Raw genomic sequence first — 115,343 nt, 5'->3', positions numbered from 1 at the left:
GGTATTAGCAGAGGATTGGAAGTAATATGAATACAAAAGGAATAAATTTTAAAGATATAGCTAAATATGCAATATGTTTTGTAACGATGTTTGCATTGAGCTGGCTGTTCCCCTATACAGGTGATGACTGGGCATGGGGAAGTCAGATTGGACTGGATAGACTGCATACATGGTTTGATAATTACAGTGGAAGATATGTTGGAAATTTGATTGTTCTGGCATTGACTCGTTCTAATCTGTTGAAATCACTAGCAATGGCTGTTGCTATAACTGGAATTATACTTTTACTGGAAAGACTAATTAAAGAAAGATGGTCTTTTTATGTAAGTATTGTTTTATTAATATGTTTACCCAAGGCAGTTTTGAGACAGGCAGTGGTATGGACAGCAGGATTTTCTAATTATGTGACCTCGATCTTTTTTACGCTGATTTATATTGTTTATATTTATTGGATATTTGATGAAAAACCAAATCGAAATAAGCTGCGCCAAAGAATATTACCGTGTATTCCGCTGGTTGCGTTGGGAATGATTAATACATTAATTGTGGAAAATGTCACTCTTTATAACGTAGTGCTGGGGATAGCCATAATTATATATGTGCTATTCCGATATCATAAAGTATTGATTCAGCATGTATGTTACTTTGCAGGCACTATTTGTGGAACAGCATATATGTTCTCTAATTCAGTATATCATTCGATTTCTAGCAATGCAGATGGTTATCGTAGTGTGGCAAAAGGCGGAATTATATCACAGGCATTAAAGAATTATTTTGATGTTATTTATAAAGAATATTTTATGAATAATATTGTTTTAAACTTATTTATTCTGTGTGTATGCTATGTTATCTATGTGAATTATAAAAAGCAGAGTGTAGAAAGTAAAAATAAATTAGGTAAAGTGTTAGCAGTTTGCTTAGGAATAATGACTTGTTATAATGCATGGAGCCTTTTTTCTTATATTGGTCTTGGTACAGTGACAAAACAAACTTTATTAATTGTTATTGAGGGAAGCGCAACAGTGGCAGCGGGTATATCATTAATTATTTTTGCTTTAATTATGGCAATTCATTATACAAATTTTTGGAGAATTTTATTTGTTGCATGTAGTGTACTTTGTATGGCAGCTCCATTATTTGCTGTAAATCCAATTGGAAGCCGCTGTTTCTTTCCATCCTACGTATTATTTGTTCTGTTTGCAGAAGAATTATGTAGAATTGTGGCAGATAATTTTATAATAGTAATAAATGAGAAGATTCTTAAGCGTGTAGCAGTAACGATTGTTGGGGTAGGAATGGTATTTTATTTGTGTATCTTTGCATCAGTATATCGAGCAGACCACCAAAGAATCTCTTACATAAGGGATAAAGTGTCAGCCGGTGAAAAAAAGATTGAAATATTACATCTTCCATATGAATCTTATATATGGACTCCCACACCAAATAAAGGGGAAATATGGGAGAAAAGATATAAATTGTTTTATGACATTCCACAGAATGTTACGCTGAACTCTGTTTGGGTATATAGTAAATAAAAATAAGGTCACCGCATTGATCTTCGTGTGGTGACCTTATTTTTATTTAAATAGTTTTGATAATTTACAAAAAGATTTTGTAGAAGATTTTTTTTGATTTTCCGCAGTAAAGCGATTTTTAGCTTTGTGTGTTGTAAAGGTAGTTAAATAAGCATATCGCTCTTCAGAATTAGAAGCATCTGTAAGTTTTTGATCGATTTGTGAAAATGCAATAAATTCTTTAGGATCATAGTGATATGTATAGGCATCGGTTTTGCAGACATTATTTTCAGCGGTCTGATTATCAATCCAAGAATGGACACATTTATCAGTCCAAAAGATATTCTCGGCAATTTTTCTAGATGGATTACCAGCCCATGAAGTGTTAGAGGGTATTTCTTTTCCACTGACAACACTTAATGCACCAATAATACTTCCAGAATGTATTTGTGTTCCTTTTAAAATCATGGCAGATTGCCCTATCCAGACATGATCACCAAGATAAATGCTTTTTGTAGGATTTATACGTTTTTTGCTATCTGTATGATAAATTAAATGAGGATCAGCAATACGCATCCAAATACCAAAGGAGAATAATCCATCATCTCCAATGAAGATATGTTTCTGTTCCGAGAGAATGGCAGAAAGTTTTCCATTAAAATAATTATTTTGACCTACATAAAAAGCAGAATTATTATAAGTAACAACATCTAATTTGTATAAATGCTTATTTCGGCATAGATAGATAACAGAATTATTTCCATTAAATGTCAAAATAGAATTTGTGAGATGTACATGCTCATCACAGTACAGAATATTATTTTTTCCATTAAAAATAATAGAAGAGTTATCTAGTGTAGGTAATGTGCCAATGAAGCGGTTATTTTGAGGAAGATCATTTAGTAAGCTTGGGTCAGTAATTTTTAACATAATTCCTCCTGTTTATATGGTAGTTTCTTGAGAAAATAAATTTTTCAATGAAGAGAAAGGATTTTGTGTAGTATTGTAGGCAAACTCCTGACAAAAGCGACTTTCTTCTTCGGATAATTCCGTCTGGTCATAGTCAAGTGTCATTAATTCTCCTGCTGTTTCTAGATATAGATCTGGATAATATTGTTTCATGTATCTTCCAAAATGCTTTTTTCCGTAATTTAGATAATACACTGGTTTGTTTTCAGAGGCAAAGGTACAAGCATGTTTACTGCTGTTTGTGACCAACATATCTGAGAAATAAAGCAGATTATCAAAACCGAATACACCCTTCATATATCCAAAACATTTTGCATACGAAAAAGGAAGTTTGCCAGACATTTCAAGAAGATTGATATTATTGGTAAGTAAAAACCAGTTATCTCCGATTTCATTCAGAAATTTTTTTAAGTCTAAATCGGAAAAGAGTTCTGTCATTTCCTCTGGAGCAGTTTGATTTACTGTAAGAATAGTCAGTATTTTTTTCCCCTTTGCTTCTGGATAAAGGTATTCTAAGTTGTTTCGTACATTTGCTTTTGTTTCTTTGGATGTGATATCCCAGGCAAGAGGGAGACACATACCGTCTAGAAAAGTAGCATTTTCAAATTCATAAAAGTTTTTAAGAAAATTACTGAAAAAAGGAGAACCCGGGAGTACATGAGTACAGCGAAAGAAGGTCTTCTTATGTGCTAATTCAGGGTCTTCTGTAAACTTTAAGTATTCATTAAAAAGATAATCATAAGGGACTAAAGTTAAAAGTCGTCGTTCTTCCGGTAAAGCAGGAGAAAGTTTCACTGGAATAGAAGGATCCATACAGATAATATTTCTGGTGTTATCACAGAAGGAGAGACGGGCCCTTTCTAACTGTTTGTTGGCGGCAGGAACTTTCGTAGCGGTGTTTTTCAGATAGTATTCAAAAGTTATGTCAGAAAGGTTCAATGCCAGATAGTCCTGTATTAATTTTAAATCGATATTCATTGCCCTGCCACGTGTGCTAAGAAATGAAATGGTAGCTCTACTCATACTAGTTCTCCTCCATATAAGAATTAATTAATGCTGCAATTCGTTTGCAACTGTGACCATCACAGGCAGACATATATTTTTGCATAAAAGCAGTATATTTGTCTGTCAGAACTTGCTTTTCAGGACTTCTGAGATATTCTGTAAGCTCTTCCTGTGTTTTGAATATATCTCCTGGCAAATCATCTGGATACTTCAGATAAAAATCTCTGTCATATCTTAAAAGGTCATAGCAGAAGAATGCGATTGGTTTGCCTAGTAAAGCATACTCAAAAATGACAGAAGAATAGTCTGTAATCAGCATATCAGAAATCAACATATAATCATTTGTAGAAAAATCTCTTACTTCCAATATATTATGATATTTGTGTGGCAAAATAGGAGCATCCATTACCGGGTGAGGGCAAATTAATAAAACTTGATTTGGAAGCAGAGACTTTGAAAGTAAGTCAAAATCAATTTCCGGATGAAATTCATTTCGATTACCGTCGGTGTCCCTAAATGTAGGGGCATAGACGAGTACAGATTTAAAAAGCAACTTTGGATGCTTTAAATAAATCTGTCGTTTTTTCTTCGAAATCAGTTTTTTATTAAAATAATAATCTGTTCTTGGTACACCTAGAGCCTGTACTTTCTGATAATTAACATCAAAGGCATCCGCATAAATGGAACGTATTTGTTCACCACTGACAGATACAAGATTATACTGTGCATGGGTAGCAATATCTGTAGGAACAGGGATATTAGTTCCACGCTGACCAAACTTCTTAAATGCACCGCAGGCATGCCAGAGCTGAATGACACGTTGTTCTGGACGAAGAGGAAAATATCTTAGATACTTGACATAATCATCAGTTACAATTACTTTGCTTGTAAGAATTGCTTCGGACATTGCAAGAGCAGCGTCATTATCGTGTGGTAACTTGTGTGCACAGATTTCTTTTTCACCTTTGATATAAGGGTAAAGAGCAAGTGCATTTCCCTCAAGTTCGCCATCGGAGCGAACAGAAACAAAGGCAACTTTATTTTGTAGTTTTTTCTTTTTTAGCTTTTCCACTTCTTTTGCCCATGGCTGTTCCGCTTCCGTTTCTGGAATTGGACGAAACTTTTCTCCGGACTCTAAAGGATTATAAAGTAATTCAGGGCTATTTAAAGTCACAGATTTTGCTTTAAAATATTCTTTTAACAGAGAAAGAGATTTTTCTGTTTCTGTATATTTCAGGAAAGATTCCTCTGTGCCATTGTAAATGACAAGTTCATCAAAATTATAAAGGTAATATCCAGTATGGTAACATTTGTCCAGAAAGTCTATAATATCAAGGTTGAAATTGATATTCTGATTTCTTAAAAATGAAACAGAGAAGAACTTATTAGCTAAAGTTGCTTCCATTCCAAGACATAACGTATCATATTGATTAGAAGCCAAGAAGTCTGCGGTAATATGACTGTAGATTAATGGCTGCAAACTGCCATAATTTTTGTGATAGATAGCTTCTGTAACAAAGTCCATATATAATCTGCTGAATAATTTGTTCACACGGCGGAACGCACCTGTAGAATATACGATTTTCTCATCACAAAAAACAATGTGAGAAGTTGTTGCTTCATCTAACGCTTTATTAAAAAGGTTCTTTTTGGAATTACAATCTGTGAAAATAATATTTTTCTGTAATAATTTCTTAGTCTGAATAACAACTTTCATAGAAGAAGGAACAATAATCTTGATAAATACCATATTCTGTTCCGTTAAAGATTTCAGACAGGATAGGAAGTTCTCCTTCGTGCTGTCATCACCATAGAGAACGGCTGTCAGGCTGGCGAATTTTAATACTTCTTCAGAATCGGCACTTAAAGCAGTTAATGGCAATTCTGGAAGAGCGGCTCTTAGTTCACAGAAACTCTTCATATCTAATAAGTTTAATTTATCATTAATCTGGGCAAGAAGGAACTGGGCAGTAGAAGAATCTAAAGTCCAGAACTTGGCATAAAAACGATTTAATAAAATAAGCAGTTCTTTATGAATGATTGTGTTTAAATAATCACTGATTTCCTCATTATCTGCCATAGCATCCTCGATTGTTGTATACACAGGGAAGTCTCGCAAAAAACTTTCCTTTGCACAATCAAGAATCATTTCATGTGCAGTAAGATAGTCCCTGATTTTTGATTTAGAAACGGAAGCTGTAATGGACTGTGCGTCTTCTTCATTATATCTTCTGTAATGGAAGATTACCTGATTAAGACCGGTAATCTTAGAAGAGAGATACAAAAACTGAACAAGAAAAGCTCCATCCTCTGAATAAGAAATATCCGGAAAACGTAACGTATATTTCTCAATTAATTCCCGTTTGAATAACTTGTTTGATAAAGAAAAGGTCCATAGAATGTCGGTATTATATTTATCAATATCATCAAGAGTAACTAGATTATCAAGTGTGTGAACGGCAGAAAGCTTATAAGTGTTCAACACATCATAGGTTCCGATAACTAAGTCTGCGCTTTTAGTCACTGCTTTGGTAAACATAGCCTCAAGAGCATTATTGATAAGAAGATCATCTGCGTCAAAAAAATAAATATATTCGCCTTTTGCAACAGTAAGTCCGGCATTACGGGCAGAAGCAGGTCCACCATTCTCTTGGTTGATAACAGTTATATTTGAATGTGATTTTTTGTATTTCTGTAAAATGTCTGCTGTGTGATCGGAAGAACCATCATTAACGATAATAATATCATAATCAGAGTCGGGCATGGTTTGTGAAACTACGCTGTCTAATGTTTCTGTAAGATACTTTTCCGCGTTATATGCAGGTATGATTACAGATATTTTTAAATCTTTTTTCATAGTATACTTCCTTTTAAATAAATTGTTGTAGAGTCTGATTTGAATATAACATAGTTTGATTGTGGTGACAAGAAAGGATAAGAAAGGATATAGTATGGAAAACTAATGAATAGACAGAGTATTACAGATGTAGATTTATATAAGAATTGACAGGAGAATATTATAGATGTAGAATTTAAAAAATGAAAAAATGATAACAGAGGAGAAAATATGAAAAATAAAGTAAAGAAGATATTTTTAATGATTTTGTTATGTAAAGGTGTAGTTTTTTAGAAAAAAGGAAGGAAAAAATGAAAAAATACGACTATTTAATTGTTGGAGCAGGTCTTTTTGGAGCTGTTTTTGCATGCGAAATGACGAAAACAGGGAAAAAATGTCTTGTAATTGATAAAAGAGACCATATAGCAGGTAATATTTACTGTGAGAATATAGAAGGAATTAATGTACATAAATATGGTGCACATATTTTTCATACGTCAAATAAAGAAGTATGGGATTATGTGAATCAGTTTGCAGAGTTTAATAATTATATTAATTCTCCGGTAGCAAGATATAAAGATGAATTGTATAACTTGCCATTTAATATGAACACATTCAGTAAGATGTTTCATATTGTAACTCCGGCTGAAGCAAGAGCAAAGATTCAGGCAGAGATTGAGGAGTTAGGTATTACAGAGCCTAAGAACTTAGAAGAACAGGCTCTTTCTCTGGTTGGACGTTCTGTATATGAAAAGCTGATAAAGGGGTATACCGAGAAACAGTGGGGAAGAGACTGTAAGGAACTTCCTGCATTTATTATTAAGCGTCTTCCTCTTCGTTTTATATATGATAATAATTATTTTAATGACCGTTTTCAGGGAATTCCTATGGGTGGATATACGGCTATTGTAGAGAAAATGTTAGAAGGTTCTGATATTTTGCTGAATACAGATTATTATGAGTTTAGAAAAGAGAATCCAGATATTGCTGCTAAAACAGTATACACGGGAATGCTTGACCAGTATTTTGATTACAAATATGGCGTATTAGAATATAGAAGTGTTCGCTTTGAAACAGAGAAGCTGGATATGGAGAACTATCAGGGTAATGCAGTAGTAAATTATACTGAGCGTGAAGTTCCATATACCCGTATTATTGAACATAAACATTTTGAATATGGAACACAGCCAGTTACGGTAATTTCCAGAGAATATCCAAGCGAATGGAAACTGGGAGAGGAGCCTTATTATCCAGTGAATAATGATAAAAATGAAGAAGTGGCCCAAAAATATCGTGAGTTAGCAGATAAAGAGGAAACGGTGATTTTTGGAGGTCGTCTCGGAGAATACAGATATTATGATATGGATAAAGTAATTGAAGTAGCATTAAAGGTAGTAGAACGGGAAAAAGGCAATTTAAAATAATCTTTTCCTCTTGATTTCCTAACCATTTTAAGTATAATAAGTAGTATAAAGAAGTAATTAATATCACAGGGGTTATCAAAGAAGGTATATTTGTTTGTAACAAGTATGCCTTCTTTTTTCTTTTTTGGAATTAGAATATAATCAGAAGGGGTAATTAAAGGGGTAATTTTTACTTTTTATATGCGATTTATATATGATGAAGTGGTATGAGGGATTAGTACATAGAGAGGTGAGATGTATGAATACTTTACAGACAAATGACTGGCTGATTTTGAATTCTATTATTTATGAGATTTATACAACGGCGGATTTCGATCAGATGAGAAGGAAGTTTTTAGAGCAGATGAAGATGCTTGTGGATTTTGACAGTGCAGATTTTTATCTGGCAGCTTCTGGGGAGGAATACCATCTTAAAGCTCCGGTTACATATCATTGTGATGAGGATTTATCGGAGGTTTATGACAGTATTGACTACAGTAGAGGGATTATGTACAGTGGGAAGAGTATCGTATATCGTGAGACAGATATTATTTCTGATGATATGAGAGTGAAAACGGAGTATTATCAGAAGGTATATAAGCCGAATAACTGGCATTATTCTTTGCAGATGATCATGGCAAAAGAGAAGAAGTTTCTTGGAGTGGTAACGATGTACCGCAATATTGGGAAGAATGATTTTAGTCATGATGAAGTATTTTTGGTGGACACGTTGAAGGATCATATGGCGTACAGATTATGGCAGCAGAAACAAAGTCGTATGCAGTTTGGGGAGAAGCTTACGGTGTCGGCAGCGACGGAGAAGTTTGGGCTTACAAAGCAGGAACATAATATTTTGCATCTGTTAATGGAAGGAAAGGATAACAGTTTTATCTGCGATTATTTATCTATTAGTATCAATACGTTAAAGAAGCATATTTTAAATATCTATCGGAAGCTGGGAATCCGTAACAGGGTACAGCTGTTTAAGAAGATAAGGGAAAAGGAATAAAAGTAAATTTATTACGTTATTTGTGAGTACATATTTAAAAAAATAATTAAAAAGTAGTAAGAAAATGGTTAAATGGGTGACTTGTATTAAATATCTTAATGGAGTATAGTCACAAGTATCAAAAGCAAGGGAGCTGTATGTGATAGATACAGCTTCCTTTTTTTATTTATTTTTTTATTATGGTATGAATAAAGGAGGATATAGCATATGAAGGAATTAGTTATGATTATTCGACCGGAGAAGTTAGAAGATATTAAGCATATTTTAGATGATGTGAATTGTGGAGGTATGACGTTATCAACGGTTATGGGATGTGGAACCCAGAAAGGTGTGGCAGATAGTGAGGGCGCTGTGAATGAGATTAAGGGATTTAAGACGACGATTAATCTGCTGCCAAAGATTCGTATAGAAGTTGTTGTGGAAGATAAGGCAGTGGAACCGATTATTATGGCGGTTAGGGAAAAATGTGCAACCGATCATGTTGGTGATGGTAAGATTTTTATTCGCAATATTGAAGAGGCGGTGCGACTTCGAACAGGTGAGAGAGGTCTGAAGGCTTTATAGTTTGAAATTTAGATAGATTTAGAAGAGGTGAGTACAGTGGGTGCTATCGTAGAAATTGAAGGTGTTAATAAGATATATGGAACAAATCATGTAGTGAAGGATTTAAATTTGACGGTGGAAGAGGGAGAATTCCTTACACTGTTAGGCTCTTCTGGATGTGGAAAGACAACAACGCTTCGAATGATTGCAGGTTTTGAGGAACCGACAAGCGGAAGTATTAAAGTGGAGGGAGAGGCAATTGGTGATAAGGAGCCGTTTGAAAGGAATGTAAATACAGTTTTTCAGAGTTATGCGTTGTTCCCTCATAAAACGATCTATGATAATGTTGCGTATGGTTTAAAGATGAAAAAGGTGCCGAAAGCAGAGATTAAAAAGCGGGTGACAGAGATGTTAGCTCTTGTGCAGCTGGAAGGATTTGAAAAAAGATATCCAAGCCAGTTGTCAGGTGGTCAGAAGCAGAGGGTCGCGATTGCAAGGGCTTTGATTAACCGGCCGAGGGTTCTTCTTTTGGATGAACCGCTTGGAGCGCTTGATCTTAAGTTAAGGAAGCAGATGCAGCTTGAGTTGAAGAGATTGCAGCGAAAGTTAAATATTACATTTATTTATGTTACGCATGATCAGGAAGAGGCTCTTACGATGAGTGATCGTATTGCAATCATGCATGATGGGGTGCTTGATCAGCTTGGTACGCCTTCTGAAATCTATGAGAATCCGAAAACAAGATTTGTTGCTACCTTTATCGGAGAGACTAATACGTTTGATGGATGTATCCGCAGTATAGATGGGGAGCATGTATCTGTTATGATTGAAAATGGTAATATCTGTGGATGTGGAAAAGGCTTTGCGTTAAATGAATATATTACGGTATCGGTACGACCGGAAAAGATGAAATATTCAGAGACACCGATTGATGGATTTACGATTAAGGCAATTGTGAAAGATTATGTTTATGTTGGTTCTGTTATTAAATGTATTGTTTCTCTTCCAAATGGAAATGAAATAAAAATAGAGAGGCTTTCTGGAGAAGAACTTCCGAAACCGGGAAGTAGGGTTTACATTTACTGGGAAGAAAAAGATGCCGTTTTGATTCATAATCAGGATCAGTTGATTTTCCAGGCAGTAGATAGTATCCCGTTAGGTTAGGAGGCATGTTTTATGGCAAAAAAGAAATCAAAACATGAATGGCGGGCTAATAGTTTTCCTGCAGCGATCATGGTTGGACCGGTTAGTTTATGGATGGTGCTATTGGTTGCGATTCCGTTAATTTATGTTGGAGTGATGAGCTTTTGTTCGATTGATCAGTATTATAATGTAACTTTTCAGTTTACTCTGGAAAATTATACAAGGCTGATGAATGCGGATTACATAAAAATATATGTGCAGTCTCTTGTCATTGCATTTTTTACGACATTACTTTGTGTGCTTGTTGCCTATCCGTTTTCCTGGCTTATTGCAAGAACAAAGAGTAAGAAGAAAAAGCTTTTGTATATGCTTGTTATTATTCCATTTTGGACGAATTCTCTGATTCGTATTTATGGATGGAGAACATTTCTTGGAACAAATGGCTGGTTAAATACCGCCTTACAGACAATGCATTTTACAGATGGACCGGTTGATTTTCTTTTTAAACAGGGAACAACGGTGTTAGGTATGGTATATTGTCTGTTTCCATTTATGGTTCTTCCGCTGTATACAGCAATTGAAAAATTAGACGGAAATCTTCTGGAAGCATCAGCAGATCTGGGTGCGAAACGAATAGCCACTTTTTTTGAAGTAGTGTTGCCGCTTACTTCAAGTGGAATCTTTTCCGGATGTATCATGGTATTTATCCCATGTCTTGGATTCTTCTTTGTATCTGATATTCTCGGTGGAGGAAATGCGGATGTAATCGGTAACCTGATAGAGAGACAGTTCCAGAGTGGAAATAACTGGCCGCTTGGTTCAGCGCTCTCGATTATATTAATTTTAATTACGCTCCTGCTCGTAAAGATTTACCAGAAAATGGGCGGAGATATGGAAAGTCTGGGGGGTTGATGAATGAAGAAAAGACAGAAAGCAAAAATGAGAAAAGCAGGAAGTATTGTCTTTTGTGCAGCGGTATATATTTTCCTGTTCCTTCCGATTTCCGTTATCGTAGTCAACTCTATGAATGCGACAACAACAAAGCCGTATCTTTCATGGAAAGGTTTTACCTTTGACTGGTACATTAAATTATTTGATAACGATGCTTTATTAAGTTCCTTTGGAAATACGATGATAATCGCACTGACAAGTACAATTCTTGCAACGATTGTCGGAACGCTTGGGGCAATCGGAATGTACAAATATAAGTTTAAAGGGAAAAGCCTGATTGACGGATTGCTATATATTCCGGTAGTTATTCCGGAAATCGTAATGGGTATTTCGCTGCTGACAATATTTTCAAAAACAAATGTACCAAGAGGAATGCTTACGCTGATACTGGCGCATGTAACATTTTCCATACCATATGTTATTTTCAACGTCCGGGCGAGACTTTCCGGCTATGACAGTTCGATTGAAGAGGCGAGTCTTGATCTTGGAGCGAATCGAATCCGGACATTTTTTGAAATTACCTTACCTGTACTGGCTCCGGGAATTGCCGGTGGAGCGTTACTTGCATTTACCCTTTCTATTGATGATGTTATCATCAGCTATTTTGTAAATGGGCAGACAAAGACGTATCCACTAAAAGTAATGGAGAGTATCAAGAGTGGTGTATCGCCGGATGTCAATGCATTATCTACTTTGATTTTAATCGGTACAATCGTTCTTGTAGTATTGACACAGACAGACATATTGAAGCGCAAAAAAGTGTAAAGCAGTATGGGATATCATAGTAACTGTAATAAATGTATTAAATTAAAAACCTAAAAAGAAAAGAGGAAAGCTTATGAAGAAAAAAATGTTAGGTCTTATAGTGATTACAGCGATGTTAGTGACGATGCTTGCCGGATGTGGTTCGAAATCTTCCGAAGGGAAAAATGGAGAATTAAATATTTTTATCTGGACAGAATATGTGCCAGATTCTGTAATCGAAAAGTTTGAAAAAGAAACGGGAATCAAGGTAAATGTTTCTACCTATTCTTCAAATGAAGATATGCTTGCAAAAGTAAAGTCAGAGTCAGAAGGAACGTATGATATTGTGCAGCCTAGTGATTACATGGTAGAGCAGATGGCTTCTCAGGGAATGTTAGAGGAACTGAAGACAGATGAGCTTAAAAATCTTTCGAATATTGGAGAGTCTTATTTAAATCCTTCTTATGATCCTGGTAATAAATATTCTGTTCCTTATCAGGGTGGTGTTGCAGGAATTGCAGTGAATACAAGTAAAGTGAAAAAAGATATTACAAGTTATGATGACTTATTTGATTCTTCTTTGAAAAATTCTATTGTGGCATTGGATGATTATCGTGCTGTAATCGGTATGACTGCAAGAAGTATGGGATATGGCATGAATGAAACAGATCCTGCCGTATTATCTAAAATTCAGGATAAGTTATTAACATTGAAAAATAACGTGAAATTATATGATTCAGATAGTCCAAAGTCCGCATTGATTTCCGGAGATTGTACGGTTGGTTATGTATGGAGTGCAGAAATTGCACTGGCAATGGAAGAAAATCCGGATATCAAAGTAGTATATCCGACAGAAGGAGCTTATCTCTTTATGGATAACTGGGCAATTCCAAAAGGAGCTAAAAATTATGATAATGCAGTGAAGTTTATTGATTTTATGTTAGATGCAGAAAATGCCCAGATGGTATTAGAAGAGTTCCCATACCTTTCCCCAAATACAAAAGCAGTGGAGGCAATGGGTGAAGATTACTCAAAGAACGAAGCAAAGAATCCGCCTGCAGAAGTTATTAAGAAAGGTGAATATGTCAAGAATCTTGATGCAGATACATTAAAGATTTATGATGAAATGTGGACAAAACTGAAACAGTAAAAGAACAATAATAAAGCAATAACAAAACAAGAAGCGAAACGTAACAAGAAACGTAATCGGTATAATGACGATGTGATATCAAGATATAACACTAAGACGTAATACCAATATGTAATACCAAATAGAAGGGCAGGTAAGGCGTATGAGTATAGATTTTCTGTATCTGAACGAAAAAGATATGATAGCGGCAGGAGTAATGGATGTAGCCGGATGCGTAGAAGCCATGAGAGAGACTATGTCTCTCTTTGGAAAAAAAGATTTTCTTTTAGGAGGGCCGAAAGCGGATGAGCATGGTCTCCAGATTAACTTTCCGGCAACATCAGATATAGAAGGCTTTCCGTTAGATGACGGACCAGACAGAAGATTTAATGCAATGCCTGCCTACCTTGGAGGAAAATACCATATTGCCGGACAGAAATTTTATGGGTCCAATAATCATAATCTGCAAAAAGGCCTGCCTCGTTCTATTTTGATGGTAACCTTAAATGATGTCGATACCGGTGCTCCGCTTGCGTATATGAGTGCCAATCTGTTAAGTGCGATGCGTACCGGAGCGATGCCTGCGATGGCAGCATCTTATCTGGCAAGAAAAGATTCAAAAGTGCTTTCTTTGATTGGTCCCGGTGTGATTAATAAATGTGCTTTTCAATGTTATATGGAGGTTCTCCCGGAAATTGATACTTTGAAAATCAGGGGAAGTTCTGTGCATTCAAAATCTGCATTACATATGAAAAAGTTTGCGGAAGAGAACTATCCTCAGATTAAAAATATCATTATCTGTGATTCTTTAGAAGAAGCCTGCCGCGACAGTGATGTAGTGAGTGAGGCAATGTCTGTTACAAAGCAGGATATGGAAGAATTTAAACTAGAATGGTTTAAAAAAGGTGCTGCTGTTTTTTCTATGGGAAGTTTTCTCGTTCGTGACCATGAAAGCTATCTTGGGACTACAATGGTAGCAGATAACTATGGTATGTATGAAAAATATTTAAAGAACTTTATTGCAAGAGGCCCGGTAGACGAACTTGGGCGCAAACGGGAATGGTCTATCATGGGAATTGACTTTGTCTATCTTGTAAATGAGAAGAAAACAGAACGAAAAAAGGTTTTAAATCTTTGCGATATTGTAAATGGTATCTCAGACGGCAGAACGTCCGATGACGAAATTGTTATGTGTAGTATCGGAGGAATGCCGATCGAAGATCTGGCCTGGGGATATGAATGTTATAAAAAAGCAGAAGAAAAAGGCATAGGAACAAAGTTAAATCTTTGGGATGAACCATACTATATTTAATACTTCTTTTGGAGTATCTCTAATTAAAAATTACCAGAAAGATAGTAGTTCAAGCTACTTGTGAAGTTTTTTTAAAAGTAGTAAATTAGCAATATCAAAAGCAACGGAGCAATTGATTATCAGTTCCGTTGCTTTTTTATGTTTTACAGGCAGATGTGCAGTAGAAGTAGGTTATGCGTTGCATGACGCACATCCCGGGCAAGAATGTGGAACATTCTTGAAGAATATGAAAAAGTTCAGATAAGATGGGAGGAATAGATATGAGTTATCCAGCGATTGATTTCCTGTTTTTAAATGAGGAAGATATGATAAAAGCAGGCGTAAAGGACATGGCAGGCTGCATTGATGCGATGGAAGAAGTTGTGAAGTGTCTGAATAAAGGAGATTACGTGATGGGTGGTGAGAATCATAATTCTCATGGATGTCAGGTTTCTTTTCCAAAAACATCACCGTTTCCTAATATGCCAAAAGATGAGGGAGACGATAGAAGATTTATGGCAATGCCGGCATATATCGGAGGCCCGTTTGATCTGATGGGAATGAAATGGTACGGTTCTAATATGGCAAACAAAATGCTTGGCCTTCCTCGTTCTATCTTGATGGTAATGTTGAATGACAAAGATACAGGGGCTCCACTTTGTTTAATGAGTGCAAATTTATTAAGTGCGATGCGTACCGGAGCGATTCCGGGAGTTGGAACAAAGTATCTGGTAAATAAAGGTGCAAAGGTATGTGGTATCTGTGGACCAGGTGTTATGGGAAAGACAAGTCTTGCAGCATTTGTTGCGACATGTCCGGATCTAGAAGTTTTAAAAGTAAAAGGCAGAGGAAAGCCTTCACTTGATAAATTTATCGCCCATGTGAAAGAAAAGTATCCGCAGTTTAAAGAGATTAAAGTAGTTGATACGGTAGAAGAACTGGTAAGAGATACCGATGTGATTTCTTTTGCAAATACAAGTGGAACGGATCCTTCTACCTATCCTTATGTAAAAGGAGAATGGATTAAAAAGGGAGCGGTTTTAGTCGGAGTCAGTGCATTTGATATAGATGATGATTTCCTAAGTGAGAAATGTAAGCTTGTTGTAGACAATATGCAGCTCTATGAGGCCTGGGCAGAGGAATTCCCTTATCCGTCATTTGGAGCGAACAATATCATTGGATCTAAGTTTACCGATTTGATTCATGATGGAAAAATTAAAAAAGAAGATATTTATGATCTGGGAGATATTATTCATGGTGACAGACAGGGAAGGGAAACAGAAGATCAGATTATTGTTTATTCTGTTGGCGGAATGCCGGTAGAAGATGTTGCCTGGGGTAAGATTTGTTATGAAAAAGCAAAAGAATTAGGACTTGGAGTAAATCTTCATTTATGGGATCAGCCAGATTTGTATTAGCGAAAGGAAGAGTTTTATGAGTACAAGAATTGTAGAGCATCCAGTTTTGGGAAAAACAGAAAAGGGAAGAAAGGTTACTTTTACATATAATGGAAAAGAATTAGAAGGATATGAGGGAGAGCCGGTAGCGGCTGCATTAAAGGCTGCGGGCGTGATGGTCCATCGGTATACAAAAAAGCAGCACAAACCAAGAGGTATCTTTTGTGCAATCGGAAGATGTACAGACTGTGTTATGGTCGTAGATGGAAAGCCGAATATAAGGACCTGTGTGACACCGCTGACAGAGGGAATGAAAGTAGAAACACAGTACGGTGTCAGTGCAAAGCCTTTTGATGAACAGTAAAAGACGTATAAAAGTAATGAACAGTGCAAGAAAACTTAAATAATAAATTAATAAATAGTGGGAAGAAAAGACAGGAAAAGCAAGTAAGCGAAATCTAAACGAAAGAATAATTCAGAGGGAAACAGGAAAGGGAGCGAGTCTTATGAAACTGAAACGGTATGATCTGATTGTTGTAGGGGCAGGACCTTCCGGTTTATCTGCAGCAATTGAAGCAGCAAAAAGAGGTCTTGAAGTAGTTGTATTTGATGAAAATGAAAAACCTGGTGGACAGTTATTTAAACAGATTCATAAATTTTTTGGTTCAAAGGAACATAAAGCAAAAATCAGAGGATTTAATATAGGAAAGCAGTTATTAGAAGAAGCAAATGCGGCAGGTGTAAAAGTTGTATTAAATGCAACAGTAATTGGACTTTATATGGATAAAGAGATCGTTGTAAAGATTGGTGAGGCAATTCACCATTACAAAGGGGATGCGATTATTGTTGCGACAGGCGCAGCAGAAAACATGGTTACATTTGACGGATGGACACTTCCGGGCGTAATCGGTGCTGGTGCAGCGCAGACAATGATGAATCTTCATGGTATTAAACCGGGAGAAAAAGTGTTGATGCTTGGCTCTGGAAATGTAGGATTGGTTGTAAGTTTTCAGCTTCTGCAGGCAGGCTGTGAAGTAGTAGCATTAGTAGATGCAGCGCCGAGAGTTGGTGGATACGGTGTCCATGCAGCAAAAGTTGCGAGAACTGGCGTACCATTTTATTTATCTCATACGATTAAAAAGGCAGAAGGGGAAGATCATGTAACGGGAGTAACGATCGCAGAAGTAGATCATACGTTCCAGTTTATTCCGGGAACAGAAAAACACTTTGATGTAGATACCATTTGCCTTGCCGTTGGTCTTTCTCCGATGTCACAGCTTTTAAAAATGGCAGGCTGTAAGATGGAAGATAATCCAAAGAGAGGTGGACAGGTTCCTCTTATTGATGAACTTGGAGAGACATCGGTAGATGGAGTGTTTGTAGCGGGAGATGTATCCGGAATCGAAGAAGCAAGTTCTGCTATGATCGAAGGAAGAATTTCCGGCGTGGCAGCAGCTTATTATCTTGGATTTATTGAAAAAGAGGAACTAGATACAGAAGTAAAGAAAAATACAGATGCACTTGAAAATCTCCGTCAGGGAATGTTTGCTCCAAAGAACAGAGGAAAGATTCTTGAGAAAACAGAAGAGGGAATCGATATTTCCATGAATCTTTTGAAAAAAGGCTATTTATCAGATGACGAGATTGAAAAATATCCGGGTATTACCCATAAAATAGGAATTCACCCAGTAATGGAATGTTCGCAGAATATCCCATGTAATCCATGTCAGGATGCCTGTCCGAAGCATTGTATTAAGATCGGAGAGAATATTACTTCTCTTCCGGCAGTAGATGAAACGAAGGAATGTATCGGCTGTGGAATGTGTGTGGCATCTTGTTCCGGTCAGGCTATTTTCTTAATTGATGAAAATCTCGATGAGGATTTTGCCTCCGTTACACTGCCATATGAATTCCTTCCTCTTCCGGAAAAAGGAACAAAGGGTCATGGACTGGGACGTAATGGTGAAGAAATCTGTGAAGCAGAGGTTATTGATGTGAAAACAGCGAAGGCATTTGACCATACAAATCTTCTGACAATCAAAGTGCCGAAAGAATATGTGATGAAAGCAAGATTTTTTAAGGCATAGAAAGGTGCGGTGACATAGATGAACAGTGTAAATGACAGATCAAGAGATATAGGAGAATTTATTCCGGCACCGGATGATGACAGAATCATATGCCGATGTGAGGAAATTACAAAAGGAGAAATCAGAAAAGCCGTCCATGACGGAATGTTTACTTTAACAGAAATCAGAAGATATTTGAGAACGGGCATGGGACTTTGCCAGGGACAGACTTGTTCTAAACTTGTAAAATCTATTGTGGCCAGAGAATTAAAAGTATCTCCGGCAGAGTTAGAACCGGCAACATCAAGAGTTCCGATGCGTCCGATCGAGATGCATATTTTTGCGAATGAAGAAAAGGAGGCTGGTCAGGATGAAGAATAATCATGCAGATGTCATTATTATTGGTGGGGGAATCATTGGATGTGCAACAGCGTATTATCTTTCAAAGGCAGGAAGCTCCGTTATTGTATTAGAAGGAAGCGACCACATCGGAAACGGAGGCTCTAGCCGTAACGGAGGCGGTGTACGTCAGTCCGGACGTGATCCAAGAGAATTGCCGCTTGTTATGTATGGAATTAAAAATTTATGGCCAACTCTTTCAGAAGAATTAGAAGTAGATTGTGAATATCATCAGGATGGTAATCTCCGGCTTGGGAAAAATGAAGAGCATGCAAAAATCTTAACGAATCTTGCCAATAAGGCAAGAGCATGTGGCCTGGATGTCCGTATGATTGATGGAGACGAAGTGAGAAGAATCAATCCGTATCTTTCAGAAGAAGTTACGGTAGCAAGCTGGTGCCCGACAGATGGACATGCGAATCCACTGACAACAACACTTGGTTTTTATAAGATGGCAAGACGGCTTGGTGCACATTTCATTACAGGAGAAAAGGTAGTTGCGCTCAAAAAAATAAAAGGGCATGTTCGTCAGGTAGTCACACCAAATAATGTATATGAAGGTGATCAGGTCTTTGTGGCAGCAGGACTTGCAAGCCGGCAGATTGCCGGAACGGTTGGAATTGATATTCCAATGACTTCTTCATTAATTGAGGCACTCGTCACAGAAGCAGAACCACATATGTTTGATCAGATGCTTGGAACGGCAGAAGCGGATTTCTACGGACATCAGACGAAACATGGCTCCTTCGTATTTGGTGGTTCTTCCGGATTAGAGCCATTTCGCAAAGACAATGGAACACCAATTACGAGCAGTATCACAGCGCCTTGTATCTGTCGTGGTATCATAAAGTATTTCCCAGATCTTGCGGATGCGAAGATTGTCCGTACATGGGCCGGCTGGAGCGATAAGAGTGCGGATGGTGTACCGGTTCTTGGAACAGTGGAAGAAGTTCCCGGTTTAGTGCTTGCCTGTGGATTTACCGGACATGGCTTTGGTATCGCACCGGCAGTAGGAGATCAGCTTGCCAAATTAATGTTGACAGGAAAGACAGATATCGATATTTCCGCCTTACATTATAATCGATTTAAGGCAAAAATCTGATCAAAATCCTATGTAAAAACATATATGTATTTAATTTGAATTTTAGGATTTTGAAGTTTAAGAATTTAAATTTTAGGATTTTGAATTTTAAGTATAGAAAGGAACTTTATATATGAATAATTTTAATTTTTGTGTTCCAACCGATATTCGTTTTGGAAAAGGACAGATTGCCTGCCTTCCAGAAGAATTAAAAAAATACGGGAAAAGAATTTTAATGGTCTACGGTGGTGGAAGCATTAAAAGAACCGGACTTTATGATACAATTTTAGACTTATTGAAAGAGTTCGAAATATATGAATTATCAGGAATCGAGCCAAATCCCAAGCTTGATTCGGTAAGAAAAGGTGCAGCTATCTGTAAAGAGAAGAACATCGATGTGATCCTTGCGGTTGGTGGAGGAAGTTCAATCGATGCTTCAAAACATATTGCCTGTGCGGCATATTATGAGGGAGATGCGTGGGATTTAATGCTTGACCGGAGTAAGATGACAAAGGCACTCCCTATCGCAGTTGTTCTTACGATGGCAGCTACTGGTTCAGAAATGAATCCGGGAGCCGTTATTACAAATGAAGAGACAAACGAAAAAATCGAAATTGCCGGTCCTATCCTGTATCCAACTATTTCAATCTGTGACCCTACTTATTTATATACGCTTCCGGCAAAACAGACCGCAGCAGGAACTGCCGACATTCTATCTCATGCCATGGAACAGTATTTCCAGCCAACCGATGATGCGTATCTGACAGACCGTATTTCAGAAAGTCTGATGAAGACAGTGATTCATTATGGACCGATCGCGCTAAAAGAACCGGAAAATTATGAAGCGAGAGCCAATCTTATGTGGGCAAGCTCCTTAGGCCTTAATCATATCCTTACTGTCGGAAAGGGCGGCGCCTGGTCCTGTCATCCGATAGAGCATGAACTGTCTGCCTACTATGATATTACACATGGGGAAGGGCTTGCCATCGTAACGCCTGCATGGATGAAAGCAGTTCTTTGTGATGCAACAGTAGAGAGATTTGCAATGTTTGGAAGAAATGTCTGGGACCTTACAGAAGGAGATGCCAGAGAAATTGCTGAAAAAGCGATTGAAAAAACAGCAGAATTTTTCAAGAGTCTTGGACTTCCTTCTACGTTAAAGGAAGTAGGAATCAACGCAGAAAAATTTGAAGAAATGGCAGAAGAGGCCGTAAGAACAAGCGGGATTTCCACTAGATCATACTATCATTTGAATAAAGAGGATATTGTAAAGATTTATGAATCCTGTGCAGAATAAAGAGGAATCCATATGAGAAAAGTTACGACAGCAGTTACACAGATGGCTTGTTCCTGGGACAGGGAAAAAACACTGAATACAGCAGAACATTTAGTAAGAAGTGCTGCCGAAAAAGGTGCGAATATCGTTTTATTACAGGAGCTTTTTGAAACACCATATTTTTGTCAGAGTCATAACTTTGCATATTTTAATCTGGCAAAGACAGTGGAAGAAAATACAGCCATAAATCAGTTTAAAATACTTGCGAAAAAGCTTGGCATCGTAATACCGGTCAGCTTTTATGAAAAAAATGGAAATACAGCATTTAATAGTATAGCGGTAATTGATGCGACTGGAGAAATTCTTGGCGTGTATCGAAAAACGCATATTCCAGATGGAATGCCTTATGCAGAAAAATTTTATTTTACACCGGGAGATACAGGTTTTAAAGTATGGGATACTGCGTATGGAAAAATCGGCGTAGGAATCTGCTGGGATCAGTGGTTCCCGGAGGCAGCAAGAGCGATGGCACTCCTTGGTGCCGAAATGCTTTTTTATCCGACAGCGATAGGTTCAGAACCGACACTGAATATTGATTCAAAACCACATTGGCAAAGATGTATGCAGGGACATGCAGCAGCAAATATTATGCCGGTACATGCTTCGAACCGGATTGGCACAGAAACAGAGAAAAATGCGTTTGGAAATTCATCTATGACGTTTTATGGCTCTTCTTTTATTACAGATGAAACAGGAGCCATCGTAGAAGAGGCAGACAGAGAGACAGAAGGTGTATTAACACATACCTTTGATTTAGACGAGATTGCACAGAGAAGAAGAGAATGGGGCGTTTTTCGTGACAGAAGACCAGAAATGTATCATATATTAACTACACATGGCAGATAAATACTTCTAAATGTACTCTCGGAGTCTTTCTTGCAAAATCAAGCACAAAAAGATTCCGAGAGTACATTTCTAATAGAATGGAGGAAATATATGGCAAAAAGAATTACAGATTCTACTCCAAAACAGGATGGTTTCCGAATGCCCGGCGAATTTGAAAAGCAGGAGAGAATTTTTATGCTGTGGCCGGAGAGAACAGATAACTGGAGAGATGGAGCAAAACCGGTACAAGGAGCTTATGCAGCAGTAGCGGAAGCAATTGCAGAATTTGAATCGATTACAATGTTTGTGTCAGACAGACAGTATGAAAACTGTAGAGCGACACTTTCAGATAAAATTACCGTACTTGAAATGTCATCAAATGATGCATGGATCAGAGATTGCGGACCAACATTTTTGGTCAATGCCAAAGGAGAACGACGGGCCTGCGACTGGAAATTTAATGCGTGGGGCGGACTTTATGATGGACTTTACTTCCCATGGGATAAGGATGACAGAGTGGCAGAAAAAGTTTGTGAATTGACAGAAACAGATTCTTACAGAACAGAAGACTTTGTCTTAGAAGGCGGTTCCTTTCATGTAGATGGAGAAGGAACAATATTAACGACAGAAATGTGTCTGTTAAGTCCGGGAAGAAACCCTCATTTAAAAAAAGAAGAAATTGAAGAAAAATTAAAACAATATCTTGGTGGAGAAAAAGTGTTATGGGTGAAGGATGGAATTGACCCGGAAGAAACGAACGGGCATATTGATGATGTCGCATGTTTCATAAAACCGGGGGAAGTTGCCTGTATTTACACAGAAGATACAACACATCCTTTTTATAAAACAGCGAAGGCAGCCTATGAGTTTCTATGCCAGGCAGCCGATGCAAAGGGAAGAAAATTAAAAGTGCATAAGCTTTGTTGTCCGTCAGTTCCGGTTGCGATAGGCAAAGATTTTCACATTGACCGGACAAGAGATGCGAAAGAACGTCTGGAAGGAGAATTATGTATAGCATCTTATGCCAACTTCCTTATTGTAAATGGAGGAGTTATCGTTCCTCAATATGGAGATGAAAATGATGGATTAGCATTACAGCAAATTCAGGAAATGTTCCCGGAAAGAAAAGTAGTAGGAGTGTATACAAAAGAAATCGTATATGGTGGAGGAAATATCCACTGTATTACGCAGCAGCTACCTGCGATATAAATTTTATCAATGTGTTTTGTAAAAGGTCTTTATTCTGACAAAAATCTATGTTATAAGTAGTTCTGAGTCATCTCACATCTGATACATTACAGAGGAAAGGAATGAAGAATACATATGTTAATGTTAAGAAGAAAAAGTAAACTTTTTCTGACGGTGTTGCTGACCTGCCTTCTGCTGGGCAATACATTTGGCAGTGTGGCGGTAAATGCTGCAGAAGCTTCTGACGCTCAGACAGAACAGACAACAGCCAATACAGATGAGTACAAGGCATTTTGGTTTTCCTATTATGATTATACTGCTTACAGAGCAAAGTATAAAAAGAGAAATGCCACAACATTTAAAAAGTATTTTACACAGGCAGTAAAAAAGGGAAAAAGCCTTGGAATGAACTGTATAATCGTTCATGTCCGCCCATTTGGGGATGCGATGTATAAGTCGAAATATTTTCCATGGTCAAAGTGTATTTCCGGTAAACAGGGAAAGAATCCAGGATATGATCCATTAAAAATTATGACACAGGTAGCACATGCAAACGGAATGAAAATTGAAGCATGGATCAATCCATATCGTGTAGCATCCGGTTCCACGAATTATAAGAAGCTTTCTACAAAGAATCCAGCAAGAAAGTGGCATAATAAGAAAAAGACACGCCGTAATGTTTTAGCTTATAAAGGAAGCCTGTATTACAATCCGGCGAAAGCTCAGGTAAGAAACCTGATCGTAAACGGAGTAAAAGAAATCGTAGAGAATTACGATGTTGATGGAATACATATGGATGATTATTTTTATCCGGCTTTCAGCTCATCAAATGTAAACTCTGCTTTTGATGCAAAAGAATACAGAGCTTCTACAATGGCAAAAGAAAAGGAAAATATCGTAAGCTTTAGAAGAGAACAGGTAAATATGCTGGTAAAGTCGATTCACAGTGCAGTAAAATCTATTGATCCAAGTGTGACATTTGGAATCAGCCCGGCAGGAAATATTGATAATCTCACAAGCAGATATTCATATTATGTTGATATCAACAAGTGGCTCAATTCTTCTGATTATGTAGATTATATCTGCCCACAGATTTACTGGGGATTCAAGCATCCGTATGCGAAGTTTGATAGAGTAACTAATCGATGGATGAATGCGGCAAAAAGTAAAAAAGTAAAGGTATATATAGGAATTGCCGTATACCGCGCAGGCCATAATATCGGAGCAGGTTCTGCAGAACGAAGAGAGTGGCGATCCGATGCAAATATACTTAAAAAACAGGTACAGTATGCGAGAAAGAAAGGCTGCGATGGATTTGCTTTCTTTGATTATCAGGATCTGAAAAGTAAGAAAAGCGCCAAGGCAGTAAAACAACTGAAGAAAGTATTGAAATATTAAATTGAAATATTAATCTAACTCTATAGCAGTGATTCATGTATAAAATGCAGAATCACTGCCATATTTTTATATGAAAAATTGATTATTGAGAAAAAATCTCAAATAAATTATTGACTTCTAATGAATATTAGAGCATACTAACTAGATAAGAGTGTATAAAATAAAAGTAAGGTTTAACAAACGTACAAAAGAAAGAGGTTATTATGTTACCATTAACGATGGCAAGTCAGGGAGAACCGGTGATAATTAAAAAGATTGGTGGAAAACAGGAGACAAAGAAATTCTTAGAGACATTAGGATTTGTTGTTGGTGGAACAATTACAGTTGTTTCTGAGATTAATGGCAATATGATCGTGAATGTGAAGGATTCTAGAGTTGCCATTGGAAAAGATATGGCGAATAAAATTATGGTCTAGATTCTATCTGATTTAAAACCTGAATAAGATAATAATACAGTGCTTATTGAGAATAAATAATGCCAGGCGAGGGTAAGTGAGAAAAAATCTCATTTGTGAATATTTTACTTGTAATTTCTCCTCGGTTGGCTTATTATTGCGTGAAAAGAAAAGTAACGCTACATAAGATTATATTATCAGGAGGTCATAGATATGTTTGAATGTTTAACTAAAATTAACTGGAAAAAAGTAGGTTTATTTGCATCAGGTACTTTATTTGGAACAGCAGGTATTAAAGCTTTAGCAAGTGATGATGCTAAGAAGCTTTACACTAACTGTACAGCAGCTGTTTTAAGAGCAAAAGAAACGGTTATGAATACAGTTACAACTGTTCAGGAAAATGCAGAAGATATTTACGAAGGTGCAAAGCAGATTAACGAAGAGCGTGCAGAAGCAAAAGCTGCAGCAGAATTTGCAGAAGAAGCAGAAGCGGAAGAAGAAACAGAAGAAGAAACAACAGAAGAAGTTGGGGCAGAAGCAGTAGAGGAAGCTGCAGAATAGTTTTAACAATTTGGATGAAGAGTTAGATAAAGAGACTGCAGAATAGAGGCGGTCTCTTTTTTTAACAGTTGATGTGATAAACAGACAAACAGATAAATGAAGAGGTGAATATTTTGAAGTTTCAGATAAAACATGAGATAAAAGGAAGAATACGTTTTCATGTAGTTCAGAAGAAACAGATGACCTGTGAGCAGGCAGATATTCTGTTATATTATCTGGAAAATATGGAAGGCGTGGAATCTGTAAAAGTTTATGACAGAACAGCAGATGCAGTTGTTTGTTATAAAGCGGATGCGGATGGCCTTGTACGAAGAAATATTATTAAAGGAATACAAAAATTTGTTTATGAAAAGGTTGAAGTGCCGGATGGCATTATTGAAAACTCCGGAAGAAATCTGAATCGTGAATTTCAGGAAAAAATGATCGGACAGATTATGGCACATTATGCAAGAAAGATTTTATTACCGGCACCGTTTCGTGCAGTGTATACAGGGGTAAAATCTATTGGATATATATGGAAAGGAATTCGGACCCTTGCACAGCGTAAGTTAGAAGTACCGGTACTTGATGCGACAGCAATCGGAGTATCTATTCTTCGAGGCAATTATGATACAGCAAGCTCCGTCATGTTCCTTCTTGGAATTGGAGAGCTGCTAGAAGACTGGACACATAAGAAATCCGTAGGTGATCTCGCAAGAATTATGTCACTGAATGTAGAAAAGGTATGGCTAAAGACAGAGGATGGAGAAGTTCTCGTGCCATATTCACAGATTAAACAGGGTGACAGCATTGTCGTACACATGGGAAATGTTATTCCGTTTGATGGCATTGTAAGTGCCGGGGAGGCAATGGTTAACCAAGCTTCTCTCACCGGGGAATCCATGCCGGTGAGAAAGGCAGATCAGGCATCTGTTTATGCCGGAACAGTTGTAGAAGAAGGAGAAATCACTGTTGAAGTAAAAGCAGTCGGTGGAAGTGGACGCTACGACAAGATAGTTACAATGATCGAAGATTCACAGAAATTAAAATCAGGTCTTGAGGGCAAGGCAGAACATTTGGCAGATAAACTCGTACCATATACTTTAGCAGGAACTGGACTTGTATATTTGGCTACGAGAAATGCAACAAAGGCAATCGCCGTTCTTATGGTTGATTTCTCCTGTGCGTTAAAACTTGCCATGCCAATCTCTGTATTGTCCGCGATACGTGAAGCAAGCCAGCATAACGTAACTGTAAAAGGCGGTAAATATATGGAAGCCGTTGCAGAGGCAGATACGATCGTGTTCGATAAGACGGGAACGTTAACAAAAGCAGAGCCAACAGTGGCAGAAGTTGTCCCATTTGGAGAAAATAATGCAGATGAAATGCTTCGTATGGCAGCATGTATGGAAGAACATTTTCCACATTCCATGGCAAAAGCAGTTGTAGATGCGGCATTAAAGAAAGAACTTGATCATGAAGAAATGCACTCAAAAGTGCAGTATGTTGTAGCACATGGAATTTCCACAACAATCGAAGGAAAAACAGCCATAATCGGAAGCTATCATTTTGTATTTGAAGATGAAAACTGCAAGATTCCAGAAGGAGAAGAAGCAAAATTTGAAGCACTTCCAGAAGAATACTCTCATTTATATCTTGCATTAGAAGGCACACTTGCTGCCGTCATCTGCATCGAAGACCCTCTACGTGAGGAAGCAGCAGATGTCATTAAAAAGCTGAAAAAAGCAGGAATCACAAAAGTTGTTATGATGACCGGAGACAGCGAGAGAACCGCTGCCGCCATCGCAAAACGTGTTGGCGTTGATGAATATTATTCAGAAGTACTTCCAGAAGATAAGGCAAACTTTATTACGAAAGAAAAAGAAAAAGGAAGAAAGGTCATGATGATTGGAGATGGAATCAACGATTCCCCGGCTCTTTCTGCCGCAAGCGTAGGAATTGCTGTCAGTGATGGTGCTGAAATCGCAAAAGAAATCGCAGACATCACGATCAGCGCAGAAAGCTTATATGAAGTTGTCGTCTTAAAACAGCTCAGTAATGCGTTATTAAAACGAATTCACACAAACTATCGTTCTATCGTAGCAATCAACTCCAGCCTGATCGTATTAGGAGTCGCAGGAGTATTAGCACCAGCAACATCCGCACTGTGCCACAACGTATCAACACTGTTAATTAGCTTAAAAAGCATGAAGAATTTGCTTCCTTAATTTAGGGAAAACAGACGAAAAAAAGAATCCCCTACAATAGCAATTGTAAAGATATCGCTGCGTAGAAAATGCCTCCCCGGCATTTTTACTTGCTCTCACATTACATTTGCTATTGTAGGGGATTCTTTTTTTCTGTCTTATGCCCCTTGTCTTACCTAATATTACTCATTTATTATTCATATGAAGCCAATAAACAGAAAATAAAAAAATTAGACCCTTGCAGCGATATCTTTACAGTTGCAATGGTCTAATTTTTTTATTTTCGTTAGTTTAATGCATGAAATAAATAGTTATAGAGAAAAGTATATCAATAAAGCTATTGACTTATGGGTCAAAGTTAGGTATTATAAATGCAAGTTAGTAATAACTAACAAAGCAAAAAACAAGGAGGCACCATGAGACAGGAAGTATTTGAGATTGTACAGAAAATGGATAAAGATAATATCAGAACACAGATGGCCCTGCAGTGTGCGCCGCTGATTACTGGACTTAAGGTGGCGAATCTTTTGATTATACCATCAAAGAACGAGAAATATGTTGGAGCAATTCTTGACGGAACGGATATTTCTTATATAAGATTGGCAAAGTCAGAATGTAAGACAACATTTTTTCTGTACAGAGAAGAAAGGCTGACTGCCTGGCTTATGCGGGCAGAGAACAGAGTTCTTCTTAATGAGGCGGGATACAGCGGAATTATCTTATCAGATATTCTTCAAACAATTCAGATGCGATATGAAGCTTACGTGCAGAAAGGGAAAGCTTTTCCCCATGAGATTGGTGTTCTGTTAGGTTATCCTGCAGAAGATGTCAAAGGATTTGTGGTGAATGAGGGGAAAAATTATCTCTATTCTGGTTACTGGAAAGTTTATGGAGACCTGTCAGAAGCAAAGCAATTGTTTTACAAATTTGACCGGGCGAAGGAAGCGTTAATTGAACTGGTATCAAAAGGTATCGGAATAAGAAATGTAATCGAGAGCTGCAGCAGTAATTTACTGCTGGATGGCGCGGCTTAAAGTTCCTTGTAAGACCCTTTCGATGATGGAAACATCGTGGTGAATCACAGTAATAATTTTCAGGAGGAAGCAGCAATGAGCAAGATAAGTGTAGTGTACTGGTCTCAGACAGGTAACACACAAGCTATGGCAGAAGCTGTCGGAGCCGGAATTACAAAAGCTGGTAAAGAAGCAGATGTAGTAGAAGTCTCAGGCGCATCTATGGAAGACTTAAAAGCAGCAAAGGTATTTGCTCTTGGATGTCCTGCAATGGGTGCTGAAGTACTCGAAGAGATGGAGATGGAACCGTTTGTGGAAGAAGTAGAAGGCTTCGCACAGGGAAAAACCATCGCACTTTTTGGTTCCTATGGCTGGGGCGACGGTCAGTGGATGAGAGACTGGGAAGAAAGAATGACAGCAGCAGGTGCAACCGTATTAAATGGTGAAGGCCTTATCTGCCAGGAAACTCCAGATGATGACGCGATCAAACAGTGTGAAGAACTGGGAGAACAGCTGGCTCAGAACGCATAAGAAAGCGTATCATTCAAAGAAATACTCGTAGTAACTCATAGTAAAAAATAGTAACAAGCAATTATAGTAATCGCATAGTAACGCATATAAAAAACTCATAATAACGCAGTAAAGTAATTTATATTAAAAAGTAACGTATATCAATAAGTAATTACACATTTAAAAAATACCTCTAATTTAATGAAATACCCTTTCTAAAATTTATTAGATATCAGGGTCAAAAGGTCAAAAGTCGTCTTGCAAGCAAGCTTGTATCGGCTTTCTGATCTTTTGACCCTGATATTATTTATCTCAGTCGAGAAGACTCCCACCTCTTTCAGGTGGCTCGACTTGAATGTACTTCAATAAGAAATATCGTTCGAATTCCCTAAGAGAGTTTTGCATAACTTAATTTATTTGGCTTATAATATGATGATACCGGGGTTAAAATGTCAGAAAGCCGGTGCAAGTTTGTTTGCAAGAGTGCAAAGCACGTAGCAATCTGGTATCAAAGGGACTAAAATATAAATGAAGGGGGAAAGTGTGATGAAATATATGTTGAATCGGGAAATGCTTGTGGATTATGAGGAAGTTCTTGTAGAAGAAGAAAAAAGCCAGGCGACGATAGAAAAATATATGCGTGATGTCAGAAAGTTTTTTCAATATGTTGAAGAAACAGAAAGTCAGGGAAATATCACGAAGGAGATTGTTCTTTCGTACAAGAGAAGTTTGATAGAAAAGTACGCACCGGTCAGTGTAAATTCGATGTTAGCATCACTCAATCATTTTTTTAAAATAAATAATTGGTATGAATGTATTGTAAAATCTTTAAAAATACAGCGGAGAACTTTTCGGGATAGAGAAAGGGAACTGACAAAGCAAGAATATTATCAATTACTTCAAGCAGCACAAAGGAAAGGAAAATATCGATTATACTGCATTCTTCAAACGATATGTGGAAGTGGAATCCGAGTCAGTGAATTGAAATATATTACAGTAAGAGCAGTTGAAAGAAAAAGAGCAGTTATATTTATGAAAAATAAAACAAGAACGATATTATTACCGTCAAAGCTTTGTTGTTTATTAAAAGAGTATTGTAGAAAAGAAAAAATAACTTCCGGAACTATTTTTATCACGAAGAGAGGAAAACCATTAGATAGAAGTAATATTTTTCATGAAATGAAAAAATTATGTGAAGCGGCAGGGGTAGAAAAAGAAAAAGTATTTCCGCATAATTTAAGACATTTATTCGCTTACACCTATTATAAAGCAGAAAAAGATGTTGTGCATCTGGCTGATATTCTCGGTCATTCAAGAGTTGATACCACGAGAATCTACACGATGGGAAGTGGAGAAGAGGAAATGAGGCAATTATCTACGCTAGGTTTAATTGTGCAGTGCGGTTAAAAAAAAATAAAAATAAAAAAACCACATAATACTTATTATGCGGTAAAAACTATCATATATATTTGTACTACTTGTTTACATATTATATCATATATTAAAAAAAAAGCAATCTCTTTGTAATAAAAAATTGTATACAGATAAAAAAAGACATTAAAAAGATAGCTAACGAAAATAGAAAATCGGTAGCTTATTTTTTAATGTCTTTTTTTACAAGAACATGATTTCTTTACCACATAATAAGTATTATGTGGTGAAGAACGTGTAAAGAAGGTACTGCATGACAGCAAATATCATATGTTTTTCTCAAAATGCAACGTGTTCTGTTATTTTCGAGAAGACATTTGATAGAGACAGACCGTATAAGTTTCTGAGATATACATCTGTCGATAAATATCTGATATTTTTCAGAATTTAAAGCAACTTTCCCCGCTACGGCTGGAAAATATCTGATAGAGGCAGGCAGTATACATCCCCAAAGTATATGCCTGCCCTTTTTGTATATGTACATAGGAAAGTAATTAACAAAGGAAATATAAATCTGATTCCCGACCATTATGCCGGGGAAAGTAAGGAGGTTAAGTATGAAACATAATCATTCATCTGGGAAGTACAGATTATTAAAGAGGATCGTCATGATGTGCATGGCGTTGATACTTGTCTGTAGTGTATCTATTTCAACATTTGCGGTGGACCGCATGAGTCAGGTTGAAAGTGGGACAACGCAATCTGTACAAAAGACAGACAATCAAAACGGTGAGACCGCTACGACCAGACAGAAATCGTCGGAAGCAGAAACTAAAACGAAACAGGAAAATACTAAAAAGTCAGATTCTGAATCGAAAACCAAGGAAAACAAGGATAGTTCAGAAGAAAAACAAAGTGATTCCAAAGATGTGAATGACAAAGGTGCGAAAGAAAACAGCACACAAAAAGAAGAAAAAGAGAAAAAAGAAAAATCTGAGAAGGATACTTCAAAAGAAGAGAAATATACAAAAGAAGAAACAGACGCAGATAAAAAAACAACAGACACAACAGATGCATCCGAAGCCACAACAAAAACAGCGGAAGAAGAAAAGACAGAATCCGCAGAAGAAAAGACAACGGAAACTGCTACAGAAAAGACAACCGAAAGTAAAAACGGTGAGGAAGAAACAAGCGAGAAAAAGGCTGAAGAAGAAACACAGGCAGCAGATGCAAAGCGCCAGAAAATTCAGGTGGCAAATATTACTGGACCTAAGGAAGTACAGGTTGGGAAGACGATTACGTTAACAGGAACAACAGGACTTGACACTAGTAATCATAAGTGGACTAGCAGTGATACAAATACTGCAACTATAGACGGTAATAATAATAAACCAACGGTAACAGTTAGGGGAATAACTACAGGTACAGTAACGATTAAACATAGCTATAAGTTATCACACTGGTGGGGTTCTTCAGAAACAAAAGAGGAGTCATACACTGTTAACGTGGTTAAAGCATCGAATGAAATAGCAGCAATTTACTTTCTTGCAACACCAGATGGAGTGCCATCAAGTAATGATATTAAATATTGGGCTCCGGAATCTGATACGAGTACCTTGTTTGGAAAGATTAATACAACAGGTGCCACATGGGAAGAAAATAAAAATATTACAAATAATGTAAGTTCCTATGTTGTGTCCTGGCCGGATGGTAGTACAGCAACTAACTGGGTAATAAACAAGGATGCAGATAACTTTAATTATATTTTAGACAATATATGGACAGCTTATAAATCAACAATTGAAAAGCAACTAAAGGTAACTGGTTTAAGCAAGACTGATGTAACGCAGATTACATTAACGCCATTTAAAATTTCAAAGGACAATAGTCCTACTGTAAATCAGAATTATCATATTGACTGTACGATTGATGTTAAATGTAAAAATGTTTTTACTGCAAAGTTCTGGGTAAAAGATCCAAATAGTGATTATAAACTAGTTGATGCGAAAAATTATGTAACAGAAAGTAAGGTTGCTAAAACAGAAAAAGCAACAATTGGTTCTACAAAACCTGTCAATGGTGTTACCTATGTCCTTGATGGCTGGTATCCAGAGAATGAGGCTGGTGGAGCTTATGACAGTACAAAAAAAATTGCAGATACTAGCTGGAGTTATAGCCCATCAGGTGCTGAACTGGCAGATGGTACAGTTAACTTTTACGCACACTATAGCCCAAAGACTACATCCATTATACTGAAAAAATTGGTGACTGGAAGTATGGGTGATAAACAAAAAGAGTTTACGTTTAATATTTCTGTAGAAAAGGACAATAAAAGTGTGTTATTTAAAGTTGGTAATGAGGATAAAAAAGGTTCTGCAACAGTGAACTTAGCAAATAATGATGAAAAGATTTTAACAGAAATTCCTGTTGGAGCAAATGTCACTATTACAGAAAATGATTATTCAGGAAGCAGATATACAACTTCTTACACAGTTGATGATGAAACTGTAACAAATAGAAAGGCTAGCATAGCAAGTATACAAGCAAAAGAGGATGTAAGTGCACATCAGGTTGTATTTACAAATAATAAAGAAGCTATTCCGGATACAGGAATTGCATCAGATGTTCTTCCATTTATTACATTATTTGCCCTTAGTATCGCAGGAATAATAGGTTTCTTGCTTTATAGCTATAAAAAACGCTTTGTTTAAAAGGTGACAGCGATGGCAGAAAGACATAAAAGAAAAACCAGATCAAATAGAGGACGTAAAGCAAAAGAAGCTTTATCTCCAAGAGAAAATGATTCTACTACAGAGGGAATAAATCAGGAACATAAGGAAATAATCAAATGGTTTCAAACAGTGAAGTTCCGAAGGATGATGTTTGGCGGTGTAGATGAGAATGATGTCTGGAAGAAGCTTGAAGAGTTGAACCGACTTTATGAATCTGCGATTCGAGCGGAGCGGGAAAGATATAACATTTTGTTGGAAGACCATGATAAAACGTATGGAAACCTGATTTATCAATATAAACAAGAGCTGATAGAACATGATGGTATTACAGAACCGGCAGAGATGGACAATACAGAAAGTGAGATGCCACAAGAAATCAGGAATGAGGTGCGGAGGTGATGCGGGCTGCAAACAATAGAAGCTGTTCTCAGATAATCCGCAAAAGAAGAAGAGAAGCAGAAACCAGAAATGGTTACATACAGTTGTTTATACGAATCGTATTAGTAATTGTGTGCGGCGGATTATTATTTACACAGGGATTTTTAATTACAAGGGCACCGGATAATGGAATGTTTTCGGCAGTCAAAGGCGGTGACTTGCTCATAGGGTTTCGTTTACAGAGAACTTTCCTGAAAAATGATGTTGTTGTATACAAAGTAAATGGGAAAGAACAGGTAGGAAGAATACTTGGTCAGGAAACAGACGTCATTACATTAGACGACAGTGGAGAGCTGCTTGTTAATGGAACACCACAGACTGGAGAAATCGCATTTCCTACTTATGCAAAAAAAGGAATAAAAAAATATCCGTATAGAGTACCAAAAGGCTGTGTCTTCATACTGGGAGATTACAGAACACAGGCAAAAGACAGCCGTGATTATGGTCCGATTAAGAAGGAAAATGTGAAGGCCAAAGTGATTACAGTACTACGCAGACGAGAACTATAGTGTGTTTGCAAACGTACCGTAAACATGAAATGAATACTATTGAATAAACTACCGCAAGGGGTTTAGAAATAACAAATTTACTTATTATATTAAGGAGGAAACATTATGAAAAGAGTAAAACGATTATTTGCATGCTTATTAGCACTGACAATGATGCTTGGATTAAGCGCAACAGCATTTGCAGAGCAGGCAACAGAAAAAGTTCAGACACCTGAAAATGGAGGAACAGTTACATTTAGCAAAATGTATACATTAGTTGGAGAAGGAACCTCACCTGCAGAAACATTTGCGTTTACTGTTGAAAAAGCAGAAGTAAAAGATGGTGGTGTGGATGCAGAGGATCAGGGTATACCAACTGTAAGACCTGTTACTTATAATCAGGGAGAAGCAACAAAAGAAGGTACTAACAAAGATGTTACAGTACAATTACCAACTTATACAAGTGTAGGTGTATATTCCTATACGATTAAAGAAACAGCAGGTACAACAGCAGGTGTTACTTATGCTAGCGCATCAGTTACAATGAAAGTTACTGTTGTTGACAATAATGGTACTTTTGAGATTGCAGCAGTTAGCTTTACAAAAGGTACAAAGAAACTTGCCAATGGTGAAGCAGCATTCAATAATACTTATACAGCTAACAAACTTAGTATTAGTAAAACAGTAGCAGGTAATCTTGGTGATAAGTCTAAATATTTCGATTTCAAAGTAACATTAACAGGAGAAAATGGAAAAACATACTCTCTTCCAGCTACAATAACAGGTGGTTCCGTTGGAAGTGAAAAACAGGCTGAAGTTATAATCAGTGGAACAACAACATTCAAATTAAAACATCTTGATACAATCGCAATTGAGAACTTGACAGCAGGTGTTACTTATAAAGTAGAAGAAACAACTCCTTCAGATTATACAAAGGATGCAACGGGTGATGAAGGTACTATGAATGCAGAAGCCAAAACAGCAGCATTTACAAATACTAAAAATGGTGATATCGACACTGGCGTTTATTTAGACAACCTTCCATACATCTTAGTATTCGCAGGTGTATTAGCAATCGCAGTTGTATTTGCTGTAAGAAGACGCAGATTTGAAGACTAATTAAGTAATACTGGTATTAATAAAAGATAAAAGAAGCATTTTAACAAAGATATGCTGTGAAAGGAGGTGGCTGCATGGATGTTTCAAGAATATTTTTAAAAGCAGCCAACTCTCTTCTCAGCGCAGTGATTATTTTATTTCTTGTCATTGCGGGAGCCTATTCCGGATATGCATTGTGGGATAATATGCAGGTGTATGCTGCTGTAGATGACATACAGTCACAATTGTTGAAATATAAACCGACACCAGGTGAGGACAACGGACCGACGTTTGAGGAGCTTCGTGCGATCAATCCGGATGTATGTGCCTGGATTACGTTAGACGGAACAAAGGTTGATTATCCAATCCTTCAGGGAGAAGATAATCTTACTTACATCAACAAAGATGTATATGGTAATTTTGCTCTGTCAGGAAGTATATTTCTTGATGTTAATTGTGACAGGGCATTTCAGGAGAAATATGCGCTGTTGTATGGACATCATATGGCAGAACATAAAATGTTTGGTGATCTTGATTTATACGAGAAGCAGAAATTCTTTGATAAGAACCGGACAGGAACGCTAGTCCTTCCAGATCGTTCTTATAAGCTTGAGATTTTTGCATGTATTAAAACTTCTGCAAATGAGGACAATATTTTTATTCCTCAAAAATGGCAGGAAAACACAGACGGTCTGCTGAAATTTACAGAAAAGAATGCAATGTATATTCATCAGGATACAATGAAAAAAATAGGAACTTCGAAAAATTATTCACAGATTCTTGCCATGTCAACCTGTTCGTCAGATTATACAGATGCAAGAACCGTTATTCTGGCGGTAATGAAGCCTTATTCGCCGGAGAAGTAAGGAGGAGATGAAAACGAATACAAGAAAAATTCCGGCAGTGCTATTGCTTGTAGTTTTATGTCTGGCAGTTTTTCCAATTTCTACTTTTGCAGCAGGTGCTGTTGAAGTGCAAATTCCTGTCAGCATACAAACCTCAGGTGAGACACCTTCTCCGGAGGAAGATTATACGGTTGTGCTTCAGGCAGTAGATGATGCACCGATGCCGTCAGAAAGTGTATTGAAGATCAGTGGAAGTGATAAAGCAACTTTTCCACCAATTCAGTATACAACTCCCGGTATTTACTGCTACACAATAAAACAAAATTCTGGTACAAATGAACGTGGACATTATGATCAGACAGTTTATTATGTAAGAGTTACTGTAACGAACGGAGAAAACGGTGATTTAGAAACAGTGATAGCCGCACATATCACTGGTGAAATGACAGATGCAAAACGAGATATTCTGTTTAAGAATTATTATGAACCTGTAGAATCACCAACAGAAAGTACAACAGAAACAAGAAGCACAACGGAAACGAGAAGTACTACAGAAACAAAACCTGAAACAAAACCAGGTAATAGTAAACATATAACTAAGACAAAGAAAAGCAAAAATAAAGTGAAAACAGGCGATAACACGAATGTTGCCTTGTTTACCATTTTATTTATTGCATCAGGAGTAGGATTATTGCTTATTGCAATCTCACGTTACAGAGCAAAGTATCAGAAATAAATAATATAAAATAAAACAGAGATTATTTTCTTGTATTTGGAAAATAGTCTCTGTTTTTTTGTAATTATTTTTTGAGAAGAGCTTTTTTATAAATAATATAAGATATGATCGCTGTAATCGCTTCGGTAATCCAGAAGGAGTGCCATACGCCAGACACACCAAAGAATTGGCTTAGCATGAATGCTAACGGCACGATGATTATGAGATAACGAAGTAAGGAAACGGCAAGAGATTCATTTCCTTTACCGAGTCCCTCCAAAGCTCCACTTGATACAACAGATACGGAAGAGACGATAAAACCGCAGGAAATAATTCGAAGAGCGGAGGCACCGGCTGTGATCGTGGAAGGCTGCGTGGTGAACATTTTCATAAAGGTTTCAGGAGTGAACATGAAAAGTGCGGTTCCGACAGCCATGATTCCAAAGGCAATCATGAGCGCCAGATTGTAAATCTTATTTACCCGTTTATATTCTTTTGCTCCGTAATTATATCCGATGATCGGACGCATCCCCTGAATCATTCCATTGACAGACAAATATAAGAAGGTCTGCAATTTATAATAGATTCCCAAGATTGTAACTCCTGTTTCTGAGATGGATGCAAGGATAGCATTTAAAGCAGAGATAAGCAAAGATGGCAGTGCCATATTTAATGCTGCAGGAATTCCTACTCCATAGAGACGGGCACAGATTTTCTTTTCTGGGCGAAGCAGGTTTCTATGTATTTTTACAGGTGGCTTTTTTATAATATAAAATAAAATGTAAATCAGCAGGGTGGAACATTGTCCGATTCCGGTTGCGATAGCAGCTCCTTCAATTCCAAGTCGAGGGAAAGGACCAAGACCGAAAATGAGAATCGGGTCAAGTATAATATTTAGAATACATCCGCAGAGCATACTGAGCATGCTGACAACCATCATCCCCATCGCCTGAAAGTATTTTTCGAAAGTGATTTCCGCATGGATAATAATTGAAAAAAGAAGAACGATATTGGAATAACGTAACCCTAACGATAAAATATTTTCATTGTGAGTAAATAGTTTTAAAAATGAAGGCATAATGAGGATGCCTGTGATACTTAAAAGGATTCCGTGAACAATGGAGAGGAAGAATCCCTGTGAAGCAGCTTTGTGCGCATGAAGCTGGTCTCCGGCACCGAGACAAAAAGCAATCATAACATTGATTCCGATGCCGAAACCGACCGCAACAGAGTTGACAAAATTTTGTATTGGAAATACAAGAGAAAGTGCGGTCATGGCATCTTCGCTGATCTGTGCAACGAAAATACTGTCGATAATGTTGTAAAGAGAATTTACCAGCATGGATAAAATCATTGGTGCTGCCATAAAAAGTAAAAGCGGTAGAATCGGTTTTTCTTTCATATAAGTCTGATCCATATAAAGTATCCTTTCTTTTTTATTTTTCTGTTATGCTATTCTTTAATAAATGACTATCAGTGATGGAGATTTTGTTATACTATTACCATAATAAAAAAGGCTATAGGGTCTGTACTGTTTAAATCAGAAACAGAAAAACCTATAGCCTTCATTATAATAATTCCGTAAAATAATCCACTCATCTGTAGTATTATGATATAGAATAATATAGACAATATATTTTTAACTACACTATTATAAAGGGTTTATGGTGCATGTGTCAAGTGTTTGGCAGCTTACAAAGGCGAAAACAAGTTTTGCTTGCTATTTCTAAATTCCTAGTATATTATTAGGAATTAGGAGGTGGAGAGGTATGATGGTTTCATCGAAAGGTCGTTATGCACTTCGGGTAATGATTTATTTAGCTCAGAATGACAGAGAAGAATTAATTCCGTTGAAGGAGATTGCGGAGAGTCAGAATATATCTATGAAGTATCTTGAAATGATCGTAAGCCTTCTTCATAAAGGAGGCATGCTTATAAGTGGTCGTGGCAAGAAAGGCGGGTATCGTCTGGCGAGAAAGTCTTCAGAGTATACGATAGGCTCTATTTTAAAGTTGACAGAGAAGACTTTGGCACCGGTGAATTGTCTCGAAGGAGGCAAGGTGACCTGCGAGAAAGCAGGATATTGTATTACGCTCCCAATGTGGCAGAAGCTGGATGGTATTATTGATGACTATTTAGAGACAGTGACTTTGGAAGATTTACTGGAGGGTCGGGTATAATCCGATTCTTCAGTATTTTTTAGTATACACGTTCGTGTATAAAATAAAAAACATGAATAGAAATATCTTTTTTGTAAAATCCTATTGACAGGATAGGAATTTAAAGATATAATCCCTATAAAACAGATAGGATTTAGAAAGAAGAGGGTGAATTTATGTATATTTATGCAGATAATGCAGGAACTACAAAGATGAGTCCTGTTGCGATAGATGCGATGACAAAGTGCATGAATGAGGTTTTTGGAAACCCATCCAGCCTGCATTCTACGGGACAGCGTGCTGCTGAAGTACTTCAGAAAGCAAGAGAGGACGTTGCAGAAGCTTTAGGAGCAGATTTTAATGAGATTTATTTTACTTCCGGCGGAAGTGAAGCAGATAACCAGGCAATCCGTTCAGCAGCTCTTTTTGGAGCGAAGAAGGGAAAGAAGCATCTTATCTCCACGAAGATTGAACATCATGCGGTTCTTCATACTCTTAAGAAGTTAGAGAGAGAAGGCTTTGAAGTCACATTATTAGATGTTGGAGCAGATGGAATTGTTGATCCTGCAGATGTGGAGAAGGCAATTCGTGAAGATACAGCATTAGTTACTATTATGTATGCGAACAATGAGATTGGTACATTACAGCCAATTGATGAAATCGCAAAGATTTGTAAAGAGAAAAAAGTAACATTCCATACAGATGCAGTGCAGGCAGTTGGACACGTTCCAGTGAACGTACATGCACAGAATATTGATATGTTGTCTTTATCCGGACATAAGTTCCATGGCCCAAAGGGAACCGGTGTTCTTTATGTCAGAAAAGGTGTTCCACTGTTTAACTTGATCGAAGGTGGCGCACAGGAAAGAGGACGAAGAGCCGGTACAGAGAATATTCCAGCTATCGTTGGTATGGCGGCAGCATTAAAAGAAGCTGTTGCAAATATGGACGAGAACATGGTTAAGATAGCAGCAATGAGAGACCGTCTGATTGAGGGACTTTCTACTATTGAACATTCTCGTTTAAACGGTGATGCAAAGAAAAGACTTCCGGGTAACGTAAACTTCTGTTTTGAAGGAATTGAGGGAGAATCTCTTTTATTATTACTCGATGAAAAAGGAATCGAGGCATCTTCAGGAAGTGCCTGCACATCAGGTTCTCTTGATCCAAGCCACGTATTATTAGCAATCGGACTGCCTCATGAAGTGGCACATGGTTCACTTCGTCTTACATTATGTGAAGAGAATACACCGGAACAGATCGAATATATCATTAAAGAAGTACCAGGAATCGTTTCTTATTTAAGAGACATTTCACCAATCTGGGAAGAGCTTGAGAAGGGAGAGAAGAAACATGTTATATAGTGAAAAAGTAATGGATCATTTCCGCAATCCAAGAAACTTAGGAAAGATGGACGATGCAGATGGCATCGGAGAAGTAGGTAATGCAAAGTGTGGTGACATCATGAAGATGTACATTAAAGTAAAAGACGGAATTATTGAAGATGTAAAGTTTAACACATTTGGATGTGGTTCTGCTATCGCCAGCAGTTCTATGGCAACAGAAATGATTAAAGGAAAATCTATTGATGATGCCTTAGAATTATCTAATAAAGCAGTAGTTGAGGCGCTTGATGGACTGCCAACACATAAGATTCACTGTTCTGTATTAGCAGAAGAAGCTGTAAAAGCAGCAGTAAAAGACTACTATGATAAGAACGGAATTGCGTACGATAAAGAAAAATTTGCACCAGGCTCCTGTCCAACATGTGGAGAGTAATTGATTTAGTAGTTTATTGGTAGCTTAATAAAAAGAAAAAGACTTATAGCTGTATTTGTGACTTTCGTCGTGATGGTTTGGATATCTGCTTATGCACTTGCATACAAACCTTGCTTCGAGGTCATAAATACGCTTATAAGTCTTTTTTTATTTCAGGGCTGTTTTTCATTCGTCTTGCCATTTTCACCATTGTCGCAATAAATCCCAAGGATGAGGGAATTATCCCATAAAATAAATTGACATATCACGGAACTATTTGTATAATAACAAGTGTGTTAACTTATTTTATTCTTATTATGAAACTTACAATAAAATGGAGGAGGAATGAAAGAAGTTTTTCCTGATAGCATGATCGTGTAAGATATCAGGAGAGCGAATGACATGGGTTATTTGTAAAGTTACAGCAAAGCAGGAGAACATTAGGCAATAAGGAGGAAGCCATGAATAAATTAGAACTTCAGAAAGTGGCAAATGAAGTGAGAAAAGGAATTATCACAGGTGTTCATGCAGCAAAAGCAGGACATCCGGGTGGTTCTTTATCCGCAGCAGATCTTTTTACATATTTATACTTTGAGGAGATGAATGTAGATCCGAAGAATCCTCAGGATCCGGACAGAGACCGTTTCGTATTATCAAAAGGCCACACAGCGCCAGGTTTATACGCAGCGTTAGCTAATAAGGGATATTTCCCAGTAGAAGACTTACTTACATTAAGACATATCGGTTCCCACCTTCAGGGACATCCATGTATGCAGCACACTCCAGGACTTGATATGTCCTCAGGTTCTCTTGGACAGGGAATCTCCGCTGCAGTTGGAATGGCTCTTTCAGCGAAGTTAAGAGAGAAATCTTATCGTGTTTACACACTTCTTGGAGACGGTGAAATCCAGGAAGGACAGGTTTGGGAAGCTGCAATGTTTGCAGGAGCAAGACATCTTGATAACTTAGTAGTGATCGTAGATAACAACGGATTACAGATTGATGGTAAAGTTGAAGATGTATGTTCTCCATATCCGATCGATAAGAAGTTTGAAGCATTTAACTTCCACGTAATTAATGTAGCAGATGGTAATGATTTTGATCTGTTAGATGCAGCATTTAAAGAAGCAAGAGAAGTAAAGGGAATGCCTGTAGCAATCATTATGAAGACTGTAAAGGGTAAAGGAGTTTCCTTTATGGAGAATCAGGCATCCTGGCATGGTACTGCACCAAACGATGAACAGTATGCTGTAGCCATGGAAGATTTAAAGAAAGTGGAGGAAGCATTATGTCAGAAGTAAAGAAGATCGCTACCAGAGAAAGCTATGGAAATGCGTTAATTGAATTAGGAAAAGAACACGAGAACCTTGTAGTTTTAGATGCGGACCTTGCAGCTGCTACAAAGACAGGAATGTTTAAAAAAGTTTTCCCGGAACGTCATATTGACTGCGGTATCGCAGAATGTAATATGGTAGGAATCGCAGCAGGTCTTGCAACAACAGGAATGGTTCCTTTCGCAAGTACATTTGCCATGTTCGCAGCAGGACGTGCATTTGAGCAGATTCGTAACTCTGTTGGATATCCACATCTCAACGTAAAGATTGGCGCAACGCATGCCGGTATTTCCGTTGGTGAAGACGGAGCAACACATCAGTGTAACGAAGATATCGCATTAATGCGTACAATCCCTGGAATGACAATCATTAATCCTTCCGATGATGTAGAAGCAAAGGCAGCAGTACGTGCCGCTTATGAATTAGACGGACCTGTATATTTAAGATTTGGTCGTCTTGCTGTACCAGTAATCAACGACAACGATGATTATAAATTTGAGATCGGTAAAGGAGTTGTATTAAGAGAAGGTAAAGATGTTACAATCGTAGCAACAGGTCTTTGCGTAAGCTCTGCATTAGAAGTAGCAGACATGCTTGCTGAAGATGGCGTTGAAGCAAAAGTAATCAACATCCATACGATCAAACCAATTGATGCAGACCTCCTTGTAGAAGCAGCCAAAGAAACAGGTAAAGTTGTTACAGTAGAAGAACATTCCGTAATCGGTGGACTTGGCGGAGCAGTATGTGAAGTACTTTCCGAAAAATATCCGGTACCTGTTAAGAGAATTGGTGTGAACGATGTTTACGGAGAATCCGGTCCTGCAGTGAAGCTTATTGAGAAATACGGCTTAGACGGCAAGGGCGTATATGCTTCTGTAAAAGAATTTGTTAAATAACTATTTGATTCTTTGAGAGGAAACAGACGAAAAAAGAAACAATACCATATCCCATCTGCTCTGTAGTCGCTGTATTTAAGATGCTCATCCGCATCTTAAATACGCTCCGAAGCCGCATCTGGGATATGGTATTGTTTCTTTTTTCTGTGTTTTGGCTCCAGAAGGAATGAATGTAATAGTATTTGGTGGAGGGAGATGGGGAAGGGGACAGAGAGTTGTGGCTTATTCTAATATTATTTCCACTATGCTGAAGTATTTTCAAAGTTTACTGATGATCAGATAATATCGTAGACGCTCAATGCACATAATGCTTTTGCCATTATATTGTCGCAATATATCGTATTTCCCAAAACATATGTCATGTGTTGCATGATGCACATCTTGTAGCAAGATAAAACGAAAGGTGACTACTTTAATTTTTTGAAAAATGAAAATCCCCCTTTATTATTACTGTTAATTAAAGAGAGCACCTAATCTTCTGGACGATATACCTTCTGAGTAAGCAGTAGACTTCTGATTTCTCCCCCCTTATCCCTCCTAAAAACTATTGCATTCATTCCTTCTGGAGCCAAAACACAGAAAAAAGAAATACTGCCCTATCGCAGATGCGGCTTGGGAGCGTGTTTAAGATGCGGATGAGCATCTTAAACACAGCGACTACAGAGCAGATGGGATAGGGCAGTATTTCTTTTTTCGTTTGTTTCCCTCTTAATGAATAGCAAATTAATCTAATAAATGTCCTTCTTTGTAGGAACATTCTAAGTAACTTGGATTTTGGTAGTATAAATCTGTGTTGAAGTTAGAGATTTCGTCGCTTATAAAAGAAGAAAAAATACGAATAAGTTCATCAACTTCTTTTCCTTTTTCAGCACAATCTTCTATCATGATACTGTATAATTTACCTATATCCATAAAATTTGGAACGGTATATTTACAGGTGGAAATAGTATCAAAATCACCTTCTGGAATATTATAAAATTCTATAAGTTCCTCACTTACCTGCTCAAAACTTAAACAATGATTTACTTCGGCATCGTATAATTGTTTTTCGATTCCTTTTTTATCGAGCAAACTGACAATAGTTCCTCGTTTATTATTTGTTTTGCGAGCGATATATTCTATTAAAGAGCATACATAAAAGTAATCATTTTGTTCTTTTGGGGTCATAAATGATTTCACTCCTTTCGAAAGTCAGACAGTCTAATGCAGAAAGCGTGTGGAAACTTATTTGATGTGTAGGATATTTGAATTCCGCTAATACCCAAAACTGCTTACGTGTGATTCTTCCAGACAAATAATCATTTACATAGTTCCAGATGGTGTCATTTGCCATGGGACCTTCTACGATATCAAAAGAATGAATTTTTCCATTTCTGCATTTTGCTATAAAATCTAACCAGTCATCTGATAATTCAGGGAATTTTAAAATGTTTAAATTTTCATTTGGTTCATAATTATAATAATTTATTATAGGTTCTCCTGGACCTCGATTGGCCCATCGTATTGCCTGCCTTAAATTATTAGTACAATAAAATCCCCAGGAAAAGTCTTTCGTATATCGTGCTTTTCGAATTTCAGGAAACTGTACGATTTCTTTACTAGCGTGATATAATATCATATAAAACAGTCCTTTCTAAAAGAGTATACATTCAGTTTATCATAAAAGAGAATGTAGAGGAAGTAATCAATGATTACATAATCAAAATTAGAGAAGGACATCTACTATAATCATACGAGGAGATATATGACATGGACAAAATAAAGATAAAAGCAATAGACGGAGATTTTTCTGTATGTAAAGTAAAAGATTACTCAAAAGTAAATCTTGATACCGAATTTTGCTTTACAGGGAGAACAAACGAAGAAAAATCGTTAGTCTGTTTAACAAAAGATGTACCAGAGAATACAATAGAAAGAGAAGACGGGTGGAAAGCATTTCGCATAGAAGGAATTCTCGATTTTTCCCTAATAGGAATCCTCTCCAAAATCTCAGCACTTCTCGCAGAAAATGCAATAGGAATCTTCGCAATCTCTACCTATAATACAGACTATATCCTCATCAAAGAAGAGAATTACACTAAAGCGAAGAAGTTTTTAATTCAGTAGCTGTCTGTTTACTTACTTTTTCTACTATGCTGACTTTTTTCAAGTTTCACTGATGATAAGATGATACTGCAAGCTATTGCTGTACATGATATAATGGTCTCATAAATTAAGACACTTTTTCGGACAGTTTTTAATGAATCTGATATACTTAAACCAGTATGAAAGAAAGGATCCATTATCATGTCCAGACAAAGAAGAAATTTTAATGCCAAATTCAAATCAGACCTTGTAATTGAGCTGCTTAAGGGTGAGAAAGATCTCAATACCCTTGCAACTGAAAATAACATCCAACCAAATCTGCTCCGCAACTGGAAAAAAGAGTTCTTGAACAATGCTTCGGTTGTGTTCGACGACAAGCGTGAGGAAAACCTCAAAGAAAAGCTTGCCGAAGAGCGTAAGGAGAAAGCGGAGTATGCCAAAAAGGTTGGTCAGTTAACCATGCAGGTTGACTGGCTCAAAAAAAAATCTGAAGAAATTTGTGGACCTGACTACGAGAGTAAGTTTAGTCCAAAACCTTTTGACGACTAAGGAAATTCCGGCTTCTGTTGGCGCCAGGTTGCTTGACATCAACCGTACAAGCATTTATTACAAGGGTGCCCCTATTTCAGATGAGGAACTGGCCTGCAAAGAGATCATTGATCATCTCCATACAGATAATCCCACTTGGGGCGCAAGACAAATGTCTGCACAGTTAAAAACCCGTGGTTACCAGGTTGGACGCCGCAAGGCAAGACGCTACATGAATGAGATGGATATTTACCCGATTTATCCAAAGATGAATCTTTCCAAGCGAATGCAGCAGGCGAAAGTATGTCCATATCTTCTTCGTAATGCGGTCATAGACAAACCAAATCAGGCATGGTCTATTGACATTACATATATTCCGATCAAGCGCGGATTTCTGTATCTGACAGCCGTGATCGACTGGTATAGCCGTTGTATTGTCGGCTGGGAAGTGGATGACACACTTGATACCAGAATGGTTATCAGTGCCCTGAAAAAAGCTTTCAAAGTGGCAAAACCTCAGATCTTGAATTCAGATCAGGGTTGTCAGTTTACAAGTCAGCAATACATTGACTTTGTAAAGGAAAACGGTATCCGCCAGAGTATGGATGGAAAAAGCCGCTGGGCAGACAACATCATGATTGAGCGCTGGTTCCGCAGCTTCAAGTATGAGGAAGCCTATCTGACACAGTACAACAACATCAGGGAAGCAAGGGCTGCTATCAGACAGTATATCCACACCTACAACTTTGAGCGACGCCATTCTGCACTTGATTACCAAACACCGGCTGAATGCTACTATCCGGCAATGTTGATGCCATATGTAGCTTAGCATATATTGGATCTGGGGAGTGCTCCACTGTTCTCTCCATGTTCCTTGTAACTTGTCCACCATATCAGTTCATTATAAAAATCTTAGATTTTTGTCTTGACAACTGAGCCACTATATGATGCACATCTCGTAGCAAGAGCCTTCTGACCTCTCCCCTTCTCCCTCCCAAAGACTATTGCGTTCATTCCTTCTGGAGCCAAAACACAGAAAAAAGAAATACTGCCCTATCCCAGATGCGGCTTGGGAGCGTGTTTAAGATGCGGATGAGCATCTTAAACACAGCGACTACAGAGCAGATGGGATAGGGCAGTATTTCTTTTTTCGTCTGTTTCCCCCTAATGAATCAAATAGTAATCACTTCTCCATTTTGTCAAATTAAAAAAGTTGCTGAAATTCGGTGCTTTTTTACTGCTATTTTATACATATTATATGGAAGTATTTTTGTGTCTATGTTTAACTGGCGAAAAAAATGGAAAAAATCAAAAATAAGAGAAAAAAATTAGTTGACATAGCTTGACAGATGTGCTATGATAATAAACTGATTCACAATGGGTCTGTATGCCTATTGGAAAGTAACCAGAAGATTTTACATTATGATTATTCAAGGGGTGAAAACATCGATGGAAAAGAATAGACTGCGTCCAACGCGAATTCCGGGAAGCAAAAACATCAGAATGAGCTATGCCAGACAAAAAGATGTTCTCGATATGCCGAATCTTATAGAAGTCCAGAAAGATTCCTACAAGTGGTTCCTTACAGATGGATTGAAAGAGGTTTTTGAGGACATTTCGCCTATCACGGATTACAGCGGACAGCTCAGCCTGGAGTTTGTGGACTTTCAGCTTTGTAGAGAGGATAGAAAGTATTCAATCGAGGAGTGTAAAGAACGTGATGCAACATATGCAGCTCCTTTAAAAGTGAAAGTTCGTCTCCATAATAAGGAAACAGATGATTTTAAACAGCACGACATTTTTATGGGTGATCTGCCATTGATGACGGAAACAGGTACTTTCGTAATTAATGGTGCGGAACGTGTTATCGTCAGTCAGTTAGTTCGTTCTCCAGGTATTTACTATGCGATCAGCCACGACAAGATTGGTAAGAAGTTATATTCTTGTACCGTAATTCCTAACCGTGGTGCATGGCTGGAATACGAGACAGACTCCAACGATGTATTTTATGTTCGTGTTGACCGTACAAGAAAGGTTCCTGTTACTGTACTTGTCAGAGCTCTTGGCATTGGAACCAATGCCGAAATTAAGGAATTATTCGGAGAAGAGCCTAAGATTTTAAAAACTCTTGAGAAGGATACAGCAACAAACTATCAGGAAGGTCTTAAGAAGTTATACGAGAAGATTCGTCCGGGCGAACCTTTATCTGTTGACAGTGCAGAGAGTCTGATCAACAGTATGTTCTTCGATGCAAGACGTTATGATCTTGCGAAGGTAGGACGTTATAAATTTAATAAGAAGTTAATGTTCCGCAACCGTATTGCAGGACATAGACTGGCACAGGATGTTCTTGATCCTTCTACAGGCGAGATCATTTTTGAGGCAGGTGTAAGACTTACAAAAGAACAGGCTGACACGATCCAGAACGCAGCAGTTCCATATGTATATGTAGAGACAGAAGAGAAAGAAGTAAAAGTCCTTTCCAGCATGATGGTAGATATCACAAGTTTTGTTGATGTTGATCCTCAGGAAGTGGGCGTTACTGAACTTGTATATTACCCAGCCCTTGAAAAAATCTTAGAAGAATATGATGATATAGATGAAATTAAAGCACAGATTCGCAAGAATATTAATGAGTTGATTCCAAAGCATATCACAAGAGAGGATATTTTAGCTTCTATTAACTACAATATCCATCTGGAATATGGTGTTGGTAATGACGATGATATTGACCACTTAGGTAACCGTCGTATCCGTGCTGTTGGTGAGTTGTTACAGAACCAGTACAGAATCGGTTTATCCCGTCTGGAAAGAGTTGTCAGAGAGCGTATGACAACGCAGGATATTGAGTCCATTTCTCCACAGACATTAATTAATATCAAGCCGGTTACTGCTGCTGTAAAGGAATTCTTTGGAAGTTCTCAGTTATCTCAGTTCATGGATCAGCATAACCCATTATCTGAGCTTACACATAAGAGACGTCTTTCCGCATTAGGTCCTGGTGGTCTTTCCAGAGATCGTGCCGGATTCGAGGTTCGAGATGTACACTATTCCCACTACGGAAGAATGTGTCCTGTAGAGACTCCCGAAGGTCCTAACATCGGTCTGATCAACTCTCTTGCAACTTATGCAAGAATTAATGAATATGGTTTTGTAGAAGCTCCTTACCGTAAGGTAGATAAGAGTGATCCACAGAATCCTGTAGTAACAGATGAGGTTGTATACCTTACTGCTGATGAAGAAGATAACTACACAGTAGCACAGGCCAACGAACCGTTAGATGAAGAAGGACATTTCATTCATACAAACGTTTCCGGTCGTTACAGAGAGGAAACATCTGAATTTAGAAAGTCAAGAATTGACTTAATGGACGTATCTCCGAAGATGGTATTCTCCGTAGCTACATCTATGATTCCTTTCCTTGAGAACGATGATGCGAACCGAGCTCTGATGGGATCAAACATGCAGCGTCAGGCCGTACCTCTGTTAAAGACAGAAGTTCCTGTTGTTGGTACTGGTATGGAAGCAAAGGCTGCACGTGACTCAGGTGTATGTATTATCGCACATCATGCAGGTACTGTTGAGTATTCTACAAGTAAAGAGATTATTGTAAAGAGAGAAGACGGAATTCGTGATACGTATCACGTAATCAAGTTCTCCCGAAGCAACCAGGGTAACTGTATGAATCAGAGACCAATCGTAAATAAGGGAGACCATGTTGAGGCAGGAGATATCCTTGCAGATGGTGCTTCTACATGTGGCGGCGAGATGGCTCTTGGTAAGAACCCTCTGATCGGATTTATGACTTGGGAAGGTTATAACTACGAGGATGCCGTACTGTTAAGTGAACGTCTTGTACAGAATGATGTATATACATCTGTTCATATCGAAGAATATGAGGCAGAGGCAAGAGATACAAAGCTTGGTCAGGAAGAGATCACAAGAGATCTTGCAGGACTGAGTGAAGATGTATTAAAAGATCTGGATGAGAATGGTATCATCCGTATCGGTGCAGAAGTTCATGCCGGAGATATTCTGGTAGGTAAGGTTACTCCTAAGGGAGAGACAGAACTTACTGCAGAAGAAAGACTTCTTCGTGCTATTTTCGGTGAAAAAGCAAGAGAAGTTCGTGACACTTCCCTTCGTGTTCCACATGGCGCTTATGGTGTTGTTATGGACACAAAGGTATTTACAAGAGAGAATGGCGATGAGCTTCCTCCGACAGTTAACAAGTCTGTGCGTGTTTACATTGCACAGAAGCGTAAGATTTCTGTTGGTGATAAGATGGCCGGTCGTCATGGTAACAAGGGTGTAGTTTCCCGTGTACTTCCAGTAGAGGATATGCCATTCCTTCCGAATGGTCGTCCACTTGATATCGTACTGAACCCATTAGGTGTACCTTCCCGAATGAACATCGGACAGGTCTTAGAGCTTCATTTAAGTCTTGCATCTAAGGTGCTTGGATTTAATGTAGCAACACCGGTATTTAATGGTGCAGACGAGAACGATATTATGGATACTCTTGAGATGGCTAATGATTATGCCAATAAGACATGGGAAGAATTTGAAGAACGCTGGGGTGACAAGGTTAACGATGATATTATGAAATATCTCTGGGATAACCGTGACCACAGAGAAGAATGGAAGGGTGTTCCAATCGACCGTACCGGTAAGGTTCAGCTTCGTGACGGACGTACCGGACAGGAATTTGATTCACCAGTTTCCATCGGATTCATGCATTATCTGAAGCTGCATCACTTAGTAGATGATAAGATTCATGCACGTTCTACTGGTCCTTACTCACTGGTAACACAGCAGCCACTGGGTGGTAAAGCACAGTTCGGTGGACAGCGTTTCGGAGAGATGGAGGTTTGGGCTCTTGAGGCTTATGGTGCTTCCTATACTCTTCAGGAAATCTTAACTGTGAAGTCTGATGATGTAGTAGGTCGTGTTAAGACATATGAAGCGATTATCAAAGGTGAGAATATTCCTGAACCTGGTATTCCGGAATCCTTTAAGGTACTTCTTAAAGAGTTCCAGTCCCTCGCTCTTGACGTTCGTGTCTTAAAAGAAGATATGACAGAGATTGAGCTTCAGGAAGGCAGTGAAACAATTAATGAATCCCTTACTTCAGTGATTGAGAGCAGTCCGGATGATAATAATTATAAGGATGAGAGCAATCTTGGAGAGTATGGCTACAAAGAAAGTACTCTGGAAGAAGAAACCGGACAGGTGGATGCACAGCCAGAGTTTGCAGGAATGCCTTTCGGTGATTCCGATTTGTAAGATAGTTTGGAAGGAGTAACCTATGTCTGATATGAATAACCAAACAGTTGAACAGCCGGTTAATTTTGACGCCATTAAGATCGGACTTGCGTCTCCGGAACTGATTCGTCAGTGGTCTCATGGTGAGGTAAAAAAGCCGGAAACCATTAACTACCGTACTTTAAAGCCGGAAAAAGATGGTCTGTTCTGCGAAAGAATTTTCGGACCAAGCAAGGACTGGGAATGTCACTGTGGTAAATATAAAAAGATCCGCTATAAAGGCGTTGTCTGTGATAAATGTGGAGTAGAAGTTACAAAGGCCAGTGTAAGAAGAGAGAGAATGGGACATATCGAGCTTGCAGCTCCGGTATCCCATATCTGGTACTTCAAGGGAATCCCTAGCCGTATGGGATTAATCCTTGATATGTCTCCAAAGGCACTTGAAAAAGTATTATACTTTGCTTCCTTTGTAGTTCTTGATCCAGGAACAACAAACTTAAGCAAGAAGGATGTTATCTCTGATGCAGAGTACCGTCGTGTTACAGAGGAGTACAGAGATTCTGAAGAAGGTCTTGGAAGCTTCCGCGTAGGAATGGGTGCTGAGGCAATCAAAGAACTTCTTGGAGAGATTGATCTTGAAGCAGAAGCAGAAGAACTTAAGAAGAGTCTTAAGAACGCCAGTGGACAGAAAAAAGCTAGAAATATTAAGAGATTAGAAGTTGTAGAAGCGTTCCGTCTGTCCGGAAACTCTCCGGAATGGATGGTACTTGACGCTGTTCCGGTTATCCCTCCGGATATCCGTCCAATGGTTCAGTTAGATGGTGGACGTTTTGCAACATCTGATTTAAATGATTTATATAGAAGAATCATCAACCGTAATAACCGTCTTAAGAGATTGTTAGAACTTGGCGCTCCGGATATCATTATCCGTAATGAAAAGCGTATGCTCCAGGAAGCGGTAGATGCGTTAATTGATAACGGTCGTCGTGGCCGTCCTGTAACAGGACCAGGAAACAGAGCATTAAAATCTCTTTCCGATATGTTAAAGGGTAAACAGGGCCGTTTCCGTCAGAACCTTCTTGGTAAGCGTGTTGACTACTCAGGACGTTCTGTAATCGTAGTAGGACCGGAACTGAAGATTTATCAGTGTGGTCTTCCAAAAGAGATGGCGATCGAGCTGTTTAAACCATTTGTTATGAAAGAACTTGTAGCAAACGGTCTTGCTCACAATATTAAGTCTGCTAAGAAGATGGTAGAGAAGTTACAGCCTGAAGTTTGGGATGTACTTGAAGATGTTATTAAAGAACATCCGGTTATGTTAAACCGTGCCCCTACCTTACATCGTCTTGGTATTCAGGCATTCGAACCAACATTAGTAGAAGGTAAAGCAATCAAGCTGCATCCATTAGTATGTACAGCCTTCAATGCCGACTTCGATGGTGACCAGATGGCTGTCCATCTGCCACTTTCTCAGGAAGCACAGGCGGAGTGTCGTTTCCTTTTACTTTCTCCTAATAACTTGCTGAAACCATCAGATGGTGCGCCAGTAGCGGTTCCTTCACAGGATATGGTCCTTGGTATTTACTACCTGACTATGGAAAAAGAAGGAGCAAAAGGCGAAGGTAAGTGCTTTAAATCTGAAAATGAAGCATATCTTGCTTATGAGAACAAGGTAATCACTCTTCATTCCAGAATTAAAGTAAAGAGAAGAGGAATGAGACCGGACGGAACAATGGGAAGCCGTATTGTAGATTGTACAATGGGACGTCTTCTTTTCAACGAAATCATCCTTCAGGATTTAGGTTTTGTTGATCGTTCGGATCCAGATAACTTCTTAAAGTTAGAAGTTGATTTCCAGTGTGGTAAGAAACAGTTAAAACAGATCCTTGACCGTTGTATCAGCGTACATGGTACAACGAAGACAGCAGAGGTTCTTGATAATATTAAAGCTCTTGGATATAAATATTCTACAATCGGTGCGCTGAGTGTATCTATTTCAGATATGACAGTACCAAAAGAAAAAGCAGATATCCTTGCAGCAGCTCAGAAACAGGTTGAGTACATTACAAAACAGTACAGACGTGGTTTCATGACAGAAGAAGAACGTTATAAAGCAGTAGTACAGACATGGTTCGCTGCCGATAACGAACTTACAGATAAACTGATCAGTGGTCTTGATAAGTACAATAACATCTTCATGATGGCTGACTCCGGTGCCCGTGGTTCTAACCAGCAGATCAAGCAGCTTGCAGGTATGCGTGGATTGATGGCCGATACATCCGGACGTACGATCGAGCTCCCTATCAAGTCAAACTTCCGTGAAGGTCTTGACGTACTGGAGTACTTTATTTCTGCACATGGTGCCAGAAAGGGACTTTCTGATACAGCGCTTCGTACAGCCGATTCCGGTTACCTGACAAGACGTCTTGTAGACGTATCACAGGAACTGATCATCCGCGAGCAGGATTGCTGTGAAGGAACAAACAAGATTCCAAGCATGTATGTAGAAGCAATCATGGATGGAAAAGAAACAATCGAAACATTAGAAGACCGTATCAGCGGACGTTATGCAGCAGAAGATTATAAAGATGCAGAAGGCAACCTTATCGTTGAAGCTAACTGCATGATCACTCCAAAGCGTGCAAAAGCAATCGTTAATGCCGGATATGAAAAGGTTAAGATCAGAACAATGTTAACCTGTAAGTCCCATAACGGTGCATGTTCTAAATGTTACGGTGCCAACCTTGCAACTGGTCAGGCAGTACAGGTTGGAGAGGCAGTCGGAATTATTGCTGCCCAGTCCATCGGTGAACCTGGTACACAGCTTACCATGCGTACATTCCATGCCGGTGGTGTAGCCGGTGATGATATCACACAGGGTCTTCCTCGTGTCGAGGAGCTTTTTGAAGCACGTAAGCCAAAGGGTCTTGCAATTATCAGTGAGATCGCCGGTCGTGCAGATGTAAAAGAAACAAAAGAAAAACGTGAGATCACTATTGTGAATGAAGATAGTGGAGAAACAAGAAGCTATATCATTCCATATGGTTCCCGTATTAAAGTTCTCGACGGCACTTACTTAGAGGCCGGTGCTGAACTGACAGAAGGTTCTGTAAATCCTCACGATATCTTAAGAATCAAAGGCGCAGAAGCAGTACAGGATTACATGATGCGAGAAGTACAGCGTGTATACCGTCTGCAGGGTGTAGATATCAATGATAAACATATCGAGATCATTGTTCGCCAGATGCTTAAGAAAGTTCGTATTGAAGAAGCTGGAGACAGCAAGTATCTTCCAGGAGCACTCATCGATATTCTTGAATTAGAAGATGAGAATGAGAGACTTCTTGCAGAAGGAAAAGAAATTGCAACAGCAGAGCAGACACTTCTTGGTATCACAAAAGCTTCTCTTGCAACAAGCTCTTTCTTATCAGCCGCATCCTTCCAGGAAACAACAAAGGTTCTTACCGATGCAGCTATCAAAGGAAAGATCGATCCACTGATCGGTCTGAAGGAGAACGTACTTTTAGGAAAGCTTATCCCAGCAGGAACAGGCTTAAAGAAGTATCGTAACCTTCACCTCAATACAGGAAAAGTAGTAAATGAAATCGAAGAAGTAGATGAATTTGACTACGATGCGGATTACCCTTCCATGGAAGAAGTGCAAAATCAGAAGTCAGATGATAATGCAATAATTTTAGAACCTGAAAACCTGTAATCTGGTTCAGAAATTAAAAAGATAAAAATAAAAAGCAGATATGCTACAGATGTTTCGTATCATTATATGAAAGGATGCATCTGTTGCATATCTGTTTTTTTATCGCCGTTGAGAAGAATTCCAGGTTTTTGTCAGTTACAACAAAATAAAAAAATTCTCTTGACAAAAAGTTTTTTTAAAGATATAATCTCTAATTGTGTGCAGATGTATAACTATGCCCACATGAGGGTATAATCAAGATGACTTGTCATATTGGTTTAGCCCAGAGAAGAAACTATTAGCAACCACATTAGAAAATATGCATGGAGGTGAATTTCAGAATGCCTACTTTTAACCAGTTAGTTAGAAAAGGAAGACAGTCTGTAGCAAAGAAATCCACGGCACCTGCTCTTCAGAAAGGATTTAACTCCTTAAAGAAAAGACCAACAGATGCCAGCTCACCACAGAAACGTGGAGTATGTACAGCCGTTAAGACAGCAACTCCTAAGAAGCCTAACTCAGCGCTTCGTAAGATTGCCAGAGTACGTCTTTCCAACGGTATCGAAGTAACAAGCTATATCCCAGGTGAAGGACATAACCTTCAGGAACATAGTGTTGTTCTTATCCGTGGAGGAAGAGTAAAGGATTTACCAGGTACAAGATATCATATCGTACGTGGTACTCTTGATACAGCAGGCGTAGCAAACAGACGCCAGGCTCGTTCCAAATACGGTGCTAAGAAACCTAAGAAATAAATATCAGTGAGAATGCCGGAATAGCAATATTTTCTCTGTTGGTTGCAGGCAATATATTGACTTGTCCGAGCATGAACAACGGAAACAGAAGTTTCCATGAGTACCGATGATTTAATATTTCATTTCCTCATGGAAATGAAGAAATGAAAATCACATTTAATTAAGGAGGGAAGAACCGTGCCACGTAAAGGACATATCGCAAAAAGGGATGTATTACCAGATCCTATTTACAATAACAAAGTGGTAACAAAGCTTATCAATAACATCATGTTAGACGGTAAGAAAGGTGTTGCACAGAAAATCGTTTACGGTGCTTTCGACCGCATTGCGGAAGAAACAGGAAAAGATGCCTTAGAAGTATTTACAGAGGCTATGAATAACATTATGCCAGCTCTGGAAGTTAAGGCTAGACGTATCGGTGGTGCTACTTATCAGGTACCTATCGACGTAAGACCAGACAGACGTCAGGCATTAGCTCTTCGTTGGATCACTCTTTACTCTCGTAAGAGAAGTGAAAAGACTATGGAAGAGCGTCTTGCAAAAGAACTTATGGATGCAGCGAACAACACTGGTGCATCTGTAAAGAAAAAAGAAGATATGCACAAAATGGCAGAAGCAAACAAAGCTTTCGCACATTACAGATTCTAATAAGTTATTTACACAGGATGTGCTGCATAGATTATGCAGCCATCCGGATACATTTTATAGGAGGAAAAAACCTTGGCTGGAAGAGAATATCCACTTGAGAGAACCAGAAATATTGGTATTATGGCCCACATTGATGCTGGTAAGACAACATTAACAGAGCGTATCCTTTATTACACTGGTGTAAATTACAAGATTGGTGATACTCATGAAGGTACTGCTACCATGGACTGGATGGAACAGGAGCAGGAAAGAGGTATCACAATCACTTCCGCTGCCACAACATGTCACTGGACTCTGGAAGAGAATTGTAAACCTAAAAAAGGTGCTTTAGAGCATCGTATCAATATTATTGATACCCCAGGACACGTTGACTTTACAGTAGAGGTAGAAAGATCTCTTCGTGTATTGGACAGCGCTGTTGGTGTCTTCTGTGCAAAGGGCGGTGTTGAACCACAGTCCGAAAATGTATGGCGTCAGGCAGACACCTATAATGTACCACGTATGGCATTCATCAATAAGATGGATATCATGGGTGCTGATTTCTACGGTGCAGTAGATCAGATTAAAACAAGATTAGGTAAAAACGCGATTCCTATTCAGCTTCCTATCGGTAAGGAAGATGACTTCAAGGGAATTATCGACTTAATGGAAATGAAAGCCTACATCTACAACGATGAGAAGGGTGAAGACATTGACATTATTGATATTCCAGAAGATATGAAGGATGATGCTGAATTATATCACACAGATATGGTTGAAAAAATCTGTGAAGCAGATGATGATTTAATGATGGCTTACCTTGATGGAGAAGAGCCAAGCGTTGAAGACTTAAAGAGAGTTCTTCGTGAAGGAACATGTAACTGTACAATGGTTCCTGTTTGCTGTGGTACAGCTTACAGAAACAAAGGTGTTCAGAAGCTTCTTGACGCTATCATCGAATATCTGCCAGCTCCTACAGATGTAGAAGCTATCAAAGGTCAGGACTTAGAAGGTAATGAAGTAGAAGTTCCTGCTTCTGATGATGCTCCATTTGCAGCTTTAGCATTCAAGATCATGACAGACCCATTCGTTGGAAAGCTTGCTTTCTTCCGCGTATATGCAGGAACAATGAATTCCGGTTCTTACATTTTAAATGCTACAAAGGGCAAAAAGGAGCGTGTTGGACGTATCCTTCAGATGCATGCCAACAAACGTCAGGAATTAGATAAAGTATACTCAGGAGATATCGCAGCAGCAGTTGGATTTAAGTTTACTACTACTGGTGATACAATCTGTGATGAACAGCATCCAGTAATTCTTGAGTCTATGGAATTCCCAGATCCAGTTATCGAGCTCGCTATCGAGCCTAAGACAAAAGCTGGACAGGGCAAGATGGCAGAAGCCCTTGCAAAACTTGCAGAAGAAGATCCTACTTTCCGCGCTCATACAGATCAGGAAACAGGACAGACAATCATCGCTGGTATGGGTGAGCTTCACCTTGAGATCATCGTTGACCGTCTCCTTCGTGAGTTCAAAGTAGAAGCTAACGTTGGTGCTCCACAGGTAGCATACAAAGAATCCTTCACAAAAGCAGTTGATATCGATTCTAAGTACGCTAAACAGTCCGGTGGACGTGGTCAGTACGGACACTGTAAAGTTCGTTTCGAGCCTATGGACGTTAACGGAGAAGAAACATTCAAATTCGATTCCGAAGTTGTTGGTGGTGCTATTCCTAAAGAATACATCCCTGCAGTTGGTGCTGGTATCGAAGAGGCATCCAAAGCTGGTATTCTTGGTGGATTCCCTGTTGTTGGTGTACACGCTACAGTATACGACGGATCTTACCATGAAGTCGATTCTTCTGAAATGGCATTTAAGGTAGCGGGTTCCTTAGCATTCAAGGATGCTATGAAGAAAGCAGATCCTGCATTACTTGAGCCTATCATGAAGGTTGACGTAACAATGCCTGAAGAATACATGGGTGACGTTATCGGTGATATCAACTCCCGTCGTGGACGTATCGAAGGTATGGAAGATGTAGGTGGCGGACGTATCGTTCATGGTTTCGTACCATTATCTGAAATGTTCGGATATTCTACAGATTTACGTTCTAGAACTCAGGGACGTGGTAACTACTCCATGTTCTTTGATCACTATGAAAAAGTTCCTAAGAACGTACAGGAAAAGATTCTGGATGCTCATTTAGCAGCTCAGAACAAATAATTTCATAGATAAAGATTATCTGCAAAGTTTTACTTGCAAATAATGTTAAAATGAAATATAATTACAGCAGGTGCGGCTTTATAGTCGCAGTCTGGCTGTAATTTGGAATCGTCTGGTCGATTCTTTGCCGGACGAGAATATTTAAAATTATAAAGACAGCCTATCAGGCGTAATTTTAAGGAGGAAATTCAAATGGCTAAAGCTAAGTTTGAGAGAACTAAACCACATTGTAATATTGGTACCATCGGACACGTTGACCATGGTAAAACAACTTTAACAGCTGCTATCACAAAAGTATTAGCTGAAAGAGTAGAAGGAAACGAAAAAGTAGATTTCGAAAACATCGATAAAGCTCCAGAAGAAAGAGAACGTGGTATCACAATCTCTACAGCTCACGTTGAGTACGAAACAGAGAAGAGACATTACGCACACGTTGACTGTCCAGGTCATGCCGATTATGTAAAGAACATGATCACTGGTGCTGCTCAGATGGATGGAGCTATCCTTGTAGTAGCTGCTACTGATGGTGTTATGGCTCAGACTAAAGAGCACATCTTATTATCCCGTCAGGTAGGTGTACCTTACATCGTAGTATTCATGAACAAATGTGATATGGTAGACGATGAAGAGTTACTTGAGTTAGTAGACATGGAAATCCGTGAATTATTAAACGAGTACGACTTCCCAGGAGATGACACTCCAATCATCCAGGGTTCAGCTCTTATGGCTCTTGAAGATCCTAACGGAGAATGGGGAGATAAGATCATGGAACTTATGGACGCTGTTGATACATGGATTCCTAACCCAGAACGTGACACAGATAAGCCTTTCTTAATGCCTATCGAGGACATCTTCTCTATCACAGGTCGTGGTACTGTTGCAACTGGTAGAGTAGAGCGTGGTGCATTACACGTATCTGATGAAGTAGAAATCGTTGGTATCACAGACGAAACACGTAAAGTTGTTGTAACTGGTGTTGAAATGTTCCGTAAATTACTTGACGAAGCTCAGGCTGGTGACAACATCGGAGCTCTTCTTCGTGGTGTTCAGAGAGACGAAATTCAGCGTGGACAGGTATTAGCTCAGCCAGGTAGCGTAACATGCCATCATAAGTTCACAGCTCAGGTTTACGTTTTAACAAAAGATGAAGGTGGACGTCATACTCCTTTCTTCAACAACTACAGACCTCAGTTCTACTTCCGTACAACTGACGTAACAGGTGTTATCACTCTTCCAGAAGGAACAGAGATGTGCATGCCTGGTGATAACGTAGAAATGACAATCGACATGATCCATCCAGTAGCTATGGAGCAGGGTCTTACATTCGCTATCCGTGAAGGTGGACGTACTGTAGGATCAGGACGTGTTGCTTCTATCATCGAGTAATCACGAACTTATATAATTAGCAACTGAATAATACTAGATTTTATATATATCGTACCGCAAGGTACTTGTGTTCAAGCGTAAGATTCACCCCAGAAACCAATGTTTCTGGGGTTTTTCTGTTATCTAGAAAAATAGGAATTTGCTGGGGACGTCCGTTTACTCCCTCGGCAAATTCCTATTTGAAGTTATAATTGCTGTATGATAAAATTATTGTAAAACACATATTTCTAAGAGGAGAAAATATAAGAAGGAGAAACACTATGTTATTTGATGGATTTGATGTGCTATTTAACATCGCCTTCGCACTAATATTTTGTAGCGTTTTTATTATATTAGCATATGGCATTATCACAAGTATTACCACATGGAATAAAAATAATCACTCTCCAAGGCTCAATGTATCAGCCAGGGTAGTTGCCAAACGAACAGAGGTCTCTCATCATCAACATCCTAATAATGGGGACATGAGCGGCTCTCATGGATATAGCACTACCTCATCCACTTCCTATTATGTAACTTTCGAGGTGGACAGCGGTGACAGAATAGAATTCTCTATGAGTGGTTCTGAGTATGGAATGCTAATAGAAGGAGATGCTGGAACATTAAATTTTCAAGGGACAAGATATTTTGGATTTGAGCGCAAATAGAGACATAAGAGCTATTAAAAATAAGTAGTTTCTAACAGAATTATTTAATACCGTGTATAGCGAATTGGCAGTTCCAAAATTCAACAAGAAAAATAAATGAAGGGAAATGATGTTTTTAATCATCGTCTCAATTATACTTTTTACTTATGCAGTAATAGTCTTTAACACAGGAGGAGATAAAAAAATAATATGAAAACGAAGACAGATTACAAGTCTATTTTGATAGAAATAAATATCCTTACCATCGCAATTGCTATTATAGCTGTTGCTGTTTACTTTTTCCTGGTTCCGAGTCATACGTCGATTAGTAGTATGTCAGGTCTGGGTATTGTTCTTTCAAATTTTGTTCCGCTGCCATTATCAGCGATTACGATGATTCTTAATGTAGTTTTATTAATTATTGGATTTTTTACCTGTGGAAAGGAATTCGGGCTTAAAACAGTTTACACGAGTGTTATGCTGCCGGTGTTTCTGGGTATATTTGAGAATATTTTTCCCAACACCGGTTCTATAACGAATAGTCAGGAGCTGGATGTTCTTTGCTACATTCTGGTGGTCAGTGTGGGCCTGAGTATTTTATTCAACCGGAATGCTTCTTCTGGGGGATTAGATATTGTAGCTAAAATTATGAATAAATATTTTCATATGGAGCTGGGGAAAGCGATGTCTTTGTCAGGGATGTGTGTGGCACTTTCGGCGGCGCTGGTTTATGATAAGAAGACTGTAGTACTTAGTGTATTGGGAACTTATTTTAATGGTATTGTTTTGGATCATTTTATTTTTGATCATAATATCAAACGACGGGTCTGTATTATTACAAAAAAGGAAGAGGAATTGCGGCAGTTTATTGTTCGTGATCTGCACAGTGGGGCAACTATTTACGAAGCGATTGGTGCTTATAATATGGAAAAAAGAAATGAGATCATTACCATTGTAGACAAAGGGGAATATCAGAAATTGATGAAGTATATCAATCAGGAAGATCCAGAGGCATTTATTACAGTATATACAGTATCGGATATGCGGTATTTGCCTAAGAAGTAGAAGAATTGAGCATTGAGGGAAAAGGGTGTTGTTGTAGTAATCTACGGATATATAAGGAGGTGATTTTTGATGAAACTTACATGGAGTGATGCGAGTGTTTTTGCATTTGTGTGGGCTTGTGCATTAGGGTATATTGTTGCAAGCCGCATACTGGAGTGGAATTTTGAACGATTTTTGCCAAGTAACTGGTATTTTGTGGTGAAAAAAAGATTGGCACAACCAGAAGCGAAGTCTTTGAGAACGGAGAAAGTACCGAAAAAGATATCGAATGTTCTGGAGGAGCTACTTACTTTGATGCAAACCGGTAATTTGCAAAAGAGTACGGTAAGAATGGATCGGACTTTTCAGGAAAAAGTAATGCATGAAATAAAGCTACTTGAAGGAAGAGGTTTATCAAGGCAACTACATTTTACGAATGTGAAGTTATCAGAAGGAAATGCCAAAAAGAGAGACTTCCGGCATTGGAGTGATTCAGGACGTGAATGGAGGGAAGTTATCGTAGAAGCCGCTGTTTCTGATAAATATTTACATAGAGACAGTGGTAAGGTAATTCATGAATCGATTTATCCGCATGGGTCGATATTGCTTCGGCAGTCCCGCCATATTCGTCACAATGAAGTGGGAGAGAAAGACAGGCAGAAGGAGCAGAGATTTTATTCAAAGTATTCGGAAATATTTTGTCCAAGCTGTGGGGCGCAGATACAGTTAAAAGGTGATGAGACAAACTGTCCTTATTGTGGAGGGTTTATTCAGAGTAATTTCTATGACTGGCAAATCGAAGATTTTATGATTTATCAGACACCAGATCCGAATATGGATAATCTAAAGTATACCAGTGCAACGATTTTACTCTCGTTTTTACCGACATTTCCTTGCGTTTATTTGATTACGAATATGTATATTGCAATTGGTGTTGCGATGACACTTACAATTATACTGAGTCTGAGTCTTCTTTGGATCAGAGCAAGGAAAATTGATGAGCTGGAGAATCTTGAGAAAGAGATCGTTCGTTACGATGAAGGCTGGTTGATAAGTAATATCAATGAAGCGTTGTACAAAACACTTCTTACCCCAGAGCTGCTTTCTTACAGTGTTGATAATATAAAGCTAAAAGGCGTGGAAAATACGTCTGATAAGACGACGATTTCTGTGGAAGCGATGTTGAAGCAGACCGTTCTTCAAAATAATAAGCATATCGTGACGAAAAGTGAAAAGCATAACTGGAAGCTTTGCCGATCTCGTTATCCGAATCGAATCAAGTCCAAAGGCCAGGCCGTTGTGATGGAAAAGGAATGTCCAAGCTGTGGGGCTAACTATATTCCGGATAATAACGGTTGTTGTTCTTATTGTGGTTATAGTCTGCAAGTTGATAACGCCAAATGGAAATTGCTGTAATAAGTTTTTGTATATATGCAAATTTCTGTTCAGATCCACCTGTGCCCCTTTTTTATTCACCCTGGCAACGAACTATTTGATTTATTAGAGGAAAACAGACGAAAAAAGAAATATTGCCATATCCCATCTGCTCTGTAGTCGCTGTGCTTAAGATGCTTATCCGCATCTTAGACATGCTCCGAAGCCGCATCTGGGATATGGTATTATTTCTTTTTTCTGTGTTTTGGCTTCGGAAGGAATGAAAGCAATAGTCTTTGGGAGGGAGATGAGGGAGAAATCAGAAGACTACTGCTTGCTCGGAAGATGTATCGTCAGAAGATTATTTTCTCGCTCTTAACGAGCAGTAAAGAGAAAGGACATTGTCATTTTCCAAAAAATTGGAGGAGTCCCCTTTAGATTCATTGTATACTCTAATTCAAGAATACCTCGGTATTCTTGCTACGAGATGTGCATCATGTACGCACGACATACGTTGAGACAAACGATATATCGCGACAATATAATGATAAATTTATCATGTATAGTGATAGAGCTTGCGGTATTATTTTATCATCATTGACAGCATCGCGGAGACAATATCAGAATAAGCCACGACCTTCTGACCTCTCCCCCTTAATCCCTCCCAAAAACTATTGAATTCATTCACGTGGAGCCAAAATACAGAAAATAAAAAGAATAGACCATAGTAAATGTAATGTGAGAGCAAGTAAAAATGCCGAACAGGCATTTTCTACGCAGTGATATCTTTACATTTACTATGGTCTATTCTTTTTATTTTCGTCTGTTCCCTAATGAATTAAATAGTAATAGCAGCAATCGCTGCACCAATTGCTCCGGCATAGCGTCCGTCAGTATCGGTTAATACATCTGTTTTTAAAGATTCTCCGAGCGATTTTTTAAGATAAGAGTAATCGCATAATCCACCGGTAAGACAAATGCATTCTTCCTGTCCGTTTGTAAGTCTTGTTGCCTGTGATACAACTTTTTGTACGATAGAGTCGATAACGGCAAAGGCAATGTTTTCTCTTGATTCTCCACGTCCGATCAAACTGATTACCTCAGATTCAGCGAACACAGTACACATGGAGCTGATAGAAGTTCCGTTGCCTTTTGCAGCAAGCTCACACAGATCTTGTGGGGTTAGAGATAATGTATTTGCCATGACTTCAAGGAATCGGCCTGTTCCGGCGGAACATTTATCGTTCATGAGGAAGTCGGTGACCATACCGTTTTCAATGCGAATAATTTTCGTATCCTGTCCCCCGATGTCAATGAGGAGCATATTTTCATTTTTATGAATATAGCAGGCTCCTTTTGCATGGCAGGTAATTTCTGTGACGCATTTTGCAGCATAAGGGACGGATACACGTCCATATCCGGTTGCGACAACAACGGATTTTTCTGGAAGAATTCCCTTTTCCATGAGCGTTTCCTGTATTTGCTTTGCAGTATCTACACTACTCCAGCCAGTTGGCTGTAAAAAACGGTGGAGAATTTCTTTTTCATGATTCATGACAACTGTTTTCGCACAGGTGGAGCCGATATCAATTCCAATAAAATATTTGTTCATAATAAGTATCCTGAATATTTTTTCTTTTAAATGCTAATAAATTAAATTTCTAAAATATGTGTAGAAGCCCACTCGATTCCTTCTTTTGTGAGTGCCTCTATTAAAATAGTTTCATCTTCTGGAGCGGCTTTCCAGGCAAAGCCACAGCCGGCGGTAATTTCGCGTGGAACAGGAATTAATCGTCCGGGAAGACCATTTTTTGCACAGAGTTTATCGGTTGCCATTGCCTGTGTAGTTGCGTCAAATGCGATGATGAATGCAGGCTTTTTCTTTCTAAGCATAGGTAAAACTCCTTTATTTAAGGCTGCACGATTAAGTCGGCTTGTGTCATTTTTTCAGCGATCACATACATGTTTGTTATCTCACCGACCTGAAGCTTATCAGTAAGTCCATAGAAGTTTAAACAGGTTCCGCAGGTGAGGATTTCAACACCCTGGGCTTCTAAAGATTTTAAATCTTCAATAGAGGCAGATTCTTCGCAAGTGATATATGCACCGCTATTATAGAAAAGGATAGTAGAAGGAAGAGTATCTTGCTGGCTTAAGGCATAGATAAATCCCTTTAATAAAGCTTTTCCAAGTTCCTCTTCGCCGTTTCCCATCTGATTTGAGCGGATAACTACGACCGTATTTTTTTTATTTAACGGAGTAATCGGACAGTTCTCTTCTTCTATTGTTGCCACAGCACTATTCGCGGCAATTTGTGCAGCTTCTGCATTTATAGTCATTGTAACTTTAAATTCATTATCAGCAACTTTTTCAGAATGTACATCGTATCCTTTCTGGTTTGCCATCTTTGTAAGATTCTGTACGGCAATTTCATTATCAACAAGTGTCTCCACTGTCCCTCCACCCTGTAATTCGCGGATGGCATTCTTAGTTTTTACTACTGGGATTGGGCAGGCATCGCCCATTGCATTTACTTTAATCATGATTGTTCCTCCATTTTGTATATCAGATGTAAGATGACTCCCACCTTTGTAGGTGGCGAGCAATAAATCAGTATCAGTGGGGGAGTCAATCCCCCCATCTGATATAGCCTCCGGCAGGATTGCAGAGATGCGCAGAAGAAGTATGTCATGCATTGCATGACGCGCATCTCGCAGCAAGAATGCCGGGGCATTCTTGAATTAATTTGTGACTAAAATTTCTGGTTCTGTTTTTTCCAAAACTTCTCCAACAATTTCTGCTGGTAATCCGGCATCTTTTAACTTGTCAAGAAGAGCAGGCGCGTCTTCTTTTGCAAGAGAAATGAGCAGACCACCGGATGTCTGTGGGTCAAAAAGAATTTCTTCCATTGCAAATGAAACATCTTCAAACTGGACAAATGGCCCAGTAAAGTTACGGTTTCTTTGTCCGGCGGCGGTTAAAAGAAATTCATCAGCGTGCCGTAAGGCCTCTTCAAAAACAGGAACCTGTCCGGCATAAATGTGGCAGGAAAGCTGTCCATCCATCATTTCATGAAGGTGACCTAGAAAACTAAAACCAGTAACATCTGTGCAGGCATGGATTTCGAAATTCCTGCAACACTCTGCGGCGTACTTGTTCAAGGTTGTCATGGAGTCTGTTACGGCTTCCATTGCCTCAGAAGAGGCCTCGCCAACTCGGTTAGCTGTACAGATGATGCCGACACCAAGACGCTTCGTAAGAATCAGTGCATCGCCCGGTTTCACCCCGTTATTCGTATAGATTTTATTTGGATTCACAAGACCAGTAACCGATAAGCCGTATTTTACATCGGAATCAGCGATAGAATGGCCACCTGCCAGTGTTCCCCCTGCTTCAATAACCTTTTCAGCACCACCACGCATAATTTCACCTAAAATGTTCAAATCCATTTTTTCAGGAAAACAGACAATATTTAAGGCGGTCTTTACTTCACCGCCCATTGCGTAAATATCACTTAATGCATTCGTAGCAGCAATTTTCCCAAAAGTGTAAGGGTCATCGACCATCGGTGGAAAGAAATCAAGAGTTTGTACAAAAGCAATATCATCGGAAACTTTATACACAGCGGCATCATCTTTGCTGTCATAACCGACAAGAAGATTCTCATCTTCCGGTCCCTGCGGCAGCTTCGATAATATACGACTTAAAATACCGGCACCAAGTTTAGCGGTACATCCTCCTCCCTTGCAAAATAGTTTTTCTTTTTCCATAATAGGCAACCTCCTTTTATGTGGGATGTACTCTCAGTGCTTTTTATGTATGTGCTTGTTACCACTGAAAAATACTTTTATGGTTCCTCTTCAATGTAATTTCAGAACTTTTCATATATTTCCTTTTGTAACCGATTTTGCGAGTACATTTTGGGTAAAATTTCCCAACATAATGTAATTTATTCTAAAATTAGTTTAATAGATATTGTACAGAAAGTAAAGTTCATTATTTCGATAATATAGATATGATTATTGATAAAAACGATAGATATGGTAAAATGTATTTATCTCAGTCGAGAAGACTCCCACCTCTTTCAGGTGGTGAGTGACAGCAAATTTGTCTCAGTGGGAGTCCAATTTCTGACTGAGATAAACGCTCCGCGAGGATGCGCAGTGATTCTGTAAAGAATATGTCAGCTTACGCTGACCAGAATCACGCGCCAAGTCTCGCGGCTGCTCGACTTGAATCTGGAGTGTTTTCGACCAGAGTATTTTAAACTTACCGGAAAGGAAAGTGAGAAAATGGATATACATCAATTGCAGATTTTTGCAAATGTTGCAGAATGTAAAGGTTTTTTGGCAGCATCGAAGAAAATGCATCTATCGCAATCTACAGTTAGTACACATGTGTCAGCCTTAGAGCATGAGCTTGGGAAAAAGCTGATTCGACGTACAGCAAGAAATTTTGAATTGACAGAAGATGGGGTAAAACTTTATAAGTATGCAGTAGACATTTTACTTTTACATCGGAAAGCAATAATGGAAGTTGGGGGGAATGGAAGTGAGTTTCTTCGGATTGGTACATCTTCTGTTCCGGCACAGTGGTTTGTTCCTACAATATTGAGTGGATTTTTAAAGAAAAATGTAAATACGCAGGTGGAGATGACGAGTGCGGATAGTTTAGATATTATTCATCGGGTAAAAGAGGGAAGTCTCGATATTGGATTTGTTGGGACAAAGGTAGAAAAGCAGTGCAAGTACATTCCACTGATAAAAGACCATTTGGTTTTGGCAGCACCAAATACAAAGGAGTATCAGAAGATTTTTGCCGGAGAAAGTGATTCTGGGGAGAGCGATTTAAGACAGATTTTAGAAGCACCATTTTTAGCAAGAAGACAGTACTCTGGAACGATGAAAGAGGCACTCGGCAGCTTGAAATATTTTGGAATAGAAGAAGAAGACTTAAATATTATTGCAACCTTTGATAGTGCAGAGATGCTAAGAGATTGTGTGGAAGCTGGAATGGGAATTTCGATTTTGTCATATCAAATGATAAGAGAATTACATGAGTCTGGAAAGATATTGATTTATAGATTGCCGGAAAAGGAATTTTGCAGGGAATTATATCTTATCTATAAAAATGAATCTTTTCTTCCAGAAATAGTGAAAAAGTTTATTCATTATACAGAGAAGTGTTTTAGAGAAGAGTTTTAAGGAGAAAAAATGTACCGAATTTTAATTGTCGAAGATGATTCTACGATTGCTTCGAATGTGGCAGCACATCTGGAGCGGTGGGATTATGAGACTAAACAGATAGAAGATTTTAAATGCGTGATGGAAGCATTTCAGCAGTTTGATCCGCAGCTTGTTATTTTAGATATTGGTTTGCCGTTCTATAACGGATTTTACTGGTGCCAGGAAATCCGGAAAATATCGAGTGTTCCAATTCTGTTTTTATCCTCTATGAATGATAATATGAACATAGTGATGGCAATGAATATGGGCGGCGATGAATTTATCGAGAAGCCATTTGATCTAAATGTACTAACAGCCAAGGTACAGGCATTACTACGCCGGGCCTACTCCTTTCAAGGAAATGTCAATGTGTTAGAGCATGAAGGTATGCTCCTTAATTTAAATGACGCTTCTCTTTCTTATAAGGGGGAGAAAATATCTCTTACAAAAAATGAATTTCGTATTTTGCAGATGCTTATGGAAAATTCAGGAAAGATTATAGCACGAGATGATATTATTGCAAGACTTTGGGAAAGTGATGCCTTTATTGATGATAATACTCTGACAGTTAATGTAGCAAGGCTCCGTAAAAAGTTAGAAAATGTAGGTATGGAAAGACGAATTAAGACGAAAAAAGGAATTGGGTATTATTTGGATAAATAGAGGAAAGAAAGAGAAATGATCAAAGAAAGTATTTTTTCATTTTTGAAAATCCGCAAAGTGCTAATTATTATATTTACAGGAATCGTTGTGATATTTGGAATACTATTTTATTTATATGATATTCCTTTTGATGCGATTATCTATGGATGCGAATTGTCTTTTGTGTGGTGTGCAGTATGTCTGTTTATTGATTTTTACAAATATTATAAACGGCATAAGTTATTACATATCAACAGGGAGCAGTTTTTTGACGATGCAGAACAACTCCCAGAGCATATGGATATTATTGAATATGATTATCAGGAACTTGCAAAGGAATTATATCAGGCAAAGCAGGAGCTTATTTCTAAGAATCGAATTGCAAAAAAAGAGCTGCTTGATTATTATGGCATGTGGGTTCATCAGATCAAAACACCGATTGCTGCATTGGATATTTTATTACAGAATACCGAACGGATGTTATATCAGATCGATGAGAAAGAGATGATGCAGAAGGCAATATCTGTTTCTGATATGAAGATGGAACTTTTCAAGATTGAACAATATGTAGAGATGGCATTAAATTATCTTCGGGTAGAAGATATATCTTCTGATTTAGTGTTTAAAAAGCATGAACTAGATGATATGGTGCGTCAGGTTATCCGAAAATACGCAAAGATTTTCATATCTAAAAAGATAAAAATAGATTTTAAACCGACAAAAGCTTGTATAGTAACAGATGAAAAATGGTTTATTTTTGTACTCGAGCAAATCATATCGAATGCCTTGAAATATATAAAGAAGGGACAGATTTTTATTTATATGAAAGAAAAATCTCTTGTAATCAAAGATACAGGAATCGGAATTCCGGCAGAAGATCTGCCTCGAATTTTTGAAAAAGGCTTTACCGGATATAATGGCAGAGAGAACAAGAAGTCTACCGGAATCGGTCTGTATTTATGTAAAAATATTATGGATAAATTGCAGTGGAATATTACAGTAGATTCAGAGGTGGGAAGCGGAACAAAGATATATCTTACAAAAATGTAAGGTAAGAACAGAAAGTGTTAGGTACTTCGATGGAAGCAGCGGCACTTTCTTTTTATAATAAACCTGTAAGCTTAGAGCATTTTTCAAACACGCTCTGGAGAAGAAGAAAGGCAGGGAATTATAATGGTATTATTAGATGTAAAAAATGTTCGTAAAGTATATACAACACGTTTTGGCGGAAATCAGGTGGAAGCATTAAAAGATGTAAACTTTTCTGTGGAGCAGGGCGAATATGTAGCAATTATGGGGGAATCTGGTTCAGGAAAAAGTACACTTCTTAATATTTTAGCGGCACTCGATAGGCCGACGGAAGGAAAGGTATTTTTAAAAGAAAAAGATTTAAGTAAAGTAAAAGAAAAAGAGATGGCGGCATTCCGCAGGAATAATCTGGGATTTGTATTTCAGGACTTTAATCTTTTAGATACTTTTTCTTTAAAGGATAATATTTTTCTTCCTCTTGTACTTTCCGGAACATCTCATAAAGAAATGGAAAGAAGACTTCTTCCACTTGCAGATAAACTTGGTATCAAAAACTTGCTGGAGAAGTATCCCTATGAAGTTTCGGGAGGACAAAAGCAAAGAGCTGCCGTTGCAAGAGCAGTTATCACACAGCCACAGCTTCTGCTGGCGGACGAGCCGACTGGAGCCCTGGATTCTAAGGCAGCAAAAGAACTGTTGCGTTTATTTACCCATTTAAATCAGGATGGACAGACCATCCTTATGGTAACACATAGTGTAAAAGCGGCAAGCACAGCAGGGCGGGTTTTATTTATTAAAGACGGCAAAGTATTTCATCAGATTTACAAAGGAAACCTCAGCGAGACACAGATGTATCAGAAGATTTCTGATACAATGACTGCAATTACAGCGGGAGGTGAGGATGATGAATAGTAAAATTTATGGAAAGCTTGCAGTAACGAATTTAAAAAATAATAGGAAAAGTTATATTCCATATATTTTAGCATCTGCATTTTCTGTGATGATGTATTTTACTATGGATAATCTGTACCGAAATCGTTCTCTAGTAGAAAAAGGTAGTCCGCTTGCGATTATGTTGTCTTATGCAGCAGCGGTAATTCTTATTTTTTCGATTATCTTTTTGTTTTATATCAATAGTTTTTTAATTAAACGCCGGAAAAAGGAATTGGGAATATATAATATTCTGGGAATGGGAAAAGGACATCTTGGCAAAATGCTTTTTCTTGAATCTGTAATAACAACGGTGGCAAGTATCATTGGTGGTATTTTAGCAGGCATTCTTTTGGGCAAACTCGTGTATCTTATATTATTGAAAATACTGCATATGGGTGGAAAGATAGAGTATAGAATCTCACTGGCATCTATTGGAATGACAACGATTTTTTTTGGCGCAATTTTTATTTTGATCTTTCTGTATAACCTTTTACAGATGAAGCTTTCAAATCCAATCGAACTGCTGCGTGGAGGAAATACGGGAGAACGAGAGCCAAAGACAAAATGGATTATGACGATAATCGGAATCCTCTGTTTAGCAGGAGGTTATTCTATCGCACTTATAACAAAAGAACCGATGGCGGCATTAGGAAAGTTCTTCATTGCAGTTATACTTGTTATTATAGGGACGTATGCCCTGTTTATGGCAGGAAGTATTGCATTTTTAAAAATGCTCCGAAACAAAAAAAGCTATTATTATAAGACGAGACATTTTACAGCCGTATCAGGCATGATCTACCGAATGAAACAGAATGCGGTAGGTCTTGCAAACATCTGCATATTAAGCACAATGGTTCTTGTGATGGTTTCTATGACAGTATCCTTATATGGGGGATTGAATGATGTGATTGTGACCCGTTTTCCATATGAGGCACAAATCACAAGTTCAGGAATCAATCAAAAAGAAGAAGGACAGATAGAAGAAATTATAAAGAATATGACAAAGAAAAATCACACAGTGCCAACTTCACAGATACGTTTTCATGTAGGGCGATTTACAACAGTATATAATAACAAAACGAAGAAGCTTGATATGATGGCAGCGGGGGATTATAGCAATTCAAATGCTGTAGATTTAGTCATGATTCCACTTTCTGATTACAATCAAACAGAAGGGAAGAATGTAAAACTGAAAGAAAATGAAGTTCTTCTTTATCATAGAAATCATAAAAGAACTCATAAAAAAAGTGATACAGAAGCCCTAAAAAATAAGAAAGTCATTCAGTTAAATAGCATCTCATATAAAGTAGTCGATGAATTAGACAGACTAGCAATAGCAAAAGCTGATACAACTAGTTTCATAGATGGATGGTATGTAGTAGTCAAAGACAGCAGTATCATCACATCCTATTTAAAAGATATTTACGAGAATAGTAATATATATGATGGACTGAAAGAATATTATGGGAAAATACAGTACAGTTACAGTTTTAATTTAAACGGAAGCAGAGCAAATCGTGCAAAAACAGAAAAAAGTATTCAGAAACAGCTTCAGAAAAAATTTGCGAATTGTTCCATTGAAAGTAGAGAATTAAGCAGAGAAAGTTTTTATGAACTTTACGGTGGGTTTCTCTTCATCGGTATCTTCCTCGGAATCATATTCCTGATGGCAACGACACTCATCATCTACTACAAACAGATATCTGAAGGGTATGATGACAGAGAACGCTACCAGATCATGCAGAAAGTCGGAATGAGCAAAAAAGAAGTCAGACAGTCCATAAGAAGCCAGGTGCTACTCGTCTTCTTCCTGCCACTGATTATGGCGGTCATTCATCTGGCATTTGCTTTTAAAATTATCACAAAGCTACTCAGTGTGTTAAACCTTACGAATATATCATTATTTTTCATGTATACAGTAGGAACAGTAGCGGTATTTGCAGTAATCTATGCGATAATTTATAGCATAACAGCAAGAGAATATTACAAAATACTAATTTGATGGGGACCCAGACGCCGCTTTAATAGAAGATATTGAGCTGAATTGTATGGAGTCTTCTAAAGAAAAAAGAATGGTTATAAGTTAGATTTTGTTCCGTTGCGCTAGGCATTCCATTCTGCCCAGAAAAACAGGAACTTGGGAAAAACGAGTCCCAAGTTCCTATGGTCAGAATTCCATAGCGCAAAGTCACAAAATGCAATACTTATAACCATTCTTTTTTCTTTACCATAGTTTCCTTACAATTCAGCATAAAATTTTGTTTTAGCGGCTGTCTGTTTTTGGAAGTAAATAGCAAATTGGTGATTTGTGTTGGAAAGAGAAGGGGATTATCCAGAAGATTATGAGAGTTAACCAGAGAAAAATTCGCCAGAAGAGAAATTTCTTCTTACAGAATTGTAAGGATATTATAGTGAAAGAAAACGAATTAAGTAGAAGGCGTGGATTTCACTGTTATTTTCTTATGGATAAATAGTTCTTACGGTTTTGCTGAAAAAAGTAGTGGATGTAGTAAAGTAATGCTATACTATAAATAGTTATGAAGAATAAAAAGGAAGGTGCGGGGATATGAACACACATTCATCGGGGTATTACAGTATTGACGAAGAGTATACGATTATTGGTTTTAATGATACAGCAAAGGAGATTTATCCAAATCTTCAGAAAGGGATAAAGTGCTATAAGGCATTGATGGGACTGGACTCGCCCTGTCCACCCTGTCCGGTAATGAATAAGATTTACGGACCGAGAACATATCTTGATCCTATTCGAAAGATTTATGAAACTGTTGATGCTGTAGAGCTGAAGCTTTCAGATGAAAAAGTAGGACATGCAATGGTATTTAGTACGGTTGCGGAAGGAGAACGTCTGGCAAGCGCTATTCCTACAGGGGAGAAGGCTCTTAGGTTAGTGGGAGCGATTAATCTTCTGGCATCAGACTATATAGCTGTTTATGGAGTGAGCAGGCAGACAGGAGCCGTTTCTGTGTACCGTTCTCAGTATCAGTTAGAATGGGATGAAAAAAGTATAGATTATAGAGATACAGATGACAGGATGCAATATGATATCTTACGGGAAGCTTTTATAAAAAAATATGTACACCCGGATGAACAGGCATATATGTTTGAGCAGACAGAACTTTCGGTGGTGCAGAAACGACTTTCTCAGACATCTGGTTTTAAATTACATTGCAGAATAAAAACAACCCAGACACACTATTATTATTTAATGATAGCCAGAGATGGGGAAGTAGAGAGTTATGAAGATTTTGTCATTGCACTGGTATGTGAAGATGATGATGTAAGTGCTCGAAAGATTTATGAGAAGCAGTTAAATTTGCTCATTGCATCTATTACAGATGCAGCAGGATATTTTCATATGGATGTGACTGCAGATAAAATATTAAATGTTGGAGGAACTTCTCAGATTGCTTATATGATCGATCAACAATTGTCAATTGATGAGTTTATTGCAGGTACAGCAAAATATATTCCTTCGTTAAAAGACCGTCAGGATTTTATTGCAGCTTATTGCCGGGAATCAATGCTTCGCAGTTATCAGTCCGGTCAAGTAGAGATTGTCCGGGTATCACGTTGTTACTATGATGATGATGTAGCAAGAATTTCCCGATATGCAGCGCATCTTTTTGTAAATCCTGCTAATGATCATCTAGAAGCTGTATTATATGGAAAAGATGTTACAGCAGTCCAGGAAGCCTATGAGACCCAGGTCAGCATTGTTAAGACATTAAGTAGTAATTACCTGAATGTTTATTTAATCCACTCGCGGGAAAAAACACTGTCCATTATTAAGCAGGAAGATTATACAGTATCCGAATCTGATAGAAAAAATGAAAATGTATATGCCTATGAGGCATTTTTTGATAAATATATTAATGAATGTGTCTACGCAGAAGATCGTTTGATGATGCAGGAGGCACTGCAATTTGACAATGTAATGGAGACCCTTTCCGGGGAAAAAGAATATAAAGGAAATTACCGTATTGTCAAAGAAGGCAAAATACAGTATTATCAGTTCCGGTTTATCAGAGATGAAGAATCAGGGATCATCGTTCTTGGATTTTTAAATGTAGATGATGTTGTTGCAAAAGAAATTCACCAGAAGAGATTACTTCAGGAAGCTTTAAGTACAGCAAAACAGGCCAACGCAGCAAAGTCAAACTTTCTTTCACGAATGTCTCATGACATGCGCACGCCATTAAATGGTATTATCGGTCTTTTAGAAATTGATAAAAAACATGAAGAGGATATAACGTTTTTAAAGAGAAATCGCGAGAAGGCAAATATTGCTGCGAATCATCTTTTATCGTTGATTAATGATGTTCTTGATATGTCTAAAATAGAAGAAGGGGAACTGGTATTGTCCCATGAACCGTTTAATGTTATTGAACAGGGGCAAGAGATTATGACGATTATTGGTATGCAGGCACAAGAACAGGGACTTACTACAGTAATGGAGGTCGAGCCGGAAGTTTATGAGAATCCTTATATTTATGGAAGTCCATTACATTTAATCCGGGCAATGATGAATATCTACAGCAACTGTATAAAGTATAATAAAGAGAATGGAGAGATTCGAACCCATGTCAGACTTCTTCATTCAGATGAAAAAATACTTACATATCAGTGGACGATCAGCGATACAGGAATTGGTATCAGTGAAGACTATCTAAATAGGATATTTGAACCGTTTACACAGGAAGGAACAGATGCAAGAAGTGTTTATCAGGGAACCGGTCTGGGAATGAGTATTGCAAAAGCATTATTTGAACAGATGGGAGGAAGTATTGAGGTTTTCAGTAAGCTGGGAGAAGGAAGCACCTTCGTTATCACACTTCCTTTTGAACGGGCACGGGAGTTAAAGACAACGGTTATAGAAAAAACAGAAAGAGAATCTATTCAAGATATAAAAATTCTTCTTGCAGAAGATAATGAACTAAATCAGGAAGTTGCAAGAATTCTTTTAGAAGAAGAAGGAGCCAAAGTCTTTTGTGTAAATAATGGGCAAAAAGCAGTAGAAGCATTTTCTACACATCCTGCGGGCAGCTATGATCTTATCCTGATGGATATTATGATGCCGGTTATGGGAGGCTACGAAGCAACAAGGCAGATTCGCCGGCTAGACAGAACAGATGCTCAATCCATTCCCATCATAGCATTAACAGCAAATGCATTTGCAGAAGATATTCAGCATGCAATGGATGCAGGAATGAATGCCCATGCTGCTAAACCATTAAATATAAAAACAATAAAAAAAATAATTATAAACCAATTAAAATAATAAACTTCTGATTTGTAGATTTGGTGTAGACGAAAAAAGAAAAAATACCATATCCCATCTGCTCTGTAGTCGCTGTATTTAAGATGCTCGCCCGCATCTTAAATACGCTCCGAAGCCGCATCTGGGATATGGTATTTTTTCTTTTTTCTGACTACTTTAAATCCACAGTTGATGAAAATGGGGAATCAAATACTAATTTGAGGGACTAAAGAGACGAAACCTAGAAACGGTATATAGAATAAAATGTGAAGATAGTCGCGGCGTAGAAAATGCCTGACCGGCATTTTTACTTGCTCCGACATCACATTTTATTCTATATACCGTTTCTGGGTTTCTGTTTATTGGAACTAGATGAAATCAGGATTTTGTGTGGAGAAAATAAGGAGTTTTCCCAGAAATCTGTGGCTTTTATTTGGGATGAAAATCTCCAGAAGGAAGCACATTCCTGTTGAATTGCATTCAAATTTCAAGTGTAGACAACATACGATAATTTGAATGTCAATCCTTTAGAATTTAATTTCCTGGAAAGTCATATCCTTCTGGTACATTCCACGTTGCCCAACTGTAGATTTAGATAGCCAGAAAAAAGAAAAAAATAATACATCCCAGATGCGGCTTGGGAGCGTGTTTAAGATGCGGATGAGCATCTTAAACACAGTGACTACAGAGCAGATGGGATGTATTATTTTTTTCTTTTTTCGTCTATACCAAATCTACAAATCAGTAGTTCTTGATTTTGTAGGATAGGTGTGTTAGAATGTATACAAACAAATATTCGGAACATATGTTTATAAAGAGGTGATAATATGACAGAAACAGAGATTTCTCTGGAGAGAAAGTTAAAGATTTTAGCAGATGCGGCGAAGTATGATGTTGCGTGTACTTCGAGTGGGTCAAGTCGAAGAGGGAAGAAGGGGCATCTTGGGAATACGGTATCTGCGGGTATCTGTCATACATTTTCTTCAGATGGGCGCTGTGTTTCGCTCTTAAAGATTCTTTTTAGTAATGATTGTGTTTTTGACTGCAAGTATTGTCCGAGTCGTGCTGCGAACGAGAAGGAAAGAGCAACATTTACCCCGGAAGAGATTTGCAGACTTGTGGTGGAGTTTTATCGTCGGAATTATATTGAGGGGCTGTTTTTAAGTTCTGCGGTGGTGAAGAGTCCGGCATATACGATGGAGCGAATGTACGAGGCGATTTATATGCTTCGGAATAAGTATCATTTTAATGGTTATATTCACGTGAAGGCGATACCGGGAGCACCGGATGATATGATATATGCACTTGGATTTTTAGTAGACAGAATGAGTGTGAATCTGGAGTTACCTACTGCAGAAGGCTTGAAGAGACTGGCACCGAATAAGAAGCCAAAGAATTTGATTCGACCGATTCAGCAGATTCAGAGAGGAATACAGACGCAGAGAGTAGCACTTGGTAAGGATAGCCGAATGGAGCGGGCGAAGGGAAATCAATATTTGTCGAATAGCATATTTAATGAGAAGAATGTTTCCGGTATTCATGGGAAGTCCGTTGTTTCCCTCATGGAAGGTACACAGAAAAATGAAACCAATATGGAGAATAATATAGGGAATAATAAAGATAATTTGCAAGATAAAGATTTTTTACCGTCTAATTTTTTACAGAATATAGGAATGAGAACACAATCCCGCTTTGTTCCGGCGGGACAGAGTACCCAGATGATTATAGGGGCATCAGGTGAGAGTGATTTTCATTTGTTATCATTGACACAGCAGCTATACCAGCAGTATGACATGAAGAGGGTTTTTTATTCAGCGTATGTGCCATTGAATGATGATCCGGAACTTCCAGAAATTGGAACTGCACCACCTCTTTTACGGGAACATCGTTTATATCAGGCAGACTGGCTGCTTCGGTACTATGGATTTCAGGCGGATGAGCTCCTAAGTTCGGACCGGCCGAATTTTAATACATTTATAGATCCGAAGTGCGACTGGGCATTGCGACATCTAGAATACTTTCCTGTAGAGATTAATCAGGCAAGCTATGAACAGCTGCTTCGTGTTCCGGGAATAGGGAATAAGTCCGCAGGGCGAATTGTCAGGACAAGAAGACAGGCGGCACTTGATTTTGAAGATATCAAGAAGATGGGAGTGGTATTAAAGCGGGCAGTTTATTTTATAACCTGCAGAGGTAAGATGAAGTATCATACACCGATAGAAGAAGACTTTATTACCCGCCAGCTTATTGGGACGAATCAGAAAGATAACTGGAAGATAGAGCACCCAACAACATACAGACAGCTATCTTTATTTGATGATTTTAATTTGACGTGAACTCCCCAGCACCTAAAGAAAGCAGAAATGATATGGTAATTTTTACATGTAAAGATAGATTTGATGATATGATGACCTGTATTTACGAAGCGTGGGCATCCCATCTTGGACATAATAATATAAAGTTAAGAACAGAGCCGATTGGAACAATGGAACTTTTTTGTGAATACCGTCATGTGGAGGCAGATAAAGAGAAAACAGAGAGTGTGATAAGAACGATTCAACAAAAGATTTCCTTTCGTGCATATCAGATGGTATATCATGCAGCGATGGCAGCGGATGAAGAGGAGAAGCTTGATAGCATCTATCGTTTTTTAATATTGGGATTCCATTATGGAAGGCAGATTCTAGATTCACTACAGAATCCGATCGTAATGAAAATATTTGAGCTAGAACGAAAAGCAAGTAATGAAGCACATATATTTCGGGAATGTATTCGGTTTACCGAGATGAATCATCACATACTTGTGGGGATAATTTCTCCCAAATGTGATGTTATTACCCTACTTGCACCAAATTTTGTGGATAGATTACCTTCTGAAGACTGGATGATCATAGATGATAACAGAAGAATAGCAGTGGTACATCCGGCAGATCAGCCATATTATCTGACATCTCTTTCCGAAGAAGAAATGTCAGAATTCCTGGCAAGAGAATCTGCAGCAAAGGATACTGATAGTATGACTGCACTGTGGAAAACATTCTTTCAGACGATTGGGATTAAAGAACGTAAGAATCCCGTATGTCAGCGCAATCTTATACCGCTCTGGTATAGAAAGCACATGTCAGAAATGCAGGATTAATCCTGAAAGAACCAGGTTTCTAACGAAAAATTGTTCCAAAGTTTTCCTGATCGTAAATTTTAAGTAATTCCTGTACACCCTCTTTTACTTCATCACGAGTGAAGTCTGCTGCTTCAAGTTCAGCATCAGCCATACGGTTTAGATCATAATAGAAGAACAAACCGACTTTTAATATGTCCGGATTAATTGGATTAGCATATTCATAGAGAATATCTTCTGCATCATTAATATTGCCATCGTTGATCATCTGCTTTAACTTAGGATAGAGCGTATTTTCCTGAAGAAGACCTTTTTCAGCATCAAGCCAGCATCCCGGTTTGATTCCATAGGCAATTTTAAGATAAGTTTCTATTAATTCATTTGTTAAGCGTAAGTCAAAATCATCACGAAGCATGTTGTAAAACCTCCTGTTTTTCATAATGTACTCATAGACTCTTCTCACAAAAGTAAGGATGTGAAGAATCCCAAAGTACATAGCATCATTAAACTTTATAATTATACACTAGAGTTCGCGGAAATTTCAATATTTATCTTATAGCAATCAAGTAAAATCCTATAAAAGTTCAGAATTATAAAAATGATTTTGATCTATGTATTTTGGCATAGAATCAAAATCATTTTTTTGTTATAATATCCTTGCCAAAACAGGAGGAAAAATAAAATGGTAAAAATAGATTTAATTACAGGATTCTTAGGTTCAGGTAAGACCACATTTATAAAAAAATATGCAAAGTATCTTATAGATCAGGGATTAAATATCGGTATATTAGAGAATGATTTTGGGGCAGTAAATGTCGATATGATGTTACTTCAGGACATTGCAGGAGAAAAATGTACATTGGAAATGGTAGCAGGTGGATGTGATAAAGATTGTCATAGAAGAAGATTTCGCACCAAACTCATTGCAATGGGAATGTGCGGATATGACAGAGTGTTGATCGAGCCGTCCGGAATTTTCGATATGGACGAATTCTTCGATGCCCTTCATGAATCTCCGCTTGACAGATGGTATGAAATAGGAAATGTAATTACAGTCGTAGATGCAATGCTTGAAGAGAATCTCTCAGAAGACGCAGAATTCATCCTTGCATCGGAAGTAGCCAATGCAGGCATTGTTTTATTAAGTAAGGCGCAGGAGGCGGCAGAGACCGATATAGAGCGCACAAAAGCACACCTTAATAAAGCAATGGAATCTGTCCATTGCGACCGCCGATTTGAAAAAGAAATCTTTGCCAAAGACTGGAATAAACTTTCTGATGCAGATTTTAAAAGAATTCAGTCAGCAGGCTGTGTTGGTGCAGATTATGAGAAAAAAGACATTGCAGAAGAAGATGCATTTCAGTCATTATATTTTATGAATTTAACTATGCCGGTAGCGAAACTTGAAGAAAAAGTAAAACAAATATTTAACGACAAAGAATGTGGGAATATCTTCCGAATAAAAGGATTTATGCAGTCAAAACCAGATCAGTGGATCGAACTTAATGCCACACATCAAAATATTACTATACAACCGATAAAAAAAGGACAGGAAATCTTCATAGTAATAGGAGAAAAACTAAACAAAGAAAAGATAAATACTTATTTGTAGATTTCTTTTTTCTGTCTAATCTAAATCTACAGTTTGGCAACATGGAATGCACCAGAAGACTACAACTTTCCGAGAAATTAAATTCTAAAGGGTTGACATTCAAATTTCTGGTTTTCATCCCTTTAGTCTATCAAATTAGTACTTTTGTTTGAGAAAAAAGGGGATTGTCCAGAAGGGGTATCTTCTTGCTGAATTGTACTCAGTCTTCTAAAGAAAAAAAGAATGGTTATAAGTTAGATTTTGTTCCATTGCGCTAAGCATTCCATTCTGCCCAGAAAAACAGGAACTTGGGAAAAACGAATCCCAAGTTCCTATGGTCAGAATTCCATAGCGCAAAGTCACAAAATGCAATACTTATAACAATTCTTTTTTCTTTATCATAGTCTTCTTACAATTCAGCATAAAGTTTTGTTTCAGCGACTGTCTGGTTTTGATAACAAATAGCAAATTAGTGAATGCTCCGGCGTTTTTATCCCACTCGTTAAAGAAAATAATCTTCGGGATGATAGAGCTTCCGAGAAAGCAGTAATCTTCTGATTTCTCCCCCATCTCTCCAAAGACTATTGCATTCATTCCATGTGAAGCCAAAACGCAGAAAAAAGAAATAATACCATATCCCAGATGCGGCTTCGGAGCGTGTTTAAGATGCGAACGAGCATTTTAAACACAGCGACTACAGAGCAGATGGGATATGGTATTATTTCTTTTTTCGTCTACACGAAATCTACAAATAGTATTTAATCAGCTACTACCTGAACTTTTAACATATTTGTTGTTCCAGAGCGTCCGATTGGTACACCGGAAGTGATAACAGTAACGTCACCGTTTTCAAGGAGACCTTCTTTTTTACATGCATTGATTGCACGTTCAAAGAGTACGAATACTTCCCATTCCTCTCCAAGAAGGATAGGCTGTACACCCCAGGATAAGTTTAACTGACGGCAGACTTTTTCGTCCATAGCACATCCGATAATATCACAACCAGGGCGGTATTTTGCAATCATTCTTGCAGAGAAACCAGTTTTGGTTACAGTGATGATTGCTTTGGCATCAAGGTCATAAGCTGTGCTGCATGTAGCATGGCAGATGGCATCTGTGATACCAGGATTTGTGTATTTAGCCATATCATCAAAACGTTTACGATAATTAATGGCTTCTTCTGTACGCTTCGCAATTTTAGCCATCATCTGAACAGCTTCTACAGGATAAGCACCTGCTGCTGTTTCTCCGGAAAGCATGATAGCGCTTGTTCCATCATAGATCGCATTTGCAACGTCTGTAGTCTCTGCACGAGTAGGGCGAGGATTTTTCATCATAGAATCGAGCATCTGTGTAGCTGTGATAACTACTTTACCAGCTGCGATTACTTTTTTGATAATCATCTTCTGGATAATAGGAACTTCTTCTTCCGGAATCTCTACGCCCATGTCACCACGAGCAACCATGATACCTTCGCAGGCATCAATGATAGAATCGATATTATCAACACCCTGAGAGTTTTCGATTTTAGCGATAATACGGATATCTTCTCCGCCGTTTGCTTTTAAGAATGCTTTCATTTCTTTGATATCATCTGCAGTTCTTGTGAAAGAAGCAGCAACGAAGTCAACATCCTGTTTGATACCAAATAAAAGGTCTTCTTTATCTTTTTCACTCATAAATGGGATAGAAAGTTCTACACCAGGGATATTTACTCCCTTTCTGTTAGAAATCGTTCCGCCATTCTCTACTTTACAGTGGATATCTTGCCCCTTGATAGCCACTACCTTTAATCCAACCAGTCCATCATCGATTAAGATATTAGAACCAACATGGATATCTTTGTGTAAATCTTTATGTGTGACACTGACGATGTCTTTTGTTCCTTCTACATCTCTTGTAGTCAGGCAGAAATCCTGGCCCATTTCAAGAGTAACTCGTTCCTCTTTAAATGTCTTTAAACGGATTTCTGGTCCTTTTGTATCTAAAAGGCATGCAACCGGAAGGTGATGCTTTGTGCGTAAGGCTTTTACTTTATCTATTCTTTTCTTCTGATTCTCGTAAGTATCATGAGAAAAATTAAGGCGGGCAACATTCATTCCGGAAAGCATTAACTGTTCCAGAACATTCCCCTTATCTGTTGCCGGTCCAAGGGTACAAATAATCTTGGTTTTTCGCATAGTAATAAATCCTCCTATTTCCGTAGTTTAAAATTAGCATTACCATTCTATTTTAATAATTTCAATTAATTTGTCAACGGGTATTTGAAGGTATTTACGAGAAAAGAATGTAAAATATCCTTAATATACCCGGATGAGACTGGAAATACTGTTAACGATGGAAAGTCTTTTCAAAATATTAAGAGCATCGGAAAAATAGAGTTCTTTTACTTTGTCGGTAATAATAACCAGTTCGGCGATTCCGTTTTGGCGTGATTTCTGAATAATCTGGGCAATACTTACCTGGCTTGTGCCAAATACACTTGTAATGTTTGCGAGGACACCTGGGCGGTCAGCAACCTGCATACGAAGGAAGAAACGGGAGTAAGTATCCTGGATATTTTTAATCGGAAGTTCCTTATAGCAAGAGCATACATGAAGATTTGAATGTTTTTCAATAATATGTCTTGCAACGGTACATAAATCTCCAGTTACTGCGCTGGCAGTTGGACGTTTGCCGGCCCCACGACCGTAGTACATTGTATCATCAGAAGCAGTTCCATGAACAAATACCGCATTAAAAGAATCATTTACTGTAGCAAGAGGATGCTCTTGTGGGATGAGAATCGGAAGAACTTTTACTTCGATACCATTCTCATCTTTTCTGGCAATACCGACAAGCTTAATTACTGAATTAAATTCTTTTGCATAGAAAATATCCTTTGCAGTAATGTTTCTAATTCCTTCGATATAGACATCAGAAAATGTAACACGTGAATGGAAGGCAATCGAAGCCATAATAGCAATCTTACGTCCGGCATCAAGACCATCTACATCAGCAGTAGGATCTGCTTCTGCATAACCAAGATCGGTTGCTTCTTTTAAGGCTTCATCATAACTCATGCCACTCTGTGTCATGCGGGTAAGAATATAATTTGTTGTACCGTTTACAATCCCCATGATTTCAGTAATATTTTCACTGGACATACTCTGTTTTAATACTTGAATGATTGGAACACATCCGGCAACAGCAGCTTCAAACTTAAAATCACAGCCATATTTTTCCGCTGTATCTAAAAGTTCATGACCATGCTCAGCAATTAAATCTTTATTGGCGGTTACGACTTGTTTTCCTGCCTTCATCGCTTCAAGAAGATAGGACTTTGCAGGTTCGATTCCACCCATTACTTCTATAATAATAGAGATGCTGTCATCAGCGATGATCTCTTCCCAGCTATCAGTAAGAAGATCAGATGGGATTCCCGCTCTTTCTTTAGAAGCATCACGAACAAGAATTTTTGCAATCTCGATCTGTGCGCCACAGATATGTGGAAAATCTTCCTGACGCTCTTTTACGAGTTCATATACGCCGCTTCCGACAGTACCGGCACCTAATAAAGCGGCTTTCACAATTTTATTCTGAACTGATTCCATAAATTACCTCCAAATAAAAAATCAATAAATAAGGTTGTGTACCATTTTAACAGAGTCCTGTCAAATACACAACCTTTGATTTGTTAAAGGAGCCGGACGCCTGTTGGAAGATAAATAAAGCATATTTGTGGCTTTAGTCGCGGCGGTTTAAATGTTCGCTTACGCGCTCGCATCCAAACCTTGCTCCGAGGCCACAAATATGCTTTATTTATCTTCCAACAGGCTGACTTTGGCAGAATTTAGTGAATCAAATCAAAGGAAGGAGGATTTGAGGAGAAAATGGAGGGAGACAGATGGTTTTCGTCTGTTTAGCCCCCCAAAAAATTACTAGAGCATTTTTCAAGCACGCTCTAGTTACTCTGATAATCCAAAGAGTTTTAAATCTTCTTCCACACTTCCAATCCCAGCGATACCAAAGTTATCCACTAATACCTTCGTAACATTTGGGGATAAGAACGCAGGGAGTGTCGGTCCGAGGTGGATATTTTTTACTCCAAGGTAGAGAAGGGCAAGTAAAACGATGACTGCCTTTTGCTCATACCAGGAAATATTGTAGATGATTGGAAGTTCATTAATATCCTCAAGTCCAAATACTTCTTTTAATTTGAGGGCAATAACGGCGAGGGAGTAGGAGTCGTTGCACTGTCCGGCATCAAGTACTCGTGGAATACCGCCAATATCACCTAAATTCAACTTATTGTATTTGTATTTTGCACAGCCTGCGGTGAGAATTACCGTATCTTTTGGTAATGCTTTTGCAAAATCTGTGTAGTAATTTCGTGATTTCATGCGGCCGTCACAGCCTGCCATAACGACAAACTTCCTAATTGCACCGGATTTTACAGCGGTAACAATATCATCGGCGAGGGCAAGTACCTGATTATGGGCAAAGCCGCCTATAATTTCTCCACGTTCGATTTCTTCTGGTGGTGCACAGTGTTTTGCCTGCTCAATAATTGCGGAGAAGTCTTTTTCTTCCCCAATTTCACCAGAAATGTGTTTACAACCTGGATAACCGGCTGCTCCGGTTGTGTATAATCTGTCTTTGTAGCTGTCCTTTGGTGGAACGATGCAGTTTGTTGTCATGAGAATCGGGCCGTGGAAGCTTTCAAATTCCTCTTTCTGTTTCCACCATGCATTTCCGTAGTTGCCGACGAAGTTTGGATATTTTTTGAAAGCGGGATAATAGTGTGCAGGAAGCATTTCAGAATGAGTATATACATCCACACCGCTTCCCTGTGCCTGTTTGAGTAACATTTCAAGGTCACGAAGGTCATGACCGGAAACAAGGATGCCTGGACGGGTGCCAACACCGATGTTTACCTTTGTGATTTCTGGATTTCCGTAGGTGGAAGTATTGGCATTGTCAAGGAGAGCCATACCGTCCACACCGTATTTACCAGTTTCTAAAGTAAGAGCGATTAAATCATCAGCAGATAAACTGTCATCGAGAGTTGCGGCAAGGGCACGCTGCATAAATGCATCAATTTCCTCATTATCCTGTAAAAGAACATTTGCATGCTTGGAGTAAGCGGAAAGTCCTTTTAATCCGTAAGTAATCAGTTCACGAAGACTTCGGATGTCCTCATTTTCTGTAGAAAGAACGCCGACAGCTGCAGCTTTTGTATCAAATTCCTCCACGGAGCCGTTCCAGAGAGCTGCTTCTGGGAGTGCATCTATATTTGTTAGTTTAGAAAGGAGCAAATCTTTTTCGGAAAGTGTTTCCTGAATCCGGGCGATAATTGCTTCTTTGCTAAAGTTGGCATTGGTGATTGTAGTAAATAAATTCAGTGTAATCATGTGATTGACTGCTGGCTGAATCGCTACTCCTTCCTGTCTTAAAGTAGTAGTTACCGCAGAAATTCCTTTTGTAGCATAGACCAATAAATCCTGCATGGCAGCGACATCGGGCTGTTTTCCACAGACTCCAACACGAGTACATCCACTGCATCCGGCAGTTTCCTGACACTGATAACAAAACATTTGGTTTTCCATAAAATTTAATCTCCTTTTTCTTCTACAAAATTCCTTTATGAAGGAAATACAACAGTGAGAAGCCACTTAAAGTCTTCTTTTGCGTAAACAGAATGAGGTTTTTTCGCTGGCATAACGAGGGTATCTCCTGCCTGTAAAATATATTCTTTGCCATCAACAGTGAACTGACCGGTTCCTTCAAGAACGAGAACCATTGCATCACCAGTAGAATCATGTGTAGCGATTTCTTCATCTTTGGAAAATGCGAAAAGTGTCACACTTACATGGTCATTCTGTGCTAATGTTTTGCTGACAATCTGTCCTTTATCGGCAGAAACCTGGTCAGCAAGATGTAAAACTTCTTCATGTGAAATATTTTTGATATAAGCCATTGTTATCCTCCTTTAATTGACTTTCTATACGCAGTATAATATAGTTGATTTAATAAATATGTTGTTTTGACAACAAACGGGGAGAAAATTATGGATTTTTATAAATTATCAAAAACAGTGCTTTTCCAGGGGGCAACGCCGGAAGAAACAGAGCAGATGTTGTCCTGCTTAAAGGCGGGCAAACGCAAATATAAAAAGGAAGAAATGATTTACCGGGCTGGTGAAGTCGTATCCTGTGTCGGCGTTGTTTTATCAGGAAGTGTTTTAATAGAAAATGATGATATTTGGGGAAATCGCAGCGTGTTAGAGCGGGCAGGTGAAGGAGAAATCTTTGCAGAAACCTATGCCAGTATCCCAGACCAGAAAATGATAGTCAATGTCATTGCTGCAGAAGATACAGAAATTTTATTTTTAAATGTGGGAAAAATGCTTCACATCTGCTCTAATTCCTGCATTTTCCATAATAAACTCATAGAAAATCTTTTACAGGTTTCCGCACAGAAAAATCTCGCCCTGTCCCGAAGAATTTTTAACACTTCCTCCAAATCTATCCGGGGAAGACTGTTATCCTATTTATCTAATCAGGCAGTATTATGTAACAGTAAAGAATTTGATATACCATTTAACCGCCAGCAGCTTGCAGACTACTTAAGCGTAGACCGTTCCGCCCTCTCAAAAGAACTTGGTAAAATGTCCAAAGAAGGATTGGTTTATGTGAAAAAGAATCATTTTCGTCTATTATCTGTGCAGGAATTATTTGAAGGAGAGTCTTAGAATTTGTTTGAAGAATCAATAAGTAATCTGTACTCTCCCTGATTTGTGGGATATTTTACTTTATTCAGTTGACGTAGTCCGTGATGAACTACTACTGTTTTGGTGAAAGTTTCCATGAATATAATACACATTTTATAGAAAGTATTTTCTAAATCCACTTCACCTTTTGAGTAAAAATGAATGTCTGGAAAAATGTTTTATAGAACATCTGTTAAGTGATAGAAAAAATATTTTGTTTAAATTGTCTACACATTTTTAAAATGTTTTTAAAAATTAATAAAAAAATCCTTTAAAAATAAAAATGTTTGTGAATCTTTTTTCTGACAGCAGTGCTATAATTGCAGCGTAACAAAGAAGAGGTTATTTAAAAAGAATAACCGTGAAAAATACTTATCAGACCTGATAAAGTAGGGCCTCTAAGCATCAGACATTTTGGAGGAAAAGATAAATGAATACTTTAAGTGCTGAAAAAAGAGATATGCAAATCAAGGCAAAAAAGCTTAGAAGGGAAGGATTTGTTACAGGCAATGTGTTCGGTAAGAACATGGAAGGCTCCATGCCGCTGAAAATTGAGAAAAAAGAGGCAGAAAGAATCTTAAGAACCTGTAATAAGGGAAGTCAGTTAAAACTCACTGTTGATGGAGAGACAATGCCAGTCTTATTAAAAGAGATTGACTATAATCCAATGAAACATGAGATTGTGGAGATGGATTTCCAGGCATTAGTAAAGGGTGAGAAAGTACATTCTGTAGCAGAGGTTGTACTTTTAAATCACGATAAGGTAAAATCTGGTGTTGTAGAATTATTATTAGAAGAAATCAGTTATGAAGCATTACCGGAGGATCTGGTTGAAAAAGTTGAGATTGACTTAACTGGTAAACAGGCTGGTGATACAATCAGAGTTGCAGATTTACCAATTGCAACTACAGAAGGCATTCATCTGAAAACGAATCCGGAGGAAACTGTTGTACAGGTAACAGAAGTACACAATGAAGTTCCGGAAGATGAAGAAACAGAAACGGAAGAAGAATAGAAAACAGACGAAAATAAAAAGAATAGACCATCGCAAATGTAAAGATATCACTGCGTAGAAAATGCCTGTTCGGCATTTTTACTTGCTCTCACATTACATTTGCGATGGTCTATTCTTTTTATTTTCTGTTTGTTGGTACCACATGGAATGAATGAAATAGTCTTTGGTGAGAGAAGGGGGAGAGGTCAGAAGACTATTGCATTCCTTCCTTCTGGAGCCAAAACACAGAAAAAAGAAACCATACCATATCCCAGATGCGGCTTCGGAGCGTGTTTAAGATGCGGATGAGCATCTTAAACACAGCGACTACAGAGCAGATGGGATATGGTATGGTTTCTTTTTTCGTCTGTTCTCTCTCAATGAATCAAATAGTAATATACCTTTCCGTTTTCTTTTGTTTTTGTTATCATTTCCTGACGTTCCATGTAAGGAAGGAGCGAGTCAAGAAACTGAGTGGGATTGGTGACACCGATGCGTTGTTTGCTAAAAGGCTGTTGAGCGGTGAGCCCCTGTATACAGTCGGCGAGTTCTTTTTTTGTCATCTTCCCATTACGTTTTAGTTCTTTTTTTATTTTACTGATTCCTTTTGAGGTCAATAGGTTATTTAAATCTTGTTTCTGGTGCAGAGAACGCCATAATCCCCAGCCGTAGATTAACATGGTAGCTATGGCAAAGAGTAAAATATAAGGGAGATACTGTAACAGATTTTTCAGTAATTCCATAGTATGATCCTTTCATATTTATTCAATCGTAAATCTGTGTTATACATATTACTGGCTATTTCTAGCAAGTTTTTATGTTTGAATTGCTCTTTTTTTCGGAATAAGTGATTAAATGATGATCTTTTAATATTTCTAAGAACTTAATGAGACGGGACAGGGACTTTTCCATGTTAGGGAACTTTTGATCGAGTTCTTTTGAAAGTGTGTAAATATCCTTTTTGTCATCGATGATGCCCCAGACAAAGCTTCCGTAATCATCAAGATCGATGGAACTTACTTTTGGGCGGTGAAAAAATTTCTGAGCAATCTTATTAAAGAAACCTTCCCAGCGGATAAAAACAGTGATAGTTCCTTTTTCGTTTGTTTCATATTCTATATCAGGGTTTTTGACAGGAATATAGTCAAGATAGTTTTTATCTATTTTCTGTTTAGTCATAGAGAATCCTTTCTATAAATTAAATTATATAAATTAAATTATACAGTGATATTAGGATTAAAAGGTATTTTGCTCCCAGCATGACGTCGCGAATTACTCCACAGCGAATGCTACTCCCATAATTCTGAAACAATTTATATTTTATAACGATTTGGTATTAAAATCAAATGTATATTTCAAGTCGAGCAGCCGCGAGACTTGGCGCGTGATTCAATAATTTTGGCAGTGAAAGAGGTTCTCTCACTGCCAGAAATTAAATATGTTTTGTAATTTAATTGTTAATTAGTTTTGTTGTTCTTTTTTACACATAAGAAGTATAAATAAGCAAGTAAAATGATGAAAATAACTAAGCTGGCAATCTGTGGAAGGGCAACAGGGGAAACAAACTTAGAGTCAACTTTTGCTACCGCACAAATAGCAAGGATAACTCCCATGAGTCCCTCTCCGGCAATCAGACCGGAAGTAAATAATGTTCCACGTTCGATGCAAGCTTTCTTTTCTTTTTCTTCGCTTTCATTCGCTGCTTTACGGCGTTCAAGAATCCAACGGACAACCCCACCTGCCATAATACCAGCACTCAGTGAGAATGGAAGGTACATACCAACGGCAAATGGAAGTACTGGAATACCAAGAATCTCAACAACGATAGCGATAAATACACCAACAAGGATCAATGCCCATGGAAGTTCTGCATTCATGATACCTTCAACGAGCATCTTCATCATAGTAGCCTGTGGAGCAGGAATCTCGTTAGAACCGAATCCCCATGCAGCATTTAACAGATATAAAACATATCCGATTGCAGCGGAGGAAGCGATAACACCAACCATTTCACCAATCTGCTGAAGTTTAGGTGTAGCACCTACGATGAAACCTGTCTTTAAATCCTGTGAAGTATCGCCGGAAATAGCAGCAACGATACAGATAATACTACCGATACAGATGGAACCGATCATACCTGTAGTTCCTGTAGTTCCTGTAGCTTTTAAAATTAAAGTAGAAATAATTAAAGTAGCGATTGCCATACCGGAAACTGGGTTGTTAGAAGAACCGATTAATCCAACCATACGGGCGGAAACAGTTGCAAAGAAGAATCCGAATATAACAACGAGAACTGCACCGAGGAAACTTACAGGGAAAATTGGAAGTAACCAGATGGTAACAGCGATAACAGCGATAATACCAAGAATGATCGGCATTGGTAAGTCGCGCTGTGTACGGGAAGCATCAGCAGTAGCTCGGTTTTTAGCCATGCTGCCCATTGCCTGTTTAAATGTACGGACAATGAGTGGAGAAGTCTTGATTAAGCTCATGATACCACCAGCTGCAACAGCACCGGCACCAATGTACTTGATATAAGTTCCCCATAATGATCCTGGAGCAAGAGTAGAAATTACTTCACTTCCAGGGAAGATTGTAGCATCTTTACCGAATAATGCGATCATAGGCATGAGTACAAACCAGCTTAAAGTACCACCTGCGAACATATATTTTGAAATCTGAGGTCCACAGATGTAACCAACGCCGGCAAGAGCAGGAAGAACCTGAATACCTACGGAAGAACCGGCATATGCCTGAATATCATAACCAATTTCACTAGGGAAAAGTTTAACTCCATCAGCGATGAATTTGTAAATAGCAGCGATACCAAGACCGGAGAATACGATACCAGCTTTGTTACCACCTTCTTCTCCGGCAAGGAGAACCTCTGCACAAGCAGTTCCTTCAGGGAAAGGAAGAACACCATGTTCTTCAACGATAAGAGCCTGACGAAGTGGAACCATGAAACAGACACCAAGGATACCACCAACAAGTGCAACTAAAAAGATAGTTAAAATACTAGGAGAATCAATCTTACCTTCTTTTGCCCATAAGAATAAAGCAGGGAGAGTAAAGATTGCTCCGGCAGCAACAGACTCACCGGCTGAACCGATTGTCTGAACAAGGTTGTTTTCCAAGATAGAATTCTTACGAAGAATGATACGAATAATACCCATGGAAAGTACGGCTGCAGGAATAGATGCGGAAACGGTCATACCAACTCGAAGTCCAAGATATGCGTTAGCAGCACCAAAAATAACTGCAAGTAAAATACCAAGAATTAAGGCTGTGACTGTAAATTCCGGAACTACCTGGTCCGCAGGAATATACGGTTTAAAATCGTTTTTGTTTTCCTTCATTACGTTTATCCTTTCTTTTTTACAATTTCCTTACAAAAACATAACAATTATAACATTTATATAAAATGAAATAAAGGTAAAAAAATGCACTTTTTTTGCGTATTATGGCACTTTATAGTGATAAAAAATTACTATAAAGTAGTATAAAACAGTTATATAATTGGGCAATCTACCTATTTTGCAGTATTTTTATAGTATGCCCTAAATAAAAAAATAAAAAAGTACTTACGCAAAAAAAATTTTTATGCTATAATACCGACTCGTATCAAGAAAATATCATAAAAATATTTTGGTCTAATTGGAAACGCACAATATTTTGAAAAAATATTGATAACGAACAACACATCCTATTTTTATACTATTTCATCGAAAAGTAAATTTTCGGTAGACAGAATAAAAGGAGGCGGCTGATTATGCCAAAAACAAAGTTACAGAACGTTATTTTCACCCTCATCATGGCTTTTGTCATGGTCTATGCTATGGTTTGTTACAACATTTCTATTGATAAGGGAGGTATGAGCAACCAGATTTTCTTACTCGCATTTTATGAGATGCCGATTATGTGGCCTGCAGCATTTATTTTAGAATTTTTTGTTGTAGAGAAATTATCTAAATTTCTTGCATTTCGTATTGTATCCCCAACAGATAAACCGATTTTTATCATACTGGCAATTTCATCAATGATTGTTTGTCTGATGTGTCCGGCAATGAGTTTTATTGCAACGGTATTATTTAAACATCCGGGAAAAGAAATTATAGCTGTCTGGTTACAGACAACTGCAATGAACTTCCCAATGGCACTGTGCTGGCAGATTTTCTTTGCAGGACCATTGGTGAGAAATGTATTTGGAAAGTTTGTTAAATAGATCTTTTCTTCTTCTCTTTACATTGCCTCAAGAATCTTCTATATTATATGGTAAGTTTTATAGAAAGGAAGGCATACGATTTATGAAAATTTCTTTATTTCCTACATTAAAGAATTATAAAAAAGAATATTTTGGAAAAGATCTTACAGCTGGAATCATGATTGCGGCTGTTTCTATTCCTATTTCTATGGGGTATGCGGAAGTATCAGGTCTGCCAGCAGTTTTTGGACTGTATGGCTCTGTACTTCCTATTTTATTTTTTGCACTTTTTTCCACTTCTCCTCAGTTTATTTTTGGAGTGGATGCGGCACCGGCGGCCATCGCGGGAGCAGCGCTTGCAAGTCTTGGAATTGAGAGTGGGAGTGTGGATGCACTCCGGTATATTCCAGTTATTGCACTATTCGTTGGTTTATGGCTGCTTTTATTTTATTTTTTGAAAGCAGGTAAGCTCGTTACATTTATTTCTACTCCAGTTATGGGAGGGTTTATCAGCGGAATCGCGTTGACAATTATCTTGATGCAGATTCCAAAGATTATGGGAGGTAAATCCGGTTCTGGTGAACTTCCAGAACTGTTAAAACATTTGTATGAGACAGCATTGCATATAAATTGGGTATCGGTCGGATTAGGTGTCGGAGCGCTGGCAATATTGATTATTTCTAAAAAAGTAATGCCGAAGTTTCCGATGGCAGTTGTGATCATGGCTCTTGGAATGGTTTCTACATTGGTATTTCATGTGGATCATTATGGAGTGGCTTTACTATCGAAAGTAGAGCCAGGACTTCCTAAATTTATTATACCGTCTGTATTTCATGTAGACCTTAAGCATGCAGCAGGTCGTGGCTTGATGATTGCTGTTGTTGTTATGGCAGAAACTTTACTTTCCGAGAATAATTTTGCTTCGAAAAATGGTTATAAAATAGATGATAATAAAGAAATCCTTGCCTGTGCGGCAGGAAATATTATTTCTGCTTTTACAGGAAGCTGTCCGGTAAATGGAAGTATTTCAAGAACATCAATGAATGAACAGTTTGGAGGAAGGACGCAGGCTGTCTCTATTACAGCAGCAATTTCTATGGTAATGGTTCTTTTATTTGCAGCAGGGTTTATAGGATACTTGCCGGTTCCGGTATTGACGGCAATTGTGATCTCTGCATTAATGAATGTTGTAGAATGGCATTTGGCAGTTCGTTTATTTAAAGTAAGTCGAAAAGAATTTTATATTTTTGTAGCAGCCTGCATGGCAGTACTTTTTCTTGGAACAATTTACGGAGTAATTATAGGAATCATTCTATCCTTTGTGGCAGTTGTTATTCGGGAAACGAATCCGACAAGAGCATTTCTTGGAGGTATTCCAGGAAGAGATGGTTTTTATGATTTAGATAAAAATCATTATGCACATCCGATTGAACACACGATGATCTATCGTTTTAATGCAACCCTTTTCTTCGCAAATAGTAAATTATTTCAGGAAGATATCGAAAATAATTTAAAAGAAGACATAAAAACCGTAATCGTAGATGCCGGAACAATTACAAGTATTGATATAACAGCAGCGGATACGATTCTTATGTTAAAACAAAACTTAGAGAAAAAAGGAATTGCATTTTACATTACAGAACATATGCAGGCACTTAATACACAGTTTCGAAATCTTGGAATGGGTGGATTAATAGAAGAAGGGTGTATCAGAAGAACGATTACGGCAGCGCTTCTTGATTCAGGATTACAAAAACCATTTCCACTGGAAGGTATTCCGGCAAATCTGCAGGAAAGCTTAGAAGAATTGCGGGAACATGCAGGAAAACTGCCTGTTCATAAGCATAATACAGAAAAAATAGAAAAATTAAAAAAAGCACTGTGGCTACATACATTACCTGCCGAAGAAGAAAATACACTCGAAGAGTTTGCATGGGCATTTGGTGAAGATACAGTAAATGAAATCGAAAAAAGAGTACATCGGGTAATAGCGAATCTGCATCATTGGCCGGAAATCAAAGAAATTTCGGAAAAAGGTCTTTCAAAACAAATGCAGGCATGGCACAATCTCGGTGCTATTGATGAGGATGAGGTTCTTCGAAGAATGGAACTTCATTTAGATGAACTTTCCGCAAATCTAGAAGAGGATAAAAATAAACAGCTTATATTCCAGATGATCGAAAAACGTCGTCATCATTTGGAGATAGAATTAAAACAAGAAAATCCAGAGATATGGGAAAAGTTAGTAGAAAGCAGAGAGAATTTAGAACGAAGACTGCAAAAACAGAATCCGGAAGCTGCAGGAAAATTACATGAATTAGAGAAAAAATTGCTAATTTGATTGGAAGAACAGACGAAAAGCAGAAATTTTATATCAAATAGAATGTGAAGATAGTCGCTTCATAGAAAATGCCTGTTCGGCATTTTTATTTGCTCCGACATCACATTTTATTTGATATAAAATTTCTGCTTTTCTGCTAGCTGGCTCCAGGTGGAAATTAGTATTTGCGGTTTGGGAGAAAGAAGGAGATACTGTAACTTCTACATTGCAAAAGGATGTACATGGACTGTAACAATTAAAGGAACAGATGGAACGGTATATGTACAAGGAAATAGTGAATATACAATAACCGTATCTTCTTATTCTACGAAAGCAGATATGTCCGGTGCGACAGAAAGTACAGCATGGAAGGATTATGAAGTAAGTAAGCCATCTGAATTATAGGATATTTCTTTGAATCTGGCATCATATAAAAAGTAAATTTTAAATTAAACGAATAACGCACAAACAAAATAAACTATATAAACAGTAATTATATTAAAAAAACAGCATGAAAAGAAGAAAAAGAATGTTTAAGAAAAATTAATAACATTCTTTTTCTTTTTAGTTGTATAATAGAAATGTTAAAGGTGGTATAATGGTTAATAATTACAGAAAGAATAGTAGAGAATTCAAGTCGAGCAGCCACTCACCACCTGAAAGAGGTGGGAGTCTTCTCGACTGAGATAAATTTCAGGAGGATAGATCGATGTCAGATTCTATATGGAGGAGTATTGACACAGCAGAAAAATCTGATTATGGAAAGATGGAATGCATGGAAATGACCGATGTAGCGATTGTTGGCGGAGGTTTATGCGGTATACTATGTGCCTGGTTTTTAAAAGATGCAGGAGTAGACTGTATTCTTTTAGATAAAGATCGAATCGCTGAAGGAACAGGGAAAGATGCGATGGCACAGGTAACTTCTCAACATGGTCTGATCTATAGTAAGTTATTAGAACGAGATGGTGAGGAGAAGGCCAGGATGTATTTTCAGGCGAATGAACAGGCAATACAGAAGTATCGGGAACTTTCTGAACAGATTGATTGTGATTTTGAAGAAACGAGTTCTTATGTTTATTCTAAGAATGATAGAGAAAAGATTGAAAAAGAGATTGATGCAGTAGATCGAATTGGCGGGAAGGCAGATTTTTGTGAGACAACAGAATTGCCCTTTGATATATCAGGAGCAGTACGTTTTCCGGGACAGGCCAAGCTAAATCCGGTAAAATTGTTGAATGGTCTTGTAAAAGAACTGGAAAAGCATCAGAATATACATATATATGAAGGTGTAGAGATTGATGACTGGTTCAGGCATGTTATATGGTGTGGAATACACGTTACGGTAGCAGATCATATTATTTGCACAACACATATTCCATTTTATGAGAAGCTTGGCAAGTATAACAGAAAGCTGCATATGGAAGAGTCCTGTATTCTGGCACTGGGGAATGCACAGAAGATGAATGGGATGTATACAGATGAAGCGCAGGGAGGACTCTCTTTTCGAAGTTATGGGGATTTACTTTTAATGACAGGAGGAATGTACAAGCCAGAAAGTGACAGGGAGGCTCATGAATGGGAGAAACTAAGGGAGGCAGCAGCAATGTACTATCCTGAAGCAAAAGAGAAGGCGAGCTGGAAAGTACAGGATTGTTTCAGTTTAGATGGTATACCATATATCGGATCTTATGCTTCTGAAAGAAAAACACCGGGTCTGTATGTGGCAACAGGATTTAATGGTTGGGGAATGACTTCTGCGATGACTGCCGCCATGCTTTTAACGGAAATAATTTTGAAAGATAAGTTTGTAGAAGCGAAAGAGGCTGTCAATTATTCATGGAAAGAAGTGTTTTCTACAGAGCGAAAGATTTTACTTCCACAGTATTTTTCTAATATAAAGGATACGATTTCAGACAGATTTTCATTCAGACCTCAAAAGTATAAAAAATAAAACATTGACAAATATTTTTAATAGTGCTACCATACACTCGAAACAACGAAAAGCGATGAAGGAAAAGAGTAATATATTAGAATTATACAGAGAGAGTAACGAGTGCTGAGAGTTATTTATGAGGAAATATATGAAAACCATTCCTGAGCTGCGATGCGAAAAGAAGTATTTTTTGAGATGGGTAAGACATTTTGGGATATTTCACAAGTGTTGCCGTATGCCCGCGTTAAGGGATAGGATTTAATCATAGAATCTGAAGTGAAATAATAAGGTGGAACCGTGTATTTACTGCACCCTTAGATTATAGTCATATTGTAATCTATGGGTGCTTTTTTAATTTACAGAAAATTACTCCTGACTTTGAAGGCTAATGTCTTAAAATGCCTGGAGCAAATAAAAAAGAAAGGTCCCAGTCAGATTCGTTCTTATTTTGGAGGTAATGAAATGAAAGTTCTGGAAAAAAATGGACAGGTAATCGAAGGTGATTTTGACAACAAAGAGGTAAAGGAAGCATTTTGGCATACAAGCGCTCATGTGCTGGCACAGGCAGTAAAGAGATTATATCCGGATACAAAGTGTGCGATCGGACCAGCAATTGACAACGGATTTTATTATGATTTTGACTTTTCTTTTTCATTTACAGAAGAGAATCTTGCGGCAATTGAAAAAGAGATGAAAAAGATTGTAAAACAGTCCCTTCCACTGGAAGTTTTTGAAGTGAAAAAAGAAGAAGCTCTTTCCTATATGAAAGAAAGACAGGAAGATTATAAGGTGGAGATGATCGAAGAACTTCCTGAAGATGAGACGATTACATTTTATAAGCAGGGAGATTATGAGGAATTTTGTGCGGGTCCTCACGTATCAAACACCTGTGTTATTAAAGCAATTAAGCTTCTTTCTACAGCAGGTGCATATTGGCGTGGTGATGAGAAAAATAAGATGCTTACAAGGATTTATGGAATTTCTTTTCCAAAAGCATCAGAATTGCAGGATTATCTGCATATGCTTGAGGAAGCGAAAAAGAGAGACCATAGAAAGCTTGGAAAAGAACTTGGCTTATTTACAATTATGGAGGAAGGTCCGGGATTTCCATTTTTCTTACCAAAGGGAATGGTATTGAAAAATACATTAATTGATTACTGGAGAAAGATTCATACAAGAGAAGAGTATCAGGAAATCTCTACACCAATTCTTTTAAACAGACAGCTTTGGGAGACATCCGGACACTGGGATCATTACCGGGAAAATATGTACACAACAGTAATTGACGACATGGATTTTGCTGTAAAACCAATGAACTGTCCAGGTGGAATGCTTGTTTATAAGATGGAGCCTCGTTCTTACAAAGAACTTCCACTTCGTCTTGGGGAACTTGGCCTTGTGCACCGTCACGAAAAGTCCGGACAGCTTCATGGACTGATGCGTGTAAGATGCTTTACACAGGACGATGCCCATATCTTTATGACAGAGGCGCAGATTGAAAATGAAATCCAGAAAGTCGTAAAATTGATTGATGAAGTATATAAGAAATTTGGATTTACTTATCATGTAGAATTATCCACTCGTCCAGATGATAGCATGGGAACAGAAGAAGAGTGGGAAGTAGCAACAAATGCATTGGAAAATGCAATCAAAGCCATGAATATTCCTTACGAAGTAAATGAGGGAGACGGCGCATTCTATGGTCCAAAACTTGACTTCCATTTACAGGATTCTATCGGAAGAACATGGCAGTGCGGAACAATCCAGCTTGACTTCCAGCTTCCACAGAGATTTGAGGCAGAATATATTGGAGCAGACGGAGAAAAACATCGTCCAATCATGATTCACCGTGTTGTATTTGGTTCTATTGAGCGATTTATCGGAATCTTAATTGAACATTATGCAGGAAAGTTCCCAACATGGTTAGCACCGGTACAGGCAAAAGTTCTTCCTGTATCCGACAAATTTGCAGAGTATGCTAAGAAAGTTTCTGCGGAGCTGAAGGCAAAAGGGGTTCGTGTTGAAATGGATGACAGGGATGAGAAACTTGGTTACAAGATCAGACAGGCACAGCTTCAGAAGGTACCATATATGCTGATCGTTGGAGAAAAAGAACAGAATGAAGGAACGGTATCTGTTCGAAAGAGAGATGTAGCAGATCAAAATGACAGTCCGGAATTAGGTGCAATGTCTGTAGAAGAATTTGCCGAGATCATCGAAAAAGAAATTTAAATAGAGCGAATAAACAGCAAAAAGAATTCCAGCTTATAATCTTTATTATAAGCTGGAATTTTTTTGTCTGTTTCCATTAATGAATTAAATTGAGAAGTTGTTAACAAATGTAAAAAACAAATGACAATGAGAAAGGATTATGGTATGATAAAAAATACAATAATAGTTTACATTGTACTATCATTAGAATTCTATAAGGAGGGGAACAGCATGGGGAAAAAAGGAATGGAGCAGAATGAAGTAAGAAAATATTTGCTGATTATAGGTACCTTTCTTATTTTTATGATAGGTTGTCTTTTGTTTTTTTTATCCTGGCTTCAGAAGGATGTGGAAATAAATAGTCAGAAGAATGTTGCTACGAATGTGGAAAGGCAAAGTTATCATTTAAACTCGATTATAGATATTCAATTTAGTTATCTATCCGGTATGGCTACTTATGTAGGGGAAAGAGAGAATATATTTTCAGGAGAAAATAAGAGACTGATTCAGAGTATTGTAAAAGAACAGGATTTAGATCTCCTTGCACTTATTGATGCAGATGGGAATGCCTGTTACAGTAATGGAGCAAAAAAGTTGGTGAAAACCAGAAAGTACTTTAAAGAAGCGATGGAAGGAAAGCGAGTAATGAGTTCTCCTGTGGAAAGTATGGTCGATGGAAAAACGAAGGTAATACTTGCAGTACCTATTTACAAAGAGGGAGAAGTCATAGGGGTTCTGGGGGCTTCTTATAACGTTGGCGCATTAAATCAGATGCTATTTAACGATATTTATGATGGAGTAGGTTTTTCTATGATCATAGACTCTTCCGGAAGAATTATTTCCTGTGATAGTGGAAAGGCGTATCGAAATATCAATATTAGCGATAATGTATATGATTTTTATGTAACAAATAAAGAAGTTTCTAAAAAGGATATGGCAGAGACAAAAAGAAATATAAAGAACCAGAAAGCTGGAATTCTTGTACTTAAGGAGGGGAAAAAAGTAAGGTATCTTGCCTATGATACACTTGGAATTAATGACTGGATGCTTTGTTATGTGGTTCCTCAGAGTAAAGCACAGGAAGATTATCAGTTTGTTCAAGACAGACAAGTTATTTTGGTTTTTGTTATAGGTGGAGGAATGATTGCATTTCTGCTCATTATCTTATACAGAGAGTCTCAGAAGCAAAAATATATGAAGGAACTTGCAAGTATTGATGGTCTGACGCAGCTTTATAATAAGGTTGGGACGGAGAATTTAGTTACAGAATGGCTTGATAGTAAAGAGAGTAAATCCGGAGGGGTTCTGCTTATGCTGGATGTTGATCATTTTAAGCAGATTAATGATAATTTTGGACATGCGGTAGGCGACAGAGTTTTATATAAAGTGGGGCATCTTTTAAAAAGTTCTTTTAGAGAGAATGATATCATAGGAAGAGTAGGCGGCGATGAATTCCTCATATTTATGAAAGGTGTAACTTCCGAAGAGTTTGTGACTCATCGAATGGAAAGTCTCATACAGTATTTTCATGAACTTCCAGTAGCGGAAATAAAAGATCATAGGTTAACCTGCAGTATCGGAGTAGCTTTTATGCCAAAAGATGGTATAACATTTAACAGCTTGTATCGAAATGCAGACGAGGCACTGTACAGGACAAAAAGAAACAATCGTGATGGATTTAGTATCTATCATAAAGTATAAAAATAAAGAATATATGTACTTTACACAAATTCAAAGAAACAATCTATAGATTTTTTGGAATTTTTAATGGAATAAAGAAAGAATCTATGATATTATGTTGCATGTAGTGCGTAATGAGCGTGGCAGCATGTAAGGTGACAAAATTTGATAAATTTAAGGAAGGAAGTGCACAGAATGCCCCCTTTTGCCAAAAGAGAAATTAAAAATTCTTTTATAAAGTTACTAACAGAAAGACCGATTTCCCAGATTACAGTGAAAGATATTGTAGAGGACTGTGGTGTGAATCGAAATTCATTTTATTATCATTTTCAGGATATCCCTTCTTTATTAGAAGAGATTATTGTGGAGATGACAGCGAAGGTGATAGAGAATTTGCCGGAGGAATCTACTTTTGAAGAGAAAGTCACTGCAGCCTTGAAAGAAATCAATTTAAATAAGAGAATGATTTATCATATTTATGGTTCATCTAACAGAGAATTTTATGAGAAACAGCTCATGAAGATTTGTGAGCATGTGACACGTACTTATATTCGTTCCAGGGAGTATTCGGAAAGAGTAGATTCAAAGGATTTGGAATTTGTGATAAGTTATTTAAAATGTGAGTTGTTTGGCCAGCTTATTGACTGGCTTAATCACGATATGTCATATGATATTGTGGAACATTCTCGTATACTTTGCCGAATGTTTGCAGGAAGTATGCGTATGGTATGTCAAAAATATAAAATAATATAAATTAATATGAAGAGATTTGCAAAGAGTAATTGCAATCTTAAAAATAACATGCTACAATGTACTATATTTCGAGAAATACGATGAGGTAAGAGAATAGCAGAGAAGATTTCGAGGGAGAAGTCCATCTGGGCTTCTCTGTTTTTATGTAATCGGAGAAGGAGTATACAAAGCTTATAATAATGGGGCATGAAAGATATCTTCGGATGAGTTGCAAATTAATCGTAAATCATAAGATGATTTCGTGTGTATACTATACAGCAGCGATGCATTTTCTCTACTTTCTTAGTTCGGAAGTGTTTTTCCCAACAATACAAATTATATAGAGAGGAAGAAGTATTATGAAGAAAAAGATCATTAGTATGTTTTTAGCAGCAGCAATGGTATTAAGTCTTGCTGCTTGCGGAAGTTCAAACACAGCAAAGTCAGAAGGTTCTACTGATGCAGGAAAAAAGACTTTAAAAGTAGCAATGGAGTGTGGATACGCACCATATAACTGGACACAGTCTGATGATTCTAACGGAGCAGTTCCTATTAAAGACAGTTCTGACTATGCGTATGGTTATGATGTTATGATGGCAAAGAAGATTGCCGATGAATTAGGATATGACTTACAGATTGTAAAGCTTGACTGGGATTCCTTAATTCCTGCTGTACAGTCCGGACAGGTTGACTGCGTTATCGCTGGTCAGTCCATCACATCAGAAAGACTGCAGATGGCAGACTTTACAGAACCATATTATTATGCATCCATCGTTACACTTGTAAAGAAGGGAAGCAAGTATGAGAATGCAAAGGGTGTGGCAGACCTTGCAGGTGCTACATGTACTTCTCAGCTTGGAACAATCTGGTATGATAAGTGCCTTCCACAGATTAAAGATGCCAACATTCAGGCAGCACAGGAATCTGCACCAGCTATGTTAGTTGCATTAAACAGTGGAAGAACAGACGTTGTTGTAACAGATATGCCTACAGGAAAGGCAGCATTAGTTGCTTACCCTGACTTTAAATTACTTGACTTCTCAGGAAGTGACGATAATTTTAAAGTATCTGATGAAGACATCAACATTGGTATTTCTGTAAAGAAGGGTAATACAGAATTAGTTGACAGCATCAATAGTGTTCTTTCTAAGATGACAAAAGATGACTACAACAAGATGATGGATGAGGCTATTTCTGTACAGCCTTTATCTAAATAGTAGTCTGGAGGAGAATAGGTCATGAATTTGGCTGATATGAATTTTGGGCAGAGAATTGCTTATCTGCTGCAGCAGTATGGAACATCTTATTTAAAAGGTGCAGGTACTACATTAGTTATAGCAATTATTGCTACAATAATCGGATGTATTATTGGTTTGGCAATTGGTATTGTGCAGACAATACCGGAAGATAAGAAGAGAGACAGTCTGCCAAAAAGAATTATTTTAAAGCTTGTAAAAATTATTTTAAAAATTTATGTAGAAGTATTTCGTGGAACACCTATGATTGTACAGGCCGTATTTATTTATTACGGTGCATCCCAGTTATTTAATATTCAGATGGGAATGTGGCAGTCTGCATTTATCATCGTATCTATTAATACAGGTGCTTATATGGCAGAATCTGTCCGTGGCGGTATCATCTCTATTGATCCGGGACAGATGGAAGGTGCGAAAGCAATCGGTATGAACCATTTTCAGGCAATGACAAATGTTATTCTTCCGCAGGCTTTCCGTAATATTCTTCCGCAGATTGGAAATAACCTTATTATCAATATCAAAGATACCTCTGTATTATCCGTTATTGGTATTACCGAATTATTCTTTGTGCATAAGAGTGTTGCAGGTGCATTATATACTTACTTTGAATCCGCAACGATTGTAATGATCATCTATTTGATCATGACGCTGATTTCTTCAAGATTATTAAATCTGTGGGAGAGAGCGTTAGATGGTAATGACAGCTACGAGGTAGTTGACAACATGGACATTGGAACACAGTTAGGTTCTAAAAAAGCAACAAGGGAGGGAAGATAAATGAGTGAGAATAATAAAATACTTGAAATTTCCCACCTTGTAAAAAGCTTTGGTAACCATGAAGTATTACGAGACATTGACTTTAGTGTAGAAAAGGGAGATGTTATCTCTATTATTGGTGCTTCCGGTTCTGGAAAGTCCACCATGCTTCGCTGTGTCAATCTTTTAGAAACTCCAACGGGAGGCAATATTTACTACCATGGAAAAGATATCACAGATCCTAAAATGGACGTATGTACGTATCGTGAAAAAGTAGGAATGGTATTCCAGAGCTTTAATCTGTTCGCAAACTTAACCGTACTTGAAAACTGTATGGTCGGTCCGATCAAGGTAGCAAAGAAGAGTAAGGAAGAAGCGAAAGAGCTTGCGATGAAGTTCTTACAGAAAGTAGGAATGGACCCTTACATCAATGCAAAGCCAAAACAGTTATCCGGTGGTCAGAAGCAGCGAGTTGCCATTGCAAGAGCTTTAGCAATGGAACCGGAAGTTCTTTTATTTGATGAACCAACATCTGCACTTGACCCACAGATGGTAGGAGAAGTATTAAATGTCATGACTGCACTTGCAAAAGAAGGTATGACAATGATCATCGTTACCCACGAAATGGCATTCGCCAGAGACATCTCCAGTCATGTAATCTTCATGGCAGACGGAGTGATTGAAGAAGAGGGAACAAGCGATGACATCTTCAAAACACCACAAAAAGAAAAAACAAAAGAATTCCTGAGTCGCTTCAGAAATCTTTAAAATACTGATTTGTAGATTTAGTACAGACGAAAAAAGAAAAAATAATACATCCCATCTGCTCTGTAGTCGCTGTGTTTAAGATGCTCATCCGCATCTTAAACACGCTCCCAAGCCGCATCTGGGATGTATTATTTTTTTCTTTTTTCTGGCTATCTAAATCTGCAGTTGGAGAGAATGGAAATTAGTATTTGAATCTTGGATGGGAATAAGGGGCTTGCCCAGAAGTCTATGGTTTTCACTGCTATTTTCTAATGGCGAAATAGTTCTTTGATTAAAAATCATAATTTTCTGGAGAATCCCCTCGTTTTTTGAGGCAAAATGGAGCGTTTAGCGTAACCAAGAAAAATCAAACTTATACAAATTCTCTTTTTTACCATATTTCTCTTGCAATTCAGCAAAAAGTTCTATTACAGCGGCTGTCTAACCTCATTCTACAAATCAGTCAAAAAACAAGGGGATTTTCCAAAAGTCTACGCTTTCTATTCAGATGGAAACTTCCAGAAAAAATGTGTCAATCATTTAGACTTTAATCCCCCGAGAATCCATAACCTTCTGGAGAATCCCCATTCTCGCCAACTATGGATTTAAAATAGTCAGAAAAAAGAAATAATATCTTATCCCAGATGCGGCTTGGGAGCGTATTTAAGATGCGGACGAGCATCTTAAATACAGCGACTATAGAGAAGATGGGATAGGGTATTATTTCTTTTTTCGTCTATACTAAATCTATAAATCAGAATTGTATATCCAGTCCTGAACGGTTTCTATAGAGAGATTTACCGCTTGCGCAATCTGTTCAACCGACATTCCCATTTCAAGAAGAGAAAGGGTAGTTTCTTTTTTAGCTTTTAGTTTCCCGGATTGTTCTCCTCGCAAAAATCCAGACTGTTCTCCTTCATTATAGATTTCTTCTAATTCCTGACACATTGTTTTCACTCCTTCCTCTGTTTCCTTTAGTTGATGTACTCTAGTTGCAAGAATATTATTATACATTTTGCCTGCTTCTTTGCAATGTAAGTCATGCATTAAGCGGCCTAATTCGGTATCGTCCTGTTTTTTCGAGTTTACATATAAAATATGTTGACCATCTTGAAATATATCTTCGGTTTCTTTGATTCTTCTTTGTATGTGGCTGATCGGTCGGTTGTATCCAAGGACATCGTTTTTAGTGATAAAAATGACATACGTTTCCGGCAGGCTGTCAAAAAGATCACCTGGATTTAGGAGATTCATATCCAGTAGACCGCAGTGGTATCTGGCTCTTTTTGGAGAAGCACCATCGTTTTCACCCTGAATCTCAACATTAAAAAAATTATTCTCTACATCTTTTGCCACGCAGTCTAAAATAGCGGAACGCCCTTGGAGATTTTTATAATCTTTCTGTAAGGTCTGGTCAATTACTTTTAGTTCCTTTTTGTTCATGATAACCTGAAGAATATATTCGGTACATGAGATTTCCTTTAATACATTCCGCATAAAGATGTCATTCATTATCGTAAAGTGTTTTATCTTTTCTTTATATCTTTCGTAGCGTTCTTCTAAGCTTTCTGGCTGTAAGATTATGGAATCTGTCATTTGCGCTACCTCCAATTATGATATATCAATGATTATTACATGACTATTATATACATAATTTTACATAAAAGTCAATGAGTATTTGAAAATGTGTCAATCATTTAGACTTTAATTCCCCGAGAATCCATAACCTTCTGGAGAATCCCCATTCTCACCAACTGTGGATTTAAAATAGTCAGAAAAAAGAAATAATACCCTATCCCAGATGCGGCTTGGGAGCGTGTTTAAGATGCGGATGAGCATCTTAAATACAGCGACTACAGAGCAGATGGGATAGGGTATTATTTCTTTTTTCGTCTATATTAAATCTACAATATAATAGCACTTACTTGCTTCTATATCAATCATGGAGTATACTGACTTTACTTAAACACAGGAGGAAAATAAAAATTATGATAAAAATGGTTATGACAGATATTGATGGAACATTGATTAAAGATGGGACTTTGCGAATCAATCCGGAATATTATGAGGTGATTGAAAAGCTTGTTGAAAAAGGAATCGTATTTGTGGTTGCTTCAGGAAGACATATGATTAGCATAAAAGAGGTGTTTGCACCTGTTATGGATAAATTATGGATTGCATCTCAGAATGGTAATGTAGTATCTCATAATGGGAAGTCGAAAATTATGAAGCCGATTCCGCAGGAATGGGGAAAAGAATTATGGGAACAGTTATCGAAATTTGATCAGCTAGAAGGACTTTTGAATACACCAACGAATACATATTGTCCTTTTGAGGGAACGCCAATGCATAAGTTATTAATAGATGGATATCATTATGATACGATTGGAACGGGAGGATGGAGTAATGTTCCACAAGAAGATTTCAGTATGATGACGATGTATCATCCGGAAAACATAGATCAGATTTGTGAGAAATATATAAAAGATAAATGGGAAGGAAAACTAGAGTTTTTAAATTCGGGTAAGTATTGGATTGATGCTGTCAGGCCGGGAGCAAATAAAGGAACGGCAATGAGGAGTATTTGTGAGGAGCTGGGGATTTCACGTGAAGAAACGATTGCTTTTGGGGATAATATCAATGATATTGCGATGCTTGAATATGCGGGGAAGGGATATGCGGTTGATACTGCAAGAAAAGAAACGAAAGAAGCAGCAGATGAAATTATACCAGGATATGCAGAAGATGGAGTGTTGAAGGTATTAAAAACTTTTTTGTCTTGAACATATGGGGGAGAAACCTCGGCGTTGCCACTTAATGTATTGAATCATAGAATTTTTTATTTGTTTTGCTAATAAAATCATAGAATTTTTAATGTGAATCTAAAAATATTCTATCGTTTCTTGTTAAAAAATCGTTTATACTGGCAATATCAACAAAAACCGAGGAGGGTAATAATAATGAGAAAGAAAATTGTAGCAATGATGATGGCAGCAGCTTTAGTAGTTTCTACAGCAGCATGCGGCAGCAGTGGGGGAGATACTAAAGGAGAGGCTAACACAGGAAGTGAAGCAGCAGCAACTTCCGAAGTAGCTAACAAGGATAAACCACTCGTATGGTTTAACCGTCAGCCTTCTAACAGTTCTACAGGTGAACTTGACAAGACAGCTCTTAACTTTAACAAAGATACTTACTATGTAGGTTTCGATGCTAACCAGGGTGCTGAAGTTCAGGGTCAGATGGTTAAAGAGTATATCGAGAAAAACATTGATAAAGTTGACCGTAATGGTGACGGAGTTATCGGTTATGTTTTAGCAATCGGTGATATCGGACATAACGATTCTATCGCTCGTACAAGAGGTGTTCGTAAAGCTCTTGGTACAGGTGTTGAAAAAGACGGAGAACTTAACAGTGCTCCTACAGGAACAAACACAGATGGAAAAGCTGCAGAGGTTAAAGACGGAGAAGTTGAAGTTAATGGTAAGAAATATGTAATCAGAGAGCTTGCTTCTCAGGAAATGAAAAACTCCGCAGGTGCTACATGGGATGCAGCAACAGCTGGTAACGCAATCGGAACATGGGCTTCTTCTTTCGGAGATTCTATCGATTTAGTTGTATCTAACAACGATGGAATGGGAATGTCAATGTTTAACGCTTGGTCAAAAGATAACAAAGTTCCTACATTTGGATACGATGCTAACAGTGATGCAGTAGCAGCTATCGCAGAAGGTTACGGCGGAACAGTCAGCCAGCATGCCGATGTTCAGGCTTACCTTACACTCAGAGTACTTCGTAACGCACTTGATGGTGTTGACGTAGATACAGGTATCGGAACAGCTGATGAAGCTGGAAACGTACTTAGTGAAGATGTATATAAATATAACGAAGAAGACAGATCTTACTATGCATTAAACGCAGCAGTTACAGCAGATAACTATAAAGATTTCACAGATTCTACAGTTGTTTGGGAACCAGTATCTAATCAGTTAGATTCTTCCAAACATGCAACAAAGAAAGTATGGCTTAATATCTACAATGCTTCTGATAACTTCTTAAGCTCAACATATCAGCCACTTTTACAGAAATATGATGATCTTTTAAATCTTGATGTAGAGTACATCGGTGGTGACGGACAGACAGAATCTAACGTTACAAACCGTCTTGGAAACCCAAGCCAGTACGATGCATTTGCAATCAACATGGTTAAGACAGATAACGCAGCTTCTTACACAGCTATTTTAAATCAGTAGTTTCTAACTATTTAGAGCGTACAGATTTTCAATTTCAGATGTTTCAGATTATGTAGTTGAACATACTTGCATATAATGAACATATTTTTGAGAATTTATAGTGATGTTAACAAAAAGTTAACAAGGAAGGTTTCAGGGAGAAGTTATTCTCCCTGAAATTTTCAAGAAGTAAAGAAGTAATATCAGTAAATATATTAGTTATAGGAGCAGAAAGTATGGAGGATAAGAGAGACGATACTATCTTATCGATACGTGGTATGAGTAAATCATTTGGCCGAAACAGAGTACTTGACCACATCAATCTTGATGTGAAGAGAGGAACTGTTATGGGTCTTATGGGAGAAAATGGTGCCGGTAAGTCAACAATGATGAAATGTCTTTTTGGTACATATCAGAAAGATGAAGGAAGTATATATCTGGATGGAAAAGAAGTAAACTTTTCCGGTCCGAAGGATGCACTGGAAAATGGAATCGCGATGGTACATCAGGAATTGAATCAGTGCCTTGAAAGAAACGTAGTGGATAATCTTTTCCTTGGAAGATATCCAGTGAATTCTCTTGGAGTAATTGATGAAAAGAGAATGAAGAATGAGGCATCCAAGTTATTCCGTAAGTTAGGTATGACAGTAAACTTGGATCAGCCTATGAGAAACATGTCTGTATCTCAGAGACAGATGTGTGAAATTGCAAAGGCAATTTCTTATAATTCTAAAGTAATTGTATTAGATGAGCCTACTTCCTCTCTTACAGTACAGGAAGTAGATAAGCTTTTTGAAATGATGAGAATGTTACGTGATCAGGGAATTTCCCTTATCTATATTTCTCATAAGATGGATGAAATCTTTGAAATCTGTGATGAAATCTCAGTACTTCGAGATGGAAATCTTGTTATGACAAAGAGTGCAAAAGAGACAGATATGAATGAGCTGATCGCAGCGATGGTAGGACGAGTTCTTGAGAACCGTTTCCCACCTGTAGATAATCAGCCGAAAGATGTTGTGTTGTCGGTTCAGCATTTGTCAACAAAGTTTGAGCCGTATTTACAGGATGTTTCCTTTGATGTACGAGAAGGAGAAATCTTTGGATTATATGGTCTGGTTGGAGCAGGCCGTACTGAATTGTTAGAGACGATTTTTGGTATACGAACAAGAGCATCAGGACGAGTTTATCTGAACAATAAACTTATGAACTTCAGTTGTGCAAAAGAAGCGATGGATTATGGATTTGCGCTTATTACAGAGGAACGAAAAGCGAATGGTCTCTTCTTAAAAGGAGATTTGACCTTCAATACGACGATCGCAAACTTACATGCATATAAAAGTGGAGCTGCCATTTCCGATTCTAAGATGGTAAAGGCAACTGCAAATGAAATTAAAGTCATGCATACAAAATGTATGGGCCCTGGAGATATGATTTCAAGTCTTTCCGGTGGAAATCAGCAGAAGGTTATTTTCGGAAGATGGCTGGAGCGTAGTCCACAGGTATTTATGATGGATGAACCAACTCGTGGTATCGATGTTGGAGCAAAATATGAAATTTATGATTTGATTATCAAGATGGCAAAAGAAGGAAAGACAATTATTGTTGTTTCTTCTGAGATGCCGGAGATTCTTGGAATTACAAACCGTATCGGTGTTATGTCAAATGGACATCTTTCCGGAATTGTAAATACCAAGGAAACAAATCAGGAAGAACTTTTGAGACTGAGTGCAAAATACCTATAATTAAGGGAGAAGATAGATATGGCAAATGGTGAAATTCTTACGGCTGAACAGGAAAGACAGCTGAGACAGCCAATTGATGAATATGTTGGTAAAATTCAAAAAGAAATTGATGAATTAAGAGAACATGGTACAGCAGAAGTAATTGAGTACCAGAATCTTATCGAAAGTGTAAAAAGAGATAAAACTCTCTCTAAAGGAGAGAAAGAATATGAAATTAAAGAATTTGAGGCAAAGTTAAATCAGGCAAAAGCTGTGGAAGCACAGAATAAAGATAAAGTTGCAAAACTGATCGCAGATGCAGAAGGTTACCTGAAAGAGAACTTTGAAAAACTGTATTATAATGCAGTAAAAGAAAGCTGTGAGGCAGAAAAAGCGAAAGCTTTAGAAGACCATAAACAGCGTCTTGCTCAATTAGAAAAAGAGCATAAAGAAGCACTGGCAGGTATGTCTGACCAGGTTGAGATTAAAGAAGAGAATTACGTACATAAGAACCGTATTTCTAATGAAAAGTTAGAGCTGGAAAAAGAAAAACAGCGAATTAAAGACAGAAAACACGATGCCCTTACTTATAAGTATCATCTTATAGATTTACTGCGTTTGTCAGATTTCACATTCGCAGAAGAGATGGCACAGAAGTGGGAGAACTATAAATATACATTCAATCGTAGAACATTCCTTTTACAGAATGGATTGTACATTGCTATTATTTTAATCTTTATTGCATTATGTGTGATCACTCCTATTAAAAAAGGAACCCCTCTGCTCACATATAATAACGTACTGAACATTCTCCAGCAGGCTTCCCCTAGAATGTTCCTGGCACTTGGTGTAGCAGGATTAATCCTCCTCACAGGTACAGACTTGTCTGTTGGACGAATGGTTGGTATGGGTATGACCGCTGCAACTATTATTATGCATCAGGGTGTAAATACTGGTTCTGTATTCGGACATATTTTTGATTTTACAAACATTCCAGTTGTTGGAAGAGTAATTTTAGCTTTAGTTGTATGTATTGTTTTATGTACGGTATTTACAAGTATAGCAGGATTTTTTACAGCGAAGTTCAAGATGCATCCATTCATATCGACAATGGCGAACATGCTTGTAATTTTTGGTTTAGTAACTTATGCAACAAAAGGTGTATCCTTTGGTTCTATTGAAGCAACCATTCCAAATATGATTATTCCTAAAGTAAATGGATTCCCAACAATTATTTTATGGGCACTTGCTGCTATCGTAATCGTATGGTTCATCTGGAATAAAACAACATTTGGAAAGAATCTTTACGCAGTTGGTGGAAACCCAGAAGCTGCAGCAGTTTCCGGTATTTCTGTATTCGCAGTTACACTTGGAGCATTCGTTATGGCTGGTATCCTTTATGGATTCGGTTCCTGGCTTGAATGTGCGAGAATGGTAGGTTCCGGTTCCGCTGCTTATGGACAGGGCTGGGATATGGATGCCATTGCAGCCTGCGTAGTTGGTGGTGTATCCTTTACTGGTGGTATTGGTAAGATTTCCGGTGTAGTTACTGGTGTATGTATCTTTACAGCATTAACATACTCCCTTACAATTCTTGGTATTGATACAAACCTTCAGTTCGTATTCTCAGGTATCATCATTCTTATCGCAGTAACACTTGACTGTCTGAAATACGTACAGAAGAAATAATTAAAATTCCTCTTTGGTAATAATAAATATATGAGAAAATAGTGTCGGCAGAAACGGTCTGAGGATCGTAGCTGCTGGCACTATTTTTGTTGTGCTGAGATTTACTTATGTTTGGAAAATTGATATAATAGTAATAAATGAGGAGAGAGGTTATGTATACATTATTATTAGTTGATGACGAAGAAGAAGTAACTCAGATAATTGCAAAAAAGGTAAAATGGAACGAATTAGGATTTTCCGTTGTAGGACATGCAAATAATGGACTAAAAGCGTTAGAAATGTTAGAGGAGATCCAGCCGGATGTAGTGATGACGGATATTCGGATGCCATATATGGACGGGCTGGAATTATGTGGTCAGATAAGAGAAAAATATCCGGCAACGAAGTTAGTTTTATTTACTGGATTCGATGATTTTGAATATGCTAAGGAAGCGGTACATCTTGAAATTGAAGAATATATATTAAAGCCATTGAATGCTGCAGAAATCACAAAAGTTTTTGAAGATTTAAAGAAGAAATTAGATCAGGAAATTAATGAAAAGAAAGGTGCAGAGCTTCTTAAAAGGTATTATAAGGATTCTCTGCCGCTGCTGCAGGCGAACTTTTATTCAACACTGATAGAAGGAAGGGTTCCGGAAGAGGAACTTGGCAAGTATATTACGAACTATGAGATTGATTTTGCAGGTCCATGGTATGCCTGCATTATTATACATACTTCAACAACACAGGCACCGAAAGATATAGATGTTCAGCTTTTAGCTATTTCTGTTGACCGGCAGGCTGGAGAGAGACTAGAAGAGAAGTGGAGAGGAAAGCGATTTAATTATTTAGGGGATACGGTAATGATCGTTCAGTTAGAAAGCAAAGAAGAAGTTTCTGAACTTACGGATTCCTGTGATCGTTTTTGTAAATATGTGAATCATATGATCGGAGCAGTTGTGACGGTGGGAGTTGGCCAGGTCTGTGATAACATCCTTGAGCTTGTGAAGTCTTATCAGAGTGCAAGAGAAGCCGTTTCTTACCGGGTACTATATGGAAGTAACCAGGCAATTAATTTAAAAGAGATCGTTCCAAAAAGAAAGGTAGCGACAGAGGCGGCTGATGGAACAGAACTGGCACATCTTTTTAAGATGATCTGTCTTGGGAAGAAGCCGGATGTTAAGAGTGCAGTAGAACGCTATATGGAACATAAGATTGTTCCGACAAAGTCTCTAGAGAAATATCACGTAGCAGTAATGGAACTTATCAGTGAAATGTATCATTTTATGGTGAATAATGAACTGGATGCTCAAAAATTATCCGGTGGGGCAGGGCAGTTATATACGCTGCTGAGCAATATGGAACCACAGGTACTTGAAAAATGGCTTTTAAACTTGTGTCTGGCATTACATGAAGATATGGCAAATGCCAGAGATCATTCAAAGAGATCTCTTATTGATCAGGCAAAGGAATATGTACACAATAATTATCAGGAAGAGTCACTTGGTTTAGATGATATATGCAGGGAACTAGGAGTTTCTAATTCTTATTTTTCCAGTATATTTAAAAAAGAAACAGGAAAGTCTTTCGTTGGTTATCTTACAGGTTATCGTATGGAAAAGGCAGCCAGAATGCTTGTAGAGACAAATGAAAAGAGTTATATGATCGCAAAAAGTGTAGGATACACAGACCCTAATTATTTTAGCTATGTATTTAAACGACAATATGGGGTATCCCCATCAAAATACAGGACAGAGTATGAAAACATTTAAGAAGGGATGTAAAGAAAAATTATTTATGTATAAACCGGGAAATATACAGACAACATTGATGGTTGCATTTTCTGTTATTTCCGCAGTGATCATGCTGTGTATGGGAAGTGTGATGTACTTGCGTTTTTCCAGTATGTCAAGGCAGGAGATATTAGAAAATAATCAAAAATTAATGGATCAGACCATAGAGAGTGTGGAAGATTATCTGATTAATATGCGGCAGATATCGGATGCCTTATATTACGATATTATAAAAGAAAGTGATATTTCCAGTCAATCAGATAAGATTCACAGTGGGATGAATCTTTTATATGAAGCGAACAAAGAAAATCTTCGCAGCATTGCTATTTATAACAAATCCGGAAGTCTGATGGAAGCAGAACCTGTTGTGGCACAAAAAGAAGATCCGAACGTGACAAAACAGGAGTGGTTTATGCATGCGATGAATCAGATGGAAAATATTCATTTTTCCACACCGCATGTGCAGAATTTATTTGATGATGGGTCCAGCCGGTATTACTGGGTTATCTCTTCAAGTCGTGTTGTCGAGCTGACAAATGGAAGTAATACACAATTAGGCGTGCTTCTTGTTGATATGGATTATTCAGGAATTGCAAGAATGATGGATAGAATTAATACTGCGGGGAGCGGCCAGTATTTTTATTTGTGTGACAGTAATGGACAGATCATCTATCATCCTCATCAGGTGCAGCTTGATAATGGAATGAAAAATGAGAGCAGTAAGAAAGTTGCGGCAGCAAAAGAAAGTGTGTATGAAGAAAGAGTTAATGGAGAGCGGAGAGAAATTGTTGTAGATACGATTGGTTATACAGGCTGGAAGTTAGTCTGCGTTATGCCATATTCTATTTTTTCAAGTAAGATGCTTGACATAAAGCAGTTTGTGCTTATTCTGATTTTACTGATGATGATGATGCTTACATTAATTAACCGTCTTATATCCGTAAGAATTTCACGTCCGATCATGAAGCTTAATAATTCAGTTACAGAATATGAAGAAGGAAAAGAGCCAGAAATTTATATTGGAGGTTCTCGTGAAATTCGCCATCTGGGAAGATCTATTCGAGAATCTTATAAACAAAATACAGCGTTAATGCAAAAAATCGTATGGGAACAGACAGAGAGAAGAAAGAGTGAATTGGAAGTTCTCCAAAGTCAGATCAATCCGCATTTTCTTTATAATACATTGGATTCTATTACATGGATGATTGAAGGAGAAAGGAATGATGAGGCCGTATTTATGATTTCTCAGCTTGCAAGACTTTTCCGTATCAGTCTTTCTAAAGGACATACGATTATTTCTATTAAGGATGAGCTGCAGCATGCACAAAGTTATATGAATATTCAGAAGGTACGCTATAAAAATAAATTTCAGATTTCTTTTGATATCGCACCAGATATTTTGGACTGCTGTATCGTAAAGCTGATCTTGCAGCCCATCTTAGAAAATGCGATTAATTACGGTGTAAGAGAAATGGATGACTGTGGAGAAATTATTGTTCGTGGAAGCAGACAGAAGGATGAAATTCTTCTGACTGTAACAGATAATGGAATGGGAATCCCAGAAGAGGAAGTAGAATTTCTTCTCACCGATACGAAGAGAGTACATAAAAAAGGTTCCGGTGTGGGACTGGTAAATGTAAATAACCGAATAAAGATTTTATTTGGAGAGCAGTACGGATTACATATTGAAAGTGAATTAGACGAAGGAACAACCGTTTCAATCAAAATACCGGCAATTATTTATTCAGAGGAAAACCGGAAGAAGTTTGAAAGTTCGTCTCAGAAAGATAAACAGGAAGAAACATGAAGAATGGAAAAAGAACCTTTATTTTAACCGAAATTGTTTTAGGGCTTCTGGTTGCAACGTTAGCTTTTTTTATGCTGTATAATAAAAATGAGCAAAAAGCAGAAAGAATTGCTGTGATTATTCCTGATATAGAAGAGAGCCAGTGGTCCGCCTTTAAATATGGACTAAAAATGGCATCGCAGGAATACGGAGTGAATACGGTACTGATCAGTAAGGCGAATATCAATATGTCGGAAGATGAGATAGAAGTCGTTCAGCAGGAAATTGATAAAGGTGCCAATGCAATTATTGTAAAGATGGTTGGAGGCAGTAAAGAGTATTCCAAGCTAAAAAAAATACAGAAAAAGGTACCGATAATGCTGGCGGGAGAAAGTCCTGATAACGTA

95 protein-coding genes and 1 other annotated feature (2 of these 96 cut by a window edge) are annotated in these 115,343 nt (G+C 37.9%); of the genes, 76 read left to right on the top strand and 19 right to left on the bottom strand.

All coding sequences use genetic code 11. The features are described 5' to 3' along the window. A protein-coding gene (locus tag EHLA_RS14095) for an Ig-like domain-containing protein (RefSeq protein WP_096241249.1) crosses the window boundary here: on the top strand, positions 1–25 show its end. It extends 1,505 nt beyond the left edge of the window; 25 of the gene's 1,530 nt are visible here — the last part of the coding sequence; its start codon lies beyond the left edge, outside the window; it ends in the stop codon at positions 23–25. Position 26: 1 nt separating this feature from the next. Further along, the gene (locus EHLA_RS14090; protein ID WP_096241248.1) at positions 27–1,535 is read left to right on the top strand and encodes a DUF6056 family protein; all 1,509 of its coding nucleotides are present in this window, start codon (positions 27–29) and stop codon (positions 1,533–1,535) included. Between the two features lie 42 nt (positions 1,536–1,577). Here the strand turns inward: EHLA_RS14090 and EHLA_RS14085 are convergent, their stop codons facing one another. Genes EHLA_RS14085 through EHLA_RS14075 form a run of 3 tightly spaced genes read right to left on the bottom strand, consistent with a single transcriptional unit; the run spans position 1,578 to position 6,345 of the window. Continuing rightward, positions 1,578–2,444 carry an acyltransferase gene (locus EHLA_RS14085; RefSeq protein ID WP_096241247.1) on the bottom strand — a complete coding sequence of 289 codons (867 nt, stop codon included), beginning with the start codon at positions 2,442–2,444 and terminating at the stop codon, positions 1,578–1,580. A 12-nt stretch (positions 2,445–2,456) separates the two neighbouring features. Continuing rightward, positions 2,457–3,506 (bottom strand): CDP-glycerol glycerophosphotransferase family protein, encoded by a 1,050-nt coding sequence (locus EHLA_RS14080; RefSeq protein WP_096241246.1) that lies wholly within the window; start codon positions 3,504–3,506, stop codon positions 2,457–2,459. 1 nt (position 3,507) lies between these two features. After that, the gene (locus tag EHLA_RS14075; RefSeq protein WP_096241245.1) at positions 3,508–6,345 is read right to left on the bottom strand and encodes a bifunctional glycosyltransferase/CDP-glycerol:glycerophosphate glycerophosphotransferase; all 2,838 of its coding nucleotides are present in this window, start codon (positions 6,343–6,345) and stop codon (positions 3,508–3,510) included. A 290-nt stretch (positions 6,346–6,635) separates the two neighbouring features. Here EHLA_RS14075 and glf point away from each other — a divergent pair, with 290 nt between their 5' ends. The 29 genes from glf (at position 6,636) to EHLA_RS13930 (ending at position 36,600) form a co-directional block, all read left to right on the top strand. Then, on the top strand, positions 6,636–7,748 hold the full coding sequence (glf, locus tag EHLA_RS14070) for a UDP-galactopyranose mutase (RefSeq protein WP_096241244.1): 1,113 nt from the start codon (positions 6,636–6,638) through the stop codon (positions 7,746–7,748). A 238-nt stretch (positions 7,749–7,986) separates the two neighbouring features. Further along, positions 7,987–8,736 (top strand): helix-turn-helix domain-containing protein, encoded by a 750-nt coding sequence (locus tag EHLA_RS14065; protein ID WP_096241243.1) that lies wholly within the window; start codon positions 7,987–7,989, stop codon positions 8,734–8,736. A gap of 207 nt (positions 8,737–8,943) precedes the next feature. Beyond that, positions 8,944–9,300, top strand: coding sequence for a P-II family nitrogen regulator (locus tag EHLA_RS14060; protein WP_096241242.1), 357 nt, complete (start codon positions 8,944–8,946; stop codon positions 9,298–9,300). Between the two features lie 36 nt (positions 9,301–9,336). Beyond that, positions 9,337–10,443, top strand: coding sequence for an ABC transporter ATP-binding protein (locus tag EHLA_RS14055; RefSeq protein WP_173854305.1), 1,107 nt, complete (start codon positions 9,337–9,339; stop codon positions 10,441–10,443). Between the two features lie 12 nt (positions 10,444–10,455). Continuing rightward, positions 10,456–11,334 (top strand): ABC transporter permease, encoded by an 879-nt coding sequence (locus EHLA_RS14050; RefSeq protein WP_096241240.1) that lies wholly within the window; start codon positions 10,456–10,458, stop codon positions 11,332–11,334. Between the two features lie 3 nt (positions 11,335–11,337). Beyond that, complete coding sequence (locus EHLA_RS14045; protein ID WP_096241239.1) at positions 11,338–12,138, top strand: ABC transporter permease; 801 nt, start codon at positions 11,338–11,340, stop codon at positions 12,136–12,138. Between the two features lie 73 nt (positions 12,139–12,211). Next, positions 12,212–13,267 carry an ABC transporter substrate-binding protein gene (locus tag EHLA_RS14040; RefSeq protein ID WP_096241238.1) on the top strand — a complete coding sequence of 352 codons (1,056 nt, stop codon included), beginning with the start codon at positions 12,212–12,214 and terminating at the stop codon, positions 13,265–13,267. 142 nt (positions 13,268–13,409) lie between these two features. Further along, positions 13,410–14,558, top strand: a complete 1,149-nt coding sequence (locus EHLA_RS14035) for a tyramine oxidase subunit B (RefSeq protein WP_096241237.1) — start codon at positions 13,410–13,412, stop codon at positions 14,556–14,558. Positions 14,559–14,818: 260 nt separating this feature from the next. After that, positions 14,819–15,955 carry a tyramine oxidase subunit B gene (locus tag EHLA_RS14030; protein WP_096241236.1) on the top strand — a complete coding sequence of 379 codons (1,137 nt, stop codon included), beginning with the start codon at positions 14,819–14,821 and terminating at the stop codon, positions 15,953–15,955. Positions 15,956–15,971: 16 nt separating this feature from the next. Then, on the top strand, positions 15,972–16,298 hold the full coding sequence (locus tag EHLA_RS14025) for a (2Fe-2S)-binding protein (RefSeq protein ID WP_096241235.1): 327 nt from the start codon (positions 15,972–15,974) through the stop codon (positions 16,296–16,298). A gap of 142 nt (positions 16,299–16,440) precedes the next feature. Then, positions 16,441–18,021: an FAD-dependent oxidoreductase gene (locus EHLA_RS14020; RefSeq protein ID WP_330400013.1), complete on the top strand. Its 1,581-nt coding sequence runs from the start codon at positions 16,441–16,443 to the stop codon at positions 18,019–18,021. 18 nt (positions 18,022–18,039) lie between these two features. Beyond that, positions 18,040–18,381 carry a (2Fe-2S)-binding protein gene (locus EHLA_RS14015; RefSeq protein WP_096241234.1) on the top strand — a complete coding sequence of 114 codons (342 nt, stop codon included), beginning with the start codon at positions 18,040–18,042 and terminating at the stop codon, positions 18,379–18,381. Beyond that, positions 18,371–19,501 carry an NAD(P)/FAD-dependent oxidoreductase gene (locus EHLA_RS14010; protein WP_096241233.1) on the top strand — a complete coding sequence of 377 codons (1,131 nt, stop codon included), beginning with the start codon at positions 18,371–18,373 and terminating at the stop codon, positions 19,499–19,501. Before EHLA_RS14015 ends, EHLA_RS14010 begins: the two co-directional genes overlap by 11 nt. 112 nt (positions 19,502–19,613) lie before the next feature. Next, a complete protein-coding gene (locus EHLA_RS14005; protein ID WP_096241232.1) occupies positions 19,614–20,777 on the top strand; it encodes an iron-containing alcohol dehydrogenase in 1,164 nt (387 codons plus the stop codon). Between the two features lie 12 nt (positions 20,778–20,789). Beyond that, positions 20,790–21,662: an N-carbamoylputrescine amidase gene (aguB, locus tag EHLA_RS14000; protein WP_096241231.1), complete on the top strand. Its 873-nt coding sequence runs from the start codon at positions 20,790–20,792 to the stop codon at positions 21,660–21,662. A 90-nt stretch (positions 21,663–21,752) separates the two neighbouring features. Next, a complete protein-coding gene (gene aguA / locus EHLA_RS13995) occupies positions 21,753–22,850 on the top strand; it encodes an agmatine deiminase (RefSeq protein ID WP_096241230.1) in 1,098 nt (365 codons plus the stop codon). Positions 22,851–22,964: 114 nt separating this feature from the next. Continuing rightward, positions 22,965–24,227 carry a glycoside hydrolase family 10 protein gene (locus EHLA_RS13990; RefSeq protein ID WP_242970733.1) on the top strand — a complete coding sequence of 421 codons (1,263 nt, stop codon included), beginning with the start codon at positions 22,965–22,967 and terminating at the stop codon, positions 24,225–24,227. A gap of 203 nt (positions 24,228–24,430) precedes the next feature. After that, positions 24,431–24,643, top strand: coding sequence for a FeoA family protein (locus tag EHLA_RS13985; RefSeq protein WP_096241229.1), 213 nt, complete (start codon positions 24,431–24,433; stop codon positions 24,641–24,643). 192 nt (positions 24,644–24,835) lie between these two features. Then, positions 24,836–25,183 (top strand): DUF6110 family protein, encoded by a 348-nt coding sequence (locus tag EHLA_RS13980; protein WP_021907710.1) that lies wholly within the window; start codon positions 24,836–24,838, stop codon positions 25,181–25,183. A 113-nt stretch (positions 25,184–25,296) separates the two neighbouring features. Next, entirely contained in the window at positions 25,297–27,390 is a 2,094-nt protein-coding gene (locus EHLA_RS13975) for a heavy metal translocating P-type ATPase (protein ID WP_096241228.1), read from the top strand. Between the two features lie 395 nt (positions 27,391–27,785). After that, positions 27,786–28,403, top strand: coding sequence for a DUF3793 family protein (locus tag EHLA_RS13970; RefSeq protein WP_096241227.1), 618 nt, complete (start codon positions 27,786–27,788; stop codon positions 28,401–28,403). 75 nt (positions 28,404–28,478) lie between these two features. After that, positions 28,479–28,913, top strand: coding sequence for a flavodoxin (locus EHLA_RS13965; protein WP_021907707.1), 435 nt, complete (start codon positions 28,479–28,481; stop codon positions 28,911–28,913). Between the two features lie 525 nt (positions 28,914–29,438). Next, positions 29,439–30,299, top strand: a complete 861-nt coding sequence (locus tag EHLA_RS13960; RefSeq protein WP_096241226.1) for a tyrosine-type recombinase/integrase — start codon at positions 29,439–29,441, stop codon at positions 30,297–30,299. Between the two features lie 581 nt (positions 30,300–30,880). Beyond that, the gene (locus EHLA_RS13955; protein WP_096241225.1) at positions 30,881–32,974 is read left to right on the top strand and encodes a DUF7601 domain-containing protein; all 2,094 of its coding nucleotides are present in this window, start codon (positions 30,881–30,883) and stop codon (positions 32,972–32,974) included. Positions 32,975–32,986: 12 nt separating this feature from the next. After that, positions 32,987–33,394, top strand: coding sequence for a hypothetical protein (locus tag EHLA_RS13950; protein ID WP_096241224.1), 408 nt, complete (start codon positions 32,987–32,989; stop codon positions 33,392–33,394). Continuing rightward, positions 33,394–33,942 carry a signal peptidase I gene (gene lepB, locus EHLA_RS13945; protein ID WP_096241223.1) on the top strand — a complete coding sequence of 183 codons (549 nt, stop codon included), beginning with the start codon at positions 33,394–33,396 and terminating at the stop codon, positions 33,940–33,942. The genes EHLA_RS13950 and lepB overlap by 1 nt, the downstream gene beginning before the upstream one ends. A gap of 105 nt (positions 33,943–34,047) precedes the next feature. After that, on the top strand, positions 34,048–35,040 hold the full coding sequence (locus EHLA_RS13940) for a DUF7601 domain-containing protein (protein WP_096241222.1): 993 nt from the start codon (positions 34,048–34,050) through the stop codon (positions 35,038–35,040). Between the two features lie 74 nt (positions 35,041–35,114). Further along, positions 35,115–35,885 (top strand): class B sortase, encoded by a 771-nt coding sequence (gene srtB / locus EHLA_RS13935; RefSeq protein WP_096241221.1) that lies wholly within the window; start codon positions 35,115–35,117, stop codon positions 35,883–35,885. Between the two features lie 7 nt (positions 35,886–35,892). Next, on the top strand, positions 35,893–36,600 hold the full coding sequence (locus EHLA_RS13930; protein ID WP_096241220.1) for a Spy0128 family protein: 708 nt from the start codon (positions 35,893–35,895) through the stop codon (positions 36,598–36,600). A gap of 64 nt (positions 36,601–36,664) precedes the next feature. On the opposite strand, the gene EHLA_RS13925 is transcribed toward EHLA_RS13930, so the two are convergent. Further along, on the bottom strand, positions 36,665–37,996 hold the full coding sequence (locus EHLA_RS13925) for an MATE family efflux transporter (RefSeq protein ID WP_096241219.1): 1,332 nt from the start codon (positions 37,994–37,996) through the stop codon (positions 36,665–36,667). A 352-nt stretch (positions 37,997–38,348) separates the two neighbouring features. Here EHLA_RS13925 and EHLA_RS13920 point away from each other — a divergent pair, with 352 nt between their 5' ends. From EHLA_RS13920 to EHLA_RS13900, 5 genes are all read left to right on the top strand, one after another. After that, entirely contained in the window at positions 38,349–38,759 is a 411-nt protein-coding gene (locus tag EHLA_RS13920) for an RrF2 family transcriptional regulator (protein ID WP_096241218.1), read from the top strand. 155 nt (positions 38,760–38,914) lie between these two features. Beyond that, on the top strand, positions 38,915–40,102 hold the full coding sequence (nifS, locus tag EHLA_RS13915) for a cysteine desulfurase NifS (RefSeq protein WP_096241217.1): 1,188 nt from the start codon (positions 38,915–38,917) through the stop codon (positions 40,100–40,102). Beyond that, positions 40,092–40,517: a Fe-S cluster assembly scaffold protein NifU gene (gene nifU / locus EHLA_RS13910; RefSeq protein ID WP_021907702.1), complete on the top strand. Its 426-nt coding sequence runs from the start codon at positions 40,092–40,094 to the stop codon at positions 40,515–40,517. The genes nifS and nifU overlap by 11 nt, the downstream gene beginning before the upstream one ends. Before the next feature lie 440 nt (positions 40,518–40,957). After that, positions 40,958–41,797: a transketolase gene (locus EHLA_RS13905; protein WP_096241216.1), complete on the top strand. Its 840-nt coding sequence runs from the start codon at positions 40,958–40,960 to the stop codon at positions 41,795–41,797. Next, positions 41,785–42,726 (top strand): transketolase family protein, encoded by a 942-nt coding sequence (locus tag EHLA_RS13900; protein ID WP_096241215.1) that lies wholly within the window; start codon positions 41,785–41,787, stop codon positions 42,724–42,726. Before EHLA_RS13905 ends, EHLA_RS13900 begins: the two co-directional genes overlap by 13 nt. 723 nt (positions 42,727–43,449) lie before the next feature. On the opposite strand, the gene EHLA_RS13895 is transcribed toward EHLA_RS13900, so the two are convergent. Together EHLA_RS13895 and EHLA_RS13890 are read right to left on the bottom strand one after the other, a co-directional pair. Beyond that, a complete protein-coding gene (locus tag EHLA_RS13895) occupies positions 43,450–43,893 on the bottom strand; it encodes a hypothetical protein (RefSeq protein ID WP_096241214.1) in 444 nt (147 codons plus the stop codon). Continuing rightward, positions 43,871–44,344 carry a DUF3990 domain-containing protein gene (locus EHLA_RS13890; protein WP_173854303.1) on the bottom strand — a complete coding sequence of 158 codons (474 nt, stop codon included), beginning with the start codon at positions 44,342–44,344 and terminating at the stop codon, positions 43,871–43,873. Before EHLA_RS13890 ends, EHLA_RS13895 begins: the two co-directional genes overlap by 23 nt. Before the next feature lie 140 nt (positions 44,345–44,484). On the opposite strand from EHLA_RS13890, the gene EHLA_RS13885 reads away from it, so the two are divergent. From EHLA_RS13885 to EHLA_RS13835, 12 genes are all read left to right on the top strand, one after another. After that, positions 44,485–44,832, top strand: coding sequence for an ACT domain-containing protein (locus tag EHLA_RS13885; protein ID WP_096241702.1), 348 nt, complete (start codon positions 44,485–44,487; stop codon positions 44,830–44,832). Between the two features lie 180 nt (positions 44,833–45,012). Next, positions 45,013–45,360: a transposase gene (locus EHLA_RS16700; protein WP_229097941.1), complete on the top strand. Its 348-nt coding sequence runs from the start codon at positions 45,013–45,015 to the stop codon at positions 45,358–45,360. Continuing rightward, positions 45,350–46,168 carry an IS3 family transposase gene (locus tag EHLA_RS13880; protein ID WP_242970654.1) on the top strand — a complete coding sequence of 273 codons (819 nt, stop codon included), beginning with the start codon at positions 45,350–45,352 and terminating at the stop codon, positions 46,166–46,168. Before EHLA_RS16700 ends, EHLA_RS13880 begins: the two co-directional genes overlap by 11 nt. 620 nt (positions 46,169–46,788) lie before the next feature. Then, positions 46,789–50,625 carry a DNA-directed RNA polymerase subunit beta gene (locus tag EHLA_RS13875; protein ID WP_096241700.1) on the top strand — a complete coding sequence of 1,279 codons (3,837 nt, stop codon included), beginning with the start codon at positions 46,789–46,791 and terminating at the stop codon, positions 50,623–50,625. 22 nt (positions 50,626–50,647) lie between these two features. After that, complete coding sequence (gene rpoC, locus EHLA_RS13870; protein ID WP_096241213.1) at positions 50,648–54,319, top strand: DNA-directed RNA polymerase subunit beta'; 3,672 nt, start codon at positions 50,648–50,650, stop codon at positions 54,317–54,319. 320 nt (positions 54,320–54,639) lie between these two features. Then, on the top strand, positions 54,640–55,053 hold the full coding sequence (gene rpsL, locus EHLA_RS13865) for a 30S ribosomal protein S12 (protein ID WP_022169347.1): 414 nt from the start codon (positions 54,640–54,642) through the stop codon (positions 55,051–55,053). A gap of 177 nt (positions 55,054–55,230) precedes the next feature. Next, positions 55,231–55,701, top strand: a complete 471-nt coding sequence (gene rpsG / locus EHLA_RS13860; protein ID WP_005344954.1) for a 30S ribosomal protein S7 — start codon at positions 55,231–55,233, stop codon at positions 55,699–55,701. 72 nt (positions 55,702–55,773) lie between these two features. Continuing rightward, on the top strand, positions 55,774–57,903 hold the full coding sequence (fusA, locus tag EHLA_RS13855) for an elongation factor G (protein WP_096241212.1): 2,130 nt from the start codon (positions 55,774–55,776) through the stop codon (positions 57,901–57,903). Between the two features lie 192 nt (positions 57,904–58,095). Beyond that, positions 58,096–59,289, top strand: coding sequence for an elongation factor Tu (gene tuf, locus EHLA_RS13850; RefSeq protein ID WP_096241211.1), 1,194 nt, complete (start codon positions 58,096–58,098; stop codon positions 59,287–59,289). A gap of 260 nt (positions 59,290–59,549) precedes the next feature. Continuing rightward, positions 59,550–59,936 (top strand): DUF2500 domain-containing protein, encoded by a 387-nt coding sequence (locus EHLA_RS13845; RefSeq protein WP_096241210.1) that lies wholly within the window; start codon positions 59,550–59,552, stop codon positions 59,934–59,936. A gap of 189 nt (positions 59,937–60,125) precedes the next feature. After that, on the top strand, positions 60,126–60,980 hold the full coding sequence (locus EHLA_RS13840) for a YitT family protein (RefSeq protein WP_096241209.1): 855 nt from the start codon (positions 60,126–60,128) through the stop codon (positions 60,978–60,980). Between the two features lie 69 nt (positions 60,981–61,049). Further along, entirely contained in the window at positions 61,050–62,375 is a 1,326-nt protein-coding gene (locus EHLA_RS13835) for a zinc ribbon domain-containing protein (RefSeq protein WP_096241208.1), read from the top strand. A 796-nt stretch (positions 62,376–63,171) separates the two neighbouring features. Here EHLA_RS13835 and EHLA_RS13830 read toward each other — a convergent pair. The 4 genes from EHLA_RS13830 to selD all read right to left on the bottom strand — a co-directional run bounded on the left by EHLA_RS13830 (position 63,172) and on the right by selD (position 66,103). Then, positions 63,172–63,945 (bottom strand): acyl-CoA dehydratase activase, encoded by a 774-nt coding sequence (locus EHLA_RS13830; protein ID WP_096241207.1) that lies wholly within the window; start codon positions 63,943–63,945, stop codon positions 63,172–63,174. Between the two features lie 41 nt (positions 63,946–63,986). Beyond that, positions 63,987–64,226, bottom strand: a complete 240-nt coding sequence (locus EHLA_RS13825) for a DUF3343 domain-containing protein (RefSeq protein WP_022169995.1) — start codon at positions 64,224–64,226, stop codon at positions 63,987–63,989. A 17-nt stretch (positions 64,227–64,243) separates the two neighbouring features. After that, positions 64,244–64,876: a sulfurtransferase-like selenium metabolism protein YedF gene (yedF, locus tag EHLA_RS13820; RefSeq protein ID WP_096241206.1), complete on the bottom strand. Its 633-nt coding sequence runs from the start codon at positions 64,874–64,876 to the stop codon at positions 64,244–64,246. A gap of 198 nt (positions 64,877–65,074) precedes the next feature. Next, entirely contained in the window at positions 65,075–66,103 is a 1,029-nt protein-coding gene (gene selD, locus EHLA_RS13815) for a selenide, water dikinase SelD (protein WP_096241205.1), read from the bottom strand. 522 nt (positions 66,104–66,625) lie between these two features. Between selD and EHLA_RS13810 the strand changes: the two genes are divergently transcribed. From EHLA_RS13810 to EHLA_RS13775, 8 genes are all read left to right on the top strand, one after another. Continuing rightward, positions 66,626–67,537 carry a selenium metabolism-associated LysR family transcriptional regulator gene (locus EHLA_RS13810; RefSeq protein WP_096241204.1) on the top strand — a complete coding sequence of 304 codons (912 nt, stop codon included), beginning with the start codon at positions 66,626–66,628 and terminating at the stop codon, positions 67,535–67,537. 9 nt (positions 67,538–67,546) lie between these two features. After that, a complete protein-coding gene (locus EHLA_RS13805) occupies positions 67,547–68,221 on the top strand; it encodes a response regulator transcription factor (protein ID WP_096241203.1) in 675 nt (224 codons plus the stop codon). A gap of 15 nt (positions 68,222–68,236) precedes the next feature. After that, complete coding sequence (locus EHLA_RS13800; protein WP_096241202.1) at positions 68,237–69,250, top strand: sensor histidine kinase; 1,014 nt, start codon at positions 68,237–68,239, stop codon at positions 69,248–69,250. 123 nt (positions 69,251–69,373) lie between these two features. Then, complete coding sequence (locus tag EHLA_RS13795) at positions 69,374–70,141, top strand: ABC transporter ATP-binding protein (protein WP_096241201.1); 768 nt, start codon at positions 69,374–69,376, stop codon at positions 70,139–70,141. After that, a complete protein-coding gene (locus tag EHLA_RS13790) occupies positions 70,134–72,164 on the top strand; it encodes an ABC transporter permease (protein ID WP_096241200.1) in 2,031 nt (676 codons plus the stop codon). The genes EHLA_RS13795 and EHLA_RS13790 overlap by 8 nt, the downstream gene beginning before the upstream one ends. Before the next feature lie 564 nt (positions 72,165–72,728). Continuing rightward, positions 72,729–75,461, top strand: a complete 2,733-nt coding sequence (locus EHLA_RS13785; RefSeq protein WP_096241199.1) for a hybrid sensor histidine kinase/response regulator — start codon at positions 72,729–72,731, stop codon at positions 75,459–75,461. Between the two features lie 806 nt (positions 75,462–76,267). Next, on the top strand, positions 76,268–77,776 hold the full coding sequence (locus tag EHLA_RS13780; protein ID WP_096241198.1) for a putative DNA modification/repair radical SAM protein: 1,509 nt from the start codon (positions 76,268–76,270) through the stop codon (positions 77,774–77,776). A gap of 32 nt (positions 77,777–77,808) precedes the next feature. Continuing rightward, positions 77,809–78,579, top strand: coding sequence for a TIGR03915 family putative DNA repair protein (locus EHLA_RS13775; protein ID WP_096241197.1), 771 nt, complete (start codon positions 77,809–77,811; stop codon positions 78,577–78,579). Positions 78,580–78,598: 19 nt separating this feature from the next. On the opposite strand, the gene EHLA_RS13770 is transcribed toward EHLA_RS13775, so the two are convergent. Beyond that, the gene (locus EHLA_RS13770) at positions 78,599–78,973 is read right to left on the bottom strand and encodes a DUF6483 family protein (protein ID WP_005350747.1); all 375 of its coding nucleotides are present in this window, start codon (positions 78,971–78,973) and stop codon (positions 78,599–78,601) included. A gap of 267 nt (positions 78,974–79,240) precedes the next feature. Between EHLA_RS13770 and EHLA_RS13765 the strand changes: the two genes are divergently transcribed. After that, positions 79,241–80,170 (top strand): GTP-binding protein, encoded by a 930-nt coding sequence (locus EHLA_RS13765; protein WP_096241196.1) that lies wholly within the window; start codon positions 79,241–79,243, stop codon positions 80,168–80,170. A gap of 737 nt (positions 80,171–80,907) precedes the next feature. Here the strand turns inward: EHLA_RS13765 and pyk are convergent. From pyk to EHLA_RS13740, 4 genes are all read right to left on the bottom strand, one after another. Further along, positions 80,908–82,329, bottom strand: a complete 1,422-nt coding sequence (gene pyk, locus EHLA_RS13755) for a pyruvate kinase (RefSeq protein WP_096241194.1) — start codon at positions 82,327–82,329, stop codon at positions 80,908–80,910. A gap of 120 nt (positions 82,330–82,449) precedes the next feature. Then, positions 82,450–83,742, bottom strand: coding sequence for a homoserine dehydrogenase (locus tag EHLA_RS13750; protein ID WP_096241193.1), 1,293 nt, complete (start codon positions 83,740–83,742; stop codon positions 82,450–82,452). Positions 83,743–84,096: 354 nt separating this feature from the next. After that, on the bottom strand, positions 84,097–85,737 hold the full coding sequence (hcp, locus tag EHLA_RS13745) for a hydroxylamine reductase (RefSeq protein ID WP_096241192.1): 1,641 nt from the start codon (positions 85,735–85,737) through the stop codon (positions 84,097–84,099). Positions 85,738–85,772: 35 nt separating this feature from the next. Then, positions 85,773–86,108, bottom strand: coding sequence for a cupin domain-containing protein (locus tag EHLA_RS13740; RefSeq protein WP_096241191.1), 336 nt, complete (start codon positions 86,106–86,108; stop codon positions 85,773–85,775). Between the two features lie 90 nt (positions 86,109–86,198). Between EHLA_RS13740 and EHLA_RS13735 the strand changes: the two genes are divergently transcribed. Together EHLA_RS13735 and EHLA_RS13730 are read left to right on the top strand one after the other, a co-directional pair. Next, complete coding sequence (locus tag EHLA_RS13735; protein WP_096241190.1) at positions 86,199–86,882, top strand: Crp/Fnr family transcriptional regulator; 684 nt, start codon at positions 86,199–86,201, stop codon at positions 86,880–86,882. 448 nt (positions 86,883–87,330) lie between these two features. Further along, positions 87,331–87,915 (top strand): 50S ribosomal protein L25, encoded by a 585-nt coding sequence (locus EHLA_RS13730; RefSeq protein WP_096241189.1) that lies wholly within the window; start codon positions 87,331–87,333, stop codon positions 87,913–87,915. 356 nt (positions 87,916–88,271) lie between these two features. Here the strand turns inward: EHLA_RS13730 and EHLA_RS13725 are convergent, their stop codons facing one another. The 3 genes from EHLA_RS13725 to EHLA_RS13715 form a co-directional block, all read right to left on the bottom strand. Then, positions 88,272–88,637, bottom strand: a complete 366-nt coding sequence (locus EHLA_RS13725; RefSeq protein ID WP_173854301.1) for a hypothetical protein — start codon at positions 88,635–88,637, stop codon at positions 88,272–88,274. A gap of 61 nt (positions 88,638–88,698) precedes the next feature. After that, positions 88,699–89,073 carry a PqqD family protein gene (locus EHLA_RS13720; RefSeq protein ID WP_096241188.1) on the bottom strand — a complete coding sequence of 125 codons (375 nt, stop codon included), beginning with the start codon at positions 89,071–89,073 and terminating at the stop codon, positions 88,699–88,701. A gap of 278 nt (positions 89,074–89,351) precedes the next feature. Continuing rightward, positions 89,352–91,253 (bottom strand): OPT family oligopeptide transporter, encoded by a 1,902-nt coding sequence (locus tag EHLA_RS13715; RefSeq protein ID WP_096241187.1) that lies wholly within the window; start codon positions 91,251–91,253, stop codon positions 89,352–89,354. Between the two features lie 413 nt (positions 91,254–91,666). Between EHLA_RS13715 and EHLA_RS13710 the strand changes: the two genes are divergently transcribed. The 10 genes from EHLA_RS13710 (at position 91,667) to EHLA_RS13665 (ending at position 103,757) form a co-directional block, all read left to right on the top strand. Further along, positions 91,667–92,119, top strand: a complete 453-nt coding sequence (locus EHLA_RS13710; protein ID WP_096241186.1) for a DUF2798 domain-containing protein — start codon at positions 91,667–91,669, stop codon at positions 92,117–92,119. An 82-nt stretch (positions 92,120–92,201) separates the two neighbouring features. Next, positions 92,202–94,439 (top strand): SulP family inorganic anion transporter, encoded by a 2,238-nt coding sequence (locus EHLA_RS13705; RefSeq protein WP_096241185.1) that lies wholly within the window; start codon positions 92,202–92,204, stop codon positions 94,437–94,439. A 150-nt stretch (positions 94,440–94,589) separates the two neighbouring features. After that, entirely contained in the window at positions 94,590–94,823 is a 234-nt protein-coding gene (locus EHLA_RS13700) for a hypothetical protein (RefSeq protein WP_123864870.1), read from the top strand. A gap of 304 nt (positions 94,824–95,127) precedes the next feature. After that, entirely contained in the window at positions 95,128–96,372 is a 1,245-nt protein-coding gene (locus EHLA_RS13695) for an NAD(P)/FAD-dependent oxidoreductase (RefSeq protein WP_096241183.1), read from the top strand. Between the two features lie 46 nt (positions 96,373–96,418). Next, positions 96,419–96,673: a binding site (T-box leader), on the top strand. A 143-nt stretch (positions 96,674–96,816) separates the two neighbouring features. Continuing rightward, positions 96,817–98,586 carry a threonine--tRNA ligase gene (thrS, locus tag EHLA_RS13690; protein ID WP_096241182.1) on the top strand — a complete coding sequence of 590 codons (1,770 nt, stop codon included), beginning with the start codon at positions 96,817–96,819 and terminating at the stop codon, positions 98,584–98,586. A 210-nt stretch (positions 98,587–98,796) separates the two neighbouring features. Further along, positions 98,797–100,266 (top strand): sensor domain-containing diguanylate cyclase, encoded by a 1,470-nt coding sequence (locus tag EHLA_RS13685; protein WP_162290866.1) that lies wholly within the window; start codon positions 98,797–98,799, stop codon positions 100,264–100,266. A gap of 174 nt (positions 100,267–100,440) precedes the next feature. After that, positions 100,441–100,998 (top strand): TetR/AcrR family transcriptional regulator, encoded by a 558-nt coding sequence (locus EHLA_RS13680; protein WP_096241180.1) that lies wholly within the window; start codon positions 100,441–100,443, stop codon positions 100,996–100,998. A gap of 338 nt (positions 100,999–101,336) precedes the next feature. Next, complete coding sequence (locus tag EHLA_RS13675) at positions 101,337–102,194, top strand: transporter substrate-binding domain-containing protein (protein ID WP_096241179.1); 858 nt, start codon at positions 101,337–101,339, stop codon at positions 102,192–102,194. A 21-nt stretch (positions 102,195–102,215) separates the two neighbouring features. Beyond that, positions 102,216–103,010 carry an amino acid ABC transporter permease gene (locus EHLA_RS13670; RefSeq protein ID WP_096241178.1) on the top strand — a complete coding sequence of 265 codons (795 nt, stop codon included), beginning with the start codon at positions 102,216–102,218 and terminating at the stop codon, positions 103,008–103,010. Beyond that, complete coding sequence (locus EHLA_RS13665) at positions 103,011–103,757, top strand: amino acid ABC transporter ATP-binding protein (protein WP_096241177.1); 747 nt, start codon at positions 103,011–103,013, stop codon at positions 103,755–103,757. A 726-nt stretch (positions 103,758–104,483) separates the two neighbouring features. Here the strand turns inward: EHLA_RS13665 and EHLA_RS13660 are convergent. Next, positions 104,484–105,332: an Rpn family recombination-promoting nuclease/putative transposase gene (locus tag EHLA_RS13660; RefSeq protein ID WP_096241176.1), complete on the bottom strand. Its 849-nt coding sequence runs from the start codon at positions 105,330–105,332 to the stop codon at positions 104,484–104,486. 392 nt (positions 105,333–105,724) lie between these two features. Here EHLA_RS13660 and EHLA_RS13655 point away from each other — a divergent pair, with 392 nt between their 5' ends. The 7 genes from EHLA_RS13655 to EHLA_RS13625 all read left to right on the top strand — a co-directional run. Further along, on the top strand, positions 105,725–106,519 hold the full coding sequence (locus EHLA_RS13655) for an HAD family hydrolase (protein WP_096241175.1): 795 nt from the start codon (positions 105,725–105,727) through the stop codon (positions 106,517–106,519). A 177-nt stretch (positions 106,520–106,696) separates the two neighbouring features. Further along, positions 106,697–107,986: a substrate-binding domain-containing protein gene (locus tag EHLA_RS13650; RefSeq protein WP_096241174.1), complete on the top strand. Its 1,290-nt coding sequence runs from the start codon at positions 106,697–106,699 to the stop codon at positions 107,984–107,986. A 215-nt stretch (positions 107,987–108,201) separates the two neighbouring features. Next, on the top strand, positions 108,202–109,710 hold the full coding sequence (locus tag EHLA_RS13645) for a sugar ABC transporter ATP-binding protein (RefSeq protein ID WP_096241173.1): 1,509 nt from the start codon (positions 108,202–108,204) through the stop codon (positions 109,708–109,710). An 18-nt stretch (positions 109,711–109,728) separates the two neighbouring features. Further along, positions 109,729–111,378: a galactose/methyl galactoside ABC transporter permease MglC gene (locus EHLA_RS13640; RefSeq protein WP_096241172.1), complete on the top strand. Its 1,650-nt coding sequence runs from the start codon at positions 109,729–109,731 to the stop codon at positions 111,376–111,378. A 152-nt stretch (positions 111,379–111,530) separates the two neighbouring features. Continuing rightward, on the top strand, positions 111,531–113,129 hold the full coding sequence (locus tag EHLA_RS13635; protein WP_096241171.1) for a response regulator: 1,599 nt from the start codon (positions 111,531–111,533) through the stop codon (positions 113,127–113,129). Then, positions 113,116–114,957 carry a sensor histidine kinase gene (locus tag EHLA_RS13630; protein WP_242970731.1) on the top strand — a complete coding sequence of 614 codons (1,842 nt, stop codon included), beginning with the start codon at positions 113,116–113,118 and terminating at the stop codon, positions 114,955–114,957. The genes EHLA_RS13635 and EHLA_RS13630 overlap by 14 nt, the downstream gene beginning before the upstream one ends. After that, positions 114,954–115,343 carry the 5' end (the start) of a sugar ABC transporter substrate-binding protein gene (locus tag EHLA_RS13625; RefSeq protein ID WP_096241170.1) on the top strand. It continues 585 nt past the right edge of the window, so the window shows 390 of its 975 coding nt (coding positions 1–390); the start codon lies at positions 114,954–114,956; the stop codon falls past the right edge of the window. The genes EHLA_RS13630 and EHLA_RS13625 overlap by 4 nt, the downstream gene beginning before the upstream one ends.

The organism is Anaerobutyricum hallii (assembly GCF_900209925.1).
In the GTDB taxonomy this organism is placed as follows: Bacteria; Bacillota; Clostridia; order Lachnospirales; family Lachnospiraceae; genus Anaerobutyricum; species Anaerobutyricum soehngenii.
Note: the sequence above shows the minus strand (reverse complement) of the source record. Positions and strands in the feature narration are given on the sequence as shown.

Bases quoted from the DNA above. Each gene is read 5' to 3' on its own strand.
- EHLA_RS13785 (WP_096241199.1), top strand. From the start codon at position 72,729: ATGAACACACATTCATCGGGGTATTACAGTATTGACGAAGAGTATACG.
- EHLA_RS14010 (WP_096241233.1), top strand. From the start codon at position 18,371: ATGAAGAATAATCATGCAGATGTCATTATTATTGGTGGGGGAATCATT.
- EHLA_RS14090 (WP_096241248.1), top strand. From the start codon at position 27: ATGAATACAAAAGGAATAAATTTTAAAGATATAGCTAAATATGCAATA.
- EHLA_RS13950 (WP_096241224.1), top strand. From the start codon at position 32,987: ATGGCAGAAAGACATAAAAGAAAAACCAGATCAAATAGAGGACGTAAA.
- EHLA_RS13765 (WP_096241196.1), top strand. From the start codon at position 79,241: ATGGTAAAAATAGATTTAATTACAGGATTCTTAGGTTCAGGTAAGACC.
- EHLA_RS13705 (WP_096241185.1), top strand. From the start codon at position 92,202: ATGAAAATTTCTTTATTTCCTACATTAAAGAATTATAAAAAAGAATAT.
- EHLA_RS13955 (WP_096241225.1), top strand. From the start codon at position 30,881: ATGAAACATAATCATTCATCTGGGAAGTACAGATTATTAAAGAGGATC.
- nifS (WP_096241217.1), top strand. From the start codon at position 38,915: ATGTATATTTATGCAGATAATGCAGGAACTACAAAGATGAGTCCTGTT.
- EHLA_RS13900 (WP_096241215.1), top strand. From the start codon at position 41,785: ATGTCAGAAGTAAAGAAGATCGCTACCAGAGAAAGCTATGGAAATGCG.
- aguA (WP_096241230.1), top strand. From the start codon at position 21,753: ATGGCAAAAAGAATTACAGATTCTACTCCAAAACAGGATGGTTTCCGA.
- EHLA_RS14075 (WP_096241245.1), bottom strand. From the start codon at position 6,345: ATGAAAAAAGATTTAAAAATATCTGTAATCATACCTGCATATAACGCG.
- EHLA_RS13845 (WP_096241210.1), top strand. From the start codon at position 59,550: ATGTTATTTGATGGATTTGATGTGCTATTTAACATCGCCTTCGCACTA.
- EHLA_RS13695 (WP_096241183.1), top strand. From the start codon at position 95,128: ATGTCAGATTCTATATGGAGGAGTATTGACACAGCAGAAAAATCTGAT.
- EHLA_RS13840 (WP_096241209.1), top strand. From the start codon at position 60,126: ATGAAAACGAAGACAGATTACAAGTCTATTTTGATAGAAATAAATATC.
- EHLA_RS14030 (WP_096241236.1), top strand. From the start codon at position 14,819: ATGAGTTATCCAGCGATTGATTTCCTGTTTTTAAATGAGGAAGATATG.
- glf (WP_096241244.1), top strand. From the start codon at position 6,636: ATGAAAAAATACGACTATTTAATTGTTGGAGCAGGTCTTTTTGGAGCT.
- EHLA_RS13790 (WP_096241200.1), top strand. From the start codon at position 70,134: ATGAATAGTAAAATTTATGGAAAGCTTGCAGTAACGAATTTAAAAAAT.
- rpoC (WP_096241213.1), top strand. From the start codon at position 50,648: ATGTCTGATATGAATAACCAAACAGTTGAACAGCCGGTTAATTTTGAC.
- pyk (WP_096241194.1), bottom strand. From the start codon at position 82,329: ATGCGAAAAACCAAGATTATTTGTACCCTTGGACCGGCAACAGATAAG.
- EHLA_RS13665 (WP_096241177.1), top strand. From the start codon at position 103,011: ATGAGTGAGAATAATAAAATACTTGAAATTTCCCACCTTGTAAAAAGC.
- hcp (WP_096241192.1), bottom strand. From the start codon at position 85,737: ATGGAAAACCAAATGTTTTGTTATCAGTGTCAGGAAACTGCCGGATGC.
- EHLA_RS14085 (WP_096241247.1), bottom strand. From the start codon at position 2,444: ATGTTAAAAATTACTGACCCAAGCTTACTAAATGATCTTCCTCAAAAT.
- EHLA_RS13685 (WP_162290866.1), top strand. From the start codon at position 98,797: ATGGGGAAAAAAGGAATGGAGCAGAATGAAGTAAGAAAATATTTGCTG.
- EHLA_RS13800 (WP_096241202.1), top strand. From the start codon at position 68,237: ATGATCAAAGAAAGTATTTTTTCATTTTTGAAAATCCGCAAAGTGCTA.
- EHLA_RS13960 (WP_096241226.1), top strand. From the start codon at position 29,439: ATGAAATATATGTTGAATCGGGAAATGCTTGTGGATTATGAGGAAGTT.
- tuf (WP_096241211.1), top strand. From the start codon at position 58,096: ATGGCTAAAGCTAAGTTTGAGAGAACTAAACCACATTGTAATATTGGT.
- EHLA_RS14045 (WP_096241239.1), top strand. From the start codon at position 11,338: ATGAAGAAAAGACAGAAAGCAAAAATGAGAAAAGCAGGAAGTATTGTC.
- EHLA_RS13670 (WP_096241178.1), top strand. From the start codon at position 102,216: ATGAATTTGGCTGATATGAATTTTGGGCAGAGAATTGCTTATCTGCTG.
- EHLA_RS13930 (WP_096241220.1), top strand. From the start codon at position 35,893: ATGAAAACGAATACAAGAAAAATTCCGGCAGTGCTATTGCTTGTAGTT.
- EHLA_RS13970 (WP_096241227.1), top strand. From the start codon at position 27,786: ATGAGACAGGAAGTATTTGAGATTGTACAGAAAATGGATAAAGATAAT.
- EHLA_RS13680 (WP_096241180.1), top strand. From the start codon at position 100,441: ATGCCCCCTTTTGCCAAAAGAGAAATTAAAAATTCTTTTATAAAGTTA.
- EHLA_RS14035 (WP_096241237.1), top strand. From the start codon at position 13,410: ATGAGTATAGATTTTCTGTATCTGAACGAAAAAGATATGATAGCGGCA.
- EHLA_RS14015 (WP_096241234.1), top strand. From the start codon at position 18,040: ATGAACAGTGTAAATGACAGATCAAGAGATATAGGAGAATTTATTCCG.
- EHLA_RS13985 (WP_096241229.1), top strand. From the start codon at position 24,431: ATGTTACCATTAACGATGGCAAGTCAGGGAGAACCGGTGATAATTAAA.
- EHLA_RS13810 (WP_096241204.1), top strand. From the start codon at position 66,626: ATGGATATACATCAATTGCAGATTTTTGCAAATGTTGCAGAATGTAAA.
- selD (WP_096241205.1), bottom strand. From the start codon at position 66,103: ATGGAAAAAGAAAAACTATTTTGCAAGGGAGGAGGATGTACCGCTAAA.
- EHLA_RS13640 (WP_096241172.1), top strand. From the start codon at position 109,729: ATGGCAAATGGTGAAATTCTTACGGCTGAACAGGAAAGACAGCTGAGA.
- EHLA_RS13635 (WP_096241171.1), top strand. From the start codon at position 111,531: ATGTATACATTATTATTAGTTGATGACGAAGAAGAAGTAACTCAGATA.
- EHLA_RS13720 (WP_096241188.1), bottom strand. From the start codon at position 89,073: ATGACTAAACAGAAAATAGATAAAAACTATCTTGACTATATTCCTGTC.
- EHLA_RS13965 (WP_021907707.1), top strand. From the start codon at position 28,479: ATGAGCAAGATAAGTGTAGTGTACTGGTCTCAGACAGGTAACACACAA.
- EHLA_RS16700 (WP_229097941.1), top strand. From the start codon at position 45,013: ATGTCCAGACAAAGAAGAAATTTTAATGCCAAATTCAAATCAGACCTT.
- EHLA_RS13770 (WP_005350747.1), bottom strand. From the start codon at position 78,973: ATGCTTCGTGATGATTTTGACTTACGCTTAACAAATGAATTAATAGAA.
- EHLA_RS13875 (WP_096241700.1), top strand. From the start codon at position 46,789: ATGGAAAAGAATAGACTGCGTCCAACGCGAATTCCGGGAAGCAAAAAC.
- EHLA_RS13825 (WP_022169995.1), bottom strand. From the start codon at position 64,226: ATGCTTAGAAAGAAAAAGCCTGCATTCATCATCGCATTTGACGCAACT.
- EHLA_RS13920 (WP_096241218.1), top strand. From the start codon at position 38,349: ATGATGGTTTCATCGAAAGGTCGTTATGCACTTCGGGTAATGATTTAT.
- EHLA_RS13925 (WP_096241219.1), bottom strand. From the start codon at position 37,996: ATGGATCAGACTTATATGAAAGAAAAACCGATTCTACCGCTTTTACTT.
- EHLA_RS13990 (WP_242970733.1), top strand. From the start codon at position 22,965: ATGTTAATGTTAAGAAGAAAAAGTAAACTTTTTCTGACGGTGTTGCTG.
- EHLA_RS13750 (WP_096241193.1), bottom strand. From the start codon at position 83,742: ATGGAATCAGTTCAGAATAAAATTGTGAAAGCCGCTTTATTAGGTGCC.
- EHLA_RS13735 (WP_096241190.1), top strand. From the start codon at position 86,199: ATGGATTTTTATAAATTATCAAAAACAGTGCTTTTCCAGGGGGCAACG.
- EHLA_RS14060 (WP_096241242.1), top strand. From the start codon at position 8,944: ATGAAGGAATTAGTTATGATTATTCGACCGGAGAAGTTAGAAGATATT.
- EHLA_RS13715 (WP_096241187.1), bottom strand. From the start codon at position 91,253: ATGAAGGAAAACAAAAACGATTTTAAACCGTATATTCCTGCGGACCAG.
- EHLA_RS14050 (WP_096241240.1), top strand. From the start codon at position 10,456: ATGGCAAAAAAGAAATCAAAACATGAATGGCGGGCTAATAGTTTTCCT.
- rpsL (WP_022169347.1), top strand. From the start codon at position 54,640: ATGCCTACTTTTAACCAGTTAGTTAGAAAAGGAAGACAGTCTGTAGCA.
- EHLA_RS13660 (WP_096241176.1), bottom strand. From the start codon at position 105,332: ATGACAGATTCCATAATCTTACAGCCAGAAAGCTTAGAAGAACGCTAC.
- EHLA_RS13740 (WP_096241191.1), bottom strand. From the start codon at position 86,108: ATGGCTTATATCAAAAATATTTCACATGAAGAAGTTTTACATCTTGCT.
- EHLA_RS13710 (WP_096241186.1), top strand. From the start codon at position 91,667: ATGCCAAAAACAAAGTTACAGAACGTTATTTTCACCCTCATCATGGCT.
- EHLA_RS13650 (WP_096241174.1), top strand. From the start codon at position 106,697: ATGAGAAAGAAAATTGTAGCAATGATGATGGCAGCAGCTTTAGTAGTT.
- EHLA_RS13780 (WP_096241198.1), top strand. From the start codon at position 76,268: ATGACAGAAACAGAGATTTCTCTGGAGAGAAAGTTAAAGATTTTAGCA.
- srtB (WP_096241221.1), top strand. From the start codon at position 35,115: ATGGATGTTTCAAGAATATTTTTAAAAGCAGCCAACTCTCTTCTCAGC.
- aguB (WP_096241231.1), top strand. From the start codon at position 20,790: ATGAGAAAAGTTACGACAGCAGTTACACAGATGGCTTGTTCCTGGGAC.
- EHLA_RS13940 (WP_096241222.1), top strand. From the start codon at position 34,048: ATGAAAAGAGTAAAACGATTATTTGCATGCTTATTAGCACTGACAATG.
- EHLA_RS13905 (WP_096241216.1), top strand. From the start codon at position 40,958: ATGAATAAATTAGAACTTCAGAAAGTGGCAAATGAAGTGAGAAAAGGA.
- EHLA_RS13675 (WP_096241179.1), top strand. From the start codon at position 101,337: ATGAAGAAAAAGATCATTAGTATGTTTTTAGCAGCAGCAATGGTATTA.
- lepB (WP_096241223.1), top strand. From the start codon at position 33,394: ATGCGGGCTGCAAACAATAGAAGCTGTTCTCAGATAATCCGCAAAAGA.
- EHLA_RS13655 (WP_096241175.1), top strand. From the start codon at position 105,725: ATGATAAAAATGGTTATGACAGATATTGATGGAACATTGATTAAAGAT.
- EHLA_RS13725 (WP_173854301.1), bottom strand. From the start codon at position 88,637: ATGGAATTACTGAAAAATCTGTTACAGTATCTCCCTTATATTTTACTC.
- EHLA_RS13890 (WP_173854303.1), bottom strand. From the start codon at position 44,344: ATGATATTATATCACGCTAGTAAAGAAATCGTACAGTTTCCTGAAATT.
- EHLA_RS13835 (WP_096241208.1), top strand. From the start codon at position 61,050: ATGAAACTTACATGGAGTGATGCGAGTGTTTTTGCATTTGTGTGGGCT.
- EHLA_RS13630 (WP_242970731.1), top strand. From the start codon at position 113,116: ATGAAAACATTTAAGAAGGGATGTAAAGAAAAATTATTTATGTATAAA.
- EHLA_RS14005 (WP_096241232.1), top strand. From the start codon at position 19,614: ATGAATAATTTTAATTTTTGTGTTCCAACCGATATTCGTTTTGGAAAA.
- EHLA_RS14080 (WP_096241246.1), bottom strand. From the start codon at position 3,506: ATGAGTAGAGCTACCATTTCATTTCTTAGCACACGTGGCAGGGCAATG.
- EHLA_RS13980 (WP_021907710.1), top strand. From the start codon at position 24,836: ATGTTTGAATGTTTAACTAAAATTAACTGGAAAAAAGTAGGTTTATTT.
- EHLA_RS13775 (WP_096241197.1), top strand. From the start codon at position 77,809: ATGGTAATTTTTACATGTAAAGATAGATTTGATGATATGATGACCTGT.
- EHLA_RS13730 (WP_096241189.1), top strand. From the start codon at position 87,331: ATGAATACTTTAAGTGCTGAAAAAAGAGATATGCAAATCAAGGCAAAA.
- EHLA_RS13830 (WP_096241207.1), bottom strand. From the start codon at position 63,945: ATGAACAAATATTTTATTGGAATTGATATCGGCTCCACCTGTGCGAAA.
- yedF (WP_096241206.1), bottom strand. From the start codon at position 64,876: ATGATTAAAGTAAATGCAATGGGCGATGCCTGCCCAATCCCAGTAGTA.
- EHLA_RS14020 (WP_330400013.1), top strand. From the start codon at position 16,441: ATGAAACTGAAACGGTATGATCTGATTGTTGTAGGGGCAGGACCTTCC.
- EHLA_RS14040 (WP_096241238.1), top strand. From the start codon at position 12,212: ATGAAGAAAAAAATGTTAGGTCTTATAGTGATTACAGCGATGTTAGTG.
- EHLA_RS13895 (WP_096241214.1), bottom strand. From the start codon at position 43,893: ATGACCCCAAAAGAACAAAATGATTACTTTTATGTATGCTCTTTAATA.
- thrS (WP_096241182.1), top strand. From the start codon at position 96,817: ATGAAAGTTCTGGAAAAAAATGGACAGGTAATCGAAGGTGATTTTGAC.
- EHLA_RS13795 (WP_096241201.1), top strand. From the start codon at position 69,374: ATGGTATTATTAGATGTAAAAAATGTTCGTAAAGTATATACAACACGT.
- EHLA_RS14065 (WP_096241243.1), top strand. From the start codon at position 7,987: ATGAATACTTTACAGACAAATGACTGGCTGATTTTGAATTCTATTATT.
- EHLA_RS13805 (WP_096241203.1), top strand. From the start codon at position 67,547: ATGTACCGAATTTTAATTGTCGAAGATGATTCTACGATTGCTTCGAAT.
- nifU (WP_021907702.1), top strand. From the start codon at position 40,092: ATGTTATATAGTGAAAAAGTAATGGATCATTTCCGCAATCCAAGAAAC.
- EHLA_RS14025 (WP_096241235.1), top strand. From the start codon at position 15,972: ATGAGTACAAGAATTGTAGAGCATCCAGTTTTGGGAAAAACAGAAAAG.
- EHLA_RS13645 (WP_096241173.1), top strand. From the start codon at position 108,202: ATGGAGGATAAGAGAGACGATACTATCTTATCGATACGTGGTATGAGT.